This window comes from Saccharothrix deserti, assembly GCF_009769385.1.
Classification (GTDB): Bacteria; Actinomycetota; Actinomycetes; order Mycobacteriales; family Pseudonocardiaceae; genus Actinosynnema; species Actinosynnema deserti.
This window is the reverse complement of the sequence record NZ_ML775961.1, coordinates 113,444-228,786: the sequence shown is the minus strand read 5'-3', so window position 1 is coordinate 228,786 and position 115,343 is coordinate 113,444. Positions and strand designations below refer to the sequence as shown.

93 protein-coding genes and 1 pseudogene (2 of these 94 running past the window's edge) are annotated in these 115,343 nt (G+C 71.2%); 50 read left to right on the top strand and 44 right to left on the bottom strand.

The annotated features are described in order from the left end of the window. From FM051_RS05815 to FM051_RS05790, 6 genes are all read right to left on the bottom strand, one after another. Positions 1–19: the beginning of a hypothetical protein gene (locus tag FM051_RS05815; protein WP_238412154.1), read on the bottom strand. The gene continues 287 nt to the left of window position 1, outside the view; the window shows 19 of its 306 coding nt (coding positions 1–19); it begins with the start codon at positions 17–19; the stop codon falls past the left edge of the window. 44 nt (positions 20–63) lie between these two features. Continuing rightward, complete coding sequence (locus tag FM051_RS05810) at positions 64–288, bottom strand: hypothetical protein (protein ID WP_158841434.1); 225 nt, start codon at positions 286–288, stop codon at positions 64–66. Positions 289–354: 66 nt separating this feature from the next. Continuing rightward, entirely contained in the window at positions 355–1,230 is an 876-nt protein-coding gene (locus FM051_RS05805) for an LLM class flavin-dependent oxidoreductase (RefSeq protein ID WP_158841432.1), read from the bottom strand. 193 nt (positions 1,231–1,423) lie between these two features. After that, positions 1,424–2,596, bottom strand: coding sequence for an endonuclease (locus FM051_RS05800; protein WP_158841430.1), 1,173 nt, complete (start codon positions 2,594–2,596; stop codon positions 1,424–1,426). Between the two features lie 164 nt (positions 2,597–2,760). Further along, a complete protein-coding gene (locus FM051_RS05795) occupies positions 2,761–2,958 on the bottom strand; it encodes a hypothetical protein (RefSeq protein WP_158841428.1) in 198 nt (65 codons plus the stop codon). Between the two features lie 28 nt (positions 2,959–2,986). Then, positions 2,987–3,829 (bottom strand): class I SAM-dependent methyltransferase, encoded by an 843-nt coding sequence (locus FM051_RS05790; RefSeq protein WP_158841426.1) that lies wholly within the window; start codon positions 3,827–3,829, stop codon positions 2,987–2,989. 393 nt (positions 3,830–4,222) lie between these two features. Between FM051_RS05790 and FM051_RS05785 the strand changes: the two genes are divergently transcribed. From FM051_RS05785 to FM051_RS05770, 4 genes are read left to right on the top strand one after another with little or no spacing between them, the layout of a single operon-like run. Beyond that, positions 4,223–5,236 carry a serine O-acetyltransferase gene (locus FM051_RS05785; RefSeq protein ID WP_158841425.1) on the top strand — a complete coding sequence of 338 codons (1,014 nt, stop codon included), beginning with the start codon at positions 4,223–4,225 and terminating at the stop codon, positions 5,234–5,236. Positions 5,237–5,287: 51 nt separating this feature from the next. Beyond that, entirely contained in the window at positions 5,288–6,721 is a 1,434-nt protein-coding gene (locus FM051_RS05780) for an EamA family transporter (RefSeq protein ID WP_158841423.1), read from the top strand. A 2-nt stretch (positions 6,722–6,723) separates the two neighbouring features. Beyond that, on the top strand, positions 6,724–7,719 hold the full coding sequence (locus FM051_RS05775) for a PLP-dependent cysteine synthase family protein (RefSeq protein WP_158841421.1): 996 nt from the start codon (positions 6,724–6,726) through the stop codon (positions 7,717–7,719). Then, positions 7,716–9,065 (top strand): aminotransferase class V-fold PLP-dependent enzyme, encoded by a 1,350-nt coding sequence (locus FM051_RS05770; RefSeq protein ID WP_238412153.1) that lies wholly within the window; start codon positions 7,716–7,718, stop codon positions 9,063–9,065. Before FM051_RS05775 ends, FM051_RS05770 begins: the two co-directional genes overlap by 4 nt. 62 nt (positions 9,066–9,127) lie before the next feature. On the opposite strand, the gene FM051_RS05765 is transcribed toward FM051_RS05770, so the two are convergent. Next, entirely contained in the window at positions 9,128–9,835 is a 708-nt protein-coding gene (locus tag FM051_RS05765) for an alpha/beta fold hydrolase (protein ID WP_158841850.1), read from the bottom strand. Positions 9,836–9,989: 154 nt separating this feature from the next. Here FM051_RS05765 and FM051_RS05760 point away from each other — a divergent pair, with 154 nt between their 5' ends. Further along, the gene (locus FM051_RS05760; protein WP_158841419.1) at positions 9,990–10,637 is read left to right on the top strand and encodes a HemK2/MTQ2 family protein methyltransferase; all 648 of its coding nucleotides are present in this window, start codon (positions 9,990–9,992) and stop codon (positions 10,635–10,637) included. Next, entirely contained in the window at positions 10,621–10,812 is a 192-nt protein-coding gene (locus FM051_RS05755) for a CDGSH iron-sulfur domain-containing protein (RefSeq protein WP_033439821.1), read from the top strand. Before FM051_RS05760 ends, FM051_RS05755 begins: the two co-directional genes overlap by 17 nt. A 26-nt stretch (positions 10,813–10,838) precedes the next feature. Here the strand turns inward: FM051_RS05755 and FM051_RS05750 are convergent, their stop codons facing one another. The 3 genes from FM051_RS05750 to FM051_RS05740 are packed head-to-tail and all read right to left on the bottom strand — an operon-like array spanning position 10,839 to position 14,427. Next, positions 10,839–11,834: an iron-containing redox enzyme family protein gene (locus tag FM051_RS05750; RefSeq protein ID WP_158841417.1), complete on the bottom strand. Its 996-nt coding sequence runs from the start codon at positions 11,832–11,834 to the stop codon at positions 10,839–10,841. Beyond that, a complete protein-coding gene (locus FM051_RS05745; RefSeq protein WP_158841415.1) occupies positions 11,831–12,919 on the bottom strand; it encodes a carboxylate-amine ligase in 1,089 nt (362 codons plus the stop codon). Before FM051_RS05745 ends, FM051_RS05750 begins: the two co-directional genes overlap by 4 nt. Further along, positions 12,919–14,427 carry an FAD-dependent oxidoreductase gene (locus FM051_RS05740; RefSeq protein WP_158841413.1) on the bottom strand — a complete coding sequence of 503 codons (1,509 nt, stop codon included), beginning with the start codon at positions 14,425–14,427 and terminating at the stop codon, positions 12,919–12,921. Before FM051_RS05740 ends, FM051_RS05745 begins: the two co-directional genes overlap by 1 nt. 61 nt (positions 14,428–14,488) lie before the next feature. On the opposite strand from FM051_RS05740, the gene FM051_RS05735 reads away from it, so the two are divergent. Next, positions 14,489–14,926, top strand: a complete 438-nt coding sequence (locus FM051_RS05735; protein WP_158841411.1) for a DUF6098 family protein — start codon at positions 14,489–14,491, stop codon at positions 14,924–14,926. On the opposite strand, the gene FM051_RS05730 is transcribed toward FM051_RS05735, so the two are convergent. Then, positions 14,923–16,935 (bottom strand): neutral/alkaline ceramidase, encoded by a 2,013-nt coding sequence (locus FM051_RS05730; protein WP_158841409.1) that lies wholly within the window; start codon positions 16,933–16,935, stop codon positions 14,923–14,925. The two genes, FM051_RS05735 and FM051_RS05730, sit on opposite strands and share 4 nt — an antisense overlap. Before the next feature lie 389 nt (positions 16,936–17,324). Beyond that, positions 17,325–17,738: a VOC family protein gene (locus tag FM051_RS05725; protein ID WP_158841407.1), complete on the bottom strand. Its 414-nt coding sequence runs from the start codon at positions 17,736–17,738 to the stop codon at positions 17,325–17,327. A 181-nt stretch (positions 17,739–17,919) separates the two neighbouring features. On the opposite strand from FM051_RS05725, the gene FM051_RS05720 reads away from it, so the two are divergent. The 3 genes and pseudogenes from FM051_RS05720 to FM051_RS51525 form a co-directional block, all read left to right on the top strand. After that, positions 17,920–18,255, top strand: a complete 336-nt coding sequence (locus FM051_RS05720; protein WP_158841405.1) for a DUF6204 family protein — start codon at positions 17,920–17,922, stop codon at positions 18,253–18,255. A gap of 161 nt (positions 18,256–18,416) precedes the next feature. Continuing rightward, positions 18,417–19,211 carry an SDR family NAD(P)-dependent oxidoreductase gene (locus FM051_RS05715; RefSeq protein ID WP_158841403.1) on the top strand — a complete coding sequence of 265 codons (795 nt, stop codon included), beginning with the start codon at positions 18,417–18,419 and terminating at the stop codon, positions 19,209–19,211. 112 nt (positions 19,212–19,323) lie between these two features. Continuing rightward, positions 19,324–19,542: pseudogene (locus FM051_RS51525) on the top strand (phosphotransferase); the annotation flags it as partial. A gap of 25 nt (positions 19,543–19,567) precedes the next feature. On the opposite strand, the gene FM051_RS51520 reads toward FM051_RS51525, so the two are convergent. The 10 genes from FM051_RS51520 to FM051_RS53025 all read right to left on the bottom strand — a co-directional run bounded on the left by FM051_RS51520 (position 19,568) and on the right by FM051_RS53025 (position 32,354). Beyond that, complete coding sequence (locus FM051_RS51520; RefSeq protein WP_158841401.1) at positions 19,568–21,730, bottom strand: lantibiotic dehydratase; 2,163 nt, start codon at positions 21,728–21,730, stop codon at positions 19,568–19,570. Beyond that, entirely contained in the window at positions 21,727–21,960 is a 234-nt protein-coding gene (locus tag FM051_RS05700; RefSeq protein WP_158841400.1) for a phosphopantetheine-binding protein, read from the bottom strand. Before FM051_RS05700 ends, FM051_RS51520 begins: the two co-directional genes overlap by 4 nt. 16 nt (positions 21,961–21,976) lie before the next feature. Beyond that, the gene (locus tag FM051_RS05695) at positions 21,977–23,245 is read right to left on the bottom strand and encodes a condensation domain-containing protein (RefSeq protein ID WP_158841398.1); all 1,269 of its coding nucleotides are present in this window, start codon (positions 23,243–23,245) and stop codon (positions 21,977–21,979) included. Beyond that, the gene (locus FM051_RS05690; protein WP_158841396.1) at positions 23,242–24,465 is read right to left on the bottom strand and encodes a cytochrome P450; all 1,224 of its coding nucleotides are present in this window, start codon (positions 24,463–24,465) and stop codon (positions 23,242–23,244) included. The genes FM051_RS05695 and FM051_RS05690 overlap by 4 nt, the downstream gene beginning before the upstream one ends. A 14-nt stretch (positions 24,466–24,479) precedes the next feature. Further along, complete coding sequence (locus FM051_RS05685; RefSeq protein WP_158841394.1) at positions 24,480–26,042, bottom strand: amino acid adenylation domain-containing protein; 1,563 nt, start codon at positions 26,040–26,042, stop codon at positions 24,480–24,482. 1 nt (position 26,043) lies between these two features. Continuing rightward, positions 26,044–27,216 (bottom strand): acyl-CoA dehydrogenase family protein, encoded by a 1,173-nt coding sequence (locus FM051_RS05680; RefSeq protein WP_158841392.1) that lies wholly within the window; start codon positions 27,214–27,216, stop codon positions 26,044–26,046. Beyond that, the gene (locus FM051_RS05675) at positions 27,213–27,470 is read right to left on the bottom strand and encodes a phosphopantetheine-binding protein (protein ID WP_158841390.1); all 258 of its coding nucleotides are present in this window, start codon (positions 27,468–27,470) and stop codon (positions 27,213–27,215) included. Before FM051_RS05675 ends, FM051_RS05680 begins: the two co-directional genes overlap by 4 nt. Then, positions 27,467–30,601: a non-ribosomal peptide synthetase gene (locus FM051_RS05670; RefSeq protein WP_158841388.1), complete on the bottom strand. Its 3,135-nt coding sequence runs from the start codon at positions 30,599–30,601 to the stop codon at positions 27,467–27,469. The genes FM051_RS05675 and FM051_RS05670 overlap by 4 nt, the downstream gene beginning before the upstream one ends. Positions 30,602–30,731: 130 nt before the next feature. Then, positions 30,732–31,976 carry an MFS transporter gene (locus FM051_RS05665; RefSeq protein WP_158841386.1) on the bottom strand — a complete coding sequence of 415 codons (1,245 nt, stop codon included), beginning with the start codon at positions 31,974–31,976 and terminating at the stop codon, positions 30,732–30,734. Positions 31,977–32,000: 24 nt separating this feature from the next. Then, on the bottom strand, positions 32,001–32,354 hold the full coding sequence (locus FM051_RS53025; protein WP_158841384.1) for a ClpX C4-type zinc finger protein: 354 nt from the start codon (positions 32,352–32,354) through the stop codon (positions 32,001–32,003). 287 nt (positions 32,355–32,641) lie between these two features. Here FM051_RS53025 and FM051_RS05655 point away from each other — a divergent pair, with 287 nt between their 5' ends. From FM051_RS05655 to FM051_RS05600, 12 genes are all read left to right on the top strand, one after another. Next, positions 32,642–33,289: a hypothetical protein gene (locus tag FM051_RS05655; RefSeq protein WP_158841382.1), complete on the top strand. Its 648-nt coding sequence runs from the start codon at positions 32,642–32,644 to the stop codon at positions 33,287–33,289. Continuing rightward, entirely contained in the window at positions 33,276–38,948 is a 5,673-nt protein-coding gene (locus FM051_RS05650; protein WP_158841380.1) for a non-ribosomal peptide synthetase, read from the top strand. The genes FM051_RS05655 and FM051_RS05650 overlap by 14 nt, the downstream gene beginning before the upstream one ends. Then, positions 38,945–40,630: a condensation domain-containing protein gene (locus tag FM051_RS05645; RefSeq protein WP_158841378.1), complete on the top strand. Its 1,686-nt coding sequence runs from the start codon at positions 38,945–38,947 to the stop codon at positions 40,628–40,630. Before FM051_RS05650 ends, FM051_RS05645 begins: the two co-directional genes overlap by 4 nt. After that, on the top strand, positions 40,627–44,247 hold the full coding sequence (locus FM051_RS05640; RefSeq protein WP_158841376.1) for a beta-ketoacyl synthase N-terminal-like domain-containing protein: 3,621 nt from the start codon (positions 40,627–40,629) through the stop codon (positions 44,245–44,247). Before FM051_RS05645 ends, FM051_RS05640 begins: the two co-directional genes overlap by 4 nt. Position 44,248: 1 nt before the next feature. After that, positions 44,249–46,618, top strand: a complete 2,370-nt coding sequence (locus FM051_RS05635; RefSeq protein WP_158841374.1) for an acyltransferase domain-containing protein — start codon at positions 44,249–44,251, stop codon at positions 46,616–46,618. A 13-nt stretch (positions 46,619–46,631) separates the two neighbouring features. After that, positions 46,632–46,874: an acyl carrier protein gene (locus FM051_RS05630; protein ID WP_158841372.1), complete on the top strand. Its 243-nt coding sequence runs from the start codon at positions 46,632–46,634 to the stop codon at positions 46,872–46,874. Between the two features lie 97 nt (positions 46,875–46,971). After that, the gene (locus FM051_RS05625; RefSeq protein ID WP_158841370.1) at positions 46,972–47,181 is read left to right on the top strand and encodes an MbtH family protein; all 210 of its coding nucleotides are present in this window, start codon (positions 46,972–46,974) and stop codon (positions 47,179–47,181) included. A gap of 18 nt (positions 47,182–47,199) precedes the next feature. Further along, positions 47,200–48,963 carry a non-ribosomal peptide synthetase gene (locus tag FM051_RS05620; protein WP_158841368.1) on the top strand — a complete coding sequence of 588 codons (1,764 nt, stop codon included), beginning with the start codon at positions 47,200–47,202 and terminating at the stop codon, positions 48,961–48,963. Then, the gene (locus FM051_RS05615) at positions 48,960–50,165 is read left to right on the top strand and encodes a cytochrome P450 (protein ID WP_158841366.1); all 1,206 of its coding nucleotides are present in this window, start codon (positions 48,960–48,962) and stop codon (positions 50,163–50,165) included. The genes FM051_RS05620 and FM051_RS05615 overlap by 4 nt, the downstream gene beginning before the upstream one ends. 40 nt (positions 50,166–50,205) lie before the next feature. Next, positions 50,206–51,063, top strand: coding sequence for a 3-hydroxyacyl-CoA dehydrogenase family protein (locus tag FM051_RS05610; protein ID WP_202918698.1), 858 nt, complete (start codon positions 50,206–50,208; stop codon positions 51,061–51,063). Next, positions 51,060–52,184 (top strand): acyl-CoA dehydrogenase family protein, encoded by a 1,125-nt coding sequence (locus FM051_RS05605; RefSeq protein WP_158841362.1) that lies wholly within the window; start codon positions 51,060–51,062, stop codon positions 52,182–52,184. The genes FM051_RS05610 and FM051_RS05605 overlap by 4 nt, the downstream gene beginning before the upstream one ends. Beyond that, positions 52,181–53,224 (top strand): HAD-IIIC family phosphatase, encoded by a 1,044-nt coding sequence (locus FM051_RS05600; RefSeq protein WP_158841360.1) that lies wholly within the window; start codon positions 52,181–52,183, stop codon positions 53,222–53,224. The genes FM051_RS05605 and FM051_RS05600 overlap by 4 nt, the downstream gene beginning before the upstream one ends. Before the next feature lie 140 nt (positions 53,225–53,364). Here the strand turns inward: FM051_RS05600 and FM051_RS05595 are convergent, their stop codons facing one another. The 15 genes from FM051_RS05595 to FM051_RS05525 all read right to left on the bottom strand — a co-directional run bounded on the left by FM051_RS05595 (position 53,365) and on the right by FM051_RS05525 (position 69,240). Beyond that, complete coding sequence (locus FM051_RS05595) at positions 53,365–54,123, bottom strand: serine/threonine protein kinase (protein ID WP_158841358.1); 759 nt, start codon at positions 54,121–54,123, stop codon at positions 53,365–53,367. A 575-nt stretch (positions 54,124–54,698) separates the two neighbouring features. Beyond that, positions 54,699–55,841, bottom strand: a complete 1,143-nt coding sequence (locus FM051_RS05590) for an aminotransferase class I/II-fold pyridoxal phosphate-dependent enzyme (protein ID WP_202918697.1) — start codon at positions 55,839–55,841, stop codon at positions 54,699–54,701. Positions 55,842–55,902: 61 nt separating this feature from the next. Then, positions 55,903–56,943, bottom strand: coding sequence for an aminotransferase class V-fold PLP-dependent enzyme (locus FM051_RS05585; protein ID WP_158841354.1), 1,041 nt, complete (start codon positions 56,941–56,943; stop codon positions 55,903–55,905). Positions 56,944–57,436: 493 nt separating this feature from the next. After that, complete coding sequence (locus tag FM051_RS05580) at positions 57,437–58,285, bottom strand: ABC transporter permease (RefSeq protein WP_158841352.1); 849 nt, start codon at positions 58,283–58,285, stop codon at positions 57,437–57,439. A 5-nt stretch (positions 58,286–58,290) separates the two neighbouring features. After that, on the bottom strand, positions 58,291–59,121 hold the full coding sequence (locus FM051_RS05575; protein ID WP_158841350.1) for an ABC transporter permease: 831 nt from the start codon (positions 59,119–59,121) through the stop codon (positions 58,291–58,293). Continuing rightward, a complete protein-coding gene (locus FM051_RS05570) occupies positions 59,118–60,116 on the bottom strand; it encodes an ABC transporter ATP-binding protein (protein WP_202918696.1) in 999 nt (332 codons plus the stop codon). The genes FM051_RS05575 and FM051_RS05570 overlap by 4 nt, the downstream gene beginning before the upstream one ends. Continuing rightward, on the bottom strand, positions 60,113–60,880 hold the full coding sequence (locus FM051_RS05565; RefSeq protein ID WP_158841348.1) for a DUF6071 family protein: 768 nt from the start codon (positions 60,878–60,880) through the stop codon (positions 60,113–60,115). The genes FM051_RS05570 and FM051_RS05565 overlap by 4 nt, the downstream gene beginning before the upstream one ends. Before the next feature lie 8 nt (positions 60,881–60,888). Beyond that, complete coding sequence (locus FM051_RS05560; protein WP_158841346.1) at positions 60,889–62,358, bottom strand: carbamoyltransferase C-terminal domain-containing protein; 1,470 nt, start codon at positions 62,356–62,358, stop codon at positions 60,889–60,891. Positions 62,359–62,549: 191 nt separating this feature from the next. Beyond that, positions 62,550–63,434, bottom strand: a complete 885-nt coding sequence (locus FM051_RS05555; RefSeq protein WP_238412152.1) for a ParB/RepB/Spo0J family partition protein — start codon at positions 63,432–63,434, stop codon at positions 62,550–62,552. 435 nt (positions 63,435–63,869) lie between these two features. Further along, on the bottom strand, positions 63,870–64,739 hold the full coding sequence (locus FM051_RS05550) for a fructosamine kinase family protein (RefSeq protein ID WP_158841342.1): 870 nt from the start codon (positions 64,737–64,739) through the stop codon (positions 63,870–63,872). 48 nt (positions 64,740–64,787) lie between these two features. Then, a complete protein-coding gene (locus FM051_RS05545; protein ID WP_158841340.1) occupies positions 64,788–65,654 on the bottom strand; it encodes a hypothetical protein in 867 nt (288 codons plus the stop codon). Further along, the gene (locus tag FM051_RS05540) at positions 65,647–66,954 is read right to left on the bottom strand and encodes a DegT/DnrJ/EryC1/StrS family aminotransferase (protein ID WP_158841338.1); all 1,308 of its coding nucleotides are present in this window, start codon (positions 66,952–66,954) and stop codon (positions 65,647–65,649) included. The genes FM051_RS05545 and FM051_RS05540 overlap by 8 nt, the downstream gene beginning before the upstream one ends. Before the next feature lie 18 nt (positions 66,955–66,972). Beyond that, complete coding sequence (locus FM051_RS05535) at positions 66,973–67,914, bottom strand: NAD-dependent epimerase/dehydratase family protein (RefSeq protein ID WP_158841336.1); 942 nt, start codon at positions 67,912–67,914, stop codon at positions 66,973–66,975. Beyond that, entirely contained in the window at positions 67,911–68,861 is a 951-nt protein-coding gene (locus FM051_RS05530) for a histidinol-phosphatase (RefSeq protein WP_158841334.1), read from the bottom strand. The genes FM051_RS05535 and FM051_RS05530 overlap by 4 nt, the downstream gene beginning before the upstream one ends. Next, complete coding sequence (locus FM051_RS05525) at positions 68,854–69,240, bottom strand: nucleoside triphosphate pyrophosphohydrolase family protein (RefSeq protein WP_158841332.1); 387 nt, start codon at positions 69,238–69,240, stop codon at positions 68,854–68,856. The genes FM051_RS05530 and FM051_RS05525 overlap by 8 nt, the downstream gene beginning before the upstream one ends. A gap of 199 nt (positions 69,241–69,439) precedes the next feature. Here FM051_RS05525 and FM051_RS05520 point away from each other — a divergent pair, with 199 nt between their 5' ends. Genes FM051_RS05520 through FM051_RS05510 form a run of 3 tightly spaced genes read left to right on the top strand, consistent with a single transcriptional unit; the run spans position 69,440 to position 74,362 of the window. After that, entirely contained in the window at positions 69,440–71,002 is a 1,563-nt protein-coding gene (locus FM051_RS05520) for a glycosyltransferase family 4 protein (RefSeq protein WP_338019456.1), read from the top strand. 56 nt (positions 71,003–71,058) lie between these two features. Beyond that, on the top strand, positions 71,059–73,383 hold the full coding sequence (locus tag FM051_RS05515) for a glycosyltransferase family 4 protein (RefSeq protein ID WP_158841328.1): 2,325 nt from the start codon (positions 71,059–71,061) through the stop codon (positions 73,381–73,383). Further along, positions 73,376–74,362: an LLM class flavin-dependent oxidoreductase gene (locus FM051_RS05510; RefSeq protein ID WP_158841326.1), complete on the top strand. Its 987-nt coding sequence runs from the start codon at positions 73,376–73,378 to the stop codon at positions 74,360–74,362. Before FM051_RS05515 ends, FM051_RS05510 begins: the two co-directional genes overlap by 8 nt. 228 nt (positions 74,363–74,590) lie before the next feature. On the opposite strand, the gene FM051_RS05505 is transcribed toward FM051_RS05510, so the two are convergent. Both FM051_RS05505 and FM051_RS05500 read right to left on the bottom strand, forming a co-directional pair. Further along, positions 74,591–76,003 (bottom strand): UDP-glucose dehydrogenase family protein, encoded by a 1,413-nt coding sequence (locus FM051_RS05505; protein WP_158841324.1) that lies wholly within the window; start codon positions 76,001–76,003, stop codon positions 74,591–74,593. A gap of 202 nt (positions 76,004–76,205) precedes the next feature. Continuing rightward, positions 76,206–76,580, bottom strand: a complete 375-nt coding sequence (locus FM051_RS05500; protein WP_420803572.1) for a hotdog fold thioesterase — start codon at positions 76,578–76,580, stop codon at positions 76,206–76,208. A 160-nt stretch (positions 76,581–76,740) separates the two neighbouring features. Here FM051_RS05500 and FM051_RS05495 point away from each other — a divergent pair, with 160 nt between their 5' ends. Continuing rightward, positions 76,741–77,595 (top strand): fumarylacetoacetate hydrolase family protein, encoded by an 855-nt coding sequence (locus FM051_RS05495; protein ID WP_158841322.1) that lies wholly within the window; start codon positions 76,741–76,743, stop codon positions 77,593–77,595. Between the two features lie 28 nt (positions 77,596–77,623). Here the strand turns inward: FM051_RS05495 and FM051_RS05490 are convergent, their stop codons facing one another. The 4 genes from FM051_RS05490 to FM051_RS05475 are packed head-to-tail and all read right to left on the bottom strand — an operon-like array spanning position 77,624 to position 80,940. Beyond that, the gene (locus FM051_RS05490; protein WP_158841320.1) at positions 77,624–77,917 is read right to left on the bottom strand and encodes a phosphopantetheine-binding protein; all 294 of its coding nucleotides are present in this window, start codon (positions 77,915–77,917) and stop codon (positions 77,624–77,626) included. Further along, positions 77,907–79,133, bottom strand: a complete 1,227-nt coding sequence (locus FM051_RS05485) for an aminotransferase class I/II-fold pyridoxal phosphate-dependent enzyme (protein WP_238412191.1) — start codon at positions 79,131–79,133, stop codon at positions 77,907–77,909. Before FM051_RS05485 ends, FM051_RS05490 begins: the two co-directional genes overlap by 11 nt. Then, positions 79,133–80,692, bottom strand: a complete 1,560-nt coding sequence (locus tag FM051_RS05480) for an AMP-binding protein (protein WP_274383483.1) — start codon at positions 80,690–80,692, stop codon at positions 79,133–79,135. The genes FM051_RS05485 and FM051_RS05480 overlap by 1 nt, the downstream gene beginning before the upstream one ends. Then, on the bottom strand, positions 80,689–80,940 hold the full coding sequence (locus FM051_RS05475) for an acyl carrier protein (RefSeq protein WP_158841314.1): 252 nt from the start codon (positions 80,938–80,940) through the stop codon (positions 80,689–80,691). Before FM051_RS05475 ends, FM051_RS05480 begins: the two co-directional genes overlap by 4 nt. A gap of 516 nt (positions 80,941–81,456) precedes the next feature. On the opposite strand from FM051_RS05475, the gene FM051_RS05470 reads away from it, so the two are divergent. The 21 genes from FM051_RS05470 to FM051_RS05370 all read left to right on the top strand — a co-directional run bounded on the left by FM051_RS05470 (position 81,457) and on the right by FM051_RS05370 (position 105,688). After that, on the top strand, positions 81,457–83,229 hold the full coding sequence (locus FM051_RS05470) for a carbamoyltransferase family protein (RefSeq protein ID WP_338019455.1): 1,773 nt from the start codon (positions 81,457–81,459) through the stop codon (positions 83,227–83,229). Next, the gene (gene rfbG / locus FM051_RS05465) at positions 83,226–84,362 is read left to right on the top strand and encodes a CDP-glucose 4,6-dehydratase (protein WP_158841310.1); all 1,137 of its coding nucleotides are present in this window, start codon (positions 83,226–83,228) and stop codon (positions 84,360–84,362) included. The genes FM051_RS05470 and rfbG overlap by 4 nt, the downstream gene beginning before the upstream one ends. Then, the gene (locus tag FM051_RS05460) at positions 84,359–85,618 is read left to right on the top strand and encodes a glycosyltransferase family 4 protein (RefSeq protein WP_158841308.1); all 1,260 of its coding nucleotides are present in this window, start codon (positions 84,359–84,361) and stop codon (positions 85,616–85,618) included. Before rfbG ends, FM051_RS05460 begins: the two co-directional genes overlap by 4 nt. Next, positions 85,615–86,682, top strand: a complete 1,068-nt coding sequence (locus tag FM051_RS05455; protein ID WP_158841306.1) for a nicotinate-nucleotide--dimethylbenzimidazole phosphoribosyltransferase — start codon at positions 85,615–85,617, stop codon at positions 86,680–86,682. Before FM051_RS05460 ends, FM051_RS05455 begins: the two co-directional genes overlap by 4 nt. After that, complete coding sequence (locus FM051_RS05450; RefSeq protein ID WP_158841304.1) at positions 86,679–87,341, top strand: HAD family hydrolase; 663 nt, start codon at positions 86,679–86,681, stop codon at positions 87,339–87,341. The genes FM051_RS05455 and FM051_RS05450 overlap by 4 nt, the downstream gene beginning before the upstream one ends. Next, positions 87,338–88,765 (top strand): class I adenylate-forming enzyme family protein, encoded by a 1,428-nt coding sequence (locus FM051_RS05445; RefSeq protein WP_158841302.1) that lies wholly within the window; start codon positions 87,338–87,340, stop codon positions 88,763–88,765. The genes FM051_RS05450 and FM051_RS05445 overlap by 4 nt, the downstream gene beginning before the upstream one ends. Beyond that, positions 88,758–90,038 (top strand): daptide-type RiPP biosynthesis aminotransferase, encoded by a 1,281-nt coding sequence (gene mpaD / locus FM051_RS05440; protein WP_158841300.1) that lies wholly within the window; start codon positions 88,758–88,760, stop codon positions 90,036–90,038. The genes FM051_RS05445 and mpaD overlap by 8 nt, the downstream gene beginning before the upstream one ends. After that, a complete protein-coding gene (locus FM051_RS05435) occupies positions 90,035–91,228 on the top strand; it encodes a cytochrome P450 (RefSeq protein ID WP_158841298.1) in 1,194 nt (397 codons plus the stop codon). Before mpaD ends, FM051_RS05435 begins: the two co-directional genes overlap by 4 nt. 55 nt (positions 91,229–91,283) lie before the next feature. Then, on the top strand, positions 91,284–92,306 hold the full coding sequence (locus tag FM051_RS05430; protein WP_202918694.1) for an isopenicillin N synthase family dioxygenase: 1,023 nt from the start codon (positions 91,284–91,286) through the stop codon (positions 92,304–92,306). 34 nt (positions 92,307–92,340) lie between these two features. Then, positions 92,341–93,357 (top strand): 3-oxoacyl-ACP synthase III family protein, encoded by a 1,017-nt coding sequence (locus tag FM051_RS05425; protein ID WP_158841296.1) that lies wholly within the window; start codon positions 92,341–92,343, stop codon positions 93,355–93,357. 37 nt (positions 93,358–93,394) lie between these two features. Continuing rightward, positions 93,395–94,294 carry a glycosyltransferase family 2 protein gene (locus tag FM051_RS05420; RefSeq protein WP_158841294.1) on the top strand — a complete coding sequence of 300 codons (900 nt, stop codon included), beginning with the start codon at positions 93,395–93,397 and terminating at the stop codon, positions 94,292–94,294. A gap of 8 nt (positions 94,295–94,302) precedes the next feature. Then, positions 94,303–95,319 (top strand): MupA/Atu3671 family FMN-dependent luciferase-like monooxygenase, encoded by a 1,017-nt coding sequence (locus FM051_RS05415; protein WP_158841292.1) that lies wholly within the window; start codon positions 94,303–94,305, stop codon positions 95,317–95,319. Then, positions 95,319–95,630 (top strand): phosphopantetheine-binding protein, encoded by a 312-nt coding sequence (locus tag FM051_RS05410; protein ID WP_158841289.1) that lies wholly within the window; start codon positions 95,319–95,321, stop codon positions 95,628–95,630. The genes FM051_RS05415 and FM051_RS05410 overlap by 1 nt, the downstream gene beginning before the upstream one ends. Continuing rightward, the gene (locus tag FM051_RS05405; protein WP_158841287.1) at positions 95,627–97,141 is read left to right on the top strand and encodes an AMP-binding protein; all 1,515 of its coding nucleotides are present in this window, start codon (positions 95,627–95,629) and stop codon (positions 97,139–97,141) included. Before FM051_RS05410 ends, FM051_RS05405 begins: the two co-directional genes overlap by 4 nt. 1 nt (position 97,142) lies before the next feature. After that, entirely contained in the window at positions 97,143–98,123 is a 981-nt protein-coding gene (locus FM051_RS05400; protein ID WP_158841285.1) for a transglutaminase-like domain-containing protein, read from the top strand. After that, the gene (locus FM051_RS05395) at positions 98,120–98,674 is read left to right on the top strand and encodes a hypothetical protein (protein ID WP_158841283.1); all 555 of its coding nucleotides are present in this window, start codon (positions 98,120–98,122) and stop codon (positions 98,672–98,674) included. The genes FM051_RS05400 and FM051_RS05395 overlap by 4 nt, the downstream gene beginning before the upstream one ends. Continuing rightward, on the top strand, positions 98,671–99,657 hold the full coding sequence (locus tag FM051_RS05390) for a UDP-glucuronic acid decarboxylase family protein (protein ID WP_158841281.1): 987 nt from the start codon (positions 98,671–98,673) through the stop codon (positions 99,655–99,657). The genes FM051_RS05395 and FM051_RS05390 overlap by 4 nt, the downstream gene beginning before the upstream one ends. 86 nt (positions 99,658–99,743) lie before the next feature. Continuing rightward, positions 99,744–100,976 (top strand): glycosyltransferase family 4 protein, encoded by a 1,233-nt coding sequence (locus tag FM051_RS05385; protein ID WP_158841279.1) that lies wholly within the window; start codon positions 99,744–99,746, stop codon positions 100,974–100,976. A 384-nt stretch (positions 100,977–101,360) separates the two neighbouring features. After that, entirely contained in the window at positions 101,361–101,960 is a 600-nt protein-coding gene (locus FM051_RS05380) for a hypothetical protein (RefSeq protein ID WP_158841277.1), read from the top strand. Positions 101,961–102,114: 154 nt separating this feature from the next. Next, complete coding sequence (locus FM051_RS05375) at positions 102,115–103,899, top strand: ABC transporter ATP-binding protein (protein ID WP_202918693.1); 1,785 nt, start codon at positions 102,115–102,117, stop codon at positions 103,897–103,899. Then, positions 103,880–105,688, top strand: a complete 1,809-nt coding sequence (locus tag FM051_RS05370) for an ABC transporter ATP-binding protein (protein ID WP_158841273.1) — start codon at positions 103,880–103,882, stop codon at positions 105,686–105,688. The genes FM051_RS05375 and FM051_RS05370 overlap by 20 nt, the downstream gene beginning before the upstream one ends. A 154-nt stretch (positions 105,689–105,842) precedes the next feature. On the opposite strand, the gene FM051_RS05365 is transcribed toward FM051_RS05370, so the two are convergent. Beyond that, complete coding sequence (locus FM051_RS05365) at positions 105,843–107,312, bottom strand: family 43 glycosylhydrolase (protein ID WP_238412150.1); 1,470 nt, start codon at positions 107,310–107,312, stop codon at positions 105,843–105,845. A 494-nt stretch (positions 107,313–107,806) separates the two neighbouring features. Here FM051_RS05365 and FM051_RS05360 point away from each other — a divergent pair, with 494 nt between their 5' ends. From FM051_RS05360 to FM051_RS05350, 3 genes are all read left to right on the top strand, one after another. Further along, positions 107,807–108,022 carry an MbtH family protein gene (locus FM051_RS05360; protein WP_158841271.1) on the top strand — a complete coding sequence of 72 codons (216 nt, stop codon included), beginning with the start codon at positions 107,807–107,809 and terminating at the stop codon, positions 108,020–108,022. Positions 108,023–108,166: 144 nt separating this feature from the next. Then, positions 108,167–113,875 carry a non-ribosomal peptide synthetase gene (locus FM051_RS05355; protein ID WP_158841269.1) on the top strand — a complete coding sequence of 1,903 codons (5,709 nt, stop codon included), beginning with the start codon at positions 108,167–108,169 and terminating at the stop codon, positions 113,873–113,875. Then, a protein-coding gene (locus FM051_RS05350; RefSeq protein WP_202918692.1) for a non-ribosomal peptide synthetase crosses the window boundary here: on the top strand, positions 113,872–115,343 show its 5' end (the start). It continues 1,711 nt past the right edge of the window; only the first 1,472 of its 3,183 coding nucleotides appear in the window; its start codon is at positions 113,872–113,874; its stop codon lies off the right edge, out of view. The genes FM051_RS05355 and FM051_RS05350 overlap by 4 nt, the downstream gene beginning before the upstream one ends.

Here is a 115,343-nt window from a genome sequence, read left to right as displayed (position 1 = left end):
CCCCGAACACGCGTTTCACGTCGCCTCCTCACTCAGGTGTTATTGCTGTCCGCAAGCTAACAGTCACCCAGAGCAAGAAGCAGCGCCTGAACCGGAACACCACTCGGCCAGGTTGCGGCCCGCCGGTGCGGGTTCATCCGCTTGGCTAAGACATGCCTGATCGGTGTGGTTGTTGGTGATCCGACCACCGATCGGGTTCACGAGGTCGAGCGACAACCACCGTCCAATCCGGCCGGTCAAGAAGAAGGTCAGACGCAAAGCGTGACGAAGCCGCAAGATGGCGGTCACGAAAACCACAACGCACCTCACCACTGCCTGTGGTGAGGTGCGTTGTGGTAGCGGGTGGGCGGGTGGTCAGGACAAGGTCGGCAGGACGTCCGTGGCCACTGTGTCCAGAATGGCCTCGTCACCGGCGAAGGGTCCCTCGTCCCTCGGCCACGGGGCGAGCACGTCGGTGAAGCCGAGTTCGTCCGCTCGCCCCAGGAAGTCCCGGTAGCACTCGATGCTCTGCAGGGAGAAGACCGGTGCGGCGTCGGTTTGCAGGAAGCGGCGGACCGTGGCGGGGCGGCGGGATGCTGCGGCCAGGGCTTCGTCGAAGCGGGTCGACAGCTCGGCCACGGACTTCCACCACGCGTCGAGGGTGTCGTGGGCCGAGCCCGTGGTGATCCAGCCCTCGCCCAGCCTCGCGGTCAGCGCCATGGCTTTCGGGCCGTTCGCGGCCATGACGAACGGTGTCCTCGGGCGCTGCACGCAGCCCGGGAAGTTGCGCGCGCCGACGGCCGTGTAGTACTCGCCGGAGTAGTCGACGCGCTCCTTGGTCAGCAGGGCGTCCAGCAGTTCCACGAACTCCTGGTAGCGGCGCGACTGGCTGGCCGGTTTGGTGGTGCCGCCGAACACCTCCACGTCATAGCCGCCCACCCCGCCCGCGCCGACACCGACCGTGAACCTGCCGTCCGACAGGTCGTCGAGGGCCATCACGTCCTTCGCGAACGGCACCGGGTGGCGGAGGTTCGGGGACGCCACCATGAAGCCCAACTCGACGCGTGACGTCACCAGAGCCGCCGCGCTCAGCGTCGACACCGCGCCGAACCACGGACCGTCGACCAGAGGACCCCAGCCCAGGTGGTCGAACGTCCACGCGTGGGCGAACCCGTACGCCTCCGCCGCCTGCCACCTCGGCTTCGCCTCGGCCCAGCGGTACTCCGGAAGGATGGTGATCCCCGCCCTCATGACTCTGCCCCGATCTCTTGGACCAACACTGCCGAACAGACACCGTGAACAGGCTCTGTGTTCATTCGAACAGAACAGCCGTTCGCAGTCAACACCGGATCGGGTGCGAGCCCAGAGACCGAGTTCCAGGGCAAAGAAGAACGCCTGCCCTCGGCCGGGGAGGCGAGGACAGGCGTTCAGCACGGCGAGCGGTCTAGCCCCAGATCGACGTCGCCCACTCGGGGTGGTCGACGAACGGGTTCCGGTTGCGCTGGTAGTTGTCGTAGATGACCTGGTTCCGGCGCTTCTCGAACGCGTCCGGCGGGTCCTGCGCGTTCCACTGCAGCAACACCGACAGCCTGCCGTGGTACGGCGCGGTGCCGTTGTTGACGTTGTTGTTCATCTCCAGGTTCGGGTAGCCGTCGCCACCCTCGTACCGCACCGCCATGTAGAAGAGCATCCGCGCCACGTCACCCTTCACGGCGTTGCGCGGCTCCCACGAGTCGGCGTCGGTGTAGTTGCCGGGAGCCTCGCCGACCGGCGAACCGCCCATGTCGAAGTCCTTGTTCCCGCGCTCCGCGTTCACCGACACGTCGTTCGGCCGCAGGTGGTGGATGTCGGTGCCCGGACCGGTCGCGGTGCCGAAGTCGCCGTGCGACTTGGCCCAGACGTGCTCGCGGTTCCAGTCGTTCGGATCGCCGCCGTTGCCCGTCTTGCTCTGTGAGCGGCCCTCGTAGAGCGTGATCACGTTGGCGCTGTTGTTCGGGTCCTGGTCGGTGACCTTCAACGCCTCCCACACCTGGTCGTACGAGAGCTTGGTGTTGGTCCGGATGATCCCGTTCAACGCGGTCTTCAACGACGCGCCGGTCTTGCCGATCGCGCTGCGGTAGTACGTGTCGTCGTAGCCGCCACCGGGAGTCGTGGTGGTCGTGACGTTCGTCGTGGTGGTCGTCGTGGGCGACGTGCCGGCGTTCGCGAACGCGGTCGGCGAGGTGAGGCCGGGGTGCGAGAAGTACGCGCCCAGAGGACCGGTCACGTCGATGCGCGCACCGAGCAGCCCGGGGTTGGTCCGCAGACCCCACTGGGCCCGGAACGCCGACGTGATCTGCACGTACAGCATCTGGCTGGTGCTCGTCTGACTGGGTGAGTCGGCCAGCGCCAACGCGTAGTCGGACGGGAAGTTCGACCGCACCACGGTGTTGGTGGCGGTGGGCTGCCCGACCACGTAACCGCGGACGGTGGCGGACGCGCCGCTCTGCTGCCCGATGGCCTGGGCGACGGTGATCGGCGTGGCGCCGGAGGCAGCGGTGGGGATCAGCAGGGCCGCCGCGAGGGCGACGACGGAAACGACAACGGCAAGGGGATTCAGCAGGGGTCGTAGTCGCACGATGGTGTGTCTCCTCCCGGAGCGCGGCGTCGCAGGGTGGCCGCACGCAGGCAGGATCGCACGAAAGATCACACGTCAGAGTGAATGATCAACGAATATTCGTAACTAGACGAGACGGTTCTTCACTTAACACTGAAGTTAATGGCAACAGAACCGTCGAGCACTTAAAGCTCGGGCACGGTGGTGGCCCGCGACAGCAGCTCGGCATCGGCCGTGTGGTGCTCCACCACCGCGGCGCAGAACGACAGGCAGTGCGACCGCAGGTCAGAACCCCGCACGCCACCGGACGGGTCGTTCCTCAGCTCGTCCAGCCGCTCGCGCAGCGCGATGTGCACCTGGACCAGCTGGTTCCCGAACGCCACCAGGCGCGACGACGGTTCGACGGCGTGCTCACCTCCGGCCCCAGACGGCGATCGCGGGCATCGGGATCACCAGCCCGCCGGCGCCGTCCTCGAACCGCGCCGCCGTCTCCCGCACCCTCTGTTCGATCTTCGCACGGTCGCCGTCGCTCTGGCCGTCGAGCAGGGCGCCCGTGCGCACGGTCGCCTGCCGGTAGGCCGGGAACAGCTCGTCCACGCTCTCCAGGTGCCAGTCGAGGTGCAGCACCTCGGCCCCGGTGTCGGCGAACCCCGCGTCGGACAGCGACGCACGGCAGTTGTCCGGCTCGCTGTAGTGGTAGAAGTCCGGCCCCTCGGGCAGCGTCACGGGCTCGCCGAACTCCATGATCGCGTCGGACAGCAGCGAGAACCCGACCGCCTCCGCCGGCGACGCCCACACCGTGAAGCCGAACGCGCCACCGGGCGCGAGCACCCGGCACGCCTCCCGGATCGCGCGCTCGGGATCGCTGAGGTGCAGCAGCCCGAAGTTCATCACGACCCGGTCGAACACCGCGTCGGCGAACGGCAGGTCGAGCGCGTCACCGACCCGGAAGTTCACATCCGGGAACAACTCGCGCGCTTTGTCCACCATCTGCGCGGAGAAGTCGAGCCCGATCGCCCGCGCACCTCTTCGGGAAGCCGCAGCCGCGACATATCCCGGCCCGGTCGCGATGTCGAGCAACCGCGTTCCGGGGTCGACGCCGACCGCGTCGAGCAGTCCCGAACCGGCCGACCCGGTCAACTCGCCCCAGGACCTGTGATATCTGTCCACCACGCGTTGCCAGCGCGACAACTCGAAGGTGCGGAAATCCTGGGCGTCCTGCGACAAACCCCCAGGCGACAAACCCCCGGACAACGTGCCTCCCCAGTACGCGCACGACCATTCCGACCGCCGGTCGATCAGGCGGCGAAGGGTGCGACGAGGGATGCTAGCGGACGGCGCAAGCCCGCCGCCCAGCCCAGGCGGTGCCTGTGACCTGCACATATAGGCAGATTATGCAGGTGGTTGCGTCAACCGGGTGAAGTATCGCACTACGATGTGTTTCGGATTTATTAATCTCAGTCAATCTCGATCTCCCCCACTGGTCCAATGCAGTGAACGTGCCTGACACCGGCGTAACCAAGTGCGGCCGATCGGCTCAGCAAGCCGTCCGATCGGCCGACGGAGCCGCAAAATTGCGGTCGCAGAAGTGCGGACACCGATGTAATGTCCCCGACCGCGACTTCATCTGTTGACTAGGGGGAACCGATGTCCGTCGTTCGAGAGGAGTCCGCCTGTCCCGGTCCCGCAGAGCGGGAACTGGACACCGCTTACCCGGAAATAGTTCGGGCAACCGAGAATGTGCTCGACCCGTACGCGTCCGATTTGACCGCTCTCGGCCTCGACTCCGCCTCCCTGGTCCGCGGTGCCGCCGACCTCGCCGTCGGCGACTTGTTCGCGCTCGCACGAAGGGACCCGGCGAGCCTGGGCTCCTGGCAGTACGTGCTGGAGGCCTACACGTGCTTCCAGGCCGTGCTCGCCTACCGCGTCGCGCACGAGGTGCTGACCGCGCCGGGCGACGACCCGTGGCGGCAACGCGTGCTGGCGCGCAAGATCTCCGAGACGGCGAAGGTGCGCACGGGCGTGGAGATCCACCCCGGCGCGACCATCGGCCCGCGGTTCATCATCGACCACGGCATGGGCACGGTCATCGGCGAGGACGCCACCATCGGCGCCGACTGCTACATCCTCCAGGGTGTGGTGCTGGGCGCGCTGGGCATCGCCGACAACGCCGCGGGCAGGCGGCACCCCACGCTCGGCGACCGGGTGCAGGTCGGCGGTTTCGCCCGCGTGCTCGGGCCGATCACGGTGGGCGACGACGTCATGATCGGCAGCCACGCGCTGGTCCGGGCCGACGTGCCGGCGGGCGCGCAGGTGGCCGTGCTGCACCAGTACCAGATGGTCGCCGGACCGCGGCCGATCACCGTATACGGCGTGGAAGGGCTCGGCGAGTACCGGTTCCGGTTGCACGGCAACGACCTCGACCGCCCCGGCCTCGAAGTGCAACTGCTCGGCCCGACCCAACTGCCGCTCGCGTCCGGCGACTGGTCGGTGCTCCAGGGCAACGCCAAGTGCCTCACGTTCCAGATCTCGCCGCGGGCGCGTGGGCTGCGCTCGGTGGCGCACATCCGGGTCCGGCACGGCGGGTCCGAGGTGACCGTCGGCATCCCCCTCGCCCGCAAGTCACGGGTGGCCACGCTGCCGCGCACCGTCGCCGGCTGACCGCCGCCGCTCCAACAGCACAACCCTTTCCCAGTCTGGAGATCCCGGTCGATGTCCGCACCTGAGATCGAGGCGCCGCGGCCTGCCGCCGCGACCTCGACGCCCGGTCAACCCCGCAAGCAGACGGCGCTGATCGCGGTGAGCTTCACCGCCGTCGTGCTGATCTGGGGCTCGACCTGGATCGCGATCAAGCTCGCCGTCGCCGACATGCCGCCGCTCACCGCGTCCGGCCTGCGCTTCATCGTCGCCGCACCGGTGTTCATCGTGGCCTGCCGCGCGCTGCGCAACCCGCTGCGCTACCCGAGCGGCATGGGCTGGTTCTTCGTCTTCATGGTCGGCTGCTACTTCACCGTGCCGTTCTTCCTGTTCAACTACGGCGAGCTGTACGTGTCGTCGGGCCTGGCGTCGATCTGCGTGTCGTCGGTGTCGATCCTCATGATCGTGTTCAGCGTGCCGATCCTGCGCACCCGCATCACCACCACGCAGGCCGCGGCCGTGCTGGTCGCGTTCGCCGCCCTGGGCACGCTGATCGTGCACTCGCAGGGCGTGGCGGTGACGAACGTCGTGGGCGTCGCGGCGCTGCTCGGCGCGGCGGTGATCCACGCGCTGGCCTACATCATGATCAAGAAGCACGGCGGCAGGATGCCGACGCTCACGTTGAACACCCTGCCCATGGCCGTCGGCGGCGTGCTGCTGACCGGTCTGGGTCTGCTGGTCGAACGGCCGGGCGCGGACGCGTTCACCACCCGCAGCGTCGGCGCGACGATCTACCTCGGCGTGGTCGCGTCCGCCATCGGGTTCGCGGTGTACTTCTGGCTGATCCAGCGGATGGACACGGTCATCGTGTCGTTCGCGTTCGTGCTGTTCCCGATCATCGCCCAGTTCCTCGCGGTGGTGATCGAGGGCGCGTCGTTCGGCTGGGTCGACCTGCTGCTGACGCTGGTCATCCTGGGCGCCTTCGGTGTCACGCAGTGGAACCAGCGCAAGGTGCTGCCGCCGCCCGCCACGCTGGACGGCGACGGGCGGCCGACCGACGCGGCGCTCGCCGAGGTCTACCGGCACGTGCTGGCCCGGTACCCGTCCGAGGCGTGCGGGTTCATCCGGGCCGGTGGCGTGAAGGACTGCGTCAACGTGATCGAGGACCGGCCCGAGGTCTACGACCGGGAGAGCCGGACCGGGTACGCGTTCGGCGTGGACGACCTGCGCGAGCTGGAGGACTCGTTCGACGGCGACGACCCGGTCCGCGTCATCTACCACTCGCACCCCGACGCGGGCGCGTACTTCAGCGACGAGGACCACCGGTTCGCGGTGTTCGAGGGCACCCCCGTGTACCCGGTGCGGCACCTGGTCGTGGACACCTCGCAGGACGAGGTGCTCGGCGCCCGGCTGTTCGACTTCGACGCCGACCTCGGCCGCTACACCGCGATCGCGACCTTCGGCGCGCCGCGCGAGAAAACCATCCCCCCGCACGTCACGCAGGAGTGAGCATGGGCAAGGGCATCGCCGATTCGGTGCTGGACGCGATCGGCGACACGCCGATCGTGCGGCTGTCCCGGTTGGAGCCGGACCTGGACCGCGAGCTGCTGCTGAAGCTGGAGCTGCTGAACCCCGGCGGCAGCCACAAGGTGCGGATCGCGTTGAACATGATCCTGGAGGCGGAGAAGGACGGCGAGCTGGTCCGCGGCAGCGGCCAGACCATCATCGAGTCCACCGGCGGCAACACCGGGATCGGGCTGGCCATGGCGTCGGCGATCCTCGGCTACCGGCTGGTCCTGGTGATCCCGGACAACTACAGCCCGGCCAAGCAGCGGCTGCTGCGCAGCTACGGCGCCGAGGTGCGGCTGTCCGACCACACGCTGGGCAACAACTCGCACGCCGACATGGCGTTGGGGCTGCTGTTCGACAACCCGGACTGGGTGATGCTCAACCAGCAGGCCAACCCGGCGAACCCGGCGATCCACGAGCGGACCACGGCGGTGGAGATCATGGCCGCGCTCGGGTCACGGCTGCCGGACGCGCTGGTCGCGGGCGTCGGCACGGGCGGGCACATCACCGGGGTCGGTCGGGTGCTGTCGGAGCACAACCCGTCGATGCGGGTCGTGGCCGTGCAGCCGGAGGGCTGTTCGTTGCGGGAGAACCGGTTCGTGACGCACTCGATCCAGGGGCTCGCGGTCGGGTTGGTGCCGGCGGTGCTGGACATGAGCCTGGTCTCGGACGAGGTGCAGGTGTCGTTCGACGAGGCGCGGCAGATGATGCAACGGGTCATGCGGACCGAAGGGCTGGCGGTCGGCATCTCGTCCGCGGCGAACCTGGTGGCGGCGTGCCGGGTGGCACGAACCCTGCCCGCCGGGTCGCGGGTGCTCACGTTCGCCTACGACGGGGTGCACGACTACCTCGACGCGCTGCCCGACGACGTGGCGGTCGAAGGCGCGGCCGTTGAAAGCTCGCTGGTCGAAGGCTCGCTCGCCGGGGAAGCGCGGTGACCCTGTTCCTGGACGCGGACCGGACGGTCCGGCCGTTCGCACAGCACCGGCCCACCGAGGGCGCGCGATCCGTGCTGCCCGCCGTACTGGGTGCGGACCTCCAGGTGCCGTTGGGTTCCGGCGCGACGGCGTCGTTCGCGAACTTCGACCACGCCGCCACCGCGCCGTGCATGGTCGCCGTCGCCGAGGCCGCGCAGGCGTTCCTGCCCTGGTACGCCAGCGCCCACGAGGGCTCCGGCACGCTGTCCGCGATGTCCACCGCCCGCTTCGAAGAGGCGAGACGGGTGGTGCGCGGGTTCGTGGGCTGCCGGGACGACGACTACCTGGTGTTCACCCGCAACACGACCGACGCGGTGAAGCTGCTGGCGATGGCCGTGCCCGACGGGACGACGGTGGTGGTGTTCTCGAGCGAGCACCACGCTCTGCTGCTGCCGTGGCAGAACGTGCACCGGCTGCCGATCCCGTCCTCCGTGGAGGACATGCTGACGTCGTTGGACGAGGCGCTGCGGACGCTCGGCGGCTCGGTGCTGGTGGCGGTGAGCGCGGTGCTGAACGTGACCGGCGAGCTGATGCCGTTGGAGGACGTGGTCGCGTTGTGCCGTCGGCACGGCGCGCGGATCGCGGTGGACGCGGCGCAGTTGGCCGCGCACCAGCCGATCGACATCGCCGGGCTGGACGTCGACTACGTGGCGTTCAGCGGGCACAAGATGTACGCGCCGTTCGGGATCGGCGTGCTGGCGGGTCGGCCGGACTGGCTGGCGCGGGCACGTCCGCACCTGGCCGGGTGCGGCGCCACGGTGGACGTCGGCGACGGCAGCGTGACGTGGGCGTCCGGGTCGGTGCGGCACGAGGCGGGCGGGGCGAACGTGGTGGGCGCGGTCGCGTTGGCGGCGGCCTGCCAGACGCTCCGGTCGGCGTGGAACTCGGTGATGCCGTACGAATCGGTGCTGCTGAACAGGTTGCGGACGGGGTTGGCGGAGATCCCGGAAGTGGTCGAGGTGTCGTTGTTCGGCGCGACCAGCGAACGGGTGGCGATGGTCGCGTTCACCGTGGACGGTGTCGATTCGGCGCTCCTGGCGACGGCGCTGTCGGTGGAGTACGGCATCGGTGTCCGGCACGGCGATTTCTGCGCCCAACCGCTGGCACGTCACCTGTCCCGCGAACGCCCGGCCGTCCGCGCCAGCCTGGGGCTGGGCATCGGGGTGGACCACGTCGACCGCCTGGTGGACGCGATCCGCACGATCAGCGAGATCGGGCCGCGCCTGTACTACGTCGCGGAGAATGGCGCGTGGTGGCCGAGCACGGAGGCCACCGGCTCCCGCCTCCACGTGCCGCCGTCGCGGTAGCTCAGCCTGCGGTAGCTCAGCCTGCGGTGGGGTAGCTCGCGGTGGGTGGTTCTCGCGGTGGGTCAGCCGGCCACGGACACCGGTTCCTTGCTCCGCGCCCAAGCGGCCAAGCGCGGCGCGAGGAGCCGGTACACCTCCGGGTCCAGCGCCATGCCCGTGTGCGAGCTGCTCACCTCGACGCAGTCCGCGCACGGATCGGCGCACAGCTCCCACGGCGCGATGGCGTCGTTGCGGGAGAACACCGCGATGGCCAGCACCTTCAGCGGCGTGGCCAACCCGGCGGAGTTCGTGTCGTAGCACGCGCCCGTGAAGCAGTCCTCGTCCAACAGGCCCGGAACGCCCGCCGCGGACAGTCGGGCCAGCTTCCGCGCCACGCGGAGCACGCTGGGGTGCGCGCCCAACTGGTCCAGCACCGGGCTCGCGAGCATCACCAGGCCACGCACCAACTCCGGCCTGCGCACCGCCAGGATCCTGGCCAGCCCGCCGCCGCGGCTCTGCCCGAACAGGACGACCCGGTCGCCGGTCGCCTCGGCGTGCGCCTCCAGACGGCGTTCCAGGCGTTCGACCAGTGCGGTCGTGCAGCCCACGTTCAGGCCGATGCGTGCTCCGATCGGGACGTAACCGCGTTTGCGGAGCCACTTGCCGGTCAGGTGCAGGCTCCGGTCGCCGAAGCCGAAACCCGGCACCAGCAGGACACCGAGGCCGCGGCCTTCACCGGGATCGGCGCCGCGCCACGCAGGGTGGGCCAGCAGGCGGGGGATGCCGAGCATCGCCACCAGCACCTGTTCCCGGGCCACCGCACGTGTCGCCTGGACCACGCCTATCCGACCTCCCTGTCAGGTACAGGAGGATTCCCCGTTCTTTGCCTTCCATTCCTCGGAAGTCCGTTCGTTTGCGGTACAAAACGCTGGGAACCACTGTCCTATGTGGTTGTGGAGACCGCCGGGCGTGTACCGGCCCCAGGAGGACACGTGGCTGCTGGCCGAGGCGTTGACGGACGCGGGGATGCCGCGTGGCGGGCGGGTGCTGGACGTGTGCACCGGAACCGGTGCGTTGGCGGTCGCCGCTGGCCTCGGCGGTGCGGGTGAGGTCACGGCGGTCGACCTGTGTCGACGTGCTCTCCTCACCACCTGGCTCAACGCTCGAATGCGCGGCCTCCGGGTACGCGTGCGCAACGGCGACTTCGGTGATCTCGTCGGCGACGGCGAGTTCGACGTCGTCACGGCCAACCCGCCTTACGTGCCCAGCGCGTCGGTGCCGGAACGAGGACGTGCGCGGGCGTGGGACGCGGGGCCGGAAGGGCGTTCCGTGCTCGACCGGTTATGCGCGGTGATGCCGTTGTTGTTGGCGGCGAAGGGCATCGGGCTCGTCGTGCACTCGTCGCTGTGCGATTCGGACCTCACCCTGCGGCAGTTGCGCGGCGGTGGGTTGAAGGCTTCGGTGGTGGCCCGCCGCACGGTGCCGTTCGGGCCGGTCATGCGTGAGCGGGCCGGGTGGTTGGCCCGGCGCGGGCTCATCGAGGACGGCCAGGAACACGAGGAGCTGGTGGTGATCCGTGCCGACGCCGCGTGACGCGCGAGTGGTGACCGTCGTGCCCGGCGGCCCCGTCCTGGTGGAGGGGCCGGTCGAGTTGCGGCTGGACGACGGGACGGTGGTGTGCTCGGACCGGTTCGTCGTCGCGGTGTGCGCGTGCCGCCGCAGCAAGCGTTACCCGCTGTGCGACACGAGCCACCGCAAACGCCGCTGACCGTTCTTGCCGTTCTTGGTCAGAGGTCAGAGGGGCAGGCGCAGCGCCGTCCGCCCCTCTTTCCACGCGTTCAACAGGTGGTCGCCCAGGCGTTGTTCCAACAACTCCGTGGCCTGCACGCCGAACACGACGGACTCGGTCAGCTCCGGCTCACGGGCCAGCAGGTCGCCGATCACGTCCCGGCGCATCACCTGCTCGTGCACCGCGTCCGCCTCGATGTGCTCGGTGAAGAACTCCACGCAGTCGGGGTGCGCGTCCAGTCGCTCCAACGCCTTCGCCATCCGCGCGGCACTGGGCGCGGTGGTGATCTCGGCGGCGGCGAAGTGCCCCACCAGTGCCCCGCGCAACGACCGGTGCAGCCCGCACAGCGACATCAGGTTCACCGTGGCCAGCGTCTCGGCGGGCGCGTGTTCCAGGTAGTGCAGGTATCCGTCGTGCAGACCGGCGCCGACGAGTAGGTCCGCGAACAGCCGCGAGTGCATCCGGTCGGCACGCCCGCCGCCGAACTCGTCGAACTCCACGGCCACCAGCGCCGCCTTCGCCGGGCCGCGCAGGCGCGGGATCACCCACGCGTGCGGGTCGGCCTCCTTGAGGTGGTAGATCGACCGCAACGCCAGGTACTCGCGCATCTGCCACCACTCCCCCTCGTCCTTGAGGTAGTGGCTCACGCCGACGCCGTCGACCGGCTCGACCAGCAGTTCGTCCAGCACGCCGGCGATGTCCGCGCCGCCGGGCACGTCGGCGCGCAGAGCACCGAGGAACACCCGTTCCAGTGCGGTGCGGAACCGCAGGAGTTCCGGGTTCCACTCCCAGTCGTCCGACACGCCCGCGAAGCCCTGGTAGTGCAGCTCGTAGCACACGTGCAGGGCCAGTTGCAGGTCCTCGCCGTACGGGTCCGCCGACACCCGCGACGGCAGGTCGGCCGGCGGGTCGGCGCGCAGGGCGTCGATCACGACGGCGGACAGGGGACCGCGCGGGGTCGGCAGCACGGCCTGGTCGACGGTCGGGTCCACAGTGGTCATGACGTGGGGTTACCCGTTCCGTCGAGGCGCACGCCGGTCGAGGCGCACGTAAGCAGGTCGACCGCGGCCTCCGGTGATCCGGCCCGGCGCTGTCGTTGCGCGCCCGTGCCGTCGACCAGCACATCGCGTACCAGCGACCGGATGTGATCGCGGTCGTCACCCAACGCGTCGGACACGTGCTCCAGCAACGCCTCCACCAGCTCGAGCGCAGGCACCTGACGTGCGACGACCGGGTCCACGCCCGGTCCGGACAGCCCGTACCGGGCCGCCGACCACACCGCCGCCGCCAACACCTGGTCGTCCGGTTCCGGCGCGGTTCCGGCGGATCGCGCCGTGTCCACGAGAGCCCTGGTCAGACCGGCTTGGAGCACGGCGTCGTCCACCGTCGCCGCGGTGTCGGCGACGCGCACCTCGACGGTCGGGTACCGCGGTGACGGCCGGGCCAGCCAGAACGTCATGGCGGCGTCCACCAGCACCCCGCAGTCCACCAGCCGGGCCACCCGCGCGTCGTGCTCGGCAGCCGTTCGGAAGAGCGGCGGCACGCCCGAGCCGGGGAACCCCGACTGGTCCATGATCCGCCAGCTCGCGTAGCCGGTGTCGCGGCCCCGGTCGAACGGCGAGTTCCCGCCCAGCGCGAGCAGCGTCGGCAGCCACGGCCGCAGGTGGTCGACCACGTGCACGGCCGTCTCCCGGTCGGGCACGCCGACGTGCACGTGGCAACCGCAGCACTGGTACCCGCTCACCTGGCCGCGGTACACCGACTCGATCCGCTCGAACCTCTCCCCCGCGCTCAACCGCGGTTCCGGGTCGGCGAGCGGCGGCGACCCGGACGGGAGCAGCCGCACGCCCTCGGCGTGAGCGGCGCCGGCCAACGTGCGCCGACCGGCTGTCAGCTGGTCGCGCAATTCGTCCAGGTCATCGCACACACCGCTGGCGAACTCCACCTGCGTGCCGCTCAGCTCACGGTGGACTTCCGCGCCCGGCGGCAGCGCGCCCACGCGTGCCAGAACGTCCGCCGCGCGGGGCACCGGGCGACGGGTCGACGGGTCCACGAGGAGGAATTCCTCCTCGACGCCCACCGTCATCAGGCCGGATCACGCCTTGGCAGGGGCTTGGTCGCCGGGCCTTCGAGCACGGCGCCGTCCACGTCGAACCGCGACCCGTGGCACGGGCAGTCCCAGCTGTGCTCGGCGGAGTTGAATCGGACCAGGCAGCCGAGGTGGGTGCAGCGCAACGACACGCCGTGAACGCCGCCCGCGTCGTCGCGGTACACACCGGCCTTGCCCACGCCGTCGCGCACCACCCGCGCCTCGCCGGGCGGGACGTCCGCGACCGACTCGACCTCGGCCGGCTTCAGCCGGTCGCCGACCAGGTCCACGGCCACTTTCACGTTCAGCTTGGCCAACTTCGGGGTGGCGCCCAGGGTGAGCCGGTGGGGGCTGAACCGCTCCGCCAGCCGGTTGTCCCGGCCCACGACCAGGTCGGTCAGCAGGTCCGCGGCCATGGTGCCGTTGCTCAGGCCCCACTTCATGAACCCGGTCGCGCCGTACAACGTGGTCGAGCCGGGTGTGTAGGGGCCGATCATCGGCAGGTTGTCGTAGGACGTCGGGTCCTGGGCGGACCAGCGGTGGGTCACCTCAGCGACGTCCCAGTGCTCGCGGGCGAACGCGGCCAGCTCGGCGTACGGGTCGCCTGCGGACGATCCGGTCGGGTGGCCGCGCCCGGCGACGATCAGCAGGTCACCGGACCTCGACAGCGACCACGACCTGCTGCCCGTGCTGATCGCGAGACCGGTCGGCGGCGTGCCGGACCGCAGCCTCGCGGCCACGCAGTAGGAGCGCGTCGGCTCCAACCGCGCGAAGTACAGGCCCCGGTCCAGGATCGGGTAGTGCGTGGCGATCACGACGCGTCCGGCGACGACCGTGCCGCGGTCGGTGTGGACGCGGCACGGCGCGCCGTCGTCGACGCCCAGCACCCGGCTGCCCTCGTAGATCCGGCTCCCGTCGCCGTCCACGACCTCCGCGAGGCCGCGCACGTAGTTCACCGGGTGGATCGCCAACTGGTCGTCCAACCGCACCGCGCCCGCCACCGGGAACGACACGCCCATCAGCTCACCGCGATCGCGTGACACCGGCAGGCCCGCCGTGATCGCGGCGGTGCCCTCTTTCTCGACGGCGGGCAGTTCGTCCTCGGTGAACGCGAACGTGTAAGCGGGCATCCGCCGCAGGTCGCACTCGATGCCCTCTTCGGACACCAGCGCCGCCACCCGCTCGACGGCGGCCGCGTTGCCGGTGGCGTAGTCGGCCGCCGCCTCGGCACTGTGCTTGCGCTCGATCCGGGAGTACACAGTGGACTGCAGCGCGGTGACCTTGGCGGTGTTGTTGCCGCTCACCCCGCTGCCCACCCGGTCGGCCTCCACGAGCGCCACCCGCAGACCCTCGCGCTTGAGCAGCAACGCCGTGGTGACCCCGGTGATGCCCGCACCGACGACCGCGACGTCCACGGTCGTCTGGCCGGTGAGCACGGGGAACCGGCCGTGCGGTATCGCCTCCGACCACAGCGAGTGTCGGGCCGTCGTGGTCGCTTCCGTCATGCTAAAGCTCATACCCAGGCTGTTCGCGTTCGAACCACGGCCTCCGGGGCAACCCAGGCCCATGCGCACCTTCGCCGACCTCGACGACCTCGTCGCGCTGATCGAGGACCGGTCGCCCGCGCACGAGTTGTTCGTGCGCTGGTCACGTGGTCCTGAGGCGGACGGCGGGCGGAGCAGCCGGGACGGGTTGACCGGTGGGCAGCTGCCCGGTCTGTCCGCCAACCCTCTGGCGGCCGAGCCGTGGTGGGGCGACCGGCCGCTGCGGTTGTGGGTGGCCCGACGCCTGCACGACTACCGCCACCTGCGGGAACGCCGTGGGCCGGGCGTTCGACCGTGGGTGCTGGAGGGGGAGGAGGTCGGGCGCGGGCCGGACAACGAGCCCCTCGTCCAGTGCCGTCACCCGGTCGGGTGGATTTCCGACGAGGTGATGACTGAGTGCGAACACTTGGTCGAGGAGCACGCCGACACCGACTGGGGTCCCCTCGACCGCGAGAGCTAACCGACGGTGAACGTCCTGGTCGTGCCGGTGAACGGGGTGATCGCGCCGGTCCAGCCGTTCTTCCAGTCGCCGTGGTGCACGATGCGGTACGTGCCCGCCAGGGTGTCCGCGGGGATCGTCCACGTGATCGTGGCGTTCGAGTTCGCCACGCCCTCGCGCTGCCAGCGGTACCGGGTTGACCAGTCGCCGTCGTCGGCGTGCCGAGTCCACCGGCCGCCGACCAGGCGCTGGACCTCGAGGAACGTGCCGTTGCGGTGCAGGTTGTTCTTCGGGTGCCCGGTCACGAACACCGCCGTGGCGGTCTGGCCGCGCGCGTAGGTCGTGGCCGGTTCGGTGAGGACGTCGCCGAACTCGCGTCCCGACGGCTTGTCGTCGAACACCACCCCGGTCTGGAGGTTGATCTCGGTGAACGGCGGCTTGGCCGGCGTCGCGCCCGGCGCGAGCGGCGTGCCCGCGCGCAGGGACGCGGCGAGCTTGGCGAACTCCTGCTGGTAGGCGGGCAGGGTGTTGCGGCCGAACAGGGTCGAGCCGCCCTCGTACTGCTGGAGGTCGTACTCCTCCGGGGTGGTCACGTACTGGCTGTAGTCGTTGGCGTAGCCCTGGACCAGCACGTTCTCGACTGGCACGCCGGCCTCGGCGGCCACCGCCTTCCGGATGCGCAGACCGGCCACGATCGTCACCTCACCCGGCACGGCGACCAGGTGCAGCGGTCCGATCTTCACGATCTGCAACGGCAGCACGTTCGGCGTGGCCCGCACCAGACCGGTCGGCACCAGCGACGCCTTCGGGTACTGGCAGTCCCGCAGCCACTGCGGCACCTCGACGTCCAGCGGCTCGAACAGCTGCTTCCACGGGCTCGTCATGCCCTCGCGGAAACCGGGGATCGCCGGACCGTCCTCCACGCTGCCCGCCATGGTGGACGCGCCGACCACGCCCGGACACGTCGTGCCCGGCCGTCCGTCGGTGGTGTACCGGCCGTCGACCGCGACCGCCGACATGTCCACGAACCGCATCCGGTAGTCCACTCCCCCGGTGACCGGCGTCTGCGGACCGGCGAACACCTGCTGCGCCTTGCGGTTCTGCCGCTCGCCGATGATGCGGGTGTTCTCGACCTCGTCCTCGGTGGGCCCGGAACCGGGGCGCAGGTTGAGGTTGGGCGACATGTCGCCCGCGTTCGTGTTGGGGAACGCGGCGACGAAACCGGGCCGGTCCTCCAGGTACCGCACGCCCCGGTCGTCGTGCTCCCACTGGTAGGCCGCGTAACCCTTGTTGTCCGGGCTGATCAGGGTGTTCTTGTTCGTCAGCGACGTGTTGTGGGTGGCGAACCAGCTGATCGCGCCGACGTCCGCGCCGTTCTGCCGGAACCGCAGCACGGTCATCGCGGGGTCGATGGCCCGCGGGAAGTACGCCTTGTCCGCCGCCGGGTTCTGCTCGAACGCGACCCGCGAGCGGTTCACGCTGGCGTCGGTCAACTCGCCGCGTCCCAGGGACAGCTCGCCCGGTTTGAGGTCTTCGTGCGCCCGCACGACCGATTCCGTGATGCCGTCCGTGATCGCGTTCAAGGTCTGCGGCTGCATGCCGAGGATCGACAGGTTGTAGGCGAGGTTGTGCGAGTAGCCGCCGGGTCCGGCGTGCGCGTGGGTGGCGGAGAGCAGCACGTTCTCCCTGGTGTAGAGCGAGCCGTAGCGGGTCTGGAGCTTCGCCAGCACCGCTTCCTGCACCGCCCGGAAGATCATCGCCAGGTCCGCGTTGACGTACACGACGCGCTTGCCGCTGGCCTGGTCGACCACCACGAACGCGCGGGAGCGCTGGCGCTGGTGCACGCCGGTGGTCTTCTGGTCGAACGCCGAGTAGCCCATCATCCCGTTCTCGGCGGCGGGGCCCGTGACGTCGGAGATGCCCCGCCCGACCAGGTACGGCTGCGGCGCCGCGTCCGCCACCGGTAGACCGACCACGACCAGCGCGCTGATCAGCGCGGATGCCGTTAATGACCGCCGAGAGACCCGCATTCGCACTCCCCGACCCGAGATACGCGAAACCTCTTCACCTTTACTGGACGGTAGGTGATCCAGGCCACGCGGGGCAACCCCCGTCCGGCCCCACCCAGCGTCACCGTCGGACCATGTTGATGACGTTGATCCACGCCGAGCGCCGTCCCCGCCGGCCCGCCGTGGCGCGGGCGTGCAGGCAGGCGGCGTAGCCGGCCAAGGAGGCGAAGGCGACCGTCTTCCTTCGGGGCCCAGCCCCAGAACCGGCCCCACGCCTGCTAGGTGTTGCGGGTCATGACGTTGGTGACAGCCGATAGGGGCTGAAGCAGGATGCCGGTGCGCGGAGCACGCCGCGCCCACCGGGCACGGGCCGATCGTACGAGTGCGCGGGGTCGTCGGGGTCGTCGGGGTCAGGAGGAGGCAGCGCTGATGTTGACCATCCAGGAGATGCCGAACTTGTCCTGGCAGGCGCCGTACTCGTCGCCCCACATCTGCTTCTCCAGCGGCGTGAGGACGTTGCCGCCGTCGGACAGCTTCTCCCAGTAGCCGTGCAGCTCGTCGGCATCGTCACCGCTGAGGCAGATGGTGATGTTGTCGCCCGCGTTGACGGACATGCCGGGCGGGGTGTCGGCGCCCATCAGCGTGAAGCCGCTCGGCGTCTCCAGCATGCCGTGCATGATCTTCTCGGCCTCCGGCGCGTCCGTGGCGCCGTACTCGCCGAACGTGTTGAGCGACAGGGTGCCGCCGAAAACGGATTCGTAGAACTCCATCGCCTCGCGGGCGTTTCCAGCGAAGCTGATGTACGGGTTCAGTCGCGAGGTCACCGGGTCCTCCTCGGGGTCGTGTCGGCGGGCTCATCCTGGCAGCAGGCGCGGGATGCCGCAGGGCGGGAACGACCAGCGTGTCGCCTGTGGGCGGTCCGCGGTCGGGGCATATCCGATTGCGGTCCTCTCGGCGGTTCCTCCACGATGACAGGCCGACATCGCGGCGATCAGGAGACGGCACATGGAGCACACCTACCGGGTCATGGTGCGGGGCCGGTTCACCGACCTCGACGACGTCGGCCGCGCCCGACTGCTGGCCGCCGTCGACCGGCACGGTGTGCTCGACAACGGCTTCTCCGAGGACGGCGCGCTGTCCTACGACCGGTCGCTGGACTTCTTCAGCTTCCGCGTGGTGTTGCGCGCCGAGGTCGCGGCGACCGATCGGGCGGTGTGCGACCGGGCCCTCGCCCTGGCCGCCCGAGCGGTCGAGGAGTTCGGCGTGGACTTCCGCGACATGCGTGCGTCGGCGACCGATATGGACCTGATCAAGGTGCGACGTCCGAAGCGGGCCGGTTAGCCCTCCGACCGCAGGCGGGGCGGCGATCGGGGCTCGTGTCGGCCGTGCCGCGTGCTTTACGTCCTGGCGACCTTGGCCACGGCGGACGGACGTTGGGGAGTTCCTGGGGGCGCTGTACTCGTGAACGGCGGCGTTATGCCCTTTGCGCGATCATCGTTGGCATGCACCTGGATCTGAGCGGGAAGACGGCGCTGGTCACCGGTTCGACGCAGGGTATCGGCGAGGCGATCGCGGTGGCGTTGGCGCGGGCCGGTGCGCGGACCGCGGTGAACGGGCGCAAGGCCGAGGCGGTCCACGAGGCGGTGGCGCGGCTGCGTGAGCAGGTGCCGGGGGCGAACGTGGTCGGCGTGCCGGCGGACGTGTCGACGGATTCCGGCGCCGCCGCGCTGGTCTCGGTGCTGCCCGAGGTGGACGTGCTGGTGAACAACGTCGGCATCTTCGGGGCGCGGCCGGCGTTGGAGATCAGCGACGACGAGTGGCGGCGGTACTTCGAGGTGAACGTGCTGTCGGCCGTTCGACTGACGCGCACCTACCTGCCGGGGATGCGGGAGCGCGGGTGGGGGCGCGTGCAGTACATCGCCAGCGACTCGGCCGTGGTGATCCCGGCGGAGATGATCCACTACGGGATGTCGAAGACGGCGCTGCTGGCCGTGTCGCGCGGGTTCGCGAAGGAAGCGACGGGCAGCGGTGTGACGGTGAACTGCGTGATCGCGGGGCCGACGCACACCGGTGGGGTGGAGGACTTCGTCTACCAACTGGTGGACCGTTCGCTGCCGTGGGAGGAGGCGCAGCGGGAGTTCATGCGCGTGCACCGGCCGCAGTCCCTGCTGGGGCGGCTGATCGAGCCGGAGGAGATCGGCAACCTGGTGGTGTACCTGGCGTCACCGCAGGCGTCGGCGACGACCGGGGCGGCGGTGCGGGTGGACGGGGGTTACGTCGACTCGATCCTGCCGTGACCAACGGGCCCGGGATCGCCGTGCCGTTGGTGTCGAAGGCCTCGTGGGTGAGTTCCGCACGGCCCAACAATCGGATATCTCCGGTGAGCGGTGTGGGCGATCATGGCAGGACATGCACGCCCACGTGGCCGACCCGGCGCTCGCCTACCCCGCCCAGTCCGCCGCCCGGGTCGACCGCATCGCAGTCGTGCGGGACCGATTGGCCGACCTGCTGCGGGCGCGGCACGCCGCCGTGGTGCCACGATCGCGGTTCGGCCTGATCCACGGCGAGCTGGGCCCCGACCACGTCCTGGTCGACGACGACCGCGACGAGCCGGTGGTCATCGACATCGAGGGCACGATGTTCTTCGACGTCATCACCGGGATTCCTGTTTTCCGACCGATGTCCCCGCTCCTACCCGACCGTCCAGGGCAACCAGTCGGAACTCGCCGGTGTGGATCGTGCCATCCGCCCCGGTCAGCCAGAGGTCATCGAACCCGGGCAACATCTCTTGGACGACGAGAACCGCGTCCGGATCAGCCCCGCGCAGCAGTCGGAGCAGGTCACGCATCAGCGGCTCGGCGGAGAGGTCGCCGAACACCGGCTTGGGCTCGGTGGGCAGCCGGTGGAAGAAGTGCAGCGGTACACCTCGGTCGCGCAACGCCGCAGCCAGCGCGCGGACGTCCGGCGTGACCAGATCACCAGCTCGGAACCGCCAAGTCTCCCGGTGCACGACGAGGCGGTCCAGGCTCACCCTCGGGGTGTGCGGCGCCTCTCCGAACGGCCGGAACGCATCGACCGCGACGATGGACAGGAACTCACCGAGCAGTTCGAGGATCGGGGCGTGGACACCTTCTCCCATGACGACGACCTCCTCACCCTCCCGGCGCACCCGCAGGTCGAGCGCGCGGATACGCGGCATGTCGACGGGCAGCACGTCGTCGCGCCACGAGGTCCAGTACCGATCCTTGTCGGGCAGGCGCACGCCGCGCACCGGCTGTGTGCGGGGGCTGATCCTGGCCCAGCTCCGGGGGAACGCAGGCAGGAAGCGCGGCCCCGGCGTCGTTCGGTCCACCAGGGCGGCCACGTCGACGAAGTCGCGCTGGTTGAGCGTCGCCCACCGGCCGTCCAGCGGGTTCACCGCGACGTGCAGTTCGCCGAGCACCCAGCCCCGGTCGGCGGTCAGCATGACGTCCGCGCTGTGCACCCGGGCCAGGCCCCACCCGGCGCGCGGCGCGGCGAACGCCTTCCGCCAGCGTGGGCCGAGCCGCTCCCCCGACAGGTGGACCGGGCCGCCTGCCGGGTCCGGGTCGACGAGCCCCGCGACCACGGCCTGGAGCTCGCGCACGACCTCGGCGACCACTGGTGACCGCTGGACGGTCAGCTCCGTCCGCAGGTCGTCGAACACGATGTCGAACGACAGCTCGCCGTCCGGGGTCTCCGCCAGCGACTCCGCCACCAGCCCGCGCACCCGCTCACCGATCCGCCAGGTGAGCCACCGGCACGCGTCGAGCAGCAGCCCCAGCGGCTCGGCCAGGCCGGCCAGGGCGTCCGCGCCGAGCACCACGTCCCAGTCCGCGAGCGCGTCGCTCCACAGCAGCGTGCGCTGCTCGGCACTGTCCTTCTTGGACAACACGGCCGAGGTGCCGGCGATGGTCCGGTAGCGATCACGCAGGCGGGCCAAGGCCGTCGCGGCGTCCGCGGCCTCGTCGACGGCCCGCCGGCCGGCCCGCAGCTCGTCCAGCAACGCCAGGTGGTCTCGGGCGGCGGGCAGATGGGCCAGCGCCGCGAGCTGGTCGGCGAGCTGGTCGTCCACCGCCTCGTCGAAGTGGAGGTGGAAGCCCCACCGGACGACGCCGGCGGCGTGCAGGTCTTCCAGGACCCGCAGGGCTCCTTCGCCGTGCACGGCGGCGATGCGCACAGCCGGTGTGCGGCCGTCGCACCGGCCCAAGACCGCCGCCTGCTCCGGGGTGAGCTCGGTGGTCAGACCGCTGGGGCGGAGCAGGGTCGTGCCGTCCAGCCGGCTGGACGGGTCCCGCAGCGGGCACAGGTGCGGCCGCAGCCCGGTTTCCCACCGACGGGCCAGCGCTTCGATCGCCCAGACCTCGAAGTGCGCGTGCCGGCGCACGATCTCACCCCGCCCCTGGCTCACCACCACGCCGGGCGAGGTCTGGTCGAGCCGGGCCCATCCGGTGGGGCCGAAGAAGTCGATGGTGTCGTTCTTCGTGGCGTACCGCTGCACGTAGCGGGCGAGCGCCATCATGCGCCGGTCGCGCTTGCGCCCGGTGGCCGCGCCGGCCCGGTAACCGGCAGCCCAGTTCGCCAGCACCGCGGGGTTCTGCCACGCCAGCGCGTGGCGCAGCCACGGGTCGGCCGCCAACCGCTCGGCGGCCCGGTCGAGCTCCTCGACCGGGAGGAACTCCGCCGCCGTGCCACTGGAGAAGCTCAGCGCCGCACGAGCGTCGAGGCCGGCCGAGCGGACCAGGGCCACGTCGCCCAGCCGCCATTCGTCGGTCAGGTCGACCAGCACGCCCGTCACCGCCGGACGGTGTCGACGACGGCTTTGACGAGATCGCCCAGCACCGGGTTGCGCAGCAGCACGGCCAGCCGCAGCCGAGTGCCGAACTCGCGGCTCAGCGCCGCCATCAACTCCGCGGCCTGCAACGAGTTGCCGCCCATGCCGAAGAAATCGTCCTCGGCGCGGGCCTCGTCGACCCCGAGCTGGCGGGTCCACTCCCGCAACACGATCTCCTCCGTCTCAGCGGACATGTCTCCTCCTCGCCGCTCAGCGCGCCAGTTGTCGGGACACACGCTCACGCCACACCTCGGCGAAAAGCCCGGCCGAGGGGAACGCGACAGGGTCCGCCACCACCCGCAGGACCAGTTCCGCCCCGTCGAACCGGGCCGTCGCGTTGACCGGCGACTTCGGCACGAGCCAGGTCGGCAGCCACTCGTCGACGACCAGGTCGGTCGGGCCGAACGCCGGCCGCGTGGTGAGGTCTTCGAGGCCCAGCAGGCAGCGGGCCTCGCCCGACCACCCGGTGCGGGTCCGGCGGTTCACCGCCAGTACCACGTCGTCGAACGGGACGTGAGCGTGCTCGAAGTCAAGCCAGCACGCCCGGCTGAAGTCCTGCCACCGCCACGCCGCGCCCATTTCCCCGCTGAACACGGTGTTCATGAAGCAACCGACAACCCCGACGAGTTCGGGTGGTCGCATGCCCCAGGGGTAGATGACCGAGCTGGCACCGCCTTCGACGGCTTGCAGCGTCTGGTGCGCCGCCGCGAGCAGGCGCGGGAACAGGGTGGCGCGGACCCGCGGACCGGGTAGCTCCACCGGAGCCGGGTCCACCACAGCCGCGGTGACCGGATCCGGTGTGGCAGGGCCGGATGAGGTGACGCCGGCGACCGGCGCGAGTCGGTCCACCCAGTACCCGACCGCGTCCTCGGTGGCCGCTTCGACCTCCGAGTCCAGCCACTGCCACACCGCGTCGCGGTACTCCCGCCACGTGTCGGTGGGCGGCCGGGGTGCGGGCTCCGCTGCGAACAGGTCCGCGGCGACCAGCCGCAACGACATCTCGTCCATCACCGAGTGCTCGAACACCAGCACCAGCCGGTCCTGCTCGGCGCCCCGCAACAGCGCCACCCGCATCGGCGTGGCGTCCGGTGCCGTGCGCGCCTCGGCGAGCACCCGGCGGACGGCCTCCGCCTCCTCCCGGGCACCCGCGACCGCGACCACGGTCGTGGGCGGTGTCGGGTCGGTCAGCTCTCGTTGCACGACCAGGCCCGTGTCGTCGTAGTCGACCCGGCACCGCAGGGCCGCGTGGCGGGACACCAGCGCGGCCAGCCGGTCGGCAAGCCCGGCCACGGTCAGCGCGCCCGCGGGCAGGGTGAACGCGTAGGGCACGAGTATCCGCCGCCCGGTGCTCTCCGCGCCGAGCACGAACCGGCGTTGCGCACTCGTGGCCGGCAGCAGACCTTCGGCCGAGGCGCGTTCCCCGCCGGTCAGGGCGGTGAAGCGGTCGCGGTACCGCCTGGACAGGCTCGGCTCGCTCACCGTGTCACAAGCCGCATCGGCAGCCGGGAGACACCGTTGATGAAGTTGGAGCGCACGTGGACCGCGTCGCCCACCGGCTCGAACGACACGACGCGCTCGGCCAGCTCGTTCACCAGCGCGCCCAACGCCGCACGCGCGGCGGGCGCGCCGATGCAGTAGTGCGGCCCGACGCTGAACGCGATGTGGGGGTTGGGCGCACGGTCGAGGCGAAACCGGTAGGGGTCGGTGAACACGCGCTCGTCCCGGTTCGCCGAGGCCACCCACGCGCAGACCAGCTCGCCCGGCTCGAACACGCGACCGCGCAGCTCGACGGGTCGGGTGACCCGGCGCAGCAGGTGGTTGGTCGGGCTGGTCCACCGGGCGGCCTCCTCGACCGCGGCGGCCCGCAGGTCCGGCCGGGCGCGCAGGGTGTGCCACAGTGCGGGCTCCTCGGCCATCACCGCGATGAAGTGGGCTGCCACGTGCGGGGTCGTGGTCGCGGCACCCATCAGGAAGCTGTAGCAGTTCAGGACGACCTCCTGGTCGTCGAGCGGGCGGCCATCGAAGGTCAGCCCGCACAACGCGGACACCAGGTCGCCGGTCGGCTCGGCGCGGCGGCGCGCGACCAGCTCACCGAACAGGTCGAATATCTCCGAGTGCGCGTCGGTGAGCGTCCGCCGCGCGTCACCGAGGGTGTAGGCGGGGTCGTCCGGCGCGACGCCGCGCATGGCCGCGAGGCCGACGTCGCGCCACCGGGACCGCGGCACGCCCAGGATGCCGCCCAGCGCCACCATCGGCAGTTCCAGCAGCACGTCGGCCAGGTCGACCGGCTCGCCGTCCGGCACCGGCTCCAGCATCGACCGGACGTCGTCCCGGATCCGTGCCGCCCTGGCCCGCATCACCGACATCGACATCACGCGAGCGGTGGGACCGCGCAGGTCGGCGTGCAGTGGCGGGTCCACCATGTTGATCGCCGTACCACCACCGAGGTCACCACCCGCCACGGCCAGGATCGTGCCCCACTCGGAGCTGAACACGTCGATCTCCTTGAGCACCCGGACCACGTCGTCATACCGCGTGACGGACCAGAACTCGTGGCCCGAACGCGTGCTCTGGAGCCACAGCGGCGCATGGTCTCGCAGCCACCGCCACGCGGCGTGCTGCCCGACGCCCGCGTATCGGGCGGGCTCGTCGAGGTCGATGGCGTCGGGGACGTCCGAGTCCAGCGGGGACATGCGCATGGCCGGCTCCGTTCTCAGCGCGCGACTGCGTCGGGGCGGATCTCGTCCACTGCGGACAACAGGGCGGCCCGGTCGACCTTGCCGTTGGCGGTCAACGGGAACCGCGGCACTTCCACGATCGGGGCCGGGATCATCTGCGGTGGCAGGACCACCGCGAGGTCACGGGCGGCGCCCGCGGCGGCACCCGGGCTGCTGGGCACGACGAACGCGACCAGGCTGCGCGCCTCGCCCCGGCCGTGCACCGCGACGACGGCCTCGCGCACGGCGGGCAGCGCGGCGAGGGCGGCCTCGACTTCGGGTGTCTCGATCCGGAAGCCCCGGACCTTGATCTGCTCGTCCCGCCTGCCCACGAAGTCGAGCAGGTGGTCGTCAGTCCAGCGCACGTAGTCGCCGGTGCGGTAGAGCCGGGTGTCCGTGCCGTTCGGGTCGGGCACGAACTTCGCCGCGGTCAGGTCGGGCTGGCCGCGGTAGCCGTGCGCGAGACCCGGTCCGCCGATGAACAGTTCACCCGTCACCCTCGGTGGCACCGGCCGCAGGTCCTCGTCCAACACCCACGTCGACGCGTTGGCGATGGGCCGGCCGATCGGGACGCTCGTCGCGTCCCGGGGAAGGGAGCGGATCCGGTGAGCCGTGCTGAACGTGGTCGCCTCGGTCGGGCCGTAGATGTTGACCAGCCACCGGGGCGGCCCCGCGGCGAGCACCGCCAGCGCCGCCTCCGGGTTCATCACCTCACCGCCCACCATCAGCCGGCGCAGCGTCGCGAAGCCCGCGGGAGCGAGGCGGGCGTGCAGGTGGAACAGCGCCGTCGTCATGAACATGGCGGTGACGCGGTGTTCGGCCAGGCTGTTGCCCAAGGAGTAGGTGGAAAGCAGCGAGTCGCGGTCCAGGCCCTGCACGACCGCCCCGTTGAGCAGCGGACCCCAGATCTCGAAGGTGACCGCGTCGAAGGCGATGTTGGACGCGAACGCGACCACATCGTCCGACCCGAGGCGCAGGTAGTCCGTGTCGACCACCAGGTGGATGATCGCGCGGTGGGGCGCCATGACCCCCTTGGGCCGCCCGGTCGAGCCGGACGTGTACATGACGTAGGCGAGGTCCTCGCCGTTGCCCTCCGGGTACCGCCAGGTGGCCTCCGCGCACCCCGGTGCCCGCAGCGCTCGCGCGGTCAGCTCGTCGAGGTCGACCCAGCCCGGGTCGGCCGCCAGGTCCCCGGCGGTGAGCACCAGTACCGCCCCGGCCTGGTCGACGATCACGCGCTGGCGCGCGGGCGGCGTGGCCGGGTCCAGGGGCAGGTACGCCGCGCCCGCCTGGAGCACGGCCAGGAGCGTCACGACCTGGCGGGCGGACTGGTGGTCGAGCACGCCCACGACGTCGCCGCGGCTCACGCCCAGCTCTGCGAGGCGCTCGGCCAGCCGACCCGCGCGCAGGCACAGCTCGCGGTAGGTGACGACCTCCTCCGGGAAGCTCAGCGCGACGGCGTCGGGCCGGGCCAAGGCGACCTGGGCGATCAGCCTCGGCACCGTGCTGGTGATCGGGCTGTCCGTCCGCACTCCGTGCGGGTGCACCGCGGACCGCATGTCACTCCATCCCTTCGGCGGCGGCGAGGATCAGCTTCTGGGCTTCCGACGTGCCCTCCACCAGGCGATTCGCCCGGACGTGGCGGTACAGGTACTCCATCGGGTGACCTCGCAGCCACGCTGCGGCTCCGTGGACCTGGAACATCCGGTCGACCGTGCGGAACGCGCCCTCGCCGGCCGCCAGCTTGGCCAGTGAGGACTGCACGACGGCGTCGTGGCCGTCGTCGACCTCCTGGGCGGCGGCGAAGGTCAGCAGTCGGGCGCTCTCCAGCTCGACCCGGCTCGCCACCACGTGCTCCTGCACGTGCTGGCGGCTGCCGATCGGTGCGCCGAACGACTCTTTGACGCGGGCGAACTCCACACCCAGCGCCAGGGCGCGCGCGGCCACGCCGTTGGAGTTCGCCGCGATCACCAGCCGCCCCCTGGCCAGCGACCGGGTGATCCAGCCGGGGTGCGCGCCGATCGCCGCACGCCCGCCGAGGAGGTGCTCCTCCCCCACCGGCACGTCGTCGAGCAGCACCTCGCACAGCAGGTCGTCACCGAGGCCGCGCCGGGTGCTCTCCACCACCAGGCCAGGCGTGCCGGCGGGCACGGCGAACACCACGGCGATCTTCGTGCCGTCGTCGGCGGGCAGCGCGGCGATCACGAGCACCAGGTCCGCCTCGTGGGCGTTCGTGACGAAGCACTTGCGGCCACGCACCCGCCAGCCTCCGCCGTCGGGCACGGCCGCGGTCTCCAGGTCGGCGAGGTCGGACCCACCGCCGGGTTCGGTCAGCGCCAGGCACCGGGTCAGCTCACCCGCGACCAGCGGGCGCAGGAAGCGCTCCCGCTGCTCCGCGGTGGCGCGCAGGAGCAGCGCGCTCGGTCCGGCCGGACCGCACAGCGCGTACGGGGCGAGCGGGCACCCGCAGCTCTCGGCGTACTCGTGCAGCAGCACCTTCGCCGCGAAGGGCATGGACTGCCCGCCCACCTCCACCGGGTAGTCGCCCGCGTAGAACCCGACCTCGGCCGAGCGCCTGCGGACGAACTCGCGGAGGTCGAAGCCGACCGGCTCGCCCACCACCACACCGCTCTGGCGGGCCAACGGCACGAGCTCCCGACGCACGAACGCCCGGAAGGACTCCAGGACCGGGGCGTGCTCGACGGTATAGCGGTCGACCGGGCTGACGCTCACGAATCGCCTTCGGTCAGCGCGGCCTCGACGGCCTCGGAAAGGCCGGCCAGCGTCGGGTTGCGGGCCAGCAGTCGCATGGGCAGCGGGCGGTCGAACTGCTCGCTCAGCCTGCCCATCATCGACGCGGCGAGCAGCGAATTGCCGCCAGCCTCGAAGAAGTCGACGTCCGACCGGGCGGTGGCGGCTCCCAGATGCGCGACCCAGACCTCTCGGATGGTGGACCAGTGCTCGGACTCGGCTGGCTCGGTGTTCATGACACTCGCTCCCCGGCAGTGGACAGGATGAGATCTGGGTCGTCGCGCAGACGTTCTGTGACGGCACGGGCGGTAGGCGCCTCGAAGACGTCGCCCATGAGCAGCCGCACCCCGGTCTCGCGACGCAGCCAGGCGATCAGCGACGCCACCAGCAGCGAGTGCCCGCCGCTCGCGAAGAAGTCGGCGTCGGCGTCCACATCCCGCTTCAGCACGGACCTGAACCCGCCCAGCACGACGCCCAGCAGGCCGGTCTCGTCGCTCCCCGCCGGAGCCGGACGCGGTTCGGGCAGCGGCCAGGTCCGCAGCTCGGCCAGGTCGACCTTGCCGTTGGGCAGGCGGGGCAGCGCGGGCGCGGCGACCCACCGCTCGACGACCAGGTACCTGGGCAGCACGGTGCGCAGGCCGGAGTTCAGCCGGTCCGCGACGGACTGATCGGCCGTTTCCACGTAGCCCACCAGCCCTTCCACCACACCGTCCACGACGTGTGGGACCACCGCGACCTCCCGGTGGTCGGCCAACGGCCGGGCGGCGGTCTCGATCTCCTCGGGCTCGACCCGGTAGCCGCGCAACTTGAGCTGGCGGTCAGTGCGGCCGATGAAGCGGAGGTTGCCGTCGAGGCCTATCACGCCGATGTCCCCGGTGCGGTAGAACCGACCTGCGTGGCCGGGTAGCCCGTCCGCGTACGAGTCGCGGTCCGGTTCGTCCAGATAGGAAGCGATCGACCCCGGGCCGCCGATGGCGATCTCGCCCGCCATGCCCACCGGCAGCGGCGTTCCGTCCTCACCGAGGACCACCAGCACCACATTGGGTAATGGGCCGCCCAGCGGGACCTCGTGCTCCGCGACATCTCCGGTGAACCGCGTCATGGTCGAGGTGATGGTCGACTCGGTGACGCCGTAGGCGTTCACCAGGACCGCACCGGGCAGGGTGCGGGCGATGTCCCGCGCGCCGGCAGCCGGCAACCGCTCACCGCCGACCACGACGACGCGCAGCGGGTGTGACCTCCCGGCCAGGCACTCGCCCAGCTCCTCCAGCACTGCGAACAGGTAGCTCGTGGGCAGGTTGACCACGGTGACCGCGCGGTAGGCGATCAGCGCGGCGAGGTCCTCCCCGCTGGGCACCACCGTGCCGGGTTGCACCAGGCAGGCACCGGTGACCAGGCTCGGCACCACCTCTTCGAAGAACACGTCGAACGCGGGCTGGGCGAACTGCAACACCCGGTCATCGGGCCCGATGCCCAGGTAGTCCGCCACACCGGCCATCGCGTTGCCCAGCGCCGCGAACGGCACCACCACCCGCTTGGGCCGCCCGGTGGAGCCCGAGGTGTGCACGAGGTACGCGGCGTCCGGGTGACGGCGGATCGCCGTCGTAGACCGCCGCGGCGACGTGTCGCCGAGTACCGTCGCGGGCACGCCGGCCGCGCGCAGGGCACGCAGCCGTCCGGGTTCGGTGAACACGACCGCAGCGTCGAGCCGCCCGACGGCATCGGCCACCGCACTGTCGGTCCACCCGACCGGCAGCGGTGCGAACACGTACCCGCCCACGAGGCAGGCGAGCAGGAGCTCGACCGCGGCGACACCGCGCGGCAGCACCGCCGCGACGATCTCGCCCTCCTCGACGCCCGCGCGGGCGAGGCGGGCGGCCAGGGTGTCCGCGCGCCCGACGAGTTCCGGGTACGACAGCTCCTGCGTTCCGTTGACCAGCGCCGGACCGCGGTGGGCGCGAACGTGGTCGAGCACCTCGGCCCGGCTCGGCACCTGCCGGTCGGCGCCGGTGAGCACCGCGGACGGGTCGTGCGGGCCGATCAGACCGAGTTGCGCCACCGGGGAGTCCGGCGAGGCGACCGCTGCTTCCAGCAGCCGCTGGAACCGGTCGGCCAGGAAGCTCACGGTCGCCTTGTCGAAGAATTCCGTGGAGTAGTCCCAGACACAGGTGATCGTCCCGCCTTCCGCGCCCAGCGCCCTGGTGCCCGGCAGGATGACGACGTCGATGTCGGCCGTGCGCGACGTGGAGAGGTTGATCCCTTCGACGAAGGAGACCTCCAACCCCGGCAGCTCGATGTCGGGCAGCAGCGCGTCGTGCATGCTGAACATCGTGCGGAACAAGGGGTTGTCCAGCGTTCCGGAGCTGCGTCCGCAAACCCGCACGATGTCCTGCATCGGCGCGTCACCGTGGTCCAGCGCGTCGAACAGGCGGTCCGTGGTCGCGGAGGCCAGCTGTCGCGCCGTCCAGCCGGGCTCGAAGCGCTGTCGCACCGGCAGGCTGTTGACCAGCATCCCCACCGTGCGCTCGAATCGGCTCGGCCGGTTGGCCGCCGCGGTGCCCACGGTGACCTCAGCGGCCCCGTCGTGGCGGCGCACGAGTTCGCTGAACAGTCCGAACAGCAGCGAGAACGGCGTGCTGCTGACCGAGCGGGCCAACGCGTCGATATCCGCGCACAGGTCGGCGGGCAGTTCGCGGCGCACCTGACCACCGCCGAACCCGCGCCGGGTGCCCACCCTCCGGCCGAGGCCGCGGAAGCCGAACGTGCCCAGGTCCGCGCCCGCCAGGCTCGTGCGCCACCACTCCAGCCGGTCCTCCACCCCGGCCCGGAACGCCGGTGACTTGCAGTGGTCGAGGTATTCCACATAGGTCACAGCAGGAGCGAGCACGGGCTCCCGTCCCTCGCTCAGCTCCCGGTAGGCGGTGAACATGTCGGCGAGGAACACCGCGAACGAGCGCCCGTCGTGGATCAGGTGATCCTCGGCGTGCAGCAGTCGGTGGTGGTCGGCGGAGAACCGCACCACACACCACTTCGCCAACGGTGCGCGGGTGAGGTCGAACGATTCGTCGGTGAACGTCGCCACCAGGCGACCGAACTCCGCCTCCGCATCGGCGGCCCCTGCCAGATCGACCGAGGCGATGGGCACGTCGGGTAGGTCGACCAGTCGCTGGAGCGGCTGGTCCGACTCCGGGTCCACCACCGCCAGGCGCATGGCGGGGTGGTGCCGGACGACCAGGGAGATGGCCCGTCGGAGCGCCTCCACGTCCAACGGGCCCACGAAGTCGGTGACCGCCAGGAAGTTGTACGCGGAGCTGCCCGGCGCCAACCGGTGATGCAGCCAGACGAGCTCTTGCTGTGGTGACAGCACGAACACGAAGCCCCCAAACTGTGCTTGTACACCGAAGTCACAGCCCGGGCCGCGGCACCGCCGCAGCCGACCGGTCACCTGTATACCGACGGGCCGCGACGGCGCACAACACACAGTGTTCAGGGTCGGGTCATCCGACGGCCTCTTCGTCCACATCGGACTTGTCGAGCCCGCGCAGGCCACCGCTCCAGGTCGCCACCGCCGAGAGCGCCACGACCCACGCCGCGAAGATCAAGGACGCGGTGCGCGGGAGGGCGACGTCCAGCAGCACGCCCGCCGCGGCCGCGCCGACCGGCGTCGCCGTCCAGATCAGCAGGCTGAACGCGGTGCCGACCCGGCCGCGCAGCGCATCGGGTGTGACCTCGAGCTGGAAGCTGAGCGCCGCGATGCCGAAGCACGGCATGGAGACCGTGAACAGCCCCAACACGACCGCGATCATCACCAGGGAGGTCGAGAACGCCATCAGCACCCACAGCGCGGCCTGCAACCAGAGCACCGACAGCAGCAGACCACCGAGCCCGAGCCGCTTCTTGAGCCGCGGGGCCAACAGAGCGCCGATGACACCGCCGACACCCAACGCGGAGAACAGCACCCCGATCGCCGCGGAGGACGCGCCCGAGTCCCGCGCCACGACGATCGCCACCAGCGCGACGCCGGAGATCGCGACCTGAAGCCCCGCCGCGGTGATCGCGATCAGCCTGAGCGCGGTGTGGTTCCACAGCCAGCGCACGCCCTCGGAGACCTCGGCGCGCAGCGAGCCCCGCTGCGCGGGTTCGGTCTCCTCGCTGCGGAAGTCGCCGCGCACGAACGACAGGCACAGAGCCGAGGCGAGGAAGGACAGCGCGTCGACCAGGAACGGCAGGCCGCGGGAGAGCTGGAGCAGCGCACCGCCGACCGGACCGGCGATCACGCCGCAGGCTGACTGAGCGGTCTCCTGAGCGGACACCGCGGCCGTCAACTGCTCCTTGCGCACGATGTTCGGCAGGCACGCGCCTTCGGCGGCGCTGAAGAACACGTACAGCACGCCACCTGCGAAGCCGGCCACGAACACGTGCGCGGGCGTGAGCACACCGACCACCAGGGCCGCCGGGATCGTCGCCATGTTGACCGCCCGCAGCAGGTCGCAGACGATCATCGTCCGCTTGCGGTTCCACCGGTCCACCAGCGCGCCCGCGATCAACCCGAACAGCAGGTAGGGCAACGCGCGCACGGCCGCGAGCGCGCCGGCGGCCGTGGGCGAACCGGTGATCGCGAGCATGAGCAACGGGTAGGCGAGCTGGGACACGCCATTGCCGAACTCGGACAACGTCTGTCCGGACCAGACCAGTCGGAAGTTCCGGTTACGCCAGACCGAGGTCACCTCGGCAGTCGTCACGACCACATCTCCTTCACCACGTCGTCACCCGGAGAACCGCTCCCAAGCCGACTGCCGAGTCATTCCCAACGCGTCACCGATCCGCGCCCAGGTCACGCCGCGCTCGCGCAGTTCGGCTACGCGTTCCCGCAGGCCGACCTCGATCTGGGCGGCGGTCGCCGCGATGCGGGGCAGGTGGCCCAACAGCTCTTCGTCGGACATGACCGACCACTCCGGGACGTTCGCGTCGCCGGCGCCCTGGTCGGCGGCGAGGATCTCGGCGCACTTGGTCACGCATTCGTCACAGATGTAGATGCCGGGACCAGCGATGATCTTGCGTACCGCCTTGGCGGCCTTGCCGCAGAACGAACATCCCGGAGGGAAAGCCCTTTCGGACACGTCGCGCCCTCCACGATCTTGTCAGGCGGTAACTGACAAGTGGGACAATAGCGCGATGGCCGGAGACTGACAACCTCGCTGCCTCCAGGATGATCCGGGGCGTCGCGGTCCCTACGCTCGGTTGTGCCCGGCACGCCGGCACCGGCGCACGCCAGTGCCGACGCCGCGCCGCAGTCCTGGGGGGTGAAGATCTTTTGAGCACGCCCGTCGCAGTCACCGTGCAATACCCCGGAGTCGAGAACCAGCAGCGGATCGACGAGCTCCCGTTCGGCCGGGGAGTGGATGTCATGGCACTGCTGAAGGACCCGCCGCCGAGGCGCACCGACGCTGCCTCCTACGCCGCGGAGCTGGTGTCCGGCTTCACCGACACCCGACCCGTCCAGGTCGTCATGGCGCTGTGCATGGCGGCGCCGATCGGTCTCGAAGTCGTCCGGCTGTTCGCCGAACGTGACGGCAGGCCACCGGTTTTCCTTGCCCTGGACGGAGCACCGTGCACGGTCGAGCACGTGGCCGATGCCTACCGCGCCACGATCGAACGCTACCGCGCCGGGGACCGGCCCGGTCGGGTCGAGTTCACCGCCGACCGGCTGCGCTCGTGTCCCGACGAGGTCGTCGCCGACATCACCGCAGAGCTGACGGAACTGGCATCCGCCAAGCTGCTGGGCGACCCGCGGCACGCGGACGTGGTGGCGCCGATGGTGGCGGAGGTGGTGACCGTGTCGGTGGACTGGCTCGTCCACCTCATCGCCGCGCACAACTCTGATTTTCCTGCCTGGCAAGGGGAAACCATCATCGTGACGTCGAACGAGACTCCCTTCGGGGGCACTTGGCCCAGGGTGCCGCAGGCGCGTGTCGTTCCGCTCGACTGCTCGGCGGACGATCTGATCGGCGCCGACGCGGTGACCGCGCTGCTGGTTGAGCATGTCGGACGATAAGAGGGAGCTTCTGCGGAAGCTGTTGGCCGCCAAGGCGAACCGTCCGGACGACCACACACCCATCCGACGTCGACGACTGCGGGAGGGCCCCGCCTCCGCCGGACAACGCCGCATCTGGCTGGCGCACCAGGCGGATCCGACGAGCCCCGCCTACCACATCCCACTCGGTCTGGAGTGGACGCTCCCGCTCGACGTGGACCTCCTGGCCCGCTGCCTTGGTGAGGTCGTGCGCCGGCACGAGGCGCTGCGCACCGTGTTCGAGTGGGTGGACGACGACCTCGTGCAGCGCGTGCTGGACCCACCGGAGATCCGGGTGCCGGTCTGCGTGCTCCCGCCCGGTCAGGACCCGGCGGCCGTGTGGCGGGCATCGGCGAGCGCGCAGTTCGACCTCGCCACGGGCCCGCTGCTGCGCGCGGAGGTGTTCCGGCAGAACGGCCGTGCGGACGTCGTCGTGGTCACCATGCACCACATCGCCTCCGACGGCTGGTCGGTGGGCCTCTTCACGCGCGAGCTCGCCGCGCTGTACCGGGGGGACGCCGACCTGCCCGAGCCGGACAGGCAGTACCTCGACTACGCCGTCTGGGAACGAGAACGCCTCGCCACCGGCGGGTTCGCCGCAGACCTGGCCCACTGGGAGCGGGAGCTCGCCACCGGGCCGACCGCTCCCCTGTTCCCCGGCGGCCCGGCCAAGCGGTCGGGCGGCGGGCGGATCACGAGGCTGGACCTCGAACCGGAACTGGTGTCGCGGCTGCGCGCCCTGGCCGCCCAGGAGAACGCCACCCTTTTCATGGTCGCGCTTGCCGCGTTCGCGGTGGTGCTGGCGCGGCACAGCGGCGAGGACGACATCCCGATCGGCACCGCCACCTCGGGGCGCGACCACCCGGCAGTGGCGGGAGTGGTCGGGTTCCTCGTCAACACCGTCGTTCTCCGCACGAACCTGGGCGGCCTGCCCGACTTCACCGAGCTGCTGACCAGGGTGCGCACGACCTGCACTGCGGCGTTCGGCCACCAGCAGGTGCCGTTCGACCAGGTCGTGGACCACCTGCGGCCCGACCGCGACAGCACCGCCAATCCGTTCTTCCAGGCATTTTTCACCCACCAGAGCGGGAACCTGCTCGCCCCGGCGGGTGATCACCCGTTCCGCCCGGTCGGGGTGGACCTCGGGGTGGCGGGCTTCGAGCTGGCGGTGACGCTGGACGACGCCGTCGAGCGACCGCACTTCATCGTCGAGTACTCCACCGACCTGTTCGACGATCGGGCTGTCGCCGCGCTGCTGGCCGACTACCACCGGACCCTGCGCGCCGTGGTCGCGCAGCCGCATCGGCGGGTTCACCTCATTCCCCTCGGCGAGCGGCCCGAGCCGCGCCCGTTCCCGCGGCCCGCCGAGTCGGTGCCCGACTCGTTCGAACGGCAGGCGGCACTGACCCCGGACGCGCTCGCGGTCTTCGACGGGACGACCCGGGTCACCTACGCCGAGCTCGACCAGCGGGCCAACGACCTGGCGTGGCGGCTGCGCGAGCACGGCGCAGGCCCCGACGTGCTGGTGGCGGTGTGCCTGGACCGCGGGATCGAGCTGATGGTCGCCATACTGGCGGTGCTCAAGTCAGGCGCGGCGTACGTGCCGCTGGACCCCGTTTACCCGGTGGAGCGGTTGGCGTACGTGCTCGCCGACACCGCGGTCTCGGCGGTGGTGACCCGGCGCCCGGAGGTGCTGCCGCTGCTGGACGCGCCGGTCCTCGACATCGGCCACGCGCGACGCGCCGATCCCCCGGACCGGCCGTGGCTTCCGGACAGCCTGGCGTACGTGCTCTACACCTCCGGCTCCACCGGCCGCCCGAAGGGCGCGATGGTGCAGCACGGCGCGCTGGCGGGGTTCTGCCGGGCGGTCGCCGACCGGTTCGCCCTGGGCCCGCGCGACCGCTTCCTCCAGTTCGCCTCGATCAGCTTCGACGTGGCGGCCGAGGAGATCTGGCCCACCTGGCTCAGCGGCGGCGCCGTGGTGCTGCTGCCGGACGGACCGCCGCCGCCCGGTGCGGAGTTCACCGACGTGCTCGGCGCGCGGGATGTCACGGTGGTCGAGCTGCCGACCGCCTACTGGCACGAGTGGAGCGCCGAGCTCGACCGGACCGGCACCGTGCCACCGCCGTGCCTGCGGCTGGTCGTCATCGGCGGGGAACGCGTGCTGCCCGACCGGCTGATCTCCTGGCAGCGCACCGGGATTCCGCTGGCCCACGTGTACGGGCTCACCGAGACGACGGTGACCTCGACCGTGCAGGGCCCGATGCCGGTGCCGGATCGGGCGGCGCAGCGGGCCAACCTGCCGATCGGCACACCGCTGGCCAACGCGGAGGTGCACGTGCTCGACCGGTACCTCAACCCGGCCCCGACCGGTGTGGCCGGCGAGGTGCACATCGGCGGGCCGGGCGTCGGCCGCGGCTACCTGGGGCGACCGGATCTCACCGCGGACCGCTTCATCCCGAACCCGTTCTCCGCCACCCCTGGCGAACGGCTCTACCGCACCGGTGACCGGGCACGGGTGCTGCCCGACGGGGCGCTGGAGTTCCTGGGCAGGCTCGACGACCAGGTCAAGATCCGCGGGTTCCGGGTCGAGCCCGCCGAAACCGCCGTGGTGCTGGCCGAGCACCCGCTGGTGCGCGACGCGGTCGTGGTCGACCGCGAGCACGCGCGGGGCGGCCGTCACCTCGTCGGCTACGTCACCCCGGCGGGTGACCGGTCACCCGATCCGGACGACTTGGTGGCGTTCCAGCACGCACGGCTGCCCGCGTACATGGTGGCCGAGGTCGTGGCGGTGATCGCCGAACTCCCGCTCAACCACAACGGGAAGGTCGACAAGCGGCGGTTGCCACCGGTGTCGGCCGCGACCGTCGTGGTGGAACCCGCCACCCCGGCAGAGGAACTGCTGTGCGCGGTGTGGGCCGATGTGCTGGGCGTCGACCGGGTCGGCGCCCGTGACGACTTTTTCCGGTCCGGTGGGGACTCGATCACCGCGATCCGCCTGGTCGCCGCAGCTGCCGCGGCAGGTCTGCGGATCACACCGCGGCAGCTGTTCGAACACCGGACGCCGGCGGGCGTGGCGCGAGTCGCCCGACCGGTGTCGGCGGCCGATCAGGGCGAGGTCACCGGATCCGCGCCGCTCACCCCGATCCAGCGCTGGTTCTTCGCGCACGACGGCGTGGACCGGCGCGCGTTCGTGATCCCGGTCGAGTTGGACGTCGCCGTGTCCCCCGACGTGGTGCGGGACGCCCTGGATGCCCTGCTTCGGCACCACGACGCGCTGCGCACACGGTTCGTCGACGGCGCGGACGGCGTCCGGCAGGAGTTCCCCGCCACCGTCGCGGACCCGCCGCTGGTGGTGGTGGACCTGTCCGGCGACCCGGACCGTGACGCCACCCGGAGACGGCTGATGGCCGACACCGCAGCGGGGATCGACCTCGAGATCGGTCGGCTCGTGCGCGCGCTGCTCACGGTCGAGGGCGACGGCCGGGACTCCCGGCTGTTCCTCGTCGTGCACCACCTGGTCTGCGACGCGGTGTCGCTGCGGATCCTGGTGCGGGACCTGGCCTCGGCGTGCGCCGCGCGACACGTCGGCGAGCCTGTGGTCTTCCCGCCCAAGTCCACGTCATTCCTGGACTGGGCACGCCGCGTGGACCGGCTCGCCCAGGCTCCCGGAACAACGGCCGAGTCGGCGTACTGGAAATCCGTGGTGGACGCGCCCGCGGCCCGGGTGCCGCGCGACCACCCCGGCGGTGCGAACAGCGAGGCCGCTGCGACCACACTGGACACCCACCTGGCAGTGGACCTGCGCGGCGGACTCCGGATCGGACCGGTCGAGGTGCTGCTGACGGCGCTGGCCGCCACGCTGACCTCGTGGTCCGGCGGTGACGTCCTGGTCGAACTGGAGGGTCACGGCCGGGAGGAGGTGTTCCCCGACGTCGACCTGTCACGCACGGTCGGGTGGTTCACCACCACGTACCCCGTGCTGCTGCCCAGCCGGGACACCGGCGTGGCGGCGCACGTGCGCGCGGTCAAGGACGTCGTGCGCGGCGTGCCTCGGAACGGGTTCGGTCACCTCCTACTGCGTGACGCGCCGGCCTCCCCCGCCGAGGTGGCGTTCAACTACCTGGGCCGGTGGGACGGGTTCGACGAGCACGAGGAACTCGTGCGCCCGGCACGGCGGCCCGACGGGTGGAGGCCGACGTCGGGCGACCGGCCGCACCTGATCGAGGTGACCGCCGCCGAAGTGAGGGGACAGCTCCGGATCAGCTGGGTTTACAGCCGTGAGGTGCACCGACCCGAGACGATCGCCGGCCTCGCCGCGACCCTGCTGCGCGAGGTCGAGTCCGTGCTCGTCGCGAGCCGGGACGACGACGCCGTGACCCCGTCGGACTTTCCGCTCGTCACCATGGACCCGGCGCTGCTCGGGACGCTGCCCGCCGCGCGCGAGGTCGACGCGGTCCTGCCGCCGACTCCCGGCCAGGAAGCGGCCCTGCGGCTGACGGCGGCGGTGGCGGACCGGACGGCGCACGTGATGCACAGCGCTTACGCGCTGTCCCCCGCGGTCGACGCCGAACGCCTGCGTGCGGCGTGGGATGCCGTCCTGGCCCGGCACGTGGTGCTCCGCAGCGGGTTCCGCCGTGGCGTCCAGGTCGTGCACCGTGCCGCGCGGGCGCCGTGGCACGTGCGACACCTGCCGGACCTGCGGTGGGCGGACCTGTCCGACGGCGACCGGAGCGCGCTGTTGGAGGCCGCGTTCGACGAGCACGAGCAGCTCGCCGACGACCTCGCGGCGGCACCGCTGATGCGGTTGCGACTGCTCGTGCTGGCCGACCTGAGGTTGCTGGTGTGGAGCTACCACCACCTGCTGCTCGACGGCTGGAGCGACGGGCTGGTGCTCGGTGAGGTCGCCGAGCACCACGACGGCAAACGGCCATCCGACATCGGCGACGACCTCGCCGCGTGGGAGGAGCTCGCCCGCAGGACGCGTCGGGAGCCGTCGCCGGGGAGGTCGGGGGCCTTGCTCCCCGGTCCTCGTGGCTGGCACCGGGAGGTGCTCGACGAGGCGACGGCGCGTCGACTGGGCGAGTCGAGCCGCCGGGAGGGGGTGACCGTCGCGGCGCTGCTGCACGGCGCGTGGGCCCGGCTGCTGGCCGACCGCACCGGCACGTCCGAGGTCGCGTTCGGCGCGTCGGTGACCGGCCGAACGGCGGATGTGCCGGGCATCGAGGCGATGGTGGGCGCGTTCGCCGTGATCGTGCCGGTCCGCCTGACCGCGCCGGAACCGCGGGACCCGTGGGCTTGGGCACGTGAAGCACAGCGGGTGCTGGTCGAGGCGCAGAACGGCGACGCGCTGGACCCCGGCTCCTCGGCCGCGGGTGGTCTGTCGGACTCCACGGTCTTCGCCTACGAGAACTTCCCGACCACGGCCGGCGGCCCAGCCGCGCCGTTCACCCACGTCCACTCCCGGCAGGAGCGGGTCTGGCCGCTGATGCTCATGGTGATCCCCGAGGACGGCGGTCTGTCCCTCGTCGAGACGCACGACACGACCCGGTTCGACGCGGCGGTCGTGCGCGACCTCGTCGCGGCGTACCGGGCGTCGCTCGAGGACATCGCCTTCCCGGAACGGAGGAGCACGAGATGACAACACCCGCTTCCCGGCGTTCCGGCCTCCCGGAGGAGGAACGAACGCCGCCGGAGCCGACGGCGGACCTGGTGCGACCGTCGGCAGGCCAGCGCCGCACGTGGTTCATGGTGCAGTTGGCCGGGGACCGCCCGGTGCACCACGTCGCCGTCACGTTGGCGTGGCCGGGAGCCGTGGACGAGCACGTCCTCGCCGCGTGCCTCACCGAGGTCGTGCGCAGGCACGAGGTGCTCCGGGGCCGGTTCGCCGTCGAGGCGGGCGAGCTGGTGCTGCGGATCGCGGGGCCCGCCCGGGTTACCGTGCCGGTGACTGTGCTCGCCGCGGAGAGCGAGGTGGCCGCGGCGGCCGTGCGCGAGTGCTCCGCGCCGTTCGACCTCGGCTCGGCTCCCCTGCTGCGTGCCAGGGTGCTGCGGGTGCCTGGCAGCGCCGACACGGTGGCGGTGACCATCCACCACATCGCCGCGGACGGCTGGTCGATGGGCGTGTTCGCCCGCGAGTTGACCACGCTCTACGCCGCTTTCGCCGGTGGCGAGCCCAGCCCGCTGCCCCACCCGGTCGTCCAGTACGCGGATTTCGCGGCGTGGCAACAGGATTTGACCATCGACGACGACTTGGAGTTCTGGGCGGAGTCCCTGCGGGACGCACCGCCCGCCACCACGATCCCACCGGACCACGAACGGCCACGGCAACCGCGCCACCACGGCCGCTCGACCCGGCTGGACCTCGACCCCGCGTTGCTGGCGCGGTTGCGCGACGTCGCCGCGGAACAGCGGGTCACGCTGTTCATGGTGGTGTTCGCGGCGTTCGCGGTCACCCTCTCCCGGCACGCGGGCACGGCCGATGTCGTGGTGGGCACCGCCGCCGCAGGGCGGGACCTGCCCGGCACCGCGGACCTGATCGGGTTCTTCGTCAACACCGTCGTGCTGCGGGTGGACCTCGGTGGTGAGCCGACCGGGGTCGAGGTACTGCGCCGGGTGCGGTCGACGTGCCTGGACGCGTACGCCCACCAGGACGCCCCGTTCGACCGGGTGGTCGAGCACCTGGGCCCGCACCGCGGCCCCGGCGCGACGCCGTTCTTCCAGGTGGTGTTCACCCACCAGAACAACGACCCCGTCGGCGGCATCAGCATGCGGGGCGTCGACCTGGGCACGTCCGAGTTCGACCTGACGGTCATCTTCGACGAGTCGCCGACCGGCGCGTGCCTGCTGTTCGAGTACGACACCGACCTCTACCGGCACGACACGGTGACCGGCTTCGCCGACGACTGCGAGGACGTCCTCGAGCAGTTGACGACCCGGCCGCACGAGGTGCTCGGCCTCACGCCCCGGATCCGGCCGCCCGAGCGGGCACCGGTCCCACCTCCACCGGGGCCTCCCGCGAGCGGTTCGGCGCGAGAGCTCGCCGCCGCGATCGCCGCGATCTGGACCGAGGTGCTCGGCGCGACCGGGATCGGGGTCGCGGACAGCTTCTTCGACCTGGGCGGCAACTCGCTGAAGCTGGTCGAGGTGCGGTCCCGGATGCGCGCCGCGCTCGGGCTGAACCCGTCACTGGTCGACCTGTACGCCTACCCGACTCCCGGGGGCCTCGCCGCTCACCTCGCGGGCGACACCCCCGAAGCCCCGGCCGCGGTGGAACGCGGGAACCTGCGGGCCGCGGTGATCCGACGGCGGGAGGAGCGGTGAGCGACCATCCCGCGCAGACGATCGCGGTCGTCGGACTGTCCTGTCGCTTCCCGGGCGCGCGATCGGCGGCGGAGTACTGGGCGAACCTCGTCGGCGGCGTCGAGTCCGTCGCCGACCTGACCGACGAGCAGTTGCGCGCGGCGGGGGTGCCCGAGAACCGGACGGCTCAACCCGGCTACGTGCGGCGACGCGGCCTGGTTCCCGACCACGACCACTTCGACGCGGCGTTCTTCGGCTACAGCCCGCGTGAGGCGGAGCTGATGGACCCGCAGCAGCGGCTGTTCCTCCAGCACTCCTACGCGGCGCTGAACGACGCGGGGTACGCGCCGGGCGCGGTGCCGGAACGGGTCGGCGTCTACGTGGGCGCGTCCAAGAGCACCCATCCCGCGTTCGTGGACCCCGCGACAGCGCACAGCGACCCGCGGATCATGTTCGGCAACGAGGACGACCACCTGGCCACGCGGGTCGCGTACAAGTTGGGGTTGCGCGGGCCGAGCCTGTGCGTGCACTCCGCGTGCTCGTCGTCGATGGTCGCGCTCCACGTGGCCGTGCAGGCACTGCTGGTCGGCGACTGCGACCTCGCGGTGGTCGGCGGCGTATCGGTGGACTCCATCCAGCACCGGGGCTACGTCCACCAACCCGGTGGCATCCTGTCCCCCGACGGCCGTTGCCGCGCCTTCGACGCGCGCGGCGAAGGCGCGGTCAGCGGCGGCGGAGTGGGCGTGGTCGTGCTGCGGAGGTTCTCCGACGCCCGCGCGGACGGCGACACCTCCTACGCGTTGATCCGCGGCACGGCGGTGAACAACGACGGCGCGGACCGGGTCGGCTACCCGGCGCCGAGTGTCTCCGGCCAGGCCGCCGTCGTCGCCGAGGCCCTGGCCGCGGCCGAGGTCCACGCCGACACCATCGGTCTGGTCGAGGCGCACGGCACCGCGACACAGGTCGGCGACCCGATCGAGGTCACCGCGCTGCACCGGGTCTTCGGCGGACGCGCGCCGGGTCTCCCCGGCTGCGCGCTCGGATCGGTGAAGACCAACATCGGCCACTTGGACTCGGCATCCGGCCTGGCCGGCTTCATCAAGGCGGTGCTGGCCGTGCGGCACGGGCTGATCCCGCCGACGCTGCACTTCACCGAGGCCAACCCGATGATCGACTTCAGCCAGGGGCCGTTCTACGTCAACACCGAGACCGTGCCGTGGCCGTCCGGCGCGACGCCCCGCCGCGCCGGGGTCAGCTCGTTCGGCATCGGCGGCACCAATGCGCACGCCGTGGTGGAGCAGGCACCGCCGCCACCGCCGGCCCCACCTGCCAGGTCGGCCGAGGTGCTGGTCGTGTCGGGGCGCACCGAGTCGGCCGCCGACACCGCGCTCGCCGAGTTGCTCGACCACCTCCGCGACCACCCGGAGCTGCCGCTGTCCGACGTGGCCCACACCCTGGCGACCGGCCGGGAGGCGTTCGCGCACCGCCGCGCGGTCGTCCGGTCGGCAGCGGGTGAGCACGCGACGTACACGGGCGTGGCCGAACCGGGCCGCCGGGTGGTCGTGGTCGCCGGCGGGACGCCGGTCGACCTGCCGTGGTCGCGGCCGTCCGACGCGGACGCCCTGGTCGTCGAGGTCCCGGCTGGTCGGTCCGCCGAGGACCTGCTCGCCACGGCCTGGGTGCACGGCGCGGACGTGGACTGGACCGCCGTGCACGCGGGCCGCCGCGTGCCGCTGCCCGCCTGTCCGTTCGAGCCGCAGGTGTTCCCCCTGACGCCCGTGCGCAGGCCGGAAGCCGGTCGGGACGCGCCCGTCAAGGATCAGGACGTGGCCAGGTGGTTCTGGACACCCGTGTGGCACGAGACCGCACCGCTTCCCGTCCCCGACGCGGGTGCGGGCGGCGTGCTGCTGTTCGCCGAGCCGGACGACGAGGTCGCCGCGGCACTGCGCCACGCCGGTCACCGGGTCACGGTCGTCGGTGTCGGGGAGTCCTACGCGGCGGAGGACCCGGACCTGTTCCGGATCCGCCCCGACGCGCCGGCGGACTACCAGCGGCTGCTCGCCGAGGTCGGGCATCCGTTCCACACGGTCGTCCACGCCTGGACGCAGCACTCGGCGGCCGGCCTGGACCGCGCGGACTTGGCCGACGCGCAGCGCCGCGGGGCGCACAGCCTGCTCTGCCTCGGGCGTGCGCTCGGCGCGGCGGCCACCAGCGCCGGTGTGCGCGTGCACGTCGTCACCACCGGCGTGTACGAGGTCACCGGCGCCGAGCAGGCGCGGCCGGGCAACGCGCAGGTGCTCGGTCCCTGCCGGGTGCTGCCGCAGGAACTCGCGCACGTGCGGTGCCGGGTCGTCGACCTGTCGGGGCCGCCCGACCGGGCGATGGCCGCGCGGCTGCTGGCCGAGTTCGCGCACGACGGCGACGAGGTCGCCGTGGCGTTGCGCGGCGCGCGCCGGTGGACGCAGGCGGTCGCGCGAGTGCCCGCGCCGCCGACCGATCCCGGGCTGGTGTTACGGCGTGGAGGCACCTACCTGATCACCGGCGGCATGGGTCGTATCGGTCTGCTGTTGGCCGAGCACCTGGCGGAGGTGGCGTCGGCGAGGCTGGTCCTGATCGGCCGCTCGGCCCTGCCGCGCGAGGAGTGGGACGCCTGGTTGGCGGCGCACGACGCCGACGACGAGACCTCCCGGGCGATCCGACGGCTGATCGCGGTCGAGGAACGCGGAGGGCAGGTGTTCACCGCGCGGGCGAGCGTCGGCGACGAGGCCGCGTTCCGCGCCGCCGTCGAGCAGGCCCGGTCCCGCTTCGGCCGGATCCACGGGGTGATCCACGCGGCCGGGGCGACGCAGGGACCGTCGATTCGGTACGTGCACGAACTCGATCCCGCCGACTGCACGCCCCAGTTCGCCACGAAGGCGTGGGGCACGGTGGTCGTGGACCGGGTCTGCTCACCGGACCGGCCCGACTTCGTGCTGCTGATGTCGTCGATCTCGGTGCTGTTGGGCGGCCTGCGGCTGAGCGCCTACGCCGGCGCGAACGCGTTCCTGGACCGCTACGCGCAGGCTCGCAACCACGACAGCGGCACTCGGTGGCTGTCCGTGGCGTGGGACGCCTGGCTGATCGACGAGACGATCGAGGAGGGCTCGCTCGGCGCCGGCTGGACCTCGGTCGCGATGACCCCGGACGAGGGCGTCGAGGCGGTCGGACGGCTCTGGTCCCCCGCGATGGCCGGACAGGTCGTGGTGTCCACGACCGACCTGGACGACCGCATCGCCCGCTGGGTCCGGCGCGGGGCCGAGCGGGCGGTGTCCACCCCGCGCGCGACGAGCGGACCGGGGTGGCCAGCGAACCAGGTGCGCGAGTTGTGGCGCGAGCTGCTCGGCGTGCGCGAGGTCGGCGACGACGAGACGTTCTTCGCCCTGGGCGGGGACTCCCTGTTGGCCTTGCAGCTCATGAACCTCATGCAGCAGGAGTTCGGCGTCGTGCTGCCCGCGGCCGCCCTCTTCGGGGCGCCAACGGTCCCGGCCCAGGTCGAGGTGCTGCTGGCGCGCCTCGGCGAGGACGCCTTGTCCCGGCGAGTGGACGACCTGTCCGACGAGGAGGTCGACGCGCTGCTCGACCGGTTGGCGGTGGACTGACGTGCCGGGGTCCGCCGACATCGCCGTCATCGGCCTGGCCGCCCGCTACCCGGACGCGGAGGACCACCACGGGCTGTGGCGCCTGGTGCGAACCGCTTCGACCAGCAGACCAGTGGGTGATCCGCACGGGTTCGACGCCGCCTGCTTCGGTCTCGCGGAACCGGAGGCCGACGAACTCCACCCCGCGGTCCGGCTGTTCCTGGAGTGCTGCCTCACCGCGGCGGAGGACGCGGGCCACGACCCGTCCGGGTTCACCGGTCGGGTGGGTGTCTACGGCGGCTCGCCCGTGCCCGACGAGCTGGCCGCCAGGGTGGCGTACTGCCTGGACACCACCGGCCCGGCCCTGTCGGTGGGTTCGGGTGAGTCCTCGTCCCTGGCCGCCGTGCACGTGGCCGCGCAGGCGTTGCGGACCGGTGACTGCGACCTGGCACTGGCGGGCGGCGCGGCGGGGCCGCCGGGCGGCGGTGCGGGGGTGGTCGTCCTGCGCAGGCTCGAGGACGCGGCGGGTGATCGCGTCCTCGCGGTGATCCGCGGTTCGGCGGTCGGCAACGACGGGGGCAGGCGGGCCGGGTGGGCAGCCGCGGACCCGCTGGCCCGATCGGCCGCCGTCGCCGAGGCATGGCGGTGTGCGGGGGTGTCAGCGGAGGACGTCGACTACTTCGAACCAGCGGCCCTCGACCTCCCCGAGCACGTCGCGGCGGAGGCGGAGTCCCTGCGACGCGCCTTCGCCGGAACGCGCGCGGGTCGAGTGGTGGTGGGCGGTGCGGACGCGACGACACGGGCCGCCGGACACGCGGCCGGCATCCGCAGCCTGCTCAAACTCGTGCTGGCATTGGCGCACCGCGAGTTCCCGACAACACCCGAGAGCCGTCCGGTGGCCGCTCTGCCGGCCACCGGGGAGCCGTTCACCGCCGTCGACCGGCCCGGCCCGTGGACCGCCGAACCCGGTCGAGCACGCATCGGCTGCGTCGGTTCGGCCGGTGTCGGCGGCACGAGCGTGCACGTGGTCGTGCAGGAGTCGCCACCCCCGCGCCCCATCCCACCCGCGCCCGAGGGGCCGTTCGTGATCCCCCTCTCCGCAGCCACCGCGCCTGCGCTCGGCGTGCTCACCTCGCGCCTGCGCACGCATCTGGACACCGCGGCGGACAGCGCGCTGGCCGACATCGCCCACACGCTCCAGGTCGGCAGGCGTCCGTTGCCGCACCGCATCGCGATCACCGCGAGCACGACCGCGCAGGCCCGCGACGAGTTGGGCCGGGCGACGCCGGTGATCGTGCACGGCAAGGCCAGGGCGGTGTTCCTGTTCCCCGGCCTGGGCGTGCGGCACGACGGCTCCGGCGCACGGCTGTACCGCCGTGCCGAGACCTACCGGCACTGGGTGGACCGGGGTCTGCGAGCGCTCGACCCCGACCTCGCCCACCGCGTGCGGGAGGTGCTCATGAGCGACCGCCCGACCACGGCCGGCGGCGACCCGCTGAGCCTGCTGAGGACCCGGACCACGCCGGAGCCGACCGACACCGCGGTGGCCCAGCCCGCGTTGTTCATCGGCGAGCACGCGCTGGCCCGGCAGCTCATGGCCTGGGGCGTGGAACCAGCCGCCGTCGTCGGCCACAGCCTGGGCGAGTACGTCGCGGCCTGCGTGGCGGGTGCGATCGACCCCGAGGACGCCGTCCGGCTGGTCGCCGAACGCGCCCGGCTGATCGCCGACCTGCCTGCGGGCTCGATGATCGCCGTGCCGCTGGGCGAGGAGGAGGCCCGCGAACACCTCCGGCCGGGGGTCGATCTGGCTGCGGTCAACGGCAAGGGCGCCTGCGTGCTGGCCGGGGAACCGGCGGAAGTGGAGCGGATCGCGACCGCGCTGGCCGCGCGGGGCATCGCCTCGCGCCCATTGGACGTGCGGCACGCGTTCCACTCGCGCACCCTGGCCCCGGTCGCGTGTGACCTGCACCGCGTCGCCGCGGCGACGCGGTTCTCGCCGGCGGCGATCCCGCTCGTGTCCACGGTGAGCGGCACGTGGCTCACCGTGGCGCCGGACGCGGACCACTGGGTGGAGCACCTGTGCGGCACGGTCCGGTTCCACGACGGCGTCGGCGCTGTTCTCGCCGATCGCGACCACGTCCTGGTCGAGGTCGGCCACGGCACCGCGCTCAGCTCGTTCGCCCGCCAGCACACGCGGATGACCAGGGCGCGGCTCGGTCGGGTCGTCGCGATGCTGCCCGATGACGGCCGCGGTGACGACCCACTGCCGAGCGGGCTGGCCGAGCTGTGGCGGTGCGGTGTCTTCGTGGACTGGCGCAGGGTGCACCCCGACCGGGTCCGGGTGCCGTTGCCGACCTACCCGTTCGACTACCGGGGCTGGAGCCGACGATGAAAGGAGCGGTGTCATGCCGGATGTCACGACCAAGGTGTCGGAGTTCCTCCAACGGCACGTGAGCGAGCGGGTCGAGCTGCGCCGCGAGGACGACATCTTCGCCACGGGGCTGGTGAACTCGCTGCTGGCGCTGCAACTCGTGGTGTTCGTGGAGCACGAGTTCGCGCTCGTCGTCGCCGACGAGGACCTGAACTTGGACAACTTCCGCAGCATCGCGGCGATCGAGCGCTTCGTGGCGCGCAAGCTGGCGCGGTAGCGGGCTTTCCGCGCGAGGCGCGGTGGAACTGTCAAGACACACATGTCAGTACCCGCGCGGCAGCGGTGCTGACGACAATCACCACGGGGGTGCCGTCATGTCGGACAGCGCACGCGAAGAACGCTACAAAGTGGTGGTCAACCACGAGGAGCAGTACTCCGTCTGGCGCATCGGCCTGGACGATCCGCCGGGTTGGCGGGACATCGGCGTCGAGGGTTCCAGAGACGATTGCCTGGCCTACATCGCCGCGGTGTGGACGGACATGCGTCCGGCGAGTCTGCGCCGTGCGATGCAGGCCGACCGCTGATACGGGCCGGAGGACCACGTGGACAGTGTCGACGACCTCGTGCGGAAGTGGGCCGCGCGCACGCCGGACGCCGTGGCGGTCATCGGCCCCGACGGTGCCTTGACCTACGCCGAACTCGTCGATCGTGCCGACGCGCTCGCCGAACGACTGCGACGGGCGGGCGCGGCACCGGAGACACCGGTGCTGCTGTGCCTGCCCCGGTCGGCGGCGTTGGTGATCGGCGCGCTGGGCGTGCTCACCGCAGGCGCGCCCTACGCCCCGGTCGACCCCGCGCACCCGGTGCTGCGCCTGCGGTCCACGGTGGCCGATTCCGGCGCGACGATCCTGGTTCGCGCGCCGGGCGGACTACGCGCGCCGGCGGGTGTGACGGAGATCGACCTCACCGCCGACCAATTCGTCCATAGTGGACTGTCGTCCGCCGTGCGGCATCACGAGAACTCGCTGGCTTACGTCATCCACACGTCGGGGTCGAGTGGCCGCCCGAAGAGCGTGCAGGTCGACCACGCCGGGCTGCGCCACCTCGTCGACTGGCACCACCGCGCGTTCGCCCTGTCCTCGGCCGACCGGGTGGCGCAAATCGCCGGTCCCGGCTTCGACGCCGCGGTCTGGGAGACGTGGGCGGCGCTGACGGCGGGCGCGTCCCTGCACGTACCCGACGAGGAGACCCGGCTGTCGCCCACCGCGCTGCGGGACTGGCTGTCGCGCGAGGGCATCACCACCGCGTTCGCGCCCACCGCGCTGGCCGAGTCGCTGATGGCTCTGGACTGGCCCGCCGACACGCCGCTGCGCACCCTCCTCACCGGTGGCGAGGCGCTGCTGCGCCGACCGCCGCCGGGACTCCCCTTCGCGGTGGTCAACAACTACGGACTCACCGAGGCGGTGGTCGTGTCGACGACGGGCCACGTGCGACCCGGCGTCGGCACACCCACGATCGGCACCCCGGTCGACCACGCCGACGTGCACATCGTCGACGAGGACCTCCACCCGGTGCCGGGAGGAACCGCGGGCGAGCTCCTGCTCGGCGGTCCCGCCCTCGCCCGCGGCTACGCGGGCCAACCCGCGTTGACGGCCTCGCGCTTCGTGCCCGACCACCTCGGTGGACGTCCCGGCACGCGGCTGCTGCGCACCGGCGACCGGGTGCGCCGCGGTCCCGACGGAGAACTCGAGTTCCTGGGCAGGGTGGACGACCAGATCTCGCTCAACGGCTACCGGATCGAGCCCGCCGAGGTGGCCGCCGCGCTGACCGCGCACCCTGCGGTGCGCTCGGCCGTGGTCGTGCCCGAGCCTGGCCGGCCCACCACGCCACGGCTCATCGCCTACCTCGTGTCCGAGGGCGATCCACCCGGAGAGGAGGAACTCGTGGCCTTCGTCGCCGACCGACTGCCCGCGCCGATGGTCCCCGGCGGCTACGTGTGGCTGACCGAATTCCCCTTGAGCCCCAACGGAAAGGTGAACCGGGCCGAGTTGCCGCCCGCACCGGCTCCAGGGCGGAACCCGGGACTCGGCGGTGAGCTCGAAGCGACTCTCGTGCCGATGGTGGCGGACGTGCTCCAGCTGCCGACCGTCGCCGTCGACGAGGACTTCTTCCGCCTCGGCGGCCACTCGCTGCTCGGCGCGCAGTTGGTGATGCGCCTCCAGGAACGGTTCGGCGTCGACATGACGCTGCGCTTCCTGTTCGCCCATCCGACTGTGTCCCGCATGGCCGCGGGCATCGAGGCGATGCTGCTCGACGAGGTCGAGGCCCTGAGCGAGGACGAGGCCGCCGGATCGGACCGCCCGTGACCGAGCTGAGCCTGCACCACCTGCTCTCCCCCGACGTGCTGGCCGACCCGTACCCGCTGTACGACCGGCTGCGCACCGAGAGCCCGGTGCACTTCGACCCGTACCTGCACGTGTGGGTGGTCACGCGTTACGCCGACGTGGTCGACGTCCTCAACCGGTTGTCGGCCGAACGCACACCGGGACCCGACCGGCTGCGCGAGCTGGGAATGGCCCGGCTGGCGCCCGTCGCCGAGGTGATGGTGCGGCAGATGCTGTTCGTCGACCCTCCCGAGCACACCCGCTTGCGCGCGCTGTACGCGGCGGCGTTCACCCCGCGGCGGGTCGAGGGACTGCGCGCGGACATCGCCGCCCTGGCCGACGAGCTGCTCGACCGTGTGGCCGAGCAGTCCGGGATGGACGTGCTGGCCGACTTCGCCGCGGTGCTGCCGGCGATGGTCACCGCGCGCGTGCTGGGTGTCCCGATCGACGACCACCTGATGCTCAAAGCCTGGTCGGAGACGTTCGCCGAGGTGCTGGGCAACTTCCAGCACAATCCCGACCGCGCGCACCACCTGCTGCGCGGCCTGGAGGAGATGCTCGCGTATTTCCGCGACGCGGTGCGCCGGCCGGACCGGTCGCGCGAAGGGCTCGTCGCGGCGCTGGTCGACGGTGAGGTCGAGGGCCGGCGACTGTCCGAGGACGAGATCGTCGCCAACCTCGTCCTCACCATGGTCGGCGGCCAAGAGACCACGACGAACCTGATCGGCAACGGCGTGCTCACCCTCCTGCGCCACCCCGACCAACTGCGCCGGCTGCACGCCGACCCGGGACTGTTCCCCAGTGCGGTCGAGGAACTGCTCCGCTTCGAGAGCCCGAGCCAGCACACCGCGCGGGTGGCCAAGGAGGACGTCGAGATCGGCGGCACGCGGATGCGGCGCGGGCAGGCCGTGGTCGCGGTGCTGGGCGCGGCGAACCGGGACCCGAGCCGGTTCCCCGATCCCGGTCGGCTCGACCTGGGCCGAGCGGACAACCGGCACCTGGCGTTCGGCTGGTCGGCGCACTTCTGCTTCGGCGCGGGACTGGCCCGCACCGAGGGCTTGGTGGCGCTGCGCGCGTTGCTGGGACGGTTCCCGGGGTTGCGCGCGGTCGACATGTCGGGCGCGTGGCGCGCCAACCTCGGGTTGCGCGGACTGGAGCACCTGTGGGTGACGTGGCGGGACTGAACCCGGGTCGGCGACCCGGGTCGACGTGGAGGAGGCGCGGTTGACAGCGGATCACAGGCCGCTGGCGATCGTCGGCGCGGGTGTGCTCGGCACCGGGCTGGCGACGTTGGCGATCGGCCGTGGTGTCGACGTGGTGCTGGTGGATTCCGACCGGCGTGCCGTGGACACCGCGGGATCTCGGGTGTCCGCTCTGCTGCGGCTGGCCCGGCTGACCGGCGCGCTGCCGACCGGGACGCCGGACGGCGCGCTGACCGCCACCGACCGCCTCGCCGACGTGGCGGTGGCGCGGGCGGTGGTCGAGTCGGTCCCCGAGCACCTCCCGGTCAAGGCGGCGGTGCTGGCTGAGGTGGCGCGGATGGCCGCGCCGGACGCACTGCTCGGCTCGACCACGTCCGGCATCCCGGTCGACGACCTGGCCGACCGCACCGGGCGACCGGCGGACCTGGTCGGGCTGCACTTCATGAACCCGCCCACGCACATCCGCGCGGTGGAGGTGGTGCGCGGCCCACGCACGGCGGAAGCGACCATGCGCGCGGCGACCTCGCTGCTGGACGCCCTGGGATGCACCGCCGTCGTGGTCGGCGACGGGCCGGGTTTCGTGGTCAACCGGGTGCTCCAACGCATGATCAACGAGGCGAGCCGGATCGTGCAGGAAGGACTGGCGACGCCGGAGGTGGTGGACACGGCCTTCACCGACTGCCTCGGCCACCGCACCGGCCCGCTCGCCACCGCCGACCTGATCGGCTTGGACAACGTCGTCGACTCGCTCACCGTCCTGCACGAACGCCTCGGCGGGTTCGGCTACCAGCCCAGTGACCTGTTGCTGGCGAAGGTGCGGGCGGGTGACCTGGGCCGCAAGTCCGGCCGCGGCTTCTTCACCTACCCGGGGCCGGCGTGACCACCACCGGGTCCCGGGAGCGGTCCGCCGCCGCGCTCGCCGAGGTCACGGCGGCGGTCGCGGACCGGGCGGCCGAGTGGGACCTCGCGGGCAGGCTTCCGGTCGACGTCGTCCGCGGGCTGGCCGGCCGGGGGTTGTTGTGCCCCGACCTCCCGACCGAGGACGGCGGCCTCGGGCTGGCCGGTCCGCGGGCCGGGGAGTACACCGCCGGGGTCGGCGCGCTGTGCAGCTCACTCCGCAGCGTGCTGACCTCGCACGACATGGCCGCGTGGACGGTGCGCCGGTTCGGCCGCGACGCGCACCGGGCGGCTCAGCTCGCCCGCTTGACATCCGGGGACCTGGCAGCGGTGGCGTTCAGCGAACCCTCCGCGGGCAGCGACCTCGGGGCCATCGCGACGACCATCCGACCAGACCGCGACGCGCTCGTGGTCGACGGCCGCAAGAGCTGGGTGACCGCGGCGGTGTACGCCGATGTCGTCGTGGTGTTCGGCCGCTACGCCGACGGGGGCGGGATCGTCCTGGTGAACACCGACCTGCCCGGTGTGACGGTCGAGCCCGTGCCCGCCCCGCTGGGCTGTCGGGCAGCGGGGCACGCCGAGGTGCTCCTGGACGGGGTCCGGGTCGATCGGGACGCGCTGCTCGGCGGTGCGGGCCTGCCGCTCGGGATGCTCGTCGCCTCGGCACTGACCGCGGGCAGGCTGTCCGTGGCGTGGGGTTGCGTGGGCATCCTGCGTGCGTGCCTGGCCGCGGCGACCGCGCACGCCCGGACCCGCACGCAGTTCGGCGTTCCGCTGGCCGACCACCAGCTGGTGGCTCGGCACCTGGCCGAACTGCTGGTCGCCGAACGCACCGCCACGCACACCTGCGTGCACGCCGGCGAGCTGTGGGCCGCGGGTTCGCCGGACGCGGTGACCGCGGCCGTGCTGGCCAAGCAGGTCGCCGCGACCGGTGCGGCACGTGGCGCGACGGCCGCCGTCCAGGTGCTGGGCTCGGCCGGCGCACACGACGGCCACCCGGTCGCCCGGGCCTACCGCGACGCGAAGTTGATGGAGTTCATCGAGGGCAGCACGGAGATCAACCAGCTCCTGCTGGCCGAGCACGCGCTGAAGGTGTGGTCATGAACCTGGTGAAGTGCCTGGTGTGGGACCTCGACGCGACGCTGTGGCACGGCGTCCTGGCCGAGGCCGACGAACCGCGGCTGCGACCCGAGGCGCACGCGGCGCTCGTGGAACTGGACAGACGGGGCGTGCTGCACGCTGTTGCCAGCAAGAACGACCACGACGCGGCGTGGGCGAAGCTGGAGGAGCTCGGCGTCGCGAAGTACTTCGTGGCGGCCCGGATCGGTTGGGGCCCGAAGTCGGACTCGGTGCGCGAGATCGCCGAGGAACTCGGGTTCGCCCTCGACACCATCGCCTTCGTCGACGACCAGGCCGTGGAGCAGGCCGAGGTCGCCTTCCACCTGCCCGCCGTGCGGTGCTACCTGGCCGACCGGGTGTCGGACCTGGTGACGTTGCCGGAGTTCGACGTGCCGCGGACGGCCACCGCCGCCCGCCGGCGAGAGCTGTACCAGGCGCGGTCGCGCCGTGCCGCCGCTCGCCGCGAGTTCACCAGCACCGACGAGGACTTCCTGCGGTCGCTGGACGCGGTCATGACCATCGGGCAGGCGACGGCGGCGGACCTGGACAGGTTGGCCGAACTCACCCGGCGGACCAGCCAGATGAACGCGACCGGCGTGCACTACTCCCACGAGGTTCTCGAGGCACTGCTGTCCGACGCCGACCACGAGGTGCTCGTGGTCCGGCTGCGCGACCGGTTCGGCGACCACGGCGAGGTCGGGATCGTGCTGCTCGACCGGGGTGCGGCGGTGTGGCACTTGAAGTTGCTGGCCACCTCGTGCCGGGTGGTGTCCTACGGCGTGGGGTCGACCGTCCTGCGCTGGCTGATCGACCGCGCCGTGGGCGCGAAGGTCCACCTGGTCGCCGACTTCCGCCGCACCGAGCGCAACCGGATGATGGCGGTGACCTACCGGTTCGCGGGCTTCGAAGATCGGTCGTGCGAGTGCGTGGCCGATCTCGTCCCGAGCACGGCGGATGTGCGCCGGCTGCACCTGGAGCCCACCCCGCAGCCCGTGTCGCGCACCGTGCGCCTGCTCACGGCATGAGCGAGTTCGCGAGCGAATCATTCAACACAGCGCGCGTCGCGCTTGCCGCGCCGAGCGCCGGCGAGGTGTGCGCATGAGCGGGACGGCCGGGCCGGCCTCGGTCACCCGTGACTGGCCCGCGTCCGCCCGGCCTGCTCCGGTCAGCGGGCCGGCCGGATCGTCGAGCGGCTGGGCAGCAGCATCAGGTGCTCGGCGCGGACCAGGTCGTACTTGACCGCGATGTCCACCAGCGCGTCGCGCTTGCCGTTCATCCGGTCACCCGAGCTCTCGATGTCCCGCAAGTGCGCCCGCAACTTGTTCGACACCAGGTAGTCGATGTGATAGTTCACCGCCGTCCGGCTGACTTGCTCGAACCCCGGCAGCGGACGCAGCCGCTCGACGATGGCCGGCACGGGAGGGACCGCCACCACCGACGAGTTGCGCAGCCGCGGCTCGCACAGCGCCACCAACACCAGAAAGTACTTGGCGGTGCGGTCGAGCGACGACCGCACGGAGCGGACGTCAACCGCCTCTGCCGCGTCGATCAGCTCCGGCGGAGCCGAGAACACCTTGACCGCCGCCGCCCCGGACTCGAGCGGGACCACGATCTTGGCCAGCTCGAACGGGATGCACACGCCCTCCCGCAGCGGCGGGACCTTGATGTACTCGCCACCACCTTCCAGGTTCTCCACCACGAACGTGGTCGCCTTCGTGCGGTTGGCCAGCCGCCAGTCGCGCTGCCCGGCCGTGATCCGCCCGATCGCGGAGTCGCCGCGCCTGCGCCTGCCGATCGACATCATCCCGTCCGAGTCGCTGACCAGGTCCAGTGAGGACCCCGGCGCGAGCGACCGGGCCTCGGCCCGCCCGGCGTCGTCGAGCTGGACGTGCAAGCCCTCGGCCCCGACTGTCACCGCAGTCATTCCCCCACCACGATCATTTGATCGCAGCACATGTCGCGATCCCCTTTCAGAATGCCACGTCGCTCACACTGCGAGTGCAGTCGACATTATTCGGCTTACCACCCCGAAAAGTCCGCGTCAACCATTTGTCAAGCACACGAACATTCGCCACACCGGCGGAACTCCAATCAACAGTGGTCCGCACGCGAAAAGTCGAACCAACTCGGATACCGGCGTCTCACCCGCCTGATTCGCACACCGGCCGCTACCGGGAAAGGAATCACGAAAGGCGTGACGGCGGACACTCGACGTACCCGGCCACAGCCGGTCTCGCGCGCCGCTCGCAGTCGGATGCCGGCGTGCGGTCGACATATCGGCCTGGATTACCGGATATCACGACTGCGCCTGGGTGTCCCGCAGTTTCGGGCGCTCCCGGAATACCATGTCGACGACTTGCCGACCGGAGCGCCGCACATCGGCGGCGAAGTGCCGGATAGCCCGCTCCCGGACGATTCCGTCTTCGATGTCGGGATCGCGGTTTCGCCCTCGACAGCTCTTGGGGGGGGTGGTTCACCGGGCGAAGGCCACCGACGTGCTCATGCCGGCCGTCCAACCGACGCGCGCGCCTGTGCCAACCACGAGGCGGTGCGGGTGACCGCCTGCCGCAGCATCTCCGTGTCGCGCGCCAGCGACAGGCGGATGAAGGAGTCTCCCTCCCCCGGTTCGTCCCAGTGGAACGGACCGCAGGGCAGCACGTGCACATCCATGTCGCTGAGTGCCGTGTACGCCTCTCCTGCCGACACCCCGGGAGGCAGAGCCACCCGCTCCACGCTGACGCGCGACTCCGGGTCGGGCGGCGCCGGCAGGTTCAGCTCGGCCAACGCGTTCCGCACGAAGACGCGGTGCTCGCTCACCATTGCGTGCAACCGGGCGAACCCGCCGTCCGCGGCGTCGGCGGCGAACTCGCCCAGCAGCGCCAGCACGAACGGCGAGATCGTCAGCAGTACGTCGGAGAACGCGTCCACGAGCGGCAGGTCGCCGGCGCCCGCGACGAGGAAGCCCGCCTTCAGCTCCTGGGTCGGCCACAGCTTGCCTGAGTCTTCGATCACCACGTGGTCCACTTCGGACTCTTCGAGGATGGCGTAGTGGTCGTACCAGGCCCGGGTGTCGAATCCCCTGAACGAGGTGTCCAGCGCGAGGACCACGCCACGGGCGGAGCACTCGCGGGCGAGCCAGCGCATGGTCTCCGGCAGCATGACCCAGCCCGTGGGGTTGTTGGGCGTGGTCACGAAGACGCACCCGATGTCGCCGTCGAACACCGAGTCGTCGTGCGCGGACAGTGCCGTCTCCGCGACGGGTACGAGGTTGTGCCCCCAGGCCCGCAGCAGGTCGGGGATATTGTCGAACGTCGGGTGCAGCAGGCCGACCCTGTCGGTGCGGTCCCGCAGTGCCCTGGCGAAGATGTCCACCGCCACCGACGAGGAGTAGCAGCTCAGCACGCGACCGGTGCCGATCGGGGCGCTCTTCTGGCCGAGCGCGGAGAAGAACCGCTCGTGGGCGTGCGTCTCGACCTTCTCGAACGTGGAGTGCCCGGCGCCGCGGTACAGCGGCGTCATCTGGTCGAGGATCGCGGCCTGCGATTCGGTGGGCGCCTGGCGCGGGTGGCCGTCGGACAGGTTCAACGGCCCTGCCAATGCCAGTGATTCGTACGAGGTCAGGTTCTGACTGGACGTGCTCAAGCCAACCGTCCCTTCAGGTCGGTCCACCGGTGGAGGGCGGCCGGGCCGGAGCTCCGGGAGATCATGGCCGCTGCTTTTCGCATGACAGCTCTTCACGCAGGCCGGCACCGATCAGGTGAGCTTCGTCATCGTCGACGCACTCCACGTCGACGATGACGGCCTCGTCGATCACGTGCACGAGAATCGCCGGGTCCCGCTCGGACAGGCGTCGTGCGACCCGTTCGGCGACGCCGTCCTCGTCTGGTCTGACACGCAGGCCGTTGACCGGTTCCGGCACCACCCGCTCGTCCATTGTGAACGACACGGGACACGTCACTATCCCGTCGATGCCGACCAGATGCCCATCGACGATCTCCACCAACCTCCGGTAGTCGGCGAAGCGCTTGTCGTGGTCCATCTCCAACCACTCCACCAGGGCCGTCACCACACCCACGATGAGCTGGCGGTCGAGTTTGTACGCCCGGCCGAACGGCAGGTGCTTGCCCGCCTCGAAGCGGGTGAAGTCGACTCCGGCCACGGCGTCGACAAGGTCCTGTCGACCGTAGAGCACGCCTCCTGTGTTCGGGCCACCGAAATACTTGGCGCTCAACACGGTGAGGTCGGCGCCGCGGCGGCCGAAGGACCCGATGAGGTCCACCGGGAAGTTCAGGTACGCGGCGTCCACCACGACCGGGATGCCTCGCTCGTGCGCGACGTCGGCCACCGCTTCCAGGCTGACGGTGCCCTCGACACCGTCCAGATGGGCCGGGACGAACAGGGCGGCGGTGTTCTCGTCGACAGCCTCGGCCAGTTCCTCGGCGTCCGTGCCGTTGACATTGCCCACCTCGACCAGCTCCGCGCCGGCCAGCCGGATCATCCGGTCGTACTTGTACCGGTGTCTGCGCTGGATGAGCACGCGTGACGGGATGCCCGTGGTGTCCGGAAGTCGTTCAGCCAGGCGGAGATTGTCACCCACCATGCACGCCGCGGTGGCCATCGCTATACCCGCGGATGCACCCGGAGTAACGCGCGCCGCCGGCGCGCCGATCTTCGAGGCGATGAGCACACCCGTCCGGTCCAACAACTCCGGGATGCTCACGAACTGGGCGTTCGCACGTTCCATGGCAGACCACACCCGTTGGGACGGACGGGATCCACCGATATCGGTGTAGATTCCCAGCGCGTTCACCACGGGCCGCAGCCCCAGAAGGTGGTACACAGACTCGACCAATGCAGTCCCCCAACCGCGTCACGGGATCACGTTCGACGATCCGACCCCACAGACGTTCTTACCAGAAAACCTTTAGCCGGCATCGACATCATCTCCGCCATCGAGCAGGTGACCCGCTCGCGGCTGATGACTCCCTGACCGACGGATCAGAATTCCTGTCCCACCTCGGCACGAGGTCGCAGTCGTGGAGATGAGCAATCAGCGTTTGTACGACTGGCAGCGCCGCTACGACGTCGTGCTGTGGCACGTCCACGGCTCAGCGGTGCCATCGGGCGTCCGGTCGGTCCAGCAGTTGCGACAGGACCGTCAGGAATTCCGCGCAGGACCGGCAACGCGGTTCGTGATCACGGGTCGCGGCGGCAGAACCACTGGGTTCCGAGCGTCCTCAGGCGGTGACGCCCTCGTAGCGACGCAGGCTGCGGTACCACAGGGCGCGTGCCGTCAGGAAGACCAGGACACCGGCGAGCGGTGACCCGTAGGCGAACGCCGCCGGCACGTCCAGGGTGTCGACCTTGCCGGTGATCACCGCCGCCGGGAAGTAGGCGATGAACGCGATCGGCAGGACGCAGGTGAACAGCGCCCGAACCGCGATCGGCAGGATGCTCAGCGGGTAGTTCCCGAACATCCCGAACAGCTCATCGAGCCACACCGACAACGCCAACGTCTCAGGATGCCGCAGCGCGCGCCGGTTGACCACGAGCTGGACAGCGGCTTCCAGCAGCGCCCCGCCCACCAAAGCCGCGAGCAGGAACAGCACTTTGCCCGCGGTCCACTCCACCCCCGCCTCACCCACGGCGACGAGCAGGAACGTGACACCGACGAAGAAATCCCCGACACCGTTGACGTTGCAGGAAGTCAGCAACACCTGGGTGAGCATCGGCACCGGGCGGAGCCGGTACACCTCCAGCCGGCCCTCCTCGACGATCCGCGGCAGGAGCATGATGTTGCTCAGCAGGCAGACGTAGATCCCGTGTGCCGCGAGGCGCATGCCGGCCAGCAGCACCACCTCGCCCCCCGACCACCCGTCGAGCTGTGGGAACCGCGTCAGCAGCACCCCGACCACTACCAACACGGACATCTGCCACGCCACGCCGCTGAGGATGGCGAGCAGGAAGTCCGCGCGGTACTGGAGCCTGGCCCGCACGGTCAGGGCGAAGATCCGCGCGTACAGGCGGGCTCGGCGCCGCCTGTGCGCCATGCCGCCGCGCCGCGCGGGCACCGTCGCGCGCGTCATCCGCGCTATCCCCCTTGCACTGACACGCGCCGCGCCGCCGCACGCCACATCACCCTGGTCACCAGCCCGAGCACGGCCACCCAGCACAGTGCGACGAACAGGTCGCACGGCAGGGTCTCCAGCGGCCGCCGGCCGACGTAGACCGACAGCGGGATGTGGTGGATGCCCTGGAACGGCAGCCACGACGACATCTCGCCGAACCACGGCGGGAAGAACCACAGCGGGACGAGCGCACCGGACAGCAGCGCCTGGACGAAGAAGTAGATCCGGATGGTGCTCTCGTTGGTGGTGAACCAAAAACACGCCAGATCGACGCAGGACCGCAGGTAGTACGCCACCACCTGGCCCAGCGCGAACCCGACCAGCGCAGCGAACAGGGCAGCTGCCGACGGCGGCGGCATGACGAGTCCGGCCGAGACCGCCAACACGACAGCCGGCAGCAGCCACGCCGTGCCGTAGAGCAGTTCGCCGACCACGCGCAGGAAGTAGAACCGCCGGGGCGCCATCGGGCGCAGGAACCAGTACATGATCCGGCCCTCGTTGACCAGCGACCGCATCGTCTCCTTCGAGTACGACCTGGACGCCCAGGTGATGACGGTGCTCAGCACGGCGAGCACGGAGTATGAGGTGCTCTGCGTCGCGTTCGCGCCCGCCACCACGACGTCCGCTGCGCCGTAGAGGCTGCTCCACAGCGCGTGGTACAGGAACATCTGGACCACGACGGTGAGCCCGGCGGTGAGGAAGCGCGAGCGGTCGTTCAGCTCGATGCGTGGCATGATCCGCAGCGGCCCCTTGGCGCGCGGGGACGCGGAGGGCTGGTTCGGGCCGCCGGTCACTGATCGGTTCCGACCGCGATCCGCCCGTAAACGTCCCGGATGAGGTCCTCCAGGTCCACGTCGCCGGTGCTGATGTCGTTCACGGGATACCGCTCGACCAGGTACCGGACGACCGCCGGGTGCTCCAGGTCGTCGGCGAGGGTGAGCGTCACCTCGGTCGGGCCGTGGACCTCGACCTCGACGCCGGGCAGGGTCAGCTCACCGACCGGCTCGGCGAACACCACCCGCACGTGCCGCCGGCGGCCGAAGTCCGCCCGGATGCGGTCGAGGCCGCCGTCGAACAGGACGCGACCGCCGCTGATCAGCACGACCCGTTCGCACAGCCTGCTCACCTCGGCCATGTCGTGCGTGGTGAGGATGACCGTGCGGCCGTGCTCGGTCACCTGCCTGCGCAGGAATTCGCGGACCTCCTGCTTGACCACGACGTCCATGCCGATGGTCGGCTCGTCGAGGAACACGATCGACGGGCCGTGCAGCATGGCCGCGGCGAGGTCGCAGCGGACCCGCTGCCCCAGCGACAGGTTGCGCACCGGTGTGGTCCAGAAGTCGGACAGGGCAAGGATCTCATCGAACTCGGCCAGCCGGGCGGCGTGCACGGCGCGGTCCACGCCGTAGATGTCGGCGAGGATGTCGAACGACTCGACCGCGGGCAGGTCCCACCAGAGCTGGGTGCGGTGGCCGAACACCGCGCCGATGTCGTGCGCGTTCCCGGCGCGCTCCAGGTACGGCACCCGCCCGTTGACCAGCAACTCGCCCGAGGTGGGTACCAGGATGCCGGTGAGCAGTTTGATCAGGGTCGACTTGCCCGCACCGTTGGGGCCGAGCAGCCCGACCAGCTCGCCGTGCTCGACGTCCAGCGATACACCGCGAACCACCTCCCTGAGCTCCCGCCGCGGACGCAGCAGCGATCTCACCGCGCCCTTCATCCCGACCCCCCGCGTGGTGACCGTGAACGACTTGGTCAGGTCGCGGACGTGGATGGCCCGCCCGGTCACCGGGACGTGTCCCGGTCGGCGACCACGTCCCCGTCCGCCCGCCGGAGCGCAGGCAGTGCCGGTCCCACCTCCGGGTCCGCGGCCAGCCAGTCGGCCAGCGCCCCCGCGAACCGGTGGTGCCCCTCGGTCAACGGGTGGTTGCGCGGCGCACGGGGCAGGTCGAGGGTCATGTCGTCGAAGGCCATGCCCTCTCCGACCGGGAACTCGCCGAACACGGTGGTCCGGTCGATCTGACCCGGCAGACCGCGCAGCGACGGGGTGGTGGGCAGCGCGGTCACGTCGCGGTAGGCGAAGGCGTACCGCGACACGTACCCGCGCAGGCGCAGGAAGCTGTCCAACAGGATCCACTCCAGCAGGAAGGACCCGATCTGCCCCTCTTCGGACCACAGGTGCCGGTAGAACGCCTTCGCCTGCTTGTCGCGCGAGTCGTTGAACGGGCCGATCACCCGCCAGTTCACGTCGGCGTCGAACTCCGACCTCCTCCTGGTGAAGCCCGGGTCGAAGTGCTCGGTGCGGTCGGGCCGGGTCCAGGTGCAGACCACCAGCGTCTCCTCCGGCGCGATCGACCGCTGCTCGCACAGCGCAGGCAACGTGGCGACCGTCGTCCGCACGATCCGGCGGTTGGAACCGCCGCCCAACCCCATGTTGACGAGTTCCACGCCGAGGGCGCGGGCGAGCAGCACCGGCCAGGCCTGGGTCCGCGGCGAGTCGAGTTCCTCGCCCGCGGTCATGCTGCAGCCGTTGGTGACCAGGAGTTTGATCATCTTCTTCCCTACAGGACAGCGACGCCGTTGCGCCGGGCGAAGGCGTCCGCGTGCTCCCGGTTGTTGACCAGGGGTTCGCCGCGTGAGTTGAGGCTCGTGTTCAGCAGGATCGGGCAGCCGGTCCGCTCCTCCCAGCGCACCAGCAGTTCGTGCAGGCCGGGGTGGTCCCGGGGGGTGACGGTCTGCACTCGGCTGGTGCCGTCGTGGTGCACGATCGCCGGGTACTCGTGCGGCGCCTTGCAGCGTGCGGTGAACTGCATGTACGGCGACTGGGGCACCGGCAGCTCGAACAGCTCGTCCGCCACCTCCGCCCGGATCACCGGCGCGAACGGGCGGAACGGTTCGCGTCCCTTGACGGCGTTGACCCTGTCCTGCATGTCGGCGGGCCGGGGGTCCGCCAGGAGAGAGCGGTTGCCCAGGGCGCGCGGACCGAACTCGGCCCGGCCGCTGGCGACCCCGACCACGCCCTCGTCCGCGAGGGCGTCCAGGAGGGCGTCCACCGGGTACTCGCCGTCGACAGAGGTGCCGAGGTAGGGGCCCGACCAGTTCAGCCGCATCCCGGTCACCGCGGCTGCCGCGCCGATGCTCGACCCGGCGTCGCCGGGATTGGGGCAGATCCAGATGTCGTCGAACAGGCCCAGCCGCGCGATCCTCGAGTTCGCCACGCAGTTGAGCGCGAGCCCGCCCATGACCAGCAAGTTGCGCGAGGTGGTGTTCGCGCGCGCCCACCGCGTCGCCCTGACCAGGACCTCCTCGGTCACGGCCTGGACGCTGGCCGCGAGGTCGGCGTCGGACGCCTCCGGGAGCCAGTCGCCGATGCCGCGGTGGGGGTTGACCTTGAGCCGGAACGACGGCCCTTCGAGTTCCACGAGGTCTTCGTAGATGGCGTCCTCGTGGCGCGGCTCCCCGAAGGCTGCCAGGCCCATGATGACGTACTCGTCCTCGTTGGGCCGGAAGCCGCAGCGCCGCGTGAAGGCGCTGTAGAGCAGGCCGAGGCTGTGCGGGTAGTTGCGGCGATGCAGAACCTCGAACCGGCCGGTCGTGTCGAACCGCCCGATGGTGAAGGTGCGGAACTCGCCGATGGCGTCGCCGACGATGACGGTGGCGTCGGGGAACCCGCTGGTGGCAAAGGCCGCCGCGGCGTGCGAATGGTGGTGGTCGGCGTACCGGATCCGGGGCAGCGGGAACGGCAGTCCGAGGAAGCGCAGGTACCGGCGCGGCACGTCGGCGCGACTGACCGCGTCGGCCCACTGGCCCGCGCGCAGGTGGCGCAGCTTCTTCACGTGCGGTCGTTCGTACCACGCGATCATGTCGGGTGCGCCGAACGCCATGGCCTCGTCGAGCAGATCGGGGTGCAGGGCCGAGTCGTTCTTCTTCCTGGAATAGCGTTCCGAGTGCGCGGCGAGCAGGATCTCTCCATCCTCGACCACGGCGAGGGCGGCGTCGTGCGAGAGCGCGGAAATTCCCCATGTCCGCATCGACGTGCTCCCTCGGCTCACTTGTAGAGGTAAGGGTCGTTGCGACGTGCCGCACGCAGCCTCCGACGCCGGGTGAACCAGTTCCGGATGCGCACGAGGAGTGTTCGCAAGGTGTACTCCTCCGATTTTTGGGATGACCGCGGGAGCGGTAAGCGACCGCTCGGATCATCACGACGGGCAGCGAGCTCGGCTCAGCCTGCCCTGTCTTGCCTGCGTTCGAGTTCGGTGGCGAAGCCCAGCCAGGAGTCCGCACATTCGCGCACGACTTCGACAATAGCGCTTCGCCAGTACTGGGGAACGCTTTCCGCGATCTGTTCTTGTTGTTTCTCGGCCGCGACGTTGACCTCGAGGAAGCGCAGCAGCCACTTACCCGCGTCGGTGAACCGGATCGCCGGGTCGCTCTTGAGCCTGCGCACGACCGCCTCGCGGTCGTGGCGGGCCGCCGACTGGCGGATCTCCTTCGGACTCGGGGAGGACCGACCGGTCGGCGCGGCGGGTTCTTCGCCGCGGCGCAGGCGGGCCCGCACGTCGCTCGCGGTCGCCGGTGAGATGCCCGCCGCGCGCGCGACCTCCCGCAGTGAGGCGTCCGGGTTGCGTTCCAGGTACTCCGTGGCGAGCTGACGTCGTCGTGCGCCATCGAGCGGACGTACCCTGCCGTCCCTGCCGACCCGGCCGTTCGAGTGTCCGGCCCGGTCAGTTGAACGCCGCCGGAGTTCGCCCACGGTGCTGGGCGACAGTCCCGCCGCCGAGGCGATCATCCGGTCGGACCACTCCGGGTGGGTGTGCAGGATGCGCTGCGCCGCCGCCGTGCGGTCGGCTCGGTTCAGCGGCAGGCCGTGCCGGAGGTTCGCGGCCACGGCGGCGAGGAAGGCGTCGTCCTCGGTGCCGTCGAAGAACTGCACTTCAATGGTCTCGCCGCCGCGCAGGACGGCGGCCCGCAACCGGTGCACGCCGTCGACAACGCGCATGGACCCGCGGTGCACGATGATCGGAGGAAGCGGTTCGTCGATTTCTGCGAGCACCAGGGTGTGCTCCGGGTTCTCGCCTTGGAGCCGCGGCGAGTCAGCGACCTTCAATTCGGCGATGGGAACGATCGAGGTGCTCGGTGGAATGGTCGTCTTTTCGATGTCGTCCGACGGTCTTCCGAGGTTGCCGTTGGTGCTCCCAGGGCGGTTGCCGGTAGCTGACGATTCAGTCATCCGGCAACACCTTCACACTTACTGCGGGATAATCGGGAAAACGCGACCGGGGACATCCGGTTAACCTGCCGCGCGAACTGCTCCTCAGTGAACTCATCCACTCCCCCTACCAACGGTGAACCAGCGGTTCGTCCTCAGACAACTGCGGGATGAATCGCTTAAGTCATTCTGGGCAGCACTAACGGATGTGTCAACACGCGGTGACACTGAGTGATTTGGAACGCGGGAACGTCAAAGAAGCCGGCGGTCTCCACGCCTCGCCGGCGGTGTAGTCCCGGATGCCGCCGGCCGGCGCGGACCCGAACTTTCCCCTTACCTGCGCGTGAACGGCGCGATGACCTCGCGGACGGCGGCGACGGCGCCCCAGTCGTCGTCGTCGTGGGCGATGATGCTGAGCAGTTCCCGCAGGTGCAGCACCGGCATCCGCTCCTGCCAGCCGTCGTGCAGCGGCGCGATCTCGGCGTAGGCGGGGAAGAACCGGTCGGACTCCGGTGGCCGGTTCGCGGACCACACCATGGACAGGTCGGACTCGCCCCAGGTGCAGGAGACGGCCGGGTCGATGAACACGGGCTCACCGGTGGCCGTCGCGAGGATGTTCTCGGTCCACAGGTCGCCGTGGTTCAGCACCGGCGGCTGCTCCGGCACGATGTCGGGCAGTGCCGCGCACAACCGCTCCAGGGCGTTGCGGTCCTCGGTGTCGAACGCGGCTTCCACCAGGGGTTCGGACAGCCACCGCAGGATGCGCCGTTCAGCGAAGAACCGGTGGCCGTCGTCGGTCCAGGTGTTGTCCTGGCGGAGTCGACCGAGCCAGCCGTCGTGGTGCCAACCGAACCGGGTGCCGACGGTCGTGGTGTGCACCCGGGCCAGCAGGCGTCCCGTCTGCTCCCAGAAGCTCTCGTCGTCGCGGCGCGGGCACACCGCTTCGAGGACCAGCAGTTCCGGTGTGCTCAACAGGATTTCCGGCGTGGTCGCACCGCCCATCTCGACGAGCGCGTGCAATCCCTCCGCCTCGACCTGGAACAGGTCGGAGGAGGGTCCGGCCAGGGTCTTGGCGAAGATCCGGCGGCCGTCGTCGAGGGTCACCAGGGCGGCCATCGCCACGACACCACCGGTGGCCGGGACCACCGACTCGGGGGCGAAGCCGGCTGCGCGCAGCCGCTGGACGAGCAGGTTCGTTTCCACTGCGGAATCCAATCATCTGCGGGTGTCGGTCGACACGATCCGGCCGCCTCATCCCGAGGTCCACGCCGACGTGCTGCGTCGTGGCCCGGCGGACGGCAGGCCCCCAGGCCTCGACCTGGTCGGCGACGCCGGTCCGCCGGCCGAGCGCGCGCGGAATGCCTCGCCGCAGAACCTCAGCACCGGATCGGCGACGCGGAGCCGTTCCACCGCGGGCACGACCGCGGGCATCAGGTGGTGCGCGCTGTCGTCGGTCAGCACCCGGCGCACCGACGCGGGCAGCGCCGGGGACACCCCGAAGCGGGGTGCGGTTCGCTCGAACAGCGGCAATCGCGCGGCCGGGTACGGGTTCCCGTGGCCCCAGGCGCCCAGGAGCGCGCTCATCAGCAGTTCCAGCCGTTCGCGGGGCTCGGTCGGGTGCTCGGGACCGGACAGGCGCAACTCCGCCCGCGCCGCCAGGTACAGCGGCAGCACCTCGGCGTGCGACTCCTCCAGTTCGGCGGCGAGGAGTCGACCGGCGTCCACCAGGTCGCGCTGCACACCCACGGCGTGCAGGGCCGCCGCCACCTCCGTCGGCATCGGCAGGGGTTCTCTCCCCGGCTCGACCAGCACCTCCACCAAGAGCGCCGACCACGACCGCAACACGCTGTGCGGCATGACGAGCAGGTCCACCGGGACCCGGCACGGCAGGGCCGGTCCGGGGTCCAGCCGGTGCCGGGAAGCGTTCTGCCGGTCCGCGGACACCGCCACCAGCTCCAGCGGGCCCCGCGCGCCGGCCAGATCGTCGGCGCAGGCACCGCTCAGGAAGATCCGGGCCGTGCCGGTGTACGGGGTCACCACCTCGCGCAGCGCGGCGGCGTCCAACGCCCAGTGGGAGACCAGCAACTCGGTGGGCACGGGCGGGGCGGTGTCAGACACGCTCGCTCCGGGCGGCGGCGATGAGCTCGGGCAGCTGCGCGGCCACCTTCGCGAACGCCTCGCAGTACCGGTCCACCAGGTCGCGCTCGTCGGGGAAGGTGAACGTGGGCAGGCTCAGCGACGTCCGCCAGAGCTGTTCGGCGACGGGGAAGTCCCCGGGCCGGTGTGCGGGCAGCCGGACGGGGTCGCCGGTCGGTCGCAGCGGAACCTCACCGTCGCTGAACAGCGGCAGCAGGTGCAGCGGCCGTGAGCCCGGTGGGTGCACGTCGAGACCTTCGGCGGACAGCGCACGCGCCACCAGGTCGGCTCCGGCTTCCAGCCACGCCCCGCTGAGCCTGACCTTGAACCCGTAGTAGGCGCCCCGATCGCAACCGGCCCGGGTGATCGGCGGGAGGAGGCCGTCGATCTCGCCCAGTCCCCCGGCCAGCCGTCCGAGGAGTTCGGCCCGAGCGGCGATCCGCGCGGGCATGTCCCGTGAGCTCTGCAGCGCCAGTGCGGCGGCGAACGGGTGCATCCGGTAGTTGAGCCCGAACCCGGTGCTCGCGTACCGGCGCAGCGGGCCGCGGACGTCCTGCTCGGAGCGGACCCGGAAGTGACCGAACAGGCACGCCCGCTCGTGCACCTCCCGGTCGGCGGAGGCCAGCAGCCCGCCCTGTCCGGCGTACACGATCTTCGCGGCCTGGAAGCTGAACGCGGCGGCCGTGCCCAGCGTGCCGACCTCCGCGCCGCGGTAGACGGCGCCGTGCGCGTGCGAGCAGTCCTCGACCACCCACAGGCCGTGCCGCTCGGCCACGGCGAGGATCGCATCCATGTCGCACGGGTGGCCCCACAGGTGGGTCACGACGATGCCGACGGTCCGCTCGGTGACCGCCGCCGCGACCGCTTCGGGATCGATGGTCGCGGTGTCGAGCTCGGCGTCGCACAGCACCGGCACGGCGCCCAGTTCGACCAGCGGCATGACCGTCGCCAGGAAGGTGTTCGTCGGGCAGATCACCTCGTCCCCGGTACCCGCGCCCAGTGCCTGGAAGGCGGAGTGCAACGCAGCGGTGCCAGAGGACGTGCCCAGCGTCGGGCGACCGCCCAACCGTGCGCTCCAGTGGTCCTCCAGTTCCAGCAGCGCTCCCTCGCGCCCGTAGTACGACAGCTCGCCGCGGTCGAGCAGGTCGACGACTGCGGCGCGGTCAGCCCCTGAGACCCGCGGCCACCGGAATCGGTGCGCCGGTTCGATGACGGGCGTGCCGCCGTGCAGCGCCAGTCGCCCGGTCTGCGCCGCGGTGCCCGACTTGTTCACCTGAGTCATGGTTCCTCTCCCCTGTCGTCAAGGCCGACGCGTGCCGTTCACGCCCACCGCCGCGGCGCGCCACTGCTCGTGCACCGCCGCCAACGACCGCGTGGGCCGGTAGCCGGTGGTGGCTTGGAGCAGGCTCGAGTCGACCGAGCGGCCGACGCGCGACGGGATGTCCCAGCCGCGTTCGCGTGCCGCGGCGACGAAGCCCGGCAGGTGCTGCTCCAGCACCGCGTGGCAGTCGTCGCCGAGACGCGCCCGGTCGTCCCTGGTCAGCGGCAGGTCGCTGGCCACGCAATAGACGGGTGCGGCGGCGGATTCCTCCGCCTCGCACACGGCGGCGACGGCGGCGACGGCGTCCATCAGGTCGAGGCCGGTGGAGAGCTTGCGGATCTGGTAGTCGCGCTCGTCTTGGCGGTAGAAGCGGCCGAACCTCAGGGCGACGACCTCCACCGAGTCGCCCCCGGCCGAGGTCGCCACGGACTCGGCGGCCAGCTTGGAGGTGGCGTACGGGTTGTCGGGGTTGGGTCGGACCCGCTCGTCCAGCACGGTGGCGGGCGAACCTTCCGGGCTGCCCGGGCCGTAGACGGCGGTGGTGCTGGCCAGCACCAGCCGCCGCAGCCCGGCGTGCACCGCGGCTTCGGCGACGTTTCGCGTCCCGATCACGTTGGACCGCCACAGATCGGCGCTGCGCGCTCCCCAGCGCAGGTGCAGGCCGTGCAGCCCGGCCAGGTGCACCACCGTGCGATGACCGGAGAAGATCCGCCTCAGCTCACGCGGTGCGCGGGCGGACAGCACATCGGCCTCCACGCGGCGGATCCCCGACGCCGGGTCGTAGAGCCAGTCGGGGAAGGCGATGTCGACGAGCGTGACCGAGGCGCCGGCTCCCGCCAACTGCCGGGCTATCGCGCTGCCCAGGCGACCACCGCCACCGGTGATGACGACCTTCGCGTGTCCTGCTGCCGCGGTGCTCATTCGCAGGTCCGTTCGGTCCCGGGGGCGCCGCGCCCCGCGCCGGCCGGCCGGACGACGGGTGGTGGCTCCGGGAGGTCCACCCGAGTCACGTGTCCGCCCACTCCGAACGACAACTGCTCCCGGTACCCCGCCTCGCGGGCGTAGCGGGCCATGTCGAGGTGCCGGTCGGCGGCCTCGTCCGGGTAGTGGGCGTCGCTGGCGAGGGTGATCGGCACCCCGGCCTGCCCGCACATGCGCAGCAGGGTCGGGGACGGGTACGGCTCCGCGGCCTCGTACCGCAGCCCGGCGCTGGACACCTCGACGGCCACTCCGCCGCGCACCGCCGCCGCCACCACCTGCCGGTAGAGGTCCACCGGCTCCTCATCACAGCGGTGGCCGAACTTCTTCACCACGTCGACGTGGGCGAGCACCTGCACGATTCCCGACTCGGCGAGGTCGGTGACCAGGCGGAAGTAGTCCTCGTAGGCGCGGCGCACCCCGCGTCGGTCGAACTCGTGAGCCGGCGCCGGGTGGTCGACCGACCAGGCGCCGACCCAGTGCACCGAGCCGATGAGGAAGTCGAAGGGGAACTTCTCGATGATCTCGACGGTCTTGTCCAGGTGAGCGGGGAAGAAGTCCACCTCCATCCCGAGCCGTACCGGCAGGCCCCGCTCCCGCGCGTCCAGGACCGCCTCGACGTAGCGGTCCAGGCGCAGGTTGAGGTCGTCGTAGTAGTAGCGGCGGGAGTGTTCGGTCAGGTCCGCGTGCTCCCCGGTGTTCCAGAAGCCGGCGATGGCCGGTTCGAAGTCGACGAAGCGGTGCAGGTGCTCGGTGAAGCCCACCTCGGTGGCCCCCCGACTCAGCGCGCGGGTGACGAACGACTCCACGTGGCCGGGTGGGTAGACCCCGGGGGCCGGACTGTCGGGACGGGGCACGTGCGGGTGCAGGTGCACGTGGTAGTCACCCATGGTCGGTTCGCTCCTCCTGCGGGGCTCGACTCGCGAATCGTGATTCGTAGTCGACCAGCGCGGCGCTCAGCGCGTCGTGCGCCGAGATCCCCGCCGCGTCGGCGAAGCCCAGCACCGCGAACAGCACGTCGCCGTACTCCGCGCGAATCCGCACCGACGAGGACAGCGGTGTACCGCCGGATGCCGAGTAACCGGTCTCCTTGAGCAGCGCGCCGGACAGCTCACCGAGTTCGGCGCAGGCGTCGAGGAGCGCGACAGCGGGACCTTTGTCGAAGCCGTACCGCCGGCGGGACAACCGCACCCGGTCCTGCATCACGTCGAGACCGGTCGCGGCGTCGTCCGCACGGCTATCGGGTGGTGCAGCGTCACTGGATGTCACAGGAACCCCCCTGCTTCTCTGCTGTCTCGTTTCTGCCGTACGTGAAGGGTGGCGGGCGGAACCAGGATCGAAGGGTCGCGCGGGTCCGCTGCCGACCGCGGTGAGGTTTACTACTTCATGATTCGCGGCCCGGTGGAACCACGGCTTTCCGGCCACGGGTTCCCGCACGACGACAGGTGCGCCGCGTGAAGCCGTTCCAGTGATCTGGTCCGAACAGTTGAACAGGCTGCGGAACCAGTGCCACCATGACGCGTTCCCCGGTTTCCGGGTGTATTCGCATACTGGCCGGTGCGCCAGGACTTGTCCACCCCGGGCCGGGCACCGACCAGTCGACAAAACAGTGTTGACAGCTCCGGGGGCGGTCCGTAGCGTCCGAACCATCGAGCAGCACGACACCTGGGTCCTGTCACCACGGTACCAATGTCCGCGATGCACCCACCGCATTCGTGACCGCAGGAACATCGCATTTTCACCAAGACGGCGGTACGCAGACCGATATCGGAGGACACCGCCGAACCGGCTTCAGCGACCGAAACGTCAGGGGAGTTCGCAGTCCGTGAATATCCTTCTGCTGTCACCTCTCTACCACCCCTATGTGGGCGGCGCCGAAACGCACACCCGGCTGCTGGCGGAAGGACTCGTCGCGCTGCGGCACGACGTCTCGGTGATCACCGACCGGGGCTACGCGGACCAGCCTCGCACGCAGACCCACCACGGCGTCCGGATCGCCCGGACGACGGCGTTCGGGTTCCCCGACCCGCGGTCCCGCGAGAGCGTGCGCTGGGAGGTGGGCCTGCTCGACCTGCTCCCCGACATCAAGGACTGCCTGGACGTGCTGGTCGGACAGATCACGGGCAGCTTCGACGTCGTCCACGCGCAGGGGCAGGGGGCCTTCCTGTTCGGCGCAGTGGTCGCCGGGGATCTGGACGTGCCGCTCGTCGTCACCTCCCACGAAACACTGCCCTTCGACGACAAGATGGGCAGGTCGCGCTCGGCGGTCCTGCACGAGTTCTCCGCCATCGACAAGGTGGTGGCCGGCAGCGACTTCTTCGTGAAGCAGGCGCTGGCCTCCGGCGTGCACCCGGACAAGATCGCTTTGGTCCCGTACGGCGTGGAGAGCCCGGAACAGGCTGCCGCACCGGTGGACCTGCCCGCCGCCACCAGCCGCGAACCGTTGCGAATAGCTTCGGTAGGCCGATTCAAACCCCGCAAGAACCAGCTCGCCCTGGTCGACGCCGTGCATCGACTGCGCGACGAGGGCATGGACGTCCGGTGCAGCTTGGTGGGACGGTACGACGCCTCCTCCCGCAGCTACTACGAAGAAGTGCGGACCGCCATAGCGGAAAACAACTTGACCGACCACGTCCGGATCTTTTCGGAGCTGGACGACCGGGAACGCGCCCGAGTGCTCTCGGACAGCCACCTCGCCGTGCAACCGGCTCGACACGAAGGTTTCGGACTCGCCGCCCTGGAAACGGTATTGGCGGGGAGGATCACGGTCGCGACACCGAACGAGGGACATCAAGAAACGTTCGGCCGCACTTCACCATTCCTGACCGACGGTTTCTCGGGGGCGAGTCTCGCCACCAAGATCCGCGATGTGGTCACCCATTCCCACAAGTACACCGCCGAGTTGACCCGAACGCGTGAATTGTTCGCTCGGCGCAACAGCGTGCAGCGATCAGCCTCCGGAACCGCTGCCGTCTACCAGGAATCGGTGTCACGCCGGAAGCGGACCAGTCCGATCCACCCGCACCAGTGAGGCCTTTCATGGACGTGCAGCGCGCTCATGACGACATCAGGTTGTCCACAGTGGTCATGACCCATCCCAGGCGGCGCCGACTGGCGGAACTCCTGGTCGAGGCCCACCCGGACCTGCACATCGAGATCGTCTCCGACCCCGAGCCGGACGGTCCCCCCGGCTCGTTCCGCACCGCGCGACGAGCGTGGTCGGCAATACCACCCGACGCCACCCACCACCTCGTCCTCCAGGACGACGTCGAACTCTGCGCCAACTTCGCCTCGGCCGTGCGAACGGTCATCGCCGCCCGCAGCGGCGATGCCATCAGCCTGTTCACGGAGTGGGGGTCCCGAACCTCGCACGGCCTGCGCATCGCGGCCCTGACCGGACGCGCCTGGGCACCGGTCACCGACACCTACGCGCCGTCACAGGGCCTGGTCCTGCCCGCCGACGCGGCACGTGGAGCGGAACACCACCTCACCCGAGCCGAAGCCGAAGCCCTGCCGGACGACCAGGCGCTTCTCGGGTACCTGGACGACATCGACCTGCGTTGCTACGCCGTGCTGCCCAACCTCGTCGAACACCACGACACCGCGAGCCTGGTCGGCAACACGGCGATGGGCCCCCGCCCGTCCGTCTGCTACTTCCCCGACGGCCCTGCCCGGGACGAGGCGGAGCAGTTGGCCGACGGCACGGCCACCACCGTGGACGACTTCGTCCCGTACTTCTCCTGGACCGAGGCGACCGCGTACTTCTGCGTCCGGAACGGGTCCGACCGGTCACCGCGAAAACGACTGCCCGCCGCCGAGGTGTTCCGGCAACGTCGGATCGACCCCCGTGCGGTGGCGCAGGCCTGCACCGACGTCGTGGAACGCGGCGACGGGGAACTGCGGGAGCACATCAACCCCATCCTCCTGCACCAACTGTGGCTGGTAGCCGTCGGACACGGCCTGCGCATCGCCGAAACGAACGGCGGCACACTTCTCCCACCAAGTTCCCGTGTCGCACACCGCGCCCTCGGCACGCTGGCGCCCGGAGCCCTGCGGCGGTTCCTGCCCCCCAAGCACATGGACCGGCTGCGACAGGCTCTGACCCCGTTCGTGTGGGCGGGAATGCGACACGGAGCCGATCTCCACCCGGTCACGGGTCCCACCCGGCGACAGCCCACCTCGGTGGCGTCCACGAGCCCCGGACGAAACGCGGACCAGACGGCCGCACAACCCCGACCCGACCCGACCTCCGGCCGCACGGCCCTGGTGGTCGCCACCGACCCGCGCACCGCCGTGGGCGGCGTCGCACTCCGACTGCGAGCCCTTGAAGCGGCGCTGGCCGGTGACAGCCCTCCGGTCACCGTCGTACTGGCCTGCGACCAGCGGAGACGGTGCCGCCACCAGTGCTGGGTCGACGCAACCGAGAGGACGCCTCACGACGGGCCCTACTACCTGGCGCGGCGCTGCGGCGAATACGTGCGCTGGTTGGCCGACCACCTCGCGCGCATGGACGTGACCACGGTCATCTGCAGCGAACTCGACTGCTACGGCATCATCCCCGACCTGGTGGACGACGGCCGCTTCCGAGTGATCTGCGATATGCACAACGTGGAGTCCGCGCTGGTCCAGGATCTGGTTGCCGTCGGCAGCGGCCCGCACGGTCGCGGGCAGATCGCCGTTGACGAGATCTCCCAACTGGAACGCGCCGTCGTCGAAACCGCCCACCAGGTCTGGGTACCCAGCGCGAACGATCGCGCCTCCCTGCTGCGGCGGTACACCGTTCGGCACGACCTGGACGTCCAGGTCGTGCCGAACGCGGTTGCCGTCGGCCCCGCGCCGGAGGCAGCGGGCTCGATGTGCCGAGTCACCTTCACCGGCCGCTTGGACTACCTGCCCAACCGCCTGGCCGCCGAATTCCTCGCTCACGAGGTCGTGCCGACCCTGCGTCGCCACGGCGTCGACCTGCCAGTGGTCGTGGCCGGCGCGAACCCGGACGCGGAGTTGGCCCAACGCCTCAAGGACGCGAACGTGCGACTGGTGGCCAATCCGGTGTCCACCCACGACCTCATCCGCGACAGCGTGCTCGTGCTCCCCCTGCAGTTGGGAGGAGGCAGCCGACTGAAGGTGCTCGAGGCCTTCGCGCTGGGCGCACCGGTCGTCTCCACCCGAAAAGGAGTCGAAGGCCTGGACGTGCGTGCCGGCGAACACTTCCTCGATGCCGAATCGGCGGACGACATCGCCCGAGCAGTCGCCGCCGTCGCCGGCAACCCCGACCTGCGGCACCGCCTCGTCGACACCGCCAGACGCCTGGTGGAACGCCGGTACTCCGTAGAGGCCCTGACCACCCACGTCGCAGGACTGCTGGCCGACACCGAACGCACCGCCACCCGAGGAGAGGCAGTCAATGGCTGACCACACCCGGATCGGCTGGTTCCTGGGACACGAAGAACACCAACCTGAAGCCCTCGTCGAACTGGGGCGCCAGGCCGAGGCAGCCGGTTTCCCGGTGTTGATGGTGTCCGACCACCTCCAACCATGGGTGGACGAAGGCGGTGCCGCCGGTTTCGGATGGGCCAGCCTAGGAGCCCTGGCGGCCACCACGAGCCGTGCGACCATCGTTTCAGCCACCGTGTGTCCCAGCTTCCGCTACCACCCCGTACTGGTCGCACAAGCCGCTGCCACCACCAGCCGGCTGTCCGGAGGACGCTACGAACTCGGTCTCGGCACCGGCCAAGCCGTCAACGAGGTCCCCATCTGGGGTCCACTACCCCCGTACCGGGAACGACTGGCCCGCGTCACGGAAGCGTTGAACATCATCGACCCACTCCTGCGCGGCAAGACCGCAGAGAACACAGGACCCTTCTACCCAGTGCGCCCGATGCGCCTGCACAGCACGAGCACAGCACCCGTGCCCGTGTACCTGGCCGCATCAGGTCCACGCTCCGCCGCGGCGGCAGGCCGGTTGACCGACGGCGTCATCACCTCGGTGAAAGACCCCCGAACAACCCGATCGCGCATCGTCGACGTCGCACGACAGGCCGCCGCGGACGCCGGCAGGCGGCCACCTCGAGTACTGCTCACCATGTTCTTCGTCCTGGCCGAAGACGACGACGAGGCGTACGAGGCACTACACGCCTGGCGAGGGATGCGCACGCCACGACGGCTGGAGGAAGGCGATCCGGTGCGGTTGCGCCACGACGCCGACACCCTCGGGCGTGACGGCGTACTCGCTCGCTTCCCGCGGTTCTCAGACCCCGACCAGGTGATGGCACGGTGCCGGACCGTGATCGATGAAATCCGTCCCGACGTGCTGACACTCCAGGTCGCGGCAGTGGACGACACGAAGGCAGTAGAGGCGCTGAGCGTCGTGCCGCGGCAGTTCAGCGGCTGACGACACCCACCCCGCGGCGTTGGGAACACGCGCTCGCGGGTTCGGTGGGCGTGACGGACTTCGTGGGGTACGTGGATGGACCTGCTCGGTCGACGGTGAACCGGCCGAGCACCGCAACACCGTGCTCCGGGTCGTCGTACAGCAATTTCGAGAGCGTTGGGTGGCTCGGGTGGCGAGTTCGACGACCACCCTCGTCGATGACAACGACCCGTTGTCGACGGGCGACGATCATCGGCGTGCTCCTTCCCCGTCTGCAGTGGACGCGGCGTGCAGTTCTGGCGGACGCGCCCGGTGGATGCCCCTTCCGGTGCCCACGTGGGTGAGCCCGGCACGGCGCAGGCTTTCGCCGGGCAGGTGGTTGCGGGTGTCGACCACCACGCTGCCGGTGAGCAGGCTCGCGATCCGCTGCCAGTCCAACGATCGGAACCTGGGCCACTCGGTGAGCAGGACCAGCACGGCAGCGCCTTTGGCCACGTCGTACAGGTCGTCCACGAGCGTCAGTCGTGAGGCCGATGTTTCCGGCAGTTGTTCGGCGGTGCCGCTGACGCCCTCGTCGAACGCGACCAGCTCGGCGCCTTCGTCGGCCAGCAGTTCCGCGACGGCCAGCGCGGGCGATTCGCGCAGATCAGCGGTTCCCGACTTGAAGCTGAGGCCGAGCAGTCCGATCCGGACACCGCCGAGCCTGCCTCCGGCAGCGCTTCGCACCTTGTCGACCACCCGTCGGGGTTGCCGGGCGTTGATCGCTACCGCGGCATCCATCAAGGGCAGCGCCAAGCCCACTTCGGCGGCGGAATACCTGAAGCCCTGGACGTCCTTCGGCAGGCACGGCCCGCCCCAGCCCGGACCGGGGTTGATGAACCCCTCCCCGATCCGCGGGTCGAGGCCCATGGTCTTGACCACCGCGTCGACGTCGGCGCCGACCGATTCACAGAACTCGGCGATCGAGTTGACATAGGACAGCTTCATCGCGAGAAAACTGTTGGCCGCGTACTTGGCCACCTCGGCGCTCGCGGTGTCGGTGAGCACCTCGGGTGCGGCCAACGCCCCGTACAGGTTCGCGACTCGTGCGGCGGCGGCGCGGTCGCCCGAACCGATGACGACCCGATCGGGGTTGAGGAAGTCGCGTACCGCGCTGCCCTCCCGCAGGAACTCGGGATTGCTGACCACGGCGACGTCATCGCGTTCCAGCAACGAGCCGACCCGAACCGCGGTGCCGACCGGCACGGTGGACTTGACCGCCAGCACGACGCCAACCGGGAGGACGTCCCGGATCTCGGCCACCACCGCGTCCATGATGGACACATCCACGGCTCCGTCGGCTCTCATCGGAGTGGGCACGCACAGGAAGACCACTTCCGGGTTGAACGCCGGTCGCGCGACCGCTGCTCGCGCGCCGACGACGAACTCGAGCCGGCCCGAGTCGAGACCAGCGCGCACCAGCCCGGCGAGACGGGGTTCGAGTATGCCGATCCGACCGGCACGCAACTGCTCGACCTTGTTCTCGTCTATGTCGCCGCACACCACTCGATGCCCCAGTGCGGCAAGGCATGCGCTCGTCGTGAGACCTACGTACCCGGCTCCCACCACTGAAATGCGCCGGGCCGATCCGATGTTCGCACCCACACCATTCGATAACGTCATGCGACCACTTCACAAAATGGCAAACCAATACCACGGATGGCCACGACAGCCTCATTCAAGAATACACCGGTGTCCGTTTTCGTCAACAGCTTCAACGCAGCCTCCACAGCGTCGCTCACTTACCGGAAAGGCGACCGGGCGCCCCCTGGGCGGGCATTTCCTCTCACCGGATCCACGATGCCGGGGGATCCTCCGGCCCTCATCACCGGACGAGCGCGGTCAATCGGGCGGTGGACAACCGGTCGCCATGCTCATCGCTCAACACGATCTCGTAGGTGGCGATCGCCCGCCCCAGGTGCAGCGGTTCGGCGACCCCGGTCACCGAACCGCGCCGCACGCTCTTGTGATGGGTGAGGTTGATCTCCAACCCCATCGTGATCCCCATACCGCACTCCCGCGCGTGCAGAGCGGCGCCGATCGAACCGAGCGTCTCGGCCAGGACGCATGAGGCGCCACCGTGCAGCAGGCCGTACGGTTGCCGGTTCCCCTCCACCGGCATTGTCCCCACAACGCGCAGCGGAGCGGCTTCAAGGATGACGATGCCCATGCGCTCGGCCAGTTCGCTGTACCCATTCATACTGGCATGCAACATCGGCTCACCAGGGGAAGACATGTGTGTATTGTAACTTAGTAGCGTTCGAAGACGCGCTGTCCGCGCGACATCCGGAAGAAATTACCGACGATGCCGCGCAGTGCACGATAAGACTATTGACGGTCACCTGGGAAGGGGTTACGTTGTGCGCATCCTGCGGGTGGGCGCAGTCGGCCGGGAAGTTCCGGCGATCATGGCCGAAGATGGTTCCTTGCGGGACCTCTCGACCGTGACAAGAGATATCGACCGAACGTTCCTGGAGAATGACGGGCTGTCTCGCGCCCAGGCTGCGCTCGATTCCGGCGCCCTGGCGGAGCTGCCACAGGAAGGCATCCGGATCGGAGCGCCGTTGCGTCCGGGAAAAATCGTGGGAATCGGCCTCAACTACCGTGACCACGCCATGGAGACCGGCGGATGGCTTCCCGAGGAGCCAGTCGTGTTCCTGAAGGCGGCGGACACCGTCGTCGGGCCGAGCGACCCACTTCTGCTGCCCAGGGGCAGCACCAAGTTGGACTGGGAGGTGGAGCTGGGGGTGGTGATCGGCCGTACCGCGCGCTACCTGGAATCGACGGCGGACGCCGTGCGGTGCATCGCCGGCTACACCATCTCCCACGACGTGTCCGAACGGGAGTTCCAACTGGAGCGCGGCGGGCAGTGGGACAAGGGCAAGAACTGCGAGACGTTCAACCCCCTCGGTCCTTGGTTGGTGACCAGCGACGAGGTCGCGGATCCGCAGAACCTCCGGCTCCGCCTCCGGGTCAACGACGAGCCGCGCCAGACCGGGACCACGGCGGACATGATCTTCCCCGTGGCCGAGGTGATCCGCTATCTCAGCCAGTTCATGGTGCTCTACCCCGGTGACCTCGTGAACACGGGAACTCCGGCGGGTGTCGCGTTGGGCATGCCCGACCCGAAGGCGTACCTGCGGGTCGGCGACGTCGTGGAGCTGGAGATCGACGGACTGGGTCGTCAGCGACAGGTGGTGGCGGCGGCGGAATGAGCTTCCCGGTATGGGTTGGCGGCATCCGTCAACCCATACCGGATGAGCTCTTGGCCGTGCCCGTCGCCCCGTGTTCGAGGGCAATGGAAGCGATCCCTTCAATCGTCGCGAGCCTTTCGTCGAGCAAGATCTCGTCATCGAGCCGAAGGCCGAACCTGACGTCGAGGAAAGCGATGAGCCGGACGATCCCGAGGGAGTCCAGGTACCCGGCCTCGAGCAGGTCCACGGACCAGGTGAGGCCGGGGTCGTCCGGTGTGACGTTGCCTTCGGCGCGGATGAACCGCTCTACCTCCTGCGCCACGGATCCGATGTCACCGTTCACCGCGTTCTCCTCGATCTGCCGAATCCTTGCCCAGGCCACCACTGTTGACCAGGTACGTCGTCCGGAGCCGTTCGATGATCTTCGGCAGCGTCTCCGGGCCGGTGTTGAGGGCGAGCCGGAAGTGGTTCGGCTCGTGGAAGACCGTCGAGGGCATTGCCAGCACTCCCCGCCGGCGCAACGTCTCGACGTAGGACCAGTCGTCCGCGTCGTGCGGGCAGCGGACGTACACGAACGGCGTGGCCTGGGCGGGTATGACGTCGTACCCGATCTGCGCCAGCTCGGCGCGGACCCGCTGCTGGTCCTGGCGCAGGCTGGTCTGGTCCGGCACCATGTCCGCTACCTCCGCGACGAGGTGCTGCATCAGCGCGGTCGGGGCGCAGGTCCCGGTGGCCCGCAACGCGCGATCCACTCGGCGCCGGTCCTCCGCTGAACGCAGCCCTTCCCCCAGCGCGAGGTAGCCGGTCCGTTGACCTTGCAGCGACCACGCCTTCCCGTAGGAGTAGATGCTGACCGTGTCGGGATAGTGGGCCATGGGCAGCGCGAGAGCAGTGTCCGGGTGCCAGACGAGATCTCGGTGCACCTCGTCACTGATGAGGAGCACGCGCCGGCCACTCCGCCGCGACGCTCCCTTCAGGACGTTCGCGAGTTCGCTGAGCGCCTGCGCGCTGTGCACCACCCCCGTGGGGCACTGCGGCTGGCTGAGGATGACGCCGCTGGTCGCTGGGCCACACCGTGCGGCGACGGCATCGATGTCGAGCACTTTGCCCGCACCGCACGGGACGGGCACGACCCGCACACCCGCGCGCGTCAGGTAGAGCTCGTAGTCCATCCACCCGGGCACCACCAGCAGCACCTCGTCACCCGGGCGGAAGAACGCGTCGATCGCCACGCTGAGAGCCGCGGTGGCGCCCGGCGTCAGGAACACGTCGGCGAAACCGGTCGGGACGCCTGCTCTCGCGCCGAGTGCCGCGGCCACTTTCCTCCGGACCGCGGTCCGGCCCCCGAACGGTGTGTACTGCAGGTCCGCCTGGTCGACCTCGGCCGCGATCGCCCGCAGTCGGCTCATCGCCCGGTCGTCCCGCGGCACCCGAGGATTGGGGAACGACAGGTCGATCATGTCCGGGAACCACTGCGACGCCCGGTGCAGGGCGGTGAAGCGCTCGAGCGGGGCGAGCGCCGGCGTGGCGGACTCCGGCCGTGCGGCGGCGCGACTCATCACGTGGCCTTCCCTACGCCGTGCTCGTCCCGGACCCGGACTCGATCGAGCTTGCCGGTCGGCCCCCGCGGGATCTCCTCGACGACGACCACCCTCCCGGGCCACAGGTAGTTGGGCATCGTCGCCCGGCAGTGGCCGAGCAGCGCCGCTTCCACGTGCCGGCTGTCGGCGACGGGCGCGACCACAGCAGTGATCACGGGATCTCCGTCCGCGGTCGGATCGGCGAAGACGACCACCTCGCGCAACAGGCCGGAGTCCATCAGCGCGGCCTCGACCTGCGTCGCGCCGAGGCGGTGTCCACGCGACTTGAACTGCTCGTCGCGCCGGCCGACGAAGTACAGCAACCCGTCACTGTCGCGTCGCACGTAGTCGCCCGAGTGAACGACGAACTCCGGCCAGCCGCCGGGTGGTCCGAGTCGGAACGGTCGGAAGACCTCCGCGGTCGCCTCCGGGTCGTCCCAGTACCCCGCGGCGACCGTGGGCCCCCGATGCACGAGCTCACCGACCTCACCGTCGGCACAGGGCCGGCCGGCTGCGTCCAGTACCAGGATCTCCGTCTCCGGGATCGCCCGGCCGATGGAAGTCGGGTGGTCGGCCAGCTCCGCGGGCGGGAGGTAGGTGGAGCGGAACGCCTCGGTGAGGCCGTACATCAGGAAGATCTCGGTGTCGGGGTGAGCCTGCCTGATGCGCTGCAGGACAGCGGGCGGCATCACCCCTCCCGTTGTCGTGAGGTAGCGCAGCGCCGGCAGTGCCCGACTCAGGAAGGGGGCCGACGGCCGGACCAGGGACTCCCAGAGCGGCGGCACACCTGCCAGACCGGTGATCTCATGATCGGCCAGGGCCCGGCAGATGTCCGGCGGGAAGGCCGACCTCGGGATGACGACGCTGCCGCCCGCGTAGAAAGTCGACAGCACCTGGCTCAGCCCGGCGTCGAAGCTCCACGGCAGGACGGCCAACACCCGGTCCCGGGCGGTGAGCGCGAGGTACCGGGCGACGATCCTCGCCCCTGCCACCAGGTTGTCGTGCGTCACCATGACGCCCTTGGGTCTGCCGGTGGAGCCGGAGGTGTACAGGAGCAGGGCCAACTGCCGCCCGATCGGCTCGGGTGGCAACGGCCCCGCCGGCGGCGGCGAGTCGTGCGGTGCCGAAGCGACGTCGAGCACCTCCAGGTCGGGCAGTGGGGCTTCCGACAGCAGGCGCCGCAGCCGGTCGCGGGCTACCAGCACCCGGGCGCCGCTGTTCCGCAGGATGTGGAGGATCTGGGGCGCCTTGAGCTTGTCGCTCACGAGCACGCAAACCGCACCGAGGCGCGCCGCACCGAACAACCAGGTCAGGACGTCCGTGGAGGAGCGGTCGAGCAGAGCGACGCGGTCACCACGCCGAACCCCCAGTCGCTGGAGTGTCGCTGCCCGCGCACGGGCGTGCCGGTGCAGTTCGCCGTAGGTGACCACGGACGCTCCGCGGGTCACGGCCGCAGCATCGCCGCGGGCGCGCGCCGGCAGCGCCAGGAGATCCCACAGGGTGCCCGGCGCCGCGATCGGATCGGCCGGCGCGGTCACTGGTGCGCGACGACGTAGTCGGCCATCTTCCCGATGCAGCTGAAGTTGGAGACGACGAGTTCCTCGTCGGGGATGGAGATCGCGAACTCGCCCTCCAGCCAGACCAGGAGCTCGAGGATCCCCAGGGAGTCGAACCCGGAGAACTCGCGCAGATCCTGGTCCTCGCCGGGCTGTGCCGCTGCCGCCTCCGGGACGATGTCGACGATCCGGGCACGGACGGCTTCTACGACCTTCGAGCGTTCCACCATGACAAGACTCCCCATGCGATGTCGGCAAGAACCAGACGCGGACGGGCCAGTGGGAACAGCCGTGACATCAATTGACCGCCGCACCACGGCAAGCGCGTCACGGACACCGTCGTGGTGCGACGAAGGCCTTTTGTTGACGGACGGCAACGCCGCAGACGCCGAACAGACCTATTCCACCGTGAACCGCTAAACCCCGTCTTTCGACAAGCTACAAGCACACATCCGATTTGTCCACCACATACGTTCCCGAGGTGGCTGCGACTTGGCGCGTCGATGGGAATCAAGCGCATAAGTCCAGCTTATACGCTTCATTCCAGGTCAATTGGGATGGCGACACTATCTGACCGGTACGTCCCGGCCCGACATCGACTTCGTCTTGCCAGCGAGACATGTTGTGACCCGACCGCACGGTACTGGACAGTTGAACGATTTGACATTAAGCGGTTCATCTGGAGGACTGTTGACCAGTTCATCCGGGCTGGGCTACGGTCCCGACGGGGAGGCGAATAACCCTGGGTGATCAATTCACGCGCCCAACCGGAATCCGGGGCACGGCGGCGCGGATTCACGCGCACATCCCGACTGGTGCCGGAATCACGGTTATTCGTGAGGTACACATCGAACGGAGCGGGGGCTACGTTGCGAATTCTTGGCCTGGGTGGGTCCCATCATGATTTCTGCGCCTGCCTGGTTACCGACGGTCGGGTGACGTCCGCCGTCGAAGAGGAACGGATCACCCGGAAGAAATACGGTTACGGATTGGGGCCGCGCCTGCAGCGGTGCGAGGCCGGCGCCTACGTCCTGGCAGAGGGCGGGATCACCGCCGCCGACGTGGACCTGGTCGTGGCGAACGACCTGCTGAACCCGTCGTACGTGCTGCGGTATCAGGACCGCGTGCGCTGGATCGGGCACCACGTGGCACACGCGGCCAGCACGTTCTACACCTCCCCGTTCGAGCGGGCCGCCGTCCTCGTGATGGACGGCCGAGGTTCGGAGCTGACCGTCGACGGGGTGCGGCGCGGTGAGACGATCAGCAGTTACACCGGCGACGCGTCGGGGATCCGGGTCGTGCGCGCCGTCCACGGGCGGCTGGGTGCCGCGGCCCGCGTGCCGGACGAGAGCTACGAGGACTCCGTCGGCTGGCTCTACGAGGCGGTCGCGAAGGCGATCGGTCTGACCACCACCGGCGACGTCGGCGCCCCTGGCAAGGCGATGGGCCTGGCACCGTACGGAACCCGTCGGTACGTCGACGACCTGGCCGCGTTCTACCGCCTGACGGACGGCGAGTTCCGCCAGTCCGCGCAGCAACAGCAGGCGCTCCTGGCGTTCGCGGCGGCGCAGTTGCAGCGGGCCGGCGAGGGCCAGGCTGCGGAGGAGGTGCGGGCGGACCTCGCGTACGCCGTCCAGGCCAACACCGAGCGGATCGTGCTGGAACTGGCTCGTTGGCTGCACCGCGTCACCGGGGAGAAGGCGCTGTGCCTCGCCGGCGGGGTGGCCCTGAACAGCGTCGCGAACTTCAAGATCCTCCAGGAGACCCCTTTCGAGGAGCTGTACGTCGTGCCGGCCGCAGGGGACCACGGCACGGCGATCGGCGCGGCGCTCTACGGTCACCACGACCTCGCCGGCCACCCCTGGGTGCCGGCACCGGAACCGTTCTCCCCCTACCTCGGGCGGCACTACGACGCCGCCCAGATCGACGCCGCCCTGGAGCCGTACCTCGACCGAGTTACGGTGGAGCGAGGGGCGGACGTCGTGCAGCGGACGGCGGAAGACCTCGCGCAGGGCTTGATCGTGGGGTGGTTCCAGGGCCGTTCGGAGGTCGGCCCACGGGCGCTGGGGAACCGGAGCATCTTCGCCGATCCCCGCGACCCGGCGATGAAGGACCGGATCAACGCCAAGGTCAAGCACCGCGAGCCGTTCCGCCCCTTCGCACCGGTGGTCACCGAGGCGAACCAGGCGGCGTTGTTCTCCACCGCCGTTCCTGCCTACTACATGTTGATCGTCCCGCAGGTGAGGGAGTCGGCCCGGCACCGGATCCCGGCCGTGACCCACGTGGACGGTTCGGCCCGGCTCCAGACGGCCAGCCCGGTGCTCAACCCGCGGCTGTGCGACCTGCTGGAGGCGTTCGACCGGCGAACCGGAGTTCCCGTCCTGCTCAACACCTCTTTCAACGACAACGAGGAGCCGATCGTCGAGACGCCCGGGGACGCGATCCGCTGCTTCCTGCGCACCGACCTCGACCGCCTGGTCCTCGGAGACGTGCTCGTGCGCAAAGTGGAGGACCGGTGAACGACTCGCTTGCGACGCCCACGAGCGCACCCACCCTGGCCCGCGACACCTGGGCCGGCCGACGGGTGCTGGTGACCGGGCACAGCGGTTTTGTCGGGTCCTGGCTGAGCACGACGTTGGTGATGCTCGGCGCGAAGGTGACCGGCTTCTCCCTGGACGGGGACGACGACGCCCGCGCCCGGGCGGGGAGCCTCGCGGACCGCGGCGTCCACGGGGTCCGCGGCGACGTGCGCGACTTCGACGCCATCCGCACCGCGATGGCCGACCAGCCCTTCGACGCGGTGTTCCACCTGGCCGGTCAAGCCCTGGTCCGGGTCGGGCTGGAGCAGCCACGCACCACCTTCGCGACGAACGTGGGCGGTTCCGTCAACGTGCTGGAGGCGGCCCGGCTGTGCCGTCCGCCGGTGCTGGTCCACGTCACCTCCGACAAGTGCTACCGCAACCGCGGCTGGGCCTGGCCCTACCGCGAGGTGGACGACCTCGGCGGCGGGGACCCGTACAGCGTCTCGAAGGCCGCCGCCGAGCTGGTCTTCGAGGGCTACGCCGGGCTGTGGCGGGCCGACGGTCTCGGACCCCGTGCGGCATCGGTGCGGTTCGGCAACATCATCGGCGGCGGCGACCGCGCGAACCGCATGGTGCCCAACGCGATCGCCGCCTGCCGCGCCGGTGTCCCGGTGGTCGTGCACCGGCGCCACGCGGTGCGGCCCTGGCAGCACGTCCTCGACGTCGTGCACGGTCTGCTGTTGCTGGCCGACGGCCTCGCGTCCGGCCGGGTCGGCGGCGGCGAGGTGCTGAACTTCGCCCCGCCCGGTGGAGGGGAGCCGGTCGAACTCCTGGCGCGCCTGCTGATCGAAGCCTGGCAGCGGGCGGGCGGCCAGGAGGTGCCGATCGAGGAAGTGGGCGAACGGTTCGCCGAGGAAGCCCTGCTGCGCCTCGACGGGAGCAAAGCGGCGGATGCCCTCGCCTGGACCCACCGCTTCGACCTGGCGAAGTCGGCGGCATCGGTGGTGGCCTGGCACCGGCTCGTGATGGCCGGAGCCGATCCTGCGGACGTCACCGCGATGCAGGTCGGAGACTTCCTCGACGTGGTCGCCGGCTCACGGGCGGGCGCGACGCTGGGAGCCGCCTCGTGAGCCGCCGCCCGCACGCCCTGGTGTTCTCGCGGGAGTACCCCCCGGTGGTCGTCGGCGGCACCAGCACCGCCGCGCGCAACCTGGCCGTCGGCCTCGTCGAGCAGCACTGGGACGTCTCCGTCGTCACCACCGCGCCCGGGGCCGCGGTCGACACGCTGGAGGACCTGGACGGCGTGTCCGTCCAACGGGTCGGCACGGGAAGCGTGTACCAGGCGCGATCAGGCCTGGCTGACGACGCCCTGCGCGTGCACCGGCGGTTGCTGTCCGCCGCCGAGGCGCTCGCCGACGCGCGCGCGGTCGACGCCGTGCTGTTGCCCGACCTCTTCTGCTACCCCGAAGCCGCGCTGCTCGCGCAGCGCCGGGCCGTGCCCCTCGTCAACATCCTGCTCCAGGACTTCCGCGGCATCACGCCGTACGACCGTGACGCCCACCACGTGACGACCGGGGTGTCGGCGCACCACGACCACCTGGTCGCGCTGGAGGAGAAGTCCTACCGGGGAAGCGACCACACCGCCTTCATCAGCCAGGCCCTCAGCGACGCCATCACCGGCTACTACGGCGCGGATGCGCCGCACAGCACGGTGTACCTGGGGGTGGACCCGACGGAGATCGCCGCGGTTCAGGCCGAGGACGGCTGGGCCGTGGCCCGGCGGGAGCTGCTGGCCCGGACCTCGCAGGACCGGCTGCTGGTCGCTGTCGGGCGGCTCGTGCCGGTGAAGGGCTTCGACCACCTCTTGGAGGCGGTGCGGCTGCTCGAACCGCAGGGACCGGGCGGCGCCCACCTCGTGCTGGTCGGAACGGGCCCGGAGGAGACGCACCTGCGCGCCAAGGCGGCCGCGCTCGGGCTGCAGGACCGCGTCACCTTCCTCACCGGGATCCCGCGCCGCGAGGCCATGGGGTGGATGTCGGTGGCCGACGTGGCCGTGGTGCCCAGCCTGTGGGAGTCCTTCTGCTACGTCTGCGCCGAGATGATGGCACTGGGCAGGCCGGTCGTGGCGACCGCCGTGGACTCCCTCCGGGAGCTGTTGCCCGACGAGTCGGTCGGCTACCCGGTCCCGGTCGCCGGGCCGCTCGGCGCGCGCCGGTTGCGTGCCGGCGACTTGGCCGCCCGGATCGAGGAGGCCCTCGCCGATCCTGCCGAGGCGGCCCGCCGGGGAGCAGCCGCGCGCGCCCGCATGCTCGGCACCTTCACCAACGAGCGGTTCGCCCGTGGTATCGCCGCAATCGCGGCCGAGCTCGTGGGAACGCGCTCGTGAGCGCGGCGCCGGCACGGGGCCTCCGGGACACCCTGGCTCAGCTGTGCCACGACGTCGAACCGGTCGAGGACCGGTTCGCGCGGCTGGCCAGGGTGCGGCAACTGACCCTGGCCCGTCCCGCCGGCTCCCTCGGCGCCCTGGAACACGTCATCCGGCAGGTCGCCGCGGTCCGCCGGACCGAGACGCCGGGTCCGCTCGATGCGGTGGTGAGCGTGCTGGCGGCCGATCACGGCGTCGCGCGCCGCGGGACCTCCGCCTACCCGCACGGGCACACGGCACGGGTTCTGGAGTTGATCGCCACCGGCCGCTCGCCCGTCGACGCCCTGGCCCGGCGGCTGCGGGCCAGGGTGGTGCACGCCGACGTGGGGCTGACCCGCCCCATCGGCGACCAGCGGTACAAGGTGGTGGCGGGCACCAGGGACCTCGTGGACGAGGACGCGATGTCCGAACAGGACGTGCCGCGCGCCATCGTCGCCGGTGCCCGCTACACCCGGGAGCGACTGGGTGGAGAGCCGTTGCTGGCCGTGGGCGAGATCGGCGTGGGCAACACGGTGGCGACCGCGGTGCTGGCCTGCCGGCTGCTCGGGACGTCACCGCAAGGGCTGGTCGGAACGGGGTCCGGTATCCACGGGCCGGCCGTGCCGCGCAAGCAGCAGGTGGTCGAGCGGGCGCTCGACCGCGTCGCCGCCCTGCCCGACGACCCCCTGCGCCTGCTCGCGGCCGTCGGCGGCGTCGAGATCGCGGCGAACGTGGGCGTGCTGCTCGCCGCCGCGTCGCAGCGGCGGGTGATCGTCCTGGACGGGGTGATCACGGCCGTGTCCGCGCTGCTGGCCGTCCGCCTCTGCCCTGCGGTGGCGGGCTACCTGGTGGCCGGTCACCAGTCCTCGGAGCCCGCGCACGCCCCGCTGCTGCGGCAGCTCGGGTTGTCTCCGCTGCTCCGCTTGGACCTGCACCTCGGCATGGCCTCCGGTGCCGTCGTGGCGATCGGGGTAGTGAACGACGCCCTGGCCGTCGCAGCGCTCACACCCGCCGCCGACCAGGTCGGGTTGGGGGCCCCGCGATGACCGCCCGCGCCACGCCGCCGGCCGACCGCTGCCTGCCGCCGCTGACCCAGCGGCCACGCGGGGTGGTGTTCGACCTCGACGGAACCCTGGTCGACTCGTGGCACCTGCACCTGGCCTGCCTGCGTGACGCCGCGGCCGCGGTCGGTGGGCGACCGCCCAGCGCCGCGCGGCTCCTCACCGCCCAGCGGCCGACGGACGCCGGCACCGTGCGGGCGCTGGTCGGTGCCGATCACCTTGAACCGGCCCTGCGCGCGTACCAGGAGGCCTTCGCGGCCCGCATCGCCGAACGGCCCGCGGTGGCCGTGCCCGGTGCGGTCGCCCTCGTGCACACCCTGCGGGAGCGGCAGGTGCCACTCGCGGTCTGCACCGGACGCGGCCGGCAGGAGGCGCTGCTGCTGCTGGCCGCCGCGGGCCTGCCCCGGTTGCCCCTGGTGGCTCGGGAGGACTGCACCGAACCGAAGCCGGCACCGGAAGGGCTGCTGCTGGCCATCCACGCCGTGGGACTCCAGGTGAGGCAGTCGCTGTACGTCGGCGACAGCCCGGCCGACGTGGCGCAGGGCGAGGCCGCGGGTGTCGCCACGGTCCTGCTGCCCCCCGGCCACTTGGAAGCCTGCTTCGGGCCGTGGTTGCTGTCGAACGAATGGGAGCTGCCGACATGAGGATCCTGGAAGCGGTCCGCGAACGGGCGCCACGGGCCGAGGCGATCGCGATCGTGACGCCGAGCAGGGCGCGGACGTTCGCCGACCTGTTCGACGCGGTGTCGTCGTTCGCGGCGGAGCTGACCCGCCGACACCCGCCCGGAGAACCGGTCGTGGCCCTGCTCACCGACCCGTTCGCCACCGCGGTCGCGACCCTCGGCTGCGACGCCGCGGGCGTACCGCTGGTCCATCGCGACCCGGCCGTGCCCGGCGTTCCCGGGGAAGCGCTGCTGGGTCAGGCCGACAACCGGCCGGCAGGCAGGCAGTGGCAGCGGCTCGGCGTCGCCGATCTCGCCTTGGCCCCCCGCCGGGCCGCGGAACCCCCACCGGTGTTGCCGGCAGGCGCGCAGGTCTTCCTGACCTCAGGCTCCACCGGGTCACCGGTGGGCGTGGTGCGCGGCGCCGACGCGCTGTTGGCGGACGCCGATCGAGTCGGCCGGTACCTGCGGTACGGGGTGGAGCGCCCGGTGCTCGTGGCAGCACCGGTGTTCCACGTCTACGGCTTCGCGTACGGCCTGCTCGGCCCACTGCTGCACGGCGCCACCGCCCGGCACCACCCGACCCGCTGCGTGCCCTCCCAGCTCGCCAGGGCGGCGCTGGAGCTGGAGGCGCGCACGCTGATCGGGCTGCCGATCCACTACGGCCTGCTCGCCAGGGCGATCTCCACCGCAGACGGTGCCCCGGAGTTCGCCGGGGTCGAGCGGGCGGTGTCCGCCGGTGGTCCCCTCGGCCCCGGGGTGGCGGCCGCGGTGGCCCGGCACACGTCCTTCACCCTCTTCAACTGCTACGGCTCGTCCGAAGCCGGTGCGGTGACCCTCAGCCCGACCACGGGGGACGAGCCGGAAGGGGACATCGGCGAGCCGCTGCCCGGCGTGGCGGCACGGACGCTCTACGACGGCCCTGAGCCACAAGAGCTGCTGGTGCGCAGTGACGCGCTGGCGCACGGCCGGATCCGGATGGACGAGGGCGGCGCGACGGTGGTGCCGCTCCCGCTCCAGGACGGCTGGTACCGCACCGGGGACCTCGCCCGGTCCGCGACCGGGAGGCGCATCCAGCTGGCCGGACGTGCCGACGCGGTCATCAACGTGGGCGGCGCGCGGGTGAACCCGTTGGAGATCGAGACGATCTTGGCGTCCCACCCGGACGTGCTCGACGTGCACGTCCGCGGGGAGTCCGACAGCGCCAGGGGCCAGGTCCCGGTCGCCAGGGTCGTCCTGCGGGAAGGCACGCGGACCGGCCCGCTGGTGCTGTGGTGTCGCCAACGGTTGGCACCTCACCTGGTGCCGAGGCGGATCGACGCGGTGCCCTCCATCACGCGCACCGCTACGGGAAAGGTCGCGGCGGTCGACGGAACTCACGCACCGGAGCGGGGAGATCATGACTGACAGCACTGGCCGATACCCCTTGTGGGAACTGCTCTCACCCCCCAGCACCTGGGGCGCCCCGGAGCGCACCGCGTTGCGCGCGGAGGGAACCCGCGTGCTCTACGCCGACGGCGCCTGGCGCCTGTGCGCCACGAGCGGGCTGTGGAACGTCAACCTCGGCTACCACAATCGACGGATCGTCGAGGCGATCACCGACGCGCTCGGGGAGACCGCCTACTTCACGCTGTTCCGCGGCACCCACCGATGGGCCGTCGAGGCGGCGGAAACGCTCGTGCGCCTGGCGGGCGCGGAGGCGTTCGGGCGGGTGGCCTTCGCCACCTCCGGCGGTGCCGCCAACGACCTGGTGATGAAGGTCGCGCGCCAGTACTGGGCGCTGCGCCGGCAGTTCCGCCGCCGCGTGGTGGTAGGGCTCACCGGCAGCTACCACGGCCTGACCTACGGCAGCCACGCGCTGACGGGCATGTCCCTGGCGCAGTCGTACTACAGCGTCGACACCAGCCTGGTCCGACACGTCGCCCACGACGACCCGGCGGAGCTGAAGGAGCTGCTGGAGCGCGAGGGCGACACCATCGCGGCCGTCGTCGTGGAGCCGGTGCTGGGCACAGGCGCCCGCACCGTCCCGGACGCGATGCTGCGGGCGCTGCAAGAACTACGCCGCCGGCACGGCTTCTTGCTGGTCGCGGACGAGGTGGCGACCGGGTTCGGCCGGACCGGGCCTTACTTCGCCTCCGCCCGGTGGGAGGGTGCGCCGGACATGCTGGTGATGTCGAAGGCGCTGACCAACGGCACCTGCGCGGCAGCTGCCGTCCTGGTGTCCCACGAGATCTGCGCCGCCTTCGAGCGCGGTGACGCCGTGCTGACGCACGGGGAGACCCAGGCCGGCTCACCGGCGACCTGCGCGGCCATCCTGGCGACCGTCGCGGAGATGGAGCGCCTGCAGGCGGTCCGCCGCGGCACCGAGGTCGCGGCCCGGTTGGACGCCCTGCTGGGTGGGCTGGCCGCGATCCCGATCGTCGCCGGGTCCGACGGCGCCGGCTGCTTCCGGGCGGTCCGGCTCGCCCAGGACGGCGAGCAGCTGTCCGACCGGACCGTCGCGGACATCGTCGAACGCGTCCGCGGCGCGGGCGTCGTGGTCTCGGCCGGTCCGAGCTGCCTGCAACTGGCTCCGGCGCTGATCTACAGCGACGAGGACGTCGAGCAGCTGTCCGCGGTCCTGCACACCGTCCTGGCCGAAGTCGCAGACGAGCGCTCCGCCGCGGTGGTGGCGCGATGACGGAGGCCACCTCGACTCACCCGGTGGTCTACCCCGCCCCCTGGTCGACCCCGCGCCGCCCGCCCGCGGAGTACGTCACCGGGCCGGTCATCCGTCGCTGCCGGATCCTCTACGGCGGCACCGGTTGGCTGGTTACCGGCATGGCCGCCGCCCGCGCGGTGCTGGCGGACAGCGAGACCTTCAGCTCCGACACCACCCGGCCGGAGTTCCCGCGCGTTCCGCTCGCCTCGAAGCGGTCGATCCCCGGTCACTTCCTGATGATGGACCCGCCCGAGCACACCCGCCTGCGGCGGCTCGTCGCCACCGAGTTGAGCCCCGGCCGCAGCCGCGCGCGGACGGCCGCGGTCACCGAGGTCGCCAACACGCTGGTCGACGAACTGGTCGCCGCGGGCCGAGGTGCGGACCTGGTCGAGACGGTCGCGGGGCCGCTGGCCGCCCTGAACGCCGCGACCGTGTTCGGGACCCCGGTCGCCGACACCGGCTTGTTCACTTCGATCGCCCGCCGGTTGCAGCGCCACGACGCCACCGCGGCGCAGCGGACCGCCGCCAGCGGCGAGCTGAACCGCTACTTCGCCCGGGCGATCCCGGCAGCGCGCGACTCGACCTCGCAGAACCTGCTCCGCGTGCTGGCGACCGCGCTCGACGACGGCTTCGAGCTCGACGAGCTGATCGGAGTCGCGAACCTGACCTCCCTCGCCGGGTTGGAGACCATGGCCGGGCTGCTGTCACTGACCCTGCTCTCCCTGTTCGAGCACCCGGACCAGGGCGACCTGGTGCGGGCGGACCCGCGGGCGTGGGCCGGCCCGGCCGTGAACGAGGCGCTGCGCTACTGGACCCTGGTGCAACACGGTGTCGTCCGCGTCGCGACCCGTGGCACGGTCGTCGCCGGCCAATCGATCCAGGCCGGTGAAGCCCTCCTGATCAGCCTGCCGGCCGCCAACCGGGACAGCGCCGTGTACGACCGCCCGCACGACTTCGACCTGACCCGCGACGCGCGTCAGCACCTCGCCTTCGGCCACGGAACCCACCGGTGCCTCGGTGCGCCCATCGCAACGGCCCAGGTCGAGCTGGCGGTGACCGCCCTGCTCACCCGCCTGCCGGACCTACGGCTGGCGTGCGCATCGCGCGACCTCTCGTTCCTCGACGACATGTTCATCTACGGCCTGCGCCGGCTGCCGGTGACCTGGTGACCGCCCGCCGACCCGCGGGCCGTCCGATCGCCGCACGACACGGAAGGAGTTCCCGGTGACTACGCGACCAGTGGAACAGGAACCGCCCGTCACGCTCGTGAACGGCTTCGTCCCCGTCATCGACCTGGGTCTCCCGCTGCCGCCGTCGTCGCCGCGCCGGCGGCTCGTCGCCGACGCGATCGACCGGGCCTGTCAGACCAGCGGGTTCCTGGTCGTCCTCGGTCACGGGGTGCCGGACGACCTGGTCAACCGCCTGTACGCGGCGGCGCGGGAGTTCTTCGCCCTGCCGGTCGAGGCGAAGCGGGCGATCGCGGCTGACCCGACCGACACCCTGCAGCGCGGTTGGGAGAGCTACCTGTTCATGGAGAAGTTCTGCGCCCTGCGGCTCGGTGAGGAGGCCGGCACCCCGGTGACGGACCGCTTCGGGCTGACGGCGCCCAACCGCTGGCCGGAGCTGGCCGGGTTCCGCGAGGTCTTCCTGGAGTACTACCGGGCGATGGAGGACCTCGCGATGGAGCTGATGCGGCTGCTCGCCCTCTCACTGGACCTGCCGGAGGACTGGTTCGACGACAAGTTCACCGACCACCTGTCGCCGTGCGCCCTGAACTACTACGTTCCGCAGTCCCGGGTCGCGCCGGGGACGCTGCGCAACAACCCGCACACCGACATGGGCACGCTCACCATCCTCTACCAGGACGGCGCTCCCGGCGGTCTGCAGGTGCGGGGCCAGGACGGCGAGTGGCTGGACGTTCCGGCGATCCCCCGGTCCTTCGTGATCAACCTCGGTCGGCTGATGAGCCGGTGGACCAACGGGCGGCTCACCAGCACGGTGCACCGGGTGGTCAACCCGCCGGAGGAGCTGGCGCACCTGGACCGCATCTCCATCCCGTTCTTCCACCAGCCGTCGCCGGACGCCCTGATCGAATGCGTTCCCACCTGTGCGGACGAGGAAAACCCGCCTGAGCACGAGCCGATCCTGATGGGGGACTACTTCGTCGCGCGCTCCCGCCGCCTGTTCGTCCAGCGCCGGATGTCCGGGCCGAACGGCGAGCTGCCGAAGGGGGTCGACCTGCTGTGAGCCGGGCGGAGCGGGCAACGGCCGCGGTGGCCGCATGAGCTACGGGATCCTCGCTGTCGGCGAATGCCTCGGGGAGCCGGTCTCCGTCGCCGCGGAGGCGTCGCGGTACCTCGACGACCCCCGCCGGATCAAGGCGTCAGGTTACCGGGGCTTCCACCGGGCCTCGGAGTCGACGGGCGTCACCGACCTCGCGGCGGAGGCGGGGCGGCGGGCGCTGGCACACGCCGGTCTCCGTCCGCGGGACGTGGACCTGGTGATCCTGGCGATCAACGACCTGGCCGAGTACCTGTACTGGGACCCGGCCACGGTGACGGCCGAGAAGATCGGGGTTCGCGGCGCAGAGGCGCTGCTGGTGAACCAGGCGTGCATCGGCGGAGTGGCCGCCTTCGACGTGGCGGCCGGCAAGTTCGCCACCCATCCCGAGCACCGGATCGTCCTGCTCGTGGCGGCGACCCGGGTGTGCGAGCCCTACTGGAACCGGATGGACTCCAGCCTCGCCCTGATGTCCGACGGCGCGGCCGCGGCGGTCCTGTTCCGCGACCACCCCCGATGCACCTGGCTGGGCACGGAGGTCGTCTCGGACGGCCGCTACGCCGACATCTCGCGGCTGCAGGTCGGTGGGGCGGCGGAACCGTTCCGCACCGGGGGTGGGCCGGTCGAGCCGGTGGAAAACCCGGTGGCCGGGGCGAACCGGTTGCTGGGCAACGACATGCGCGCCGTCATCGGCTTCGTCCGGTACGACCGCGAGCGCGCCCGGGAGGTGGTGGAGCGCGCTTGCGCGCGAGCGGGACGCTCGATCGAGCAGATCGACCACCTGCTGGGCCTGCACGGCACCGCCCAGGCGATCCGGGACCACGCCGAGCTGCTCGGTGTCCCGCTGGAGCGGACATCCGCTCAGGTCGCGGCCGACCACGGGCACTTCGGCTGCGCCGACCAGCTGATCGCGCTCGGTCGGCTGCTCGACAGCGGCCGACTCCGGCCGGGCGACCTGGTGGCGCTCAGCGGCAGCGGCACCGGCATGAACTGGGCGTGCACGCTGCTGAGGGCCTGAACCGACCGGCGTCCGAAACCCATCCTGGAGGAACCTGGTGGACATCTCCGTCGTGCTGAACACGCGTGACCGACCCGAACGCCTCGGCCTGGTGCTCCGTTGTCTGGCCAGGCAACGGGAGCTGCCCGGCGGACTGGAGGTGCTCGTAGTCGACGACGGCTCGACCCGCGACCTCTCCCCCTCGCTGGAGTCGCTGGGTGCTTTGGACGTGCGCCTCATCAGGCAGCCGCCGCTCGGGTACGCCGTGGCCCGGAACGTGGGGCTGGGCGCCGCCGCCGGCGAGGTGGTCCTCTGGCTGGACGACGACATCCTGTTCGATCCGCTGTTCGTCGCCGAGCACCTGGCCGTGCACGTCGAGCACGAGCACAGCGTGGTGGTCGGCGACCGGTACAACACCTACCTGGCAGACCTCGACAGCCCCCGCAGCCGCAGCCTCGTCACGGCCGCGTTGGCGGGAGACTGGGCCGGGTTGCGGCGGCAGAGCCGGCGTGACTTCTACGCGCGGGTGACGTTGCGGCTGTTCGAGCTGGACAGCGGCGGACAACCCGCCCCCTGGCTGAACTTCGTCACCCGCAACGTCTCCTTCCGCCGCGACGACGCCAAGGCCGTCGGCGGGTTCGACGAGGGCTTCCAGCAATGGGGGATCGACGACATCGAGCTGGGCTTGCGGCTGCACCAGGCGGGCGTCGGCTACCACTACCGACCGCGGGCCCGCGTCTACCACCTCGAAACGCCCCTGCACCCCGGGAAGTACCAGGCGCTGCAGGAAAGCCTCCGCTACTTCCGCGGCAAGCACCGCGGGCTGGAGCCGGGGCTCTTCGAGGACTTCGTCCTGGGCCGGCTGTCGATCGAGGAACTGTGCGCCTCGTTGCGCTCCGGGCACCGGCAGGAGCTGCCGGACCGCGACAGCCTGACCTTCTTCCAGACCCAGCGCTAGGAGTTCACGTGGATCTCAGCCTGTTCTACTTCGCGGACGAGGGCAGTGCCGAACGGGACCGGTACCGCCTGCTGTTGTCTGGCGCGCGGTTCGCGGACGAGCACGGGTTCGCCGCGGTCTGGACGCCGGAGCGCCACTTCCACCCGTTCGGCGGGATCTTCCCGAACCCGGCCCTGACCGCGGCCGCGGTGGCTGCCGTGACCAGCCGCGTCGCGGTCCGGGCCGGCAGCGTCGTGGCACCGCTGCACCACCCGCTGCGGCTGGCCGAGGAGTGGGCCGTGGTGGACAACCTGTCGAACGGCCGCGCCGGCCTCTCGCTCGCCGCCGGGTGGCACCAGCGCGACTTCGTCTTCAACCCCTCTGCCTACGAGGACCGCTACCAGGTGACGGCGGACACCGTTGCGACGCTGCGGTCCCTGTGGGCCGGCGGTGGCTACGGCGGCCACCACGCCACGGACGCTGAGTACCGGATCTACCCCCCACCTGTCCAGACGGAGATCCCGTTGTGGCTCACCGCGAGCCGCAGCCCTGAGACCTTCAAAGCGGCCGGGAAGGTGGGTACCGGCGTGCTCACCCACCTGTTGAACCAGACGCAGGAGGAGCTGGCGGAGAAGATCGCGTCCTACCGCGGCGCCTACGCGGCCAGTGGCCGTGCCGGTCGTGGGCATGTCGTGGTCATGCTGCACACGTACCTCGATACCGATCTGGAAGCTGCGCAGCAGCACGCGCGGGCACCGCTGGAGCGCTACCTGATCAGCTCCCTCGACCTGAACCTCAGCTCCGGGGGCGACCGGCGCGGCCAGGCCCTGAGCGACAGCCGCGCCCGGATGGTGATCGGCCGGGCCTACCAGCGCTACCTGCATCAGGACGGCCTGTTCGGGTCCGTCGAGGACGCACTGCGGGCGGTTGAGCGGATCCGTGCCCTCGACGTCGACGAGATCGCCTGTTTGATCGACTTCGGGATCCCCACCGACGTCGCGCTGTCGGGGCTGACCCGGCTGGCGGCCCTACGGGAGGCACTCTGATGAGCACCGAGAACCACCTGCGGCAGGACTCGGCGGAGGAGGCGGAGGGCACCCCCTGGCCGGTCGAGTTCGAGCGGCTGCTGCGGCGGCATTGCCGCTTCGTCGCCGCCACGGATCCGATCGAGCCCGATGCGCCGATGGTCGCGCTCGGGCTGGACTCCCTGGCGACGCTCGTCATGATCCTGGAGATCGAGGCGACGTTCTCGGTCGCCTTCCCCGACGCGATGCTCGCGGGAGAGCAGGACTCGGCGCGAGGGCTGTGGTCGCTGGTCTCCAGGCTGACCGCAGAACAGCGATCGGATCCGCGGTGAGCGCGCCCGCCTCCCTTCTGGCCCGACAACTGGACATCGCCCTGCGGATCCACACCGACCGGGTGGCCCTGCGCGTCGGCTCGCAACAGTGGACCTACCGCGAGCTGCACGCCGAGGCCGCCCGACTCCGGCCGGCGCTCGCCGGCCACGGGCGGCAGCTGCGGGTCGGTCTGCTCGCCGCGACCGCGGACCCGCTGAGCCACATCGGTCTGCTCGCCACCATCACGGCCGGGGCGGTCGCCATCCCCCTCAACCCGGCCCACCCATCCCCGCGGATCGCCGCGACGGCCCGCGCGGCCGGGTTGGACGTCCTGCTGGTGAGCCGGAGGGCAACCCGGGTGGCCGACCGGATCCTGCCGAGCCTTCCCGGGGTGAGGGTGCTCCCGGAGGGGAACCTGCCGCGGACCCCGGTGAAGCCCGGGAACCTGGTGGACGTAGCGGACGTAGCGGATCCGCTGGCGTACATCATGTTCACCTCCGGTTCGACCGGGCGCCCCAAGGGCGTTCCGATCACCCACGGCAACCTGGAGCACTTCCTCCGCTGTGCCCGTGACCGGCACGGCATCCGGCACGACGACGTCGTGGCCCAGACCTTCGACCCGACCTTCGACCTGTTCATGTTCGGGCCGCTGCTGGCGTGGCAGGCCGGGGCGGCACTGGTGGCCGCGCCGCCCCGGGCACTGCTGCGCCTGTCCTCCTTCGTCACCGCGCAGGGCGTCACCGTGTGGTTCTCGGTGCCCAGCACGATCGGGTTGGCCCGCCGGGTCGATGCGCTGGGCGCGGGCTCGATGCCGACGCTGCGGCGCAGCCTGTTCTGCGGGGAGGCCCTGCGGGACGTGGACGCCGCAGACTGGCAGGCAGCCGGGCCGAACGCCGTCGTGGAGAACCTGTACGGCCCGACCGAGCTGACCATCGCCTGCTCGGTGGATCGCTGGAGCGGCCCGTCCGGCGAGGAGGACGGCAACGGGGTGGCGCCGATCGGGCGGCTCCACCCCGGGTTGGACCACGTCCTGCTCGACGGGGGTCGGGTGGCGGCCGGCGAAGGGGAGCTGTGCGTCTGCGGCCCGCAGGTGTTCGGGGGCTACCTCGACCCGGCCGACGACGACGGCCGGTTCCTGATCCTCGACGGGCGCCGCTACTACCGGACCGGTGACCGGGTGCGGCGGCTGCCGGACGGCCGGCTGACCTACCTCGGCCGGATCGATCACCAGGTGAAGGTGCGCGGCTTCCGGGTCGAACTGCTGGAGGTCGAGCACGCCCTGCGCGGCGTGGACGGAGTGGTCGACTGCGCGGTCACCGTGGTGGACCGGGACGGTGAGGCGACGCTGTGCGCCGGGTTCGTCGGCGACCCGGCCGTGGCCGACGGGCTGGCGCGGGAGCTCGGCGGCCGGTTGCCCGAGTACAGCGTGCCGCGCTTGTTCCGGCACCTCGACGCACTGCCCCTGAACGCGAACGGCAAGGTCGACCGGCCGGCTCTGGCGCGGGCCTTCCTGACCGGATCGGAGGTCTGAGATGTCGGCCACGACCGGCGCGCCGACGCCCGGCGCCCGCGCAGGTGCCGCGTCCGGCCCGCTCGACGATGGCGACCGGCTGTCCGGGGTCATCACAGCACTCGGTGCCGTCCCGACCTGGATGCGGGTCTTCGACACGACGGAGGAGACCGCCGGACGGCTGCACGGGCTGTCGGCCGCCCAGCTCTCGGAGGCGCTGCGACGGGGACTGCCGCACGCGCGCTGCGGTGGGTCCACGATGTTCGACCGGCTGGACCTGATGACGGTGTCGGCCACGTTGGCCTGCCGCTCCGCCTGGCGGCTCGGCCAGCGGGCCTGGCCCTCGGTGCTGGCCCAGGTCAAGGCCGGCACGCGCACGGACTACCGGCTCCTGGTCGAGCCGAAGTGCCCGTTCCCCGGTCACCGCGGCCGGTGCGAGTTCACCTCGCTGCTCCCGCTGACCGACGTGGGCAGGCCCGGTGCCGACCTCGAACCGCACGAGGCCGCGTCCGCGCGGCTCATCAGCTCCACCGAGCTGCACGTGCGGACCGGCGCGGGCACGGTGACCGCCCCGGAACAGGTGCGCGAGGCGCTGTCGAGCGTGGCGTCGGCGCGCTACCTCCACCTGCCCGCGCACCTGTCGCACGACCTGGAGTTCTTCGACCGCACCGGGTCGGCCAACTGCATCCTCGCCGCCGAGGTGGTGCTGCGGGCGGCGGGCCGGCTGGGACTGCGCGCGCGGCGGTCCTTCGGCGTGATCGTGCTGCCGCCGTTCTCCGGGCTCCACACCTGGGTCGACTTCTGGCACGAGGACCGCTGGGTGGCGTTCGACCCCCACCTGCTCAGGCTGCTGGTGACGGCAGGGGTGCTGGACGCGGGCCACTGGCCGGTGCACCGCTCCCTGTCGGGCATCCTGCTCCGGCTGGGATCGGCCAACAGCTCGATCGTCCGGCACAACGGCATGCACTGCGAGGCCTCCCTCCACCTGACGGTGGTCCGGTGAGCGGCGGCCGGCGGGTTCCCCTCGCCCTGCTCGCTCACGACGAGCGCAGCGAGGCCGTCTACCGGGCTTGGGCGGCTCAGTTGGCCGAACACGCCTCGGCCGTCGTCCTGCGCCTGGACCAGGACCCGGCACGAGCGGCGGAGGAGCTGCGTCGGCTGCCCCCCGATGTGCCCACCGTGCACCTGGCGGCTTCACAGGCGTTGTGGGCGGCCCTGCGGCCGGCCGGCGGATCGCGGTGGGACGCGGACGTCGTGCTCGTCCTCGACACCGGGCAATGGCCCGCACAGCCGTTCGGCGAGCGCGTGCCCGCCGCGGGCACGTTGCGCCTCATCGTGATCAGCAGCGAGCTGGACGGGCCGGCGGAGGAACTCCGGTTCGCCACCGAGATTCCCGGTGCCGAGCTGCGGATCCGGCTCCTGCCGGGGCACTGCGGCCAGTTGCTCGGCACCGGCTCGCCCGTCCCCGAGGTGCTGCGGGCCGTCCTGCGCACCGAAATGATCAACGCCGTCAGGCCACCGAACGAGTGGCCGGGCCAGGAGGGACAACCATGACAACAGCCGACCCGTCCACCGCTCCGGGTGGACGGACGATCCGCCGGGCGGTGGTCACCGGTGGCGCCGGCTTCCTCGGCTCGCACCTGTGCGAGGCACTGCTGGCCGAGGGAGTCGACGTGATCTGCCTCGACAACTTCCTGACCGGTGACCCGGCGAACGTCGCCCACCTGCTCGACCACGCCGGCTTCGAACTGCGGCGTTGCGACATCACCCAGTCCGTGGCGGTGTCCGGCCCGGTCGACCTGGTCCTGCACTTCGCGTCGCCGGCCTCGCCCGTCGACTACGCGAACCTGCCGCTGGAGACGCTGAAGGTCGGCGCGACCGGGACCTGGAACGCCTTGGCGCTCGCCGAGGACAAGGGCGCCCGGTTGGTGCTCGCCTCCACCTCAGAGGTGTACGGGGACCCCCAAGTGCACCCGCAGCCGGAGAGCTACTGGGGCCACGTCAACCCGATCGGTCCGCGTGCGGTGTACGACGAGGCCAAGCGCTACGCCGAAGCGCTGACCGCCGCATACCGGACCGCGAAGGGCGTGGACACCGCGATCGTCCGCATCTTCAACACCTACGGCCCCAGGCTGAGACCCGACGACGGGCGGGCGATCCCCACGTTCATCCGCCAGGCGCTGGCCGGGGAACCGCTCACCGTGGCGGGCGACGGTCGGCAGACCCGCTCCCTCTGCTACGTGGAGGACCTGGTCCGCGGCATCCTGGCGCTCGCCCGCGCGCCGGAGCACGGACCGGTGAACCTCGGTGATCCGACCGAGCTGACCGTGCGCAGGATCGCCGAGGACGTCATCGCGGCCACCGGGTCCTCGTCGCGGATCCGGCACGTGGCGCGACCGGTGGACGACCCGCAGGTCCGCCGGCCGGACACCACCCTGGCCCACGCCACCCTCGGTTGGCGGCCACGGGTGACGTGGCAGGACGGCCTGACCCGCACGGTCGCCTGGTTCCGGGAACGGCGTGCCGCACCGGCCTGATCGCACCACCCGTTCCCCTGTGGCGCAGGGCGATGCGACACGCCGGCCTGTCGTGCCCCATTTCTCCCGGCTCGATCGGAGGATCGATGAACGAGATCGACAACGCGGCGCGAGACGTGCCCAAGATCCTGTACCTCACCGAGTACTGGCCCTGGCCGGCGAACTCCGGCAGCCGGCTGCGGGCCGCCGCGACGGTGGAGGCCCTGGCTGCGATCGGGCAGGTCGACATCGTCTTCGTCGACCGCGCCTGGACCCAGCAGAGCCCGGACGGACCTTCCCCCCTCAGCGGCTCCTCGGTGCGGATCGAGGCCGGCCCGGCCGCACCACCCCGCGAAACCGAGGTGGGCTACCCCTCCGACGTCCTGGACGTGTGCCGGAGGCACGGCACCCGGTTGCGCGAGGCGGTCCGCCGGCACCGGTACGACGTGATCTGGTGCAACCGCATCCAGACCTGGGCCCCGCTGCGCGGCGATGCGGTCGTCCCCACCGTCATCGACGTCGACGACCTCAACGACCGGCTCAACGCCCAGAACTTCGCCCACACCCGCGATACCGCTTTCGCCCGGGACGCGGTCCTCTGGGGGACGTTGCAACGCGATGCGGTGCAGGAAGCCGATCAGGTCGTCACGTGCAGCGAATTGGACCGGCAGCGGCTCGGCGGTCCGGCGAATTGCAGTGTCGTGCCGAACGTCTACCTGCTACCGGAAACGGCTGTGGAGGTCGTCGCCGAGGAACGGCGCGGTCCGCGCATCCTGTTGCAGGCCAGCTACGCGTGGCCGCCGAACGTCGACGCGGCCCGCCGGCTGGTCCGCGAGATCCTCCCCTTGGTCCGCCGGCAGGTGCCGGAGGCGGAGGTCTGGCTGGTCGGGATGAACCTCGGCGCGATCGACGACCTGGCCGGGGACGGTGTGCGGATCTTCGGTCTCGTCCCGGATGCCCGCGCTTACGTGCGAGCGGCAGATGTCGTGGCCGTCCCGTTGCGGCAGGGCAGCGGCACCAGGATCAAGGTGTTGGAGGCGTTCGCCATCGGCACACCCGTGGTCAGCACGGTCATCGGCGCCGAGGGCATCGACGCTCGGGACGGTGAGCACCTGCTGCTGGCGGACGAACCCGAGGACTTCGCCGAAGCCGTGCTGCGGCTGTTACGCGACCGCGCGGCGGCGGAGCAGCTCGCGGATCGCGCACGTCAACTGGTGCAACAGGAGTACGACCGGGAAACCTTGCTGAGAACGGTCCGGGCGACGGTGCTCGCGGCGCAGGCCGCGTTCCGGCAGCGAGCCGGGTCGCGCACCGCGCCGTTCGTGGCGACGTGGAATTAGCACTGGAGCACGCCTTGTGATCGTGGATCCCACTGTGGCGGGAGTTGGGCCGACGAGGTCCCGCCGGCAGGATGCGGAGTTCCCGTGTCGAACCGCCGTGCGAAATTTCGTGATCCGTTCCTCAGCCGCTGGGACATCACCGGAATTTCCCGCCGCAAAACGGGAACCACCGTCGCAATGTTTGCGGCGCACCGGTTTTCGGCGATAGTGTCAGGCCATTGCAGAGGGGGAATCTGTGCGTCGACGACAGTGCCGACGACACGTCGGCATGCCCGCGCGGACGGCTTCTTGCGCTCCGCCAGGAAGTTGGAGCACCAGCGTCGGAGCGATCCGGTACGGCCCGGTCGACGATCCCCGACGAGCCCAGGGCGGCGGGAGGTCGCGATGACTCCTCAACGCCGGCTGCGGGACACCCACCGGCCCGGCGCACCGGAGCACGTTGTCGCGTTCGAAGCCCAAGTGGCCGAACTCGGGCGGGTTCTCCGGCGCACCAACAGCTTCACGCGCGCGGCGGCCCAGTGGCTCGGGCGCCCGATCTCCTACCGCCTGGTCGGCCAGGAACGCCGGTCGCTGGCCGTGCCCGACGCGCGGGCGCTGTCGGTGCCGATCGGGACCCTCGCCCTGCACCGCTGGGGGTTCGTGTCCGCGCAGATCGACGCGGACCCGGTGACGGGCAGCCGCCGGGCGGTCGCGACCGTCGTCGCGGAAGTCCGTTCCGCGGTCCTGGAAGACCAGGTCGACGACGCCGCTCGGCAAGCGTTGTCCCGCGGCGATGTTCCCCTCGGCGAGGTGTTCACGCCGGCTCCGGTCGAACGCGTGACGCGAGCGGTCGAGCGTTTGGACGACGTGGACGAATTCGGTTCCCGGGTCCTGCGCGTGTCCGCGATCCTGCTCGTTTCCGGGTGTCGCGTCGCGGCGGTTCAAGAAGTCGCGTACCGGCAGCTCCTGGAGCATGCCGCGGACGGGGGTCGCGAGTCGGGGTGACGGCTGTCCACCACGCCGATGCGGTTCTCGGCTGGTGTCCATCTTTCTGAAGTCATATCTGAAGTCATACGGGAGTCAGTGTGCATCAGCGCAAACCGTGCTTGATCAACCCCGCCGGCCCGGTGGGCGACCACGAGGAGGATGTCGCGCGATGATGGCGCGCCTACGACAGCGCGAGGAATGGGCCTTCTTCGCGGAACTCCCGCGCGTCGACCGCCTGCTCGCGACGACCTGGTGGTCCTTGCTGGTCCTGCGCGGCGTTCTGCCGGCCCTCTTCGCGGTGATCACCGGGCACCTGGTGGGGGCACTGCGTTCCGGCGAGGGCGTACCGCTTGCGCTGGCCGCGCTGGGCACCCTGTTCGTCCTGATGCAAGTCGTGGCGCCGTTGCAGGCCACGGTCGGCACCAGCCTGGGCGAGCGACTGACCGCGGCGCTCAACGACCACCTGCTCGCCGCTTCCGTTGAACCGGGTGGTCTGGCGCAGCTGGAGGATCCCCGGCTCGTCGACGACCTCACCGCAGGACGTGACGCGGAGCTCGGGCTCTCCGGCCCGCCGATGCCGCTGGCCCTGGGCTTCACCGCGGCCAGCCTGATCGACTTCTTCGCCGGCCTCGCCCTGACCGCGGTCCTCGCGTTCTACCACTGGTGGGCGGCCCTGCTGGTCGGTGTCGCCTGGATGTCGACGCACCTGCTGCTGAGGACGGCGACGGTGTGGGACCGGGAGACCGGCGAGGTGCTGGCCGCCCAGCGCCACGCCGAATACTCCTACCGGCTGGCGATGGACTCCCCCGCGGCCAAGGAGGTGCGGGTTTTCGGGCTGTCCGAGTGGCTGGTGGACCGGTTCGCGGCTGCTCGCCGCCGCCTGGTCGACGCCCGCTGGCGAGCCGCGCGGCTGTCGCCGGGGCGGGTCGGCCTGACCGTGGCGATCGTGGTGATCGCGAACGCACTGGTCCTGCTCGCCCTGGCCCGCGACGCGGCCTCCGGCGCGTTGAGCATGTCCGCGGCGATCTCATACGTCCAGGCCGCGGTGGGCGCCAGTGCCCTGGCCCTGGGCGGGATGAACTGGGCACTGCCCCATGCCGCCCACACGGTGGCGCTGGTGCGGGGGCTGGAGCCCCGGATGCGCGAGAAAGGCCGGCTGGCCGACGGTCGGCAGGCGGCGGACGGCATGCCCGCGCGCGAGATCCGCTTCCGGGACGTCCGGTTCAGCTACGCACCCGACGCGCCGCCGGTGCTCGACGGGTTCGACCTGACCGTTCCCGCCGGCAGCTCGCTGGCGGTCGTCGGCGTGAACGGAGCGGGGAAGACGACGCTGGCCAAACTGCTGTGCCGGCTCTACGACCCGACGGCGGGGCGGATCGAGGTCGACGGCGTCGACCTGCGTGAACTGTCCCTGGACCACTGGCGTCGGCGTTTGTCCGTGATCTTCCAGGACTACGTGCGCTACGACCTGTCGCTGCGGGACAACGTGGCGCCGCTGGGGGGTTCGGACGCCGAGATCCTGGCCGCGCTGCGGGACGCCGACGCGTCCGGTGTCGCGGACCTCGACACCGTCCTGGCCCCCGGGTACGTCGGCGGGGTGGACCTGTCCGGTGGCCAGTGGCAACGGGTCGCCCTGGCTCGCGTGCTGCACGGGGTCCGGCACGGCGCCGGCGTGGTCATCCTCGACGAGCCGACCGCCCAGCTGGACATCCGGGGTGAGGCACGCGTCTTCCAGCGCCTCCTCGAGGCGACCCGGGGCTGCACCACGATCCTCATCTCCCACCGCTTCGCCACGGTCCGCTTGGTGGACCGGATCTGCGTGCTGGAGCACGGCCGGGTGGTGGAGCTGGGGTCCCACGAGGAGCTGATGGCCGCCGGCGGCCGGTACCGGACCATGTTCGACCTGCAGGCATCCCGCTTCGAGGAAGAGGAGCCCGATGAATCCGTCCTCGCCTGAGCTGCCCCCTTCGCTGCCCTCCCTGTGGCGCTCGCTGAAGCTGGGTTTCCGGGTCGAACCGCTCCTGCTGGTGGTCGCCGGGGTCACCACGGTCGCCGCGGCGCTGCCGGACGCGCTCTTCGCCGTCGCGTTCGCCTGGTTCGCGGCGGCGATGGTCTCGGGTGACGATCAGCACCTGCTCGCCTCGGGCGTCACGCTGGCCGTCCTCGCCGTCGGGACCTGGCTGCTGAACGTGGCGAGCGACCGGGTCAACCTCCGCCTGGCGGAGCGCGCCGCCGTCCCGATCGAGTCCCACGTCGCACGCCTGCAATCGTCCGTCGTGACGATCGAGCACCAGGAGCGTTCCGACATCCTGGACTTGCTGGCCCTGCTCCGGGACCACTCCGGCACCCTGAGCCAGCTGTACCGATCGCTGTTCGTGACCGCCGGGGCCGGGCTGCGCCTGCTGCTGACCGTCGGCCTGCTCATGTCGATCGAGCCGTGGCTGGGCCTGCTGGTCGTCTTCGCGTTGCCGAGCCTGCTCGTCTCGGCCCGGCGCGCGCCGATCGAGAAGCGGGTCGAAGAGGCGGGCGCTGCGGACCGGCGGCTGGCCCGGCAACTCTTCGTGCTCGGCGCAACGGCCTCGACCAGCAAGGAGATCCGCATCGCCGGCGTCCAGGACCGCCTGCGAGAGCTGCGCGACGCGGCCTGGGGGCGTCAGTACCGTGCGCTGGCCAGGGCACGGTGGGCGAGCGCCTGCCTGTATGCCGCCTCGTGGGGCCTGTTCGGGCTCGCCTTCGTCGCCGCCGTCACCTGGGTGTCGCTGGCATTCGGCCCGGCGGGCCCGACCGCCGGTGCCGTCGTCCTGGTGGTGGCAGCGGGTGGGCGGCTGTCGCAGTACGTGAGCCAAGCCGTCACCGAGACCCAGTTCCTGCGGGGCATCTGGCTGGAAGGATCGCGCCGTCTTGCCTGGCTGGAAGACTACGCCGCCACGCAGGGCAAGCACGGGGTCGTTGCCGTGCCCGACCGCATCGAGCAAGGGATCCGGCTCGAGAACGTCTCGTTCAACTACTCCGGCTCGACGAAGCCGGTGCTGCAGGACGTGTCCGTCACCCTTCCGGCCGGCAGCGTCGTGGCCATCGTCGGGGAGAACGGCGCCGGTAAGAGCACGCTGGTGAAGCTGCTGTGCCGTTTCTACGAACCCTCCTCCGGACGGATCCTCCTGGACGGCGCCGACCTGGGCGGGTTCGCCCCGGAGCAGTGGCGGAGCCGGCTGAGCGGCACGTTCCAGGACTTCGTCAAGTTCGAGTACTCGGCCGCGATGGCGATCGGGTTGGGCAACCTCACCCGGATCGAGGACCGCTCGGCGATCCTGCGCGCGGTCGAGCGCGCCGGAGCCGAGCAAGTCGTCGAAGGGCTGCCCGACGGCCTGGACACCCAACTGGGCAACACCTGGCGGGACGGCGTGGAGCCGTCGCACGGGCAGTGGCAGCGCATCGCCCTGGCCCGCGGGTTCATGCGCGAGGACCCGCTCCTGCTCGTCCTGGACGAACCCACGGCCGCCCTGGACGCGGAGACGGAGCACGCCATCTTCACCCGGTACGCCGAGGCGGCGCGCAGCGGTGCCGCAGGGAGCAACGGACGCATCACCGTCCTCGTGTCGCACCGCTTCTCCACCGTGCGGATGGCCGACCTGATCGTCGTGCTCGACGGTTGCCACGTGGCGGAGGTGGGCTCGCACCAGCAGTTGATGGCCCGCGGGGGCAAGTACGCGGAGTCGTACGCCATCCAGGAAGCCTCCTACCGCTGACGCTTCGACCGTTCCGTTCCAGGCGATCCGCGGCCTCCACAGAGGACGGAGCAGTTCGCCGGCACTCTCGTCGTCCACACGGTGGAGCGGTGGCCGACCTGGAACAGGGGTCCGGGGTCCCGGGGCGGGCGGGAGACACCCGCCCCGGGGAGTCTCATTCGCCGGACGGGGCGGTGAGGGCGACGCCGAGACGGGCCGGGACGCCGAAGTTCGGCGTGCCGTCGGAGTTCCAGGTGAACTTCTGCGCACGGGTGGAGCGGTTCATGTCGCAGCCACCCGATGCCGAGTCGTTGGCGTGGTAGACGATCCAGTCCTCGGTGCCGTCGGGTGACTTGAAGAACCCGTTGTGGCCGGGGGCGTAGACGCCGTTGCCGTCGTGGCGCTGGAACACCGGGTTGGGCGACTTGGTCCAGTGCGCCCGGTTGAGCGGGTCGGTGCCGGTCAGGGTGAGCAGGCCCAGCTTGTAGTCCGGTCCCCAGCACGCGCTGGCCGAGTAGACGATCATGGTGCGACCGTTGTGGTACAGCGGCTCGGCGCCCTCGTTGACAGGGGCGGTCTGCCGTTCCCACGCCAGGGTGGGCTGGCTGATGGTGCGTCGTGCGCCGCTGATCGTGTACGGGTTGGACAGCGGGGTGATGGTGAGGCTCTGGGTGCCGTCGATCGCGCTGCCCATCAGGTACAGCCTCCCGTTGTGCTGGAGGATGCTCGGGTCCAGTTCCCAGGTGCTGCCCAGGTCGGCCTTGAACGTGTACGGGCCCATCGGGTCGGTGCCGGAGCTCTCCAGCACGTGCAGCCGCTGCGTCGGGTTGTAGTCCGACACGTTCTGCCCGGCCACGTAGTACATGTACCAGCGGCCGTTGAGGAGGTGGAACTCCGGCGCCCACATGTTGCAGCACCCGTTCGGTCGGCCCGACAGGTTGAACACCGTGGTGTCCGTCGCGCTGTTCAGGCCCGCCAACGTCCGCGACCGGCGCATCGTGATCGTGGAGTTCCACGTCGTCGTGGCCAGGTAGTAGTACCCGTTGTAGTACTGCAGCCACGGGTCGGGGCCGTTGCGCTTGATCGGGTTGGTGAAGTTGCCGGCGGCGCCGATCTTCACCAGTTCCCACTGCTGGTTGGCGCCGCCGGTGTCGGGCCACTGGATGACCTGGGCGCCGTCGGCGGTGGAGAAGTCGAGCACGTCGGCAGCCTTGCCGCTGGCCCGGTTGATCAACCGGACGTGACCGTCGGCGGAGTCGGCCAGGCGGAACTGCTGGCCGGTGCGGTTGGCGTCGGTGTTCTGCACCAGCCCGGCCCGGTCGGCGGTGGACGGGAAGTCCAGGACCTTGCCGCTGTGCCGCGACTTCAACCGGTAGTAGCCACCACCGGAGTCGACGAACTGCCATTGCTGCCACGCGCCGTCGTTGCGCGTGTACTGCACGATCTGCGCGCCGTCGTTGGTGGCGAGGTTGTAGACGTCCAGCGCCTTGCCGCTGTTGCGGTTGACCAACACGTACGACGCGTTGGTGTCGACCACCGCCGCCGACGCGGTGGGCGGCACGGCCGCGGTGACCGCACCGAGCAGCGTGGTGACGGTGGCGAGGACCAGGCCACCGCGGCGCGCGCTGCGATAAGTCGATCTCATGGTTGCTCTCCCTGCGACGCTGCATGGACGAACACGAACGGCCCGCGGGCGTCGAGCCTGGTGCGGGCCGGGTGTGGGTGGTGTGGCGGCGGGGTGGACGGGATCGCCGTCTACTCCGCCGCGCACGACTGTTAACGCTAACAGCACGATCAGGCGCGGTTCAATAGACGAGCTACTGGACCCTTCAAGCGACCGCCTGGAGTCGAAGGGGGTTCGACGGCTCCACCCGTTCGGCGGTACAGCGGTCGTCTGTTAGCGATAACAAGATGTCGATTCCACAGCCACCGGGAATTGATACCGGCCGCGCTGTGGAAACGTTCGCGTAACCGGTCGAACACGGCGCGCGACGCGCCATAGGAAGGTTGAATAGTTCGCGCCAGGCATCCCCAATGAGGGGTTCGACCGTTCAGTGGATTCCACATTCTGAGAGCCGAAGCGTAACCTTGCGCGAACGGCGACCCGCCCGCATCCGCCAAGGGGCAGGAGATCACTGCATGAGTAACGAGAACGCGAATTACCACGAATTCCTGGTCGTGGTGAACGACGAGGAGCAGTACTCGGTCTGGTTCGCCGACCGGGACCTCCCGCTGGGATGGCGGGCCGAGGGGACGCGCGGTACCAGGGAAGAGTGCCTGGCCCACATCGACCGGGTGTGGACGGACATGCGCCCGCGCAGCGTCCGCGAGCACGTCGCCGCGCACCGCGGCTGACGCTCCGCCCGGCACCCGGTTCACGTATTACCGCACGCCCGCACAAAGGGGCGAATAACGCTGTCCGAAAAACGGCCCGGGGAATTCCCGGTGAGGCCGGTTCGGTCGTGCGCGCCCGAAACACACATTCGCCGGGAGGATTTGGTGCACACGGATTCGGTGTCGCGGCTCGCGCCCGCTCTGCCGTTGCAGAGCGGAATGATCGCGGCCGGACTGCGGGACCCGTCGGCCGGGACGGACGTGATCCAGTGCGTGCAGCACTGGCCGCACGGCCTGGACGCCACCGCCTACCTGGCGGCGTGGCGGGCCGCCGTCGAACGGCACCCGTTGCTGCGGACCCGGTTCGCCTGGCGCGCCGACAGCGGCATGGAGCAGTGGCCGGGGCCCGCCGAGGACGTCCCGGTGCTGGTGGACGACTCGGTGACCGACCTGGCGGCGTTCCTGGCGGCCGACCGGCGGGCCGGGGTGGACCCGGTGTCCGCGCCGCCGCTGCGGGTCGTGGCGCTGCCCGGTGACGTGGTGGTCGCGACCTTCCACCACGCGATCCTCGACGGCCGGTCGCTGGCGATGCTGCTGGCCGAGATCGACGACGACTACGCGGCCCGGCGCGCGGGCGGCCCGCTGGAGTTCGCGCCGCGCCCGGACTTCGCCGACTACGCCCACTGGTACGACGCCCGGACCGCGCCGGACCACCCGGCACAGGCGGCCGACGAGCGGTTCTGGGCGGCGGAACTGGCCGGGCTGCCGGAGCCCGGCCCACTGCCGCTGGAGCACGCCGGACCGGACACGCCGGTCATGGCCACCACGGCGCTCGACCTGTCCGACACCGAGACCGAAGCCGTGCGGGCGCTGGCCGCGCAGGCGGGTGTCACGGTGAACACGGTCGTGCTGGCCGCGTGGGGCCTGGTGCTGACCACGCACGCGCACGCCGACGAGGCGGTGTTCGGGGTGACGAGGGCGGCGCGGCACGGCACCGTCGAGGGCGCGCAGGACATGCTGGGGCTGCTGCTGGCGACCGTGCCGCTGTGGTTGCCGGTGGACCGGGACGCGTCGGTGGCCGACTGGCTGCTGTCGGTGCGGGAACGGTCGGTGCGGGCGCGCGACCACCAGTTGTGCCCGTTGCCGGTGATCCAGCGCGCGGCCGGGCACGAGGTGCCGTTGATGCGGAGCCTGGTGCTGTTCGAGCACCGCGAGCTGGGCACGGTGCTGTCCGCGCGGCCGTCCGCGCCGGAAGGCAGACAGGTGCGCATCCTGCGCACCCCCGGTTATGCCATGACGTTGTACGCCTTCGCCGAGCCGCGCTTGAGCTTCCGGCTCATCCACGACACCGGCCGGTTCCCCGACTGGGCGCCGGACGCCCTGTTGACGCAGGTTCGGGACCTGCTCGCGGGTATGGCCGAGGCGCCGGGCCGTCCGGTGCGGGAGCTGACCGAGCCGCGTGAGCTCGTGCGGGTGCTGGAGAAGTGGAACGACACCGCCGTCGACTACCCGGCGGACGCGACCGTGCCGGACCTGTTCGCCGAGCAGGTGCGGCTGCGGCCGGATGCGGACGCGGTGTTCGACGGTGAACGGTGGCTGGGTTACGCGGAGTTGGACGAGCGGTCGAACCGGTTGGCGCACGTGCTGGTGGCGCGTGGCGCACAGGTGGACCGGCCGGTGGCGCTGTCGCTGCCGCGTGGTGCGGACTTCGTGACCGCGGTGCTGGCCGTGCTGAAGACCGGTGCCGCGTACCTGCCGCTGGACCCGGCCAACCCGGTGGCGCGGGACGCGGCGGCGTTGCGCGAGTCCGGCACGCCGCTGGTGGTGGCCGACCGGCCGCGCGTGCTACCGGACGGGGTGGCGTCGGTGGTGCTGTCCGAAGTGGACCTCTCGGCGGAGTCGCCGGTATTCCCGGTGGCCGCCGTGCATCCGCTGGGCGTGGCATACGTGAACTACACGTCGGGGTCGACCGGCAGGCCCAAGGGTGTCGCCGTGCCGCACCGGGGCGTGGTGCGGCTGGTGACGCGGCCGACGTTCGGGCGGTTCGGGCCGGGGCAGACGTTCCTGCACCTGTCCGCGACCGCGTTCGACCTGACCACGCTGGAGGTGTGGGGCGCGCTGCTGACCGGTGGTCGGGTGGTGGCCGCGCCGTCCGGGCCCCTCGACCCGGCGGTGCTGGGCGAGTTGCTGCGCGTGCACCGGGTGAGCGTGCTGTGGTTGACCGCCGGGCTGTTCCACCAGTTGGACGCGTCGCTGTTGGCCGGTGTGGAGCAGCTGCTGGCCGGTGGTGACGTGCTGGCTCCGGACGCGGTGCGCGCGGCGTTGGCGGCGCGCGGTGGGAAGCCGGTGGTCAACGGGTACGGGCCGACGGAGAACACCACGTTCACGACGTGCCACGTGGTGAGGTCGGCCGAGGACGTGGGCGCGACCGTGCCGATCGGCACGCCGATCCAGCGGACCACGGTGTACGTGCTGGACGAGTGGATGCGGCCGGTGCCGGTGGGTGTGCCCGGTGAGCTGTACACCGGTGGTGACGGGCTGGCGCGCGGGTACTGGGCCGCGCCCGCGTCGACCGCGTCGAAGTTCGTGCCCGACCCGTTCGGCGGTGTGCCGGGCGGGCGGCTGTACCGGACCGGTGACCTGGCCCGGTGGCGGCCGGACGGGGTGCTGGAGTTCCTGGGGCGCGCGGACCGGCAGGTCAAGGTGCGCGGGTTCCTGGTGGAGCCGGCCGAGGTCGAGGCCGTGTTGCGGGAGCACCCGGCGGTCGGCGCGGCGGCCGTGCTGCCGTTCGGTGACGGCGACGCCAGGCACCTGGTGGCCTACGTCGTGCCGACCGGCTCGTTGGAGATCGAGGACGTGCGCGCGCACGTCGCGGAACGGCTGCCCGCCTTCCTCTGCCCGGCGCGGTACGTGCCGCTGCCGGAGTTGCCGCTGAACGGCAGCGGCAAGGTGGACCGGGCGGCACTGCGCTCGGTCCGTGCCCCGGGCGCGCGGGGCACGGACCGAACCCGACCTTCGACCGCCACGCAACGGCGGTTGGCGAAGGTGTGGGCGAACCTGCTGGGCGCGTCGGAGGTGTTCGCCGAGGACGACTTCTTCGCGGTGGGCGGCAACTCGCTGCTCGCGGTGCGGTTGGTGTTCCGGGTGCGCGAGGAGTTCGGGGTCGAGGTGCCGGTCGCCGATCTGCACCGGGCCCGGACGCTGGCGGCGTGCGCGGCGGTGTTGGACGCGTCGTTGGGCGGTCTGTCGGCCGGGATCACACGACGGGACCGGTCGGCGTACCTGGTGCCCGCGCAACGCACCTCGGCGCGGCCGGTCGCGGACCACCTGGTATTGCCGGGCGGGGACGGTGACTGGGCCGCGTGGCGGTGGGTCGAACTGCGCGGCACGGGATTCGGCATCGAGCCCCTGTTGGCGGTGGCGAGCCCGGACGCGGCGCGTGCGGCGGAGGCGGTGCTGGCGGCCGAGGACGCGGTGAGCGAGGCCCGGTGGACGGCGTTCCGAGTGCTGCGGGACGTCGAGGACCAGGCGGAAGGCGAGCGGCGGTCGGCGTTGCGGCGGATCGGGCGACTGGTCCGCAAGGGACGGTTCATCGAGGCTCGCGCGGCGCTGGCCGTGAACGAAACAGCGTTGGCGGTTGATGCGGCGTTGGCTGCGGCTGCCGAGGCTGCGGCGCGGCACGATGCTCGGCTTGTCGATTACACGGCCCGGTTCGAGGAGGGGCGCAAGGCCGCCGCCGAGGTGTTGCGGGTGGTCAGTGGGGACGCGAAGTTCCGGGAAGCCGTCGCGTGGCAGAACCCGCGTGCCCTTCAGACCGCTGTCGACGCGTTGCACAAGGCGCTCTCCGGCGACCGGCCCGCCTCCCGCAACGTCGACTACCGGCGCTGGGAGCACACGGTCGTCAGCTACCTCCAGCGTTACTGCGCGAAGAACGACACCATCGGCTTCTTCGGGCCGGTCGGCTGGGCACGGGTCGAGGACGACGCACCGGCCGCGCTCACCGCGAAACCCGGCCCCGACCTGATCGACTCGCGCACCGTCTACCTGGAGAACTGGGCCGTCCAACAGCTGGCCGAGGCGTTGACCACCGACGCCGTCCGGCCGTGGGCGGTGCCGAGGCGGATGCCGTTCGTGGACGTCGTCGGCGACACGATGCACGTCCCGATGACCGATCCGGTGCGGCTGCCCGCGTTGGACGCCGACGTCCTCGCCGCGTGCGACGGGCTGACGCGACCGGACGCGATCGCGGGCGACCTCGGGCACCCGGTCCAGGACGTGCTGACCGCCCTCGAACGACTGCGGCAGGCCAAGCGGATCGCCTGGTCGTTGGAGGTGCCGCCGGAGGCGTTGGTGCCGGAGGCGGCGTTGCGCGAGCAGATCGCGGCCATCGGTGACCCGGACGTCCGGTCCGGAGCCGAGCGGGCACTGGACGAGGTCGAGCAGGGACGGGACAGGGTTGCCGCCGCCGTGGGCGACCCGGACCGGTTGGTGCACGCGATCGGCGACCTGCACCAGAAGTTCACCGCCATCACCGGCACGGCGGCGGTGCGTCGACCGGGCCTGTTCTACGCCGGCCGCACGGTGGTGCACGAGGAGTGCCGACGTGATCTCGACGTCACCCTCTCCCCCGCCCTGGTGGAAACGCTGTGGTCACCGTTGTCGCTCGTGCTGGAAGCCGCGCGCTGGTTCACGTCGGCAGGCGCGGCGCTGTACGGGCGGGCGCTGCGCGAGGTGTACCGCGAACGGGTCGCGGCCACCGGTTCGGACCGGGTGCGGTTGGCGGACTTCTGGTTGTGGGCCAACGACACGATCTTCCGGCTCGACGAACGGCTGATCGACCGGCTCGTCCAGGCGTTGCAGGACCGCTGGGCCAAGGCCCTCGGAACCCGAGACGGGCACGACATCCACTACCGGGTGGCCGACGTGCGGGACGCCGTGCTCAAGGCGTTCGCCGCACCGCGTCCGGGGTGGCGTGGCGCGGTCCAGCACAGCCCGGACGTGCTGATCGCCGCGAAGAACGAGGACGCGATCCGGGCCGGCGACTATCAGTGGGTGCTGGGCGAGGTGCACCCCGGCGTGAACACCATGCGGTCGGCGTTGTTCGTGTCGCAGCACCCCGATCCGGCCCAACTGCGCGCGGCGATGAGCCACGACATGGCCGGGCCCCGGGTCGTGCTGGCCACCACCCGCGAGGAGGGCGGCACGCCGCAACGGCTCGCCGACGCGCTGGTGTCACCGGACGACCTGAAGATCGTGTTCGGGCACGACGCCTGCGGGCCGGGGTTGCGCGACGCGGTCCCCGTCAGCGCGTGCGAGGTGATCGAGAGCGGCGGGCGGCTGGTGGCGCGCAGCCGGGGCGGTCGGGTGGACGTCGACCTGGTCGAGCTGCTGAACGAGCAGGTCATGGCGCAGTTGGTGCAGCACTTCCGGCTGGTGCCCGCGGGCGAGCACACGCCGCGGGTCAGCCTGGACCGGCTGGTCGTCGCCAGGGAGGGCTGGCGATTGCCCAGCGCCCGCCAGGCGTTCGCGTTCGCCGCCGACGAGGGGACCCGGTTCCTGCGGGCACAGGCCTGGCGCCGTGAGCACGGCGTGCCGAGGTTCGTGTTCGTGAAGAGCCCGGTGGAGCACAAACCGTTCTACGTGGATCTGGAGAGTCAGCCGTCGGTCGAGTTGTTCGCGCACGCGGTGCGCGCGCTGGACCGGGAGAAGCCGGACGCGCCGATGGGCGTCGGCGAGATGCTGCCCGGCCCGGACCAGCTGTGGTTGACCGACGCCGCGGGCGCCCGGCACACGGCGGAGTTCCGGGTCGTCGCGGTCGACCGGCGGGGGTGGCCGGAGAAGGCAGGCCGGAAGAGGGGGGAGGGACTGCGGTGAGCGCGGTGATACCGGAGGGTCGGGCGGACGAGGTGTTCCGCTTCCCCGCCTCGTCCGGGCAGCGCAGGCTGTGGCTGGTCGACCAGCTGCTGCCCGCGAGCCCGGTCTACAACATCGGCCGGCGGGTCGGCATCGACGGCCCGCTGGACGTGAACGCCTTGCAGGTGGCCCTGAACGCGCTGGTGGCGAGGCACGAGGCGTTGCGGACGCGGTTCGCGGCGGAGGACGGCGTGCCGGTGCAGGTGGTGTCCGCGACGCTGACCGTGCCGTTGGTGCGGCTGCCGTCGGCGGACGTGGACGCGGTGGTGCGCGCGGAGGTGGGCAGGCCGTTCGCGCTGCACGACGGGCCGCTGGTGCGGGCCGGGCTGATCGGGATCACGCCCGAGGAGCACGTGCTGGTCCTGGTGCTGCACCACACGATCGCCGACGGCTGGTCGTGCGCGGTGCTGTTCGACGAGTTGGCCCTGCTGTACGCCACCGAGGTCACGGGCGCGCCGCACGGCCTGCCGGAACTGCCCGTGCAGTACCCGGATTACGCGGTGTGGCAACGGGAGCAGGTCGACGGTGGCGCGTTCGCCGCCGACGCGGACTTCTGGCGCGAGGCGCTGCACGGCGTGCCGACCGTGCTGCCGTTGCCGACCGACAAGCCCCGACCGGCGACGCCCACCGGGCGCGGCGCGGAGCTGCGTGCGGAACTGGGCGTCGACAACGGGTCGTTCGCCCGGCTGCTGGCGGTGTTCCAGTGCGTGCTGCACCGGGTGACCGGGCAGGCGGACTTCCTGGTGGCGACGCCCGTCGCGGCCCGCACCCGGCCGGAGACCGAGGGCCTGGTCGGTTTCGTGGCCAACACCCTGCCGCTGCGCGCGAAGTTCACCCCGGACACGACGTTCGGGGAGGTCGTCGCGGCGGCCGAGAACGCGACCGTGGCCGCGCTCGCCCACCAGGACCTGCCGTTCGAGCAGCTGGTGGACATCGTCGCGCCACAACGGACACTCGCCCACGCGCCCCTGGTGCAGGTGATGTTCGCGGTCGAGCCGGTGCCGCCCGCGCGCGAGGCCGGGCCGATCACGTTGAGACCCGAGGCGGTCGCCAACGGCGGGGCGAAGTTCGACCTGTCGCTGACCGTCGAACAGGCGGGTGAGCGGTGGTTCGCGCGCTGGCAGTACGACTCCGAGCTGTTCACGCCGGAGACGATCGCCGCACTGCACGCGGTGTTCGTCGCCGCCGTGCACGCCTCCCCCGCCGACCGGGTTGCCGAACTGCTGCTGACCCACGACTCACCGCAGGAACCTGCCGTCGAGGTGCCCGCCGTTGAGGTGCCCGCGGAGACGGCCGCCGACCTGGTGTTCGCCGCACTGGCCGAGCACCCGGACGCGGTCGCCGTCGAGGGCGCGTTGACGTGCGGTGAACTGGACCGTGCCGCCAACCGCCTGGCGCACGTGCTGATCGCCACGGGCGTGCGGCCGGA

What these genes read in the sequence shown, in the direction of transcription:
- mpaD (WP_158841300.1), top strand. Translation starts at nt 88,758, where the DNA reads ATGACTGACAGCACTGGCCGATACCCCTTGTGGGAACTGCTCTCACCC.
- FM051_RS05655 (WP_158841382.1), top strand. Translation starts at nt 32,642, where the DNA reads ATGGCACTGCTGAAGGACCCGCCGCCGAGGCGCACCGACGCTGCCTCC.
- FM051_RS05410 (WP_158841289.1), top strand. Translation starts at nt 95,319, where the DNA reads ATGAGCACCGAGAACCACCTGCGGCAGGACTCGGCGGAGGAGGCGGAG.
- FM051_RS05505 (WP_158841324.1), bottom strand. Translation starts at nt 76,003, where the DNA reads ATGACGTTATCGAATGGTGTGGGTGCGAACATCGGATCGGCCCGGCGC.
- FM051_RS05585 (WP_158841354.1), bottom strand. Translation starts at nt 56,943, where the DNA reads ATGGAACGTGCGAACGCCCAGTTCGTGAGCATCCCGGAGTTGTTGGAC.
- FM051_RS05700 (WP_158841400.1), bottom strand. Translation starts at nt 21,960, where the DNA reads ATGTCCGCTGAGACGGAGGAGATCGTGTTGCGGGAGTGGACCCGCCAG.
- FM051_RS05380 (WP_158841277.1), top strand. Translation starts at nt 101,361, where the DNA reads ATGACTCCTCAACGCCGGCTGCGGGACACCCACCGGCCCGGCGCACCG.
- FM051_RS05535 (WP_158841336.1), bottom strand. Translation starts at nt 67,914, where the DNA reads ATGAGCACCGCGGCAGCAGGACACGCGAAGGTCGTCATCACCGGTGGC.
- FM051_RS05400 (WP_158841285.1), top strand. Translation starts at nt 97,143, where the DNA reads ATGTCGGCCACGACCGGCGCGCCGACGCCCGGCGCCCGCGCAGGTGCC.
- FM051_RS05565 (WP_158841348.1), bottom strand. Translation starts at nt 60,880, where the DNA reads ATGATCAAACTCCTGGTCACCAACGGCTGCAGCATGACCGCGGGCGAG.
- FM051_RS05500 (WP_420803572.1), bottom strand. Translation starts at nt 76,580, where the DNA reads ATGAATGGGTACAGCGAACTGGCCGAGCGCATGGGCATCGTCATCCTT.
- FM051_RS05390 (WP_158841281.1), top strand. Translation starts at nt 98,671, where the DNA reads ATGACAACAGCCGACCCGTCCACCGCTCCGGGTGGACGGACGATCCGC.
- FM051_RS05515 (WP_158841328.1), top strand. Translation starts at nt 71,059, where the DNA reads ATGACCCATCCCAGGCGGCGCCGACTGGCGGAACTCCTGGTCGAGGCC.
- FM051_RS05730 (WP_158841409.1), bottom strand. Translation starts at nt 16,935, where the DNA reads ATGCGGGTCTCTCGGCGGTCATTAACGGCATCCGCGCTGATCAGCGCG.
- FM051_RS05675 (WP_158841390.1), bottom strand. Translation starts at nt 27,470, where the DNA reads ATGAACACCGAGCCAGCCGAGTCCGAGCACTGGTCCACCATCCGAGAG.
- FM051_RS05690 (WP_158841396.1), bottom strand. Translation starts at nt 24,465, where the DNA reads ATGCGCATGTCCCCGCTGGACTCGGACGTCCCCGACGCCATCGACCTC.
- FM051_RS05580 (WP_158841352.1), bottom strand. Translation starts at nt 58,285, where the DNA reads ATGACGCGCGCGACGGTGCCCGCGCGGCGCGGCGGCATGGCGCACAGG.
- FM051_RS05735 (WP_158841411.1), top strand. Translation starts at nt 14,489, where the DNA reads ATGCGCACCTTCGCCGACCTCGACGACCTCGTCGCGCTGATCGAGGAC.
- FM051_RS05385 (WP_158841279.1), top strand. Translation starts at nt 99,744, where the DNA reads ATGAACGAGATCGACAACGCGGCGCGAGACGTGCCCAAGATCCTGTAC.
- FM051_RS05560 (WP_158841346.1), bottom strand. Translation starts at nt 62,358, where the DNA reads ATGCGGACATGGGGAATTTCCGCGCTCTCGCACGACGCCGCCCTCGCC.
- FM051_RS05645 (WP_158841378.1), top strand. Translation starts at nt 38,945, where the DNA reads ATGACAACACCCGCTTCCCGGCGTTCCGGCCTCCCGGAGGAGGAACGA.
- FM051_RS05760 (WP_158841419.1), top strand. Translation starts at nt 9,990, where the DNA reads ATGTGGTTGTGGAGACCGCCGGGCGTGTACCGGCCCCAGGAGGACACG.
- FM051_RS05375 (WP_202918693.1), top strand. Translation starts at nt 102,115, where the DNA reads ATGGCGCGCCTACGACAGCGCGAGGAATGGGCCTTCTTCGCGGAACTC.
- FM051_RS05775 (WP_158841421.1), top strand. Translation starts at nt 6,724, where the DNA reads ATGGGCAAGGGCATCGCCGATTCGGTGCTGGACGCGATCGGCGACACG.
- FM051_RS05540 (WP_158841338.1), bottom strand. Translation starts at nt 66,954, where the DNA reads ATGACTCAGGTGAACAAGTCGGGCACCGCGGCGCAGACCGGGCGACTG.
- FM051_RS05740 (WP_158841413.1), bottom strand. Translation starts at nt 14,427, where the DNA reads ATGACGGAAGCGACCACGACGGCCCGACACTCGCTGTGGTCGGAGGCG.
- FM051_RS05485 (WP_238412191.1), bottom strand. Translation starts at nt 79,133, where the DNA reads ATGAGTCGCGCCGCCGCACGGCCGGAGTCCGCCACGCCGGCGCTCGCC.
- FM051_RS05365 (WP_238412150.1), bottom strand. Translation starts at nt 107,312, where the DNA reads ATGAGATCGACTTATCGCAGCGCGCGCCGCGGTGGCCTGGTCCTCGCC.
- FM051_RS05360 (WP_158841271.1), top strand. Translation starts at nt 107,807, where the DNA reads ATGAGTAACGAGAACGCGAATTACCACGAATTCCTGGTCGTGGTGAAC.
- FM051_RS05475 (WP_158841314.1), bottom strand. Translation starts at nt 80,940, where the DNA reads ATGGTGGAACGCTCGAAGGTCGTAGAAGCCGTCCGTGCCCGGATCGTC.
- FM051_RS05625 (WP_158841370.1), top strand. Translation starts at nt 46,972, where the DNA reads ATGTCGGACAGCGCACGCGAAGAACGCTACAAAGTGGTGGTCAACCAC.
- FM051_RS05530 (WP_158841334.1), bottom strand. Translation starts at nt 68,861, where the DNA reads ATGGGTGACTACCACGTGCACCTGCACCCGCACGTGCCCCGTCCCGAC.
- FM051_RS05450 (WP_158841304.1), top strand. Translation starts at nt 86,679, where the DNA reads ATGACCGCCCGCGCCACGCCGCCGGCCGACCGCTGCCTGCCGCCGCTG.
- FM051_RS05750 (WP_158841417.1), bottom strand. Translation starts at nt 11,834, where the DNA reads ATGACCACTGTGGACCCGACCGTCGACCAGGCCGTGCTGCCGACCCCG.
- FM051_RS05435 (WP_158841298.1), top strand. Translation starts at nt 90,035, where the DNA reads ATGACGGAGGCCACCTCGACTCACCCGGTGGTCTACCCCGCCCCCTGG.
- FM051_RS05780 (WP_158841423.1), top strand. Translation starts at nt 5,288, where the DNA reads ATGTCCGCACCTGAGATCGAGGCGCCGCGGCCTGCCGCCGCGACCTCG.
- FM051_RS05805 (WP_158841432.1), bottom strand. Translation starts at nt 1,230, where the DNA reads ATGAGGGCGGGGATCACCATCCTTCCGGAGTACCGCTGGGCCGAGGCG.
- FM051_RS05425 (WP_158841296.1), top strand. Translation starts at nt 92,341, where the DNA reads ATGAGCTACGGGATCCTCGCTGTCGGCGAATGCCTCGGGGAGCCGGTC.
- FM051_RS05595 (WP_158841358.1), bottom strand. Translation starts at nt 54,123, where the DNA reads ATGACTGCGGTGACAGTCGGGGCCGAGGGCTTGCACGTCCAGCTCGAC.
- FM051_RS05600 (WP_158841360.1), top strand. Translation starts at nt 52,181, where the DNA reads ATGAACCTGGTGAAGTGCCTGGTGTGGGACCTCGACGCGACGCTGTGG.
- FM051_RS05630 (WP_158841372.1), top strand. Translation starts at nt 46,632, where the DNA reads ATGCCGGATGTCACGACCAAGGTGTCGGAGTTCCTCCAACGGCACGTG.
- FM051_RS05715 (WP_158841403.1), top strand. Translation starts at nt 18,417, where the DNA reads ATGCACCTGGATCTGAGCGGGAAGACGGCGCTGGTCACCGGTTCGACG.
- FM051_RS05785 (WP_158841425.1), top strand. Translation starts at nt 4,223, where the DNA reads ATGTCCGTCGTTCGAGAGGAGTCCGCCTGTCCCGGTCCCGCAGAGCGG.
- FM051_RS05745 (WP_158841415.1), bottom strand. Translation starts at nt 12,919, where the DNA reads ATGACGGTGGGCGTCGAGGAGGAATTCCTCCTCGTGGACCCGTCGACC.
- FM051_RS05720 (WP_158841405.1), top strand. Translation starts at nt 17,920, where the DNA reads ATGGAGCACACCTACCGGGTCATGGTGCGGGGCCGGTTCACCGACCTC.
- FM051_RS05650 (WP_158841380.1), top strand. Translation starts at nt 33,276, where the DNA reads ATGTCGGACGATAAGAGGGAGCTTCTGCGGAAGCTGTTGGCCGCCAAG.
- FM051_RS05445 (WP_158841302.1), top strand. Translation starts at nt 87,338, where the DNA reads ATGAGGATCCTGGAAGCGGTCCGCGAACGGGCGCCACGGGCCGAGGCG.
- FM051_RS05370 (WP_158841273.1), top strand. Translation starts at nt 103,880, where the DNA reads ATGAATCCGTCCTCGCCTGAGCTGCCCCCTTCGCTGCCCTCCCTGTGG.
- FM051_RS05685 (WP_158841394.1), bottom strand. Translation starts at nt 26,042, where the DNA reads ATGCGGTCCGCGGTGCACCCGCACGGAGTGCGGACGGACAGCCCGATC.
- FM051_RS05510 (WP_158841326.1), top strand. Translation starts at nt 73,376, where the DNA reads ATGGCTGACCACACCCGGATCGGCTGGTTCCTGGGACACGAAGAACAC.
- FM051_RS05765 (WP_158841850.1), bottom strand. Translation starts at nt 9,835, where the DNA reads ATGCTCGGCATCCCCCGCCTGCTGGCCCACCCTGCGTGGCGCGGCGCC.